This window comes from uncultured Algibacter sp. (genome assembly GCF_947487575.1).
Lineage (GTDB): Bacteria > Bacteroidota > Bacteroidia > Flavobacteriales > Flavobacteriaceae > Algibacter_B.
In genome coordinates this window covers 115,344-230,686 of the sequence record NZ_CANKXG010000003.1, presented here as the reverse complement: position 1 = coordinate 230,686, position 115,343 = coordinate 115,344, and the positions used below count along the sequence as shown (strand labels likewise).

General features: G+C 33.7%; 61 protein-coding genes (2 of these 61 cut by a window edge). 54 read left to right on the top strand and 7 right to left on the bottom strand.

From position 1 onward, the window contains the following. The 14 genes from Q0870_RS04455 to Q0870_RS04390 all read left to right on the top strand — a co-directional run. Positions 1–35, top strand: partial view of a TRAP transporter small permease gene (locus Q0870_RS04455; protein ID WP_298551491.1) — the 3' end only. 457 nt of this gene lie to the left of the window's left edge; the window shows 35 of its 492 coding nt (coding positions 458–492); its start codon lies off the left edge, out of view; it ends in the stop codon at positions 33–35. Between the two features lie 2 nt (positions 36–37). Continuing rightward, complete coding sequence (locus Q0870_RS04450) at positions 38–1,342, top strand: TRAP transporter large permease (protein ID WP_298551489.1); 1,305 nt, start codon at positions 38–40, stop codon at positions 1,340–1,342. Between the two features lie 126 nt (positions 1,343–1,468). Next, positions 1,469–5,530 carry a two-component regulator propeller domain-containing protein gene (locus Q0870_RS04445; RefSeq protein WP_298551487.1) on the top strand — a complete coding sequence of 1,354 codons (4,062 nt, stop codon included), beginning with the start codon at positions 1,469–1,471 and terminating at the stop codon, positions 5,528–5,530. Between the two features lie 223 nt (positions 5,531–5,753). Beyond that, a complete protein-coding gene (locus Q0870_RS04440) occupies positions 5,754–8,783 on the top strand; it encodes a TonB-dependent receptor (protein WP_298551485.1) in 3,030 nt (1,009 codons plus the stop codon). Between the two features lie 11 nt (positions 8,784–8,794). Beyond that, the gene (locus tag Q0870_RS04435) at positions 8,795–10,306 is read left to right on the top strand and encodes a RagB/SusD family nutrient uptake outer membrane protein (protein ID WP_298551482.1); all 1,512 of its coding nucleotides are present in this window, start codon (positions 8,795–8,797) and stop codon (positions 10,304–10,306) included. A 16-nt stretch (positions 10,307–10,322) separates the two neighbouring features. Then, positions 10,323–11,504 (top strand): glycoside hydrolase family 88 protein, encoded by a 1,182-nt coding sequence (locus Q0870_RS04430; RefSeq protein WP_298551480.1) that lies wholly within the window; start codon positions 10,323–10,325, stop codon positions 11,502–11,504. Positions 11,505–11,600: 96 nt separating this feature from the next. Next, the gene (locus Q0870_RS04425; protein ID WP_298551478.1) at positions 11,601–14,021 is read left to right on the top strand and encodes a glycoside hydrolase family 2 TIM barrel-domain containing protein; all 2,421 of its coding nucleotides are present in this window, start codon (positions 11,601–11,603) and stop codon (positions 14,019–14,021) included. Between the two features lie 74 nt (positions 14,022–14,095). Then, positions 14,096–15,085 carry a kelch repeat-containing protein gene (locus Q0870_RS04420; protein WP_298551476.1) on the top strand — a complete coding sequence of 330 codons (990 nt, stop codon included), beginning with the start codon at positions 14,096–14,098 and terminating at the stop codon, positions 15,083–15,085. Positions 15,086–15,168: 83 nt separating this feature from the next. Next, complete coding sequence (locus Q0870_RS04415) at positions 15,169–16,737, top strand: ThuA domain-containing protein (protein ID WP_298551474.1); 1,569 nt, start codon at positions 15,169–15,171, stop codon at positions 16,735–16,737. Positions 16,738–16,859: 122 nt separating this feature from the next. Further along, positions 16,860–17,852 carry a GntR family transcriptional regulator gene (locus Q0870_RS04410; RefSeq protein WP_298551473.1) on the top strand — a complete coding sequence of 331 codons (993 nt, stop codon included), beginning with the start codon at positions 16,860–16,862 and terminating at the stop codon, positions 17,850–17,852. Between the two features lies 1 nt (position 17,853). Beyond that, on the top strand, positions 17,854–19,344 hold the full coding sequence (locus Q0870_RS04405) for an FGGY family carbohydrate kinase (RefSeq protein ID WP_298551472.1): 1,491 nt from the start codon (positions 17,854–17,856) through the stop codon (positions 19,342–19,344). 146 nt (positions 19,345–19,490) lie between these two features. Next, positions 19,491–20,807, top strand: a complete 1,317-nt coding sequence (gene xylA, locus Q0870_RS04400; RefSeq protein ID WP_298551471.1) for a xylose isomerase — start codon at positions 19,491–19,493, stop codon at positions 20,805–20,807. A 69-nt stretch (positions 20,808–20,876) separates the two neighbouring features. Continuing rightward, positions 20,877–22,301, top strand: a complete 1,425-nt coding sequence (gene xylE, locus Q0870_RS04395; protein ID WP_298551469.1) for a D-xylose transporter XylE — start codon at positions 20,877–20,879, stop codon at positions 22,299–22,301. Between the two features lie 22 nt (positions 22,302–22,323). After that, the gene (locus tag Q0870_RS04390; protein WP_298551466.1) at positions 22,324–23,223 is read left to right on the top strand and encodes an aldose 1-epimerase; all 900 of its coding nucleotides are present in this window, start codon (positions 22,324–22,326) and stop codon (positions 23,221–23,223) included. 30 nt (positions 23,224–23,253) lie between these two features. On the opposite strand, the gene Q0870_RS04385 is transcribed toward Q0870_RS04390, so the two are convergent. The 6 genes from Q0870_RS04385 to Q0870_RS04360 are packed head-to-tail and all read right to left on the bottom strand — an operon-like array spanning position 23,254 to position 29,274. Next, positions 23,254–24,294 carry a Gfo/Idh/MocA family oxidoreductase gene (locus tag Q0870_RS04385; RefSeq protein WP_298551464.1) on the bottom strand — a complete coding sequence of 347 codons (1,041 nt, stop codon included), beginning with the start codon at positions 24,292–24,294 and terminating at the stop codon, positions 23,254–23,256. Next, complete coding sequence (locus Q0870_RS04380; protein ID WP_298551462.1) at positions 24,284–25,549, bottom strand: MFS transporter; 1,266 nt, start codon at positions 25,547–25,549, stop codon at positions 24,284–24,286. The genes Q0870_RS04385 and Q0870_RS04380 overlap by 11 nt, the downstream gene beginning before the upstream one ends. Positions 25,550–25,551: 2 nt before the next feature. Further along, entirely contained in the window at positions 25,552–26,952 is a 1,401-nt protein-coding gene (locus tag Q0870_RS04375) for a four-carbon acid sugar kinase family protein (protein WP_298551460.1), read from the bottom strand. Beyond that, the gene (locus Q0870_RS04370) at positions 26,949–27,587 is read right to left on the bottom strand and encodes a cyclase family protein (protein ID WP_298551458.1); all 639 of its coding nucleotides are present in this window, start codon (positions 27,585–27,587) and stop codon (positions 26,949–26,951) included. Before Q0870_RS04370 ends, Q0870_RS04375 begins: the two co-directional genes overlap by 4 nt. Positions 27,588–27,593: 6 nt before the next feature. Continuing rightward, a complete protein-coding gene (locus Q0870_RS04365) occupies positions 27,594–28,640 on the bottom strand; it encodes a tartrate dehydrogenase (RefSeq protein WP_298551456.1) in 1,047 nt (348 codons plus the stop codon). A 10-nt stretch (positions 28,641–28,650) separates the two neighbouring features. After that, positions 28,651–29,274, bottom strand: a complete 624-nt coding sequence (locus Q0870_RS04360) for a GntR family transcriptional regulator (protein WP_298551454.1) — start codon at positions 29,272–29,274, stop codon at positions 28,651–28,653. Between the two features lie 321 nt (positions 29,275–29,595). On the opposite strand from Q0870_RS04360, the gene Q0870_RS04355 reads away from it, so the two are divergent. From Q0870_RS04355 to Q0870_RS04240, 24 genes are all read left to right on the top strand, one after another. Beyond that, positions 29,596–32,733: a TonB-dependent receptor gene (locus Q0870_RS04355; RefSeq protein ID WP_298551452.1), complete on the top strand. Its 3,138-nt coding sequence runs from the start codon at positions 29,596–29,598 to the stop codon at positions 32,731–32,733. A 12-nt stretch (positions 32,734–32,745) separates the two neighbouring features. After that, complete coding sequence (locus Q0870_RS04350) at positions 32,746–34,641, top strand: RagB/SusD family nutrient uptake outer membrane protein (protein ID WP_298551450.1); 1,896 nt, start codon at positions 32,746–32,748, stop codon at positions 34,639–34,641. Positions 34,642–34,679: 38 nt separating this feature from the next. Further along, positions 34,680–37,766 (top strand): SusC/RagA family TonB-linked outer membrane protein, encoded by a 3,087-nt coding sequence (locus tag Q0870_RS04345; RefSeq protein WP_298551448.1) that lies wholly within the window; start codon positions 34,680–34,682, stop codon positions 37,764–37,766. 27 nt (positions 37,767–37,793) lie between these two features. Continuing rightward, positions 37,794–39,521 carry a RagB/SusD family nutrient uptake outer membrane protein gene (locus Q0870_RS04340; protein ID WP_298551445.1) on the top strand — a complete coding sequence of 576 codons (1,728 nt, stop codon included), beginning with the start codon at positions 37,794–37,796 and terminating at the stop codon, positions 39,519–39,521. Between the two features lie 39 nt (positions 39,522–39,560). Continuing rightward, positions 39,561–40,733, top strand: coding sequence for a DUF5627 domain-containing protein (locus Q0870_RS04335; RefSeq protein WP_298551443.1), 1,173 nt, complete (start codon positions 39,561–39,563; stop codon positions 40,731–40,733). A 548-nt stretch (positions 40,734–41,281) separates the two neighbouring features. Then, positions 41,282–42,664, top strand: a complete 1,383-nt coding sequence (locus tag Q0870_RS04330) for a DUF1080 domain-containing protein (RefSeq protein WP_298551441.1) — start codon at positions 41,282–41,284, stop codon at positions 42,662–42,664. Position 42,665: 1 nt separating this feature from the next. Next, positions 42,666–44,009, top strand: coding sequence for a Gfo/Idh/MocA family oxidoreductase (locus Q0870_RS04325; RefSeq protein WP_298551439.1), 1,344 nt, complete (start codon positions 42,666–42,668; stop codon positions 44,007–44,009). Between the two features lie 3 nt (positions 44,010–44,012). Next, positions 44,013–45,206 (top strand): Gfo/Idh/MocA family oxidoreductase, encoded by a 1,194-nt coding sequence (locus Q0870_RS04320; protein ID WP_298551437.1) that lies wholly within the window; start codon positions 44,013–44,015, stop codon positions 45,204–45,206. Positions 45,207–45,214: 8 nt separating this feature from the next. Next, positions 45,215–46,633 carry a sialate O-acetylesterase gene (locus Q0870_RS04315; RefSeq protein WP_298551434.1) on the top strand — a complete coding sequence of 473 codons (1,419 nt, stop codon included), beginning with the start codon at positions 45,215–45,217 and terminating at the stop codon, positions 46,631–46,633. Positions 46,634–46,790: 157 nt separating this feature from the next. Beyond that, positions 46,791–50,324, top strand: coding sequence for a sulfatase-like hydrolase/transferase (locus Q0870_RS04310; protein WP_298551432.1), 3,534 nt, complete (start codon positions 46,791–46,793; stop codon positions 50,322–50,324). A gap of 95 nt (positions 50,325–50,419) precedes the next feature. Continuing rightward, positions 50,420–52,489, top strand: a complete 2,070-nt coding sequence (locus Q0870_RS04305; RefSeq protein WP_298551430.1) for a BNR-4 repeat-containing protein — start codon at positions 50,420–50,422, stop codon at positions 52,487–52,489. A 7-nt stretch (positions 52,490–52,496) separates the two neighbouring features. Further along, positions 52,497–54,350, top strand: coding sequence for a DUF5060 domain-containing protein (locus Q0870_RS04300; protein WP_298551428.1), 1,854 nt, complete (start codon positions 52,497–52,499; stop codon positions 54,348–54,350). Between the two features lie 140 nt (positions 54,351–54,490). Further along, positions 54,491–55,270 carry a hypothetical protein gene (locus Q0870_RS04295; RefSeq protein WP_298551426.1) on the top strand — a complete coding sequence of 260 codons (780 nt, stop codon included), beginning with the start codon at positions 54,491–54,493 and terminating at the stop codon, positions 55,268–55,270. An 18-nt stretch (positions 55,271–55,288) separates the two neighbouring features. Further along, entirely contained in the window at positions 55,289–56,647 is a 1,359-nt protein-coding gene (locus Q0870_RS04290) for a family 43 glycosylhydrolase (RefSeq protein WP_298551425.1), read from the top strand. Between the two features lie 6 nt (positions 56,648–56,653). Further along, entirely contained in the window at positions 56,654–58,918 is a 2,265-nt protein-coding gene (locus Q0870_RS04285) for a glycoside hydrolase family 3 N-terminal domain-containing protein (protein ID WP_298551424.1), read from the top strand. Between the two features lie 9 nt (positions 58,919–58,927). Beyond that, complete coding sequence (locus tag Q0870_RS04280) at positions 58,928–60,055, top strand: glycoside hydrolase family 88 protein (protein ID WP_298551423.1); 1,128 nt, start codon at positions 58,928–58,930, stop codon at positions 60,053–60,055. A 149-nt stretch (positions 60,056–60,204) separates the two neighbouring features. Next, positions 60,205–64,209, top strand: a complete 4,005-nt coding sequence (locus Q0870_RS04275) for a hybrid sensor histidine kinase/response regulator transcription factor (RefSeq protein WP_298551422.1) — start codon at positions 60,205–60,207, stop codon at positions 64,207–64,209. Positions 64,210–64,375: 166 nt separating this feature from the next. After that, entirely contained in the window at positions 64,376–65,146 is a 771-nt protein-coding gene (locus tag Q0870_RS04270) for a T9SS type A sorting domain-containing protein (RefSeq protein WP_298551421.1), read from the top strand. A 140-nt stretch (positions 65,147–65,286) separates the two neighbouring features. Then, complete coding sequence (locus Q0870_RS04265; protein ID WP_298551420.1) at positions 65,287–66,888, top strand: heparin lyase I family protein; 1,602 nt, start codon at positions 65,287–65,289, stop codon at positions 66,886–66,888. A 639-nt stretch (positions 66,889–67,527) separates the two neighbouring features. Next, positions 67,528–68,412 (top strand): T9SS type A sorting domain-containing protein, encoded by an 885-nt coding sequence (locus tag Q0870_RS04260; protein ID WP_298551419.1) that lies wholly within the window; start codon positions 67,528–67,530, stop codon positions 68,410–68,412. 305 nt (positions 68,413–68,717) lie between these two features. Next, on the top strand, positions 68,718–68,885 hold the full coding sequence (locus Q0870_RS04255) for a hypothetical protein (RefSeq protein WP_298551418.1): 168 nt from the start codon (positions 68,718–68,720) through the stop codon (positions 68,883–68,885). 126 nt (positions 68,886–69,011) lie between these two features. After that, positions 69,012–72,470 carry a glycosyl hydrolase gene (locus Q0870_RS04250; protein ID WP_298551417.1) on the top strand — a complete coding sequence of 1,153 codons (3,459 nt, stop codon included), beginning with the start codon at positions 69,012–69,014 and terminating at the stop codon, positions 72,468–72,470. 159 nt (positions 72,471–72,629) lie between these two features. After that, the gene (locus Q0870_RS04245; protein WP_298551416.1) at positions 72,630–74,180 is read left to right on the top strand and encodes a T9SS type A sorting domain-containing protein; all 1,551 of its coding nucleotides are present in this window, start codon (positions 72,630–72,632) and stop codon (positions 74,178–74,180) included. A gap of 348 nt (positions 74,181–74,528) precedes the next feature. After that, positions 74,529–76,445, top strand: a complete 1,917-nt coding sequence (locus Q0870_RS04240; RefSeq protein WP_298551415.1) for a hypothetical protein — start codon at positions 74,529–74,531, stop codon at positions 76,443–76,445. A gap of 45 nt (positions 76,446–76,490) precedes the next feature. Here Q0870_RS04240 and Q0870_RS04235 read toward each other — a convergent pair whose 3' ends face one another. Continuing rightward, complete coding sequence (locus Q0870_RS04235) at positions 76,491–77,375, bottom strand: AraC family transcriptional regulator (protein WP_298551414.1); 885 nt, start codon at positions 77,373–77,375, stop codon at positions 76,491–76,493. A 210-nt stretch (positions 77,376–77,585) separates the two neighbouring features. On the opposite strand from Q0870_RS04235, the gene Q0870_RS04230 reads away from it, so the two are divergent. The 16 genes from Q0870_RS04230 to rhaT form a co-directional block, all read left to right on the top strand. Then, positions 77,586–80,855: a family 78 glycoside hydrolase catalytic domain gene (locus Q0870_RS04230; protein WP_298551413.1), complete on the top strand. Its 3,270-nt coding sequence runs from the start codon at positions 77,586–77,588 to the stop codon at positions 80,853–80,855. A 56-nt stretch (positions 80,856–80,911) separates the two neighbouring features. Beyond that, positions 80,912–83,242: a hypothetical protein gene (locus Q0870_RS04225; RefSeq protein WP_298551412.1), complete on the top strand. Its 2,331-nt coding sequence runs from the start codon at positions 80,912–80,914 to the stop codon at positions 83,240–83,242. Positions 83,243–83,306: 64 nt separating this feature from the next. Then, complete coding sequence (locus Q0870_RS04220; RefSeq protein WP_298551410.1) at positions 83,307–86,540, top strand: family 78 glycoside hydrolase catalytic domain; 3,234 nt, start codon at positions 83,307–83,309, stop codon at positions 86,538–86,540. 94 nt (positions 86,541–86,634) lie between these two features. Further along, on the top strand, positions 86,635–87,723 hold the full coding sequence (locus Q0870_RS04215) for a PKD domain-containing protein (RefSeq protein WP_298551409.1): 1,089 nt from the start codon (positions 86,635–86,637) through the stop codon (positions 87,721–87,723). Between the two features lie 37 nt (positions 87,724–87,760). Next, positions 87,761–90,127: a sugar-binding domain-containing protein gene (locus Q0870_RS04210; protein WP_298551408.1), complete on the top strand. Its 2,367-nt coding sequence runs from the start codon at positions 87,761–87,763 to the stop codon at positions 90,125–90,127. A gap of 14 nt (positions 90,128–90,141) precedes the next feature. Beyond that, on the top strand, positions 90,142–93,375 hold the full coding sequence (locus Q0870_RS04205; protein ID WP_298551407.1) for a glycosyl hydrolase: 3,234 nt from the start codon (positions 90,142–90,144) through the stop codon (positions 93,373–93,375). Positions 93,376–93,403: 28 nt separating this feature from the next. Then, positions 93,404–96,172: a glycoside hydrolase family 78 protein gene (locus Q0870_RS04200; RefSeq protein WP_298551406.1), complete on the top strand. Its 2,769-nt coding sequence runs from the start codon at positions 93,404–93,406 to the stop codon at positions 96,170–96,172. A 137-nt stretch (positions 96,173–96,309) separates the two neighbouring features. Then, positions 96,310–99,192: a glycosyl hydrolase gene (locus tag Q0870_RS04195; RefSeq protein WP_298551404.1), complete on the top strand. Its 2,883-nt coding sequence runs from the start codon at positions 96,310–96,312 to the stop codon at positions 99,190–99,192. A gap of 12 nt (positions 99,193–99,204) precedes the next feature. Then, positions 99,205–102,486 carry a glycosyl hydrolase gene (locus Q0870_RS04190; protein WP_298551402.1) on the top strand — a complete coding sequence of 1,094 codons (3,282 nt, stop codon included), beginning with the start codon at positions 99,205–99,207 and terminating at the stop codon, positions 102,484–102,486. Positions 102,487–102,505: 19 nt separating this feature from the next. After that, entirely contained in the window at positions 102,506–105,994 is a 3,489-nt protein-coding gene (locus tag Q0870_RS04185) for a glycosyl hydrolase (protein WP_298551400.1), read from the top strand. 438 nt (positions 105,995–106,432) lie between these two features. After that, positions 106,433–109,279 carry a glycosyl hydrolase gene (locus tag Q0870_RS04180; protein WP_298551398.1) on the top strand — a complete coding sequence of 949 codons (2,847 nt, stop codon included), beginning with the start codon at positions 106,433–106,435 and terminating at the stop codon, positions 109,277–109,279. Beyond that, on the top strand, positions 109,276–110,532 hold the full coding sequence (locus Q0870_RS04175) for a hypothetical protein (protein ID WP_298551396.1): 1,257 nt from the start codon (positions 109,276–109,278) through the stop codon (positions 110,530–110,532). The genes Q0870_RS04180 and Q0870_RS04175 overlap by 4 nt, the downstream gene beginning before the upstream one ends. 42 nt (positions 110,533–110,574) lie before the next feature. Continuing rightward, positions 110,575–111,447, top strand: coding sequence for a hypothetical protein (locus Q0870_RS04170; RefSeq protein WP_298551394.1), 873 nt, complete (start codon positions 110,575–110,577; stop codon positions 111,445–111,447). Further along, positions 111,448–112,881 (top strand): L-fucose/L-arabinose isomerase family protein, encoded by a 1,434-nt coding sequence (locus Q0870_RS04165; RefSeq protein ID WP_298551392.1) that lies wholly within the window; start codon positions 111,448–111,450, stop codon positions 112,879–112,881. It begins immediately after the preceding gene. A gap of 94 nt (positions 112,882–112,975) precedes the next feature. Continuing rightward, positions 112,976–114,367 carry a sulfatase gene (locus tag Q0870_RS04160; RefSeq protein WP_298551390.1) on the top strand — a complete coding sequence of 464 codons (1,392 nt, stop codon included), beginning with the start codon at positions 112,976–112,978 and terminating at the stop codon, positions 114,365–114,367. Positions 114,368–114,387: 20 nt separating this feature from the next. Beyond that, positions 114,388–115,343 carry the 5' portion of an L-rhamnose/proton symporter RhaT gene (rhaT, locus tag Q0870_RS04155; RefSeq protein ID WP_298551388.1) on the top strand. 97 nt of this gene lie beyond the right edge of the window, so 956 of the gene's 1,053 nt are visible here — the first part of the coding sequence; the start codon lies at positions 114,388–114,390; the stop codon falls past the right edge of the window.

Below are 115,343 nucleotides of genomic sequence, written 5' to 3'. Positions count from 1 at the left end.
TGTTTAAAATTAATGCTAACGAAATAACCGAATAATTATGAGTATTGAAGTAATAAGTATTATCGTATTATTTGCTAGTTTTTTTACTTTATTGATGCTTAAAGTACCAGTAGCATACAGTATTGGTATTTCAACAACTATAAGTTTATTGTTAAATATAGATAAATTACCTGGGTTAACAACCATAGCACAACGTATGACGACCGGTATTGATAGTTTCGCACTATTAGCCATACCGTTTTTTGTTTTGGCTGGAGAAATCATGAAACGCGGCGGCATTGCAAACCGATTAATAAATTTTGCTAAATCATTAGTAGCTAGTTTGCCAGGAGGTTTAGCTTATGTAAATGTATTAGCATCAATGTTATTTGGAGCTATTTCAGGATCAGCCATTGCTGCAACATCTGCAATTGGAAGTATTATGACGGATAGAATGGAAGAAGAAGGTTATCCAAGAGAATTTAGTGCTTCTGTAAATATTACCTCTTCTACAACAGGATTATTGATACCACCGAGTAATATTTTAATAGTATATGCACTAGCAAGTGGAGGTACAGCATCTGTTGCTGCTTTATTTATAGCAGGGTATTTACCAGGTATTTTACTTGGAGTTGCTATTATGAGTTACATCGCATTTGTAGCTATAACGAGAAAGTTTACAAAAGGAAGTCGCGCACCATTATCATTAATTTGGACTTATTTCAGAAAAGCATTTTTTAGCCTTTTACTTTTAGTTATCGTAGTAGGTGGTATTGTAGCTGGTATATTTACAGCTACTGAAGCTTCAGCTATAGCTGTACTATATGCTGCTGTTTTGGCTCTAGTTTATGGTGATATAAGTACTAAAGATTTTCCAGATATATTACTAACAAGTGCTAAGACTACTGCGGTAGTTATGTTTTTAATATGTACATCTATGGCCATGTCTTGGTTATTTTCTTTTGAAGGTATTCCAGAACTTATTAGTGGGTTTTTATTAGAGCAATTCAGTAATAAAATTGTGATATTCTTAGTGATTAATTTAGTCTTATTAATCATAGGAACGTTTATGGATATGACACCAGCTGTATTAATATTTACACCAATATTTTTGCCTGTAGTTGTTGCTTTAGGAATGGATCCTGTGCATTTTGGTATTGTTTTAGTACTTAATTTATGTATTGGACTTTGTACTCCTCCAGTAGGAACTATACTTTTTGTTGGTAGTGGTATAGCAAATGTTTCGGTTTCACAAGTCGTCAAGCCATTATTACCTTTTTTACTTATTATGGTAATTGTATTGCTACTTATAACTTATATTCCAGGAATTTCTATGTATTTGCCAAGGTTGTTTGGTTTGTAATAAAATTTTAAAAATGTTTAATATTTTAAATAAGTCAACGTTTTAATGCGTTGACTTATTTTTTTAGTAATCAAAATTAACCAAATTTAATCTTATTATATTTACTTTTAAAAGAAAGCATTTTTTATGAAAAAGATTGTATTATATCTTTTCCTTTTCATTGTATTTTGTACTCTCAAGGCTCAAAATAACAGCTATCTATTTAGACATTTGTCTACTTTTGATGGGCTTTCACAAAGTTCAGTTATCGCTATTCATCAGGATAGATTAGGTCAAATATGGATCGGTACTCGAGATGGGTTAAATAAGTATGATGGTACAAAATTCACGGTCTATAGAAACCAAGAAAATAACTCCAGTTCTATAAGTAATAATGATATTTTGTCTATCCATGAGGATAACGATGGCTTTCTGTGGGTTGGGACATACAATGGCTTAAATAAGTATAATCCTAAAACCGATTTGTTTACTAGATATTTTCATGATGAAAAAAGCTCGTCTTTATCAAATAATACAATTTGGATAATAAAAACTCTTTCTAATGGAAAGGTATGGCTAGGAACCTCAGAAGGACTTTCTATTTACAATAAAGAAGAAGACAGTTTTAGTAATTACTTAAATACGTTTGAGAGACCAATACAAAAGCGTATTATGTGTGTTATGGAAGCTTCAAATGGAGATGTTTTTGTAGGTACAGGAGCAGGGATTTATAAGTTGTCAAGTTTAAACGAAAATATATTTGAGTTTACCATATTAAAGGGAAGTGAAGATTTTTATGTTCAAGATTTAGTTGAAGGTTTTAATGAAAACATATTAATAGCTTCAAGAAACAATGGTGTTATTAGCTATGATTTAGTTTCGAGAATGTTTTCTTCGTATTTAGAAACTGATAATACTATAGGAAATAATGATAAAAATGTTCGAAAATTGCTTTTTGATATTGATAATAATTTATGGATTGGGACTTATAATGGTTTAAAGATTGTTAGTAGAGATAAATCTGTAGTAGCATTAAGAGCAGATATTGACAACAAAAACGGATTGAGTAAAAATTCAATTAAATATTTATTTGAAGATATAAAAAACTCCATTTGGATAGGTACATACTATGGAGGTATTAATATTTGGGATGATTCTAATGTCAACTTCAGAAATATAACACAAAATCGAATAGGAAAGGGTTTAAGCTATAATGTAGTGAGCTCAATTGAATACTACAAGAATAATATTTACTTCGGTACAGAAGGAGGAGGAGTTACTATTTGGGATAGAAATAAGAATACATATAGCTATATTTTAAAAAAAAATACTAGCCTTTCAGATAATAACATAAAATCTCTAAGAGTTATAAATAATACTCTATGGATAGGGACTTTTAAAAATGGCTTAGATTTATATGATTTAAGAACGAAACAATTTTTAAAAAATAAATTACCTGAAAACCTGCGTGAGTTTATAAAAAACGCAGGTGTTTATGCTATTAAAAGAGATCGTTTTAATAATGTGTGGATAGGTACTTTTGGTCAGGGTTTGTTTAAATATAATCCTGAAACTAAAGATTTTAAACGGTTTTATGAGTCAGATAACATTAAGAGCACCTTATCTAATAATTTAGTACGAGCCATTTGTATTGATTCACAAAACAATATTTGGGTTAGTACAGAAAAGGGTTTAAACAGAATAGATAATAAAGATATTGTTTCCACTTTTTTTTATGATGAAACTCTACAATATGGAGATGATATACTATGCGTATTTGAAGATATTCATAAAAATTTGTGGGTAGGTACAAAGTCAAAAGGTTTGTATAAATATGATGCTACAACTTTTAAGCCAGTTAATTTATCAGTTAACGATATAAATATATCATCAGTCCATAGCATTCATGAAGATAATAAAGAGCAATTATGGATTAGTACAAATCAAGGTTTAGTAAAATATAATTCTAAACAGAATGAAATAGAGATTTATAATCAAACAGATGGTATAGTAAGTAATGAATTTAATGATAATAGTAGTTTAAAGCTAGGTGAATCTGAGTTTTACTTTGGTGGACCAACTGGCGTTACATATTTTGATTCAAATAAATTAATCACTAATAGCTATACACCACAGGTTATTTTGACAGATTTTAATATTAAAGAAAATGATTACAAAAAGAGTAAGGTTAATACTGTGTTACAAAATACGCTTCCCTATACCAAATCTATAAACTTGTCTCATACTCAAGGTAATTTTAGCATTTCATTTTCCATTCCTAACTTTATTAACCCAAGTAATAATAACTATAAATACAGACTTAAAGGTCTAGAAAAAGAATGGAATTTAACGACTAGTAATACCGCTTCATATACAATTCAGAACCCCGGAAATTATGTTTTTGAAGTTAAAGGAGCTAATAGTGATAATGTTTGGAATGAAGGTGTAACACAATTAAAAATTTATGTAGCACCTGCACCATGGCGAACATGGTGGGCATTTACAATTTATGGCTTACTTATTATATTGGCACTTTATTTTTTATTAGATATTCTAAAATCTAGAACAAAATTGAGGCATGATTTACAATTAGAATACCTAGAAACTGAAAAGACAAAAGAAATAAATAAAGATAAACTACAGTTTTTTACGAATATATCTCATGAGTTTAGAACACCTTTAGCATTAATTTTAGGACCGCTTAATCAAATAATTGAGAATTATCGAGGAAGTAGTAATGTTTATAAAAAATTGCTAGTTATAGACAATAATGCAAACCACCTATTACACCTTATTAATAGGTTAATGGATTTCAGAAAATTTGAAAATAATCTATATAAATTGCAAGCTGCCGAAGGTAATATTGTTAAGTTTTTAAGAGAAATTTATTTGTCTTTTACAGAATTTGCAAAAAATGGTAATTATGAATTTGACTTTATATGTGATGAAGATACTGTTTTGGTTTACTACGACCGTAATAAGTTAGAGCGTGTTTTTTATAATTTAATATCAAATGCATTTCGCTATACTCCAAAAGGAGGCAAAATAGTAATTAGAGTTAAAAAAAATGAAAATAGCTTAAATATATATATTGAAGATACTGGAGTGGGTATAGCTAAAGAATATCATGACAAAATATTTGAACGTTTTTTTGAAGTTGCAGTAAATAATAAACCAGACAACAATTATAATAAAGGTACAGGAATTGGGTTGTCCATTGCCAAAAATATAGTAGAACTACATAAAGGAACTATAGAGGTAAAAAGTAATTTAGATGATAAAGGTTCTATATTTTCAGTATCATTATTATTAGGTAGTACACATTTAAATGAAACAGAGATTTTGCAGGATTTTAAATTTAGTGATGATGTATCTCAATATATAGAGCAATTAAATGAACCTAAAGATTTTATTGAAGATGCATTTGTGGAAGACATAAAAGAAGAAGATAAACAGACTATTCTAATAGTGGAGGATCATAAACCACTACGTAAATTTATAAAGAGTTTATTAAAAGGGCAATACAACGTAATTGAAACTGAAAATGGAAAATTAGCTTTAAAAAAGGCCAAAAAAGAAGCTCCTGACTTAATAGTTAGTGATGTTATTATGCCTGAAATGACAGGAACAGAATTATGTTCTGCAATTAAAGAGGATTTAAAAACAAGTCATATCCCCATAATACTATTAACTTCTAGGTCGTCTTTAATATATAAGATTGATGGGTTAGAGCTTGGAGCCGATGATTATATTAGTAAGCCATTCAATATAAATGAGTTTAAGCTTAGAGTTAAAAATTTGCTTCAAACAAGAGAAAAATTAAGGAAGAAATTTGTTTCAAATGAAGGGCTGAAACCTGAAGATATTTTGGTGTCTTCTTATGATGAGAAACTCTACAAAAAAGCATTACTAATAGTTAATGAAAATATTAGTAATGAAGATTTTGATATTACTTATTTCTGTGCAGAACTAGGTGTTAGTAGAACGATGTTATTCACAAAAATAAAAGCATGGTCTAACTTTACACCAAATGATTTTATTCAACATTTCAGAATGAAGCGTGCAGCACAATTATTAGAACAAGGGAAAATAAATATTTCTCAGGTTAGTTATCAAGTTGGATATAGAGATCCAAAATATTTTAGTAAATCTTTTCAAAAGAAATTTGGAGAAACACCTTCAAAGTACGCTTCAAAATTCTCCGATTAAAATCGTCTTTATATATTTAACCAATTGAAATACAGAGCGTTGTACTATTTTGCCCCTTATTTTGTACTTCTGTAGCAATCAATTGTTATAATTTTATACTGATGAAAAATATCAAACCAACAACAAAATATTTGGAATACATACTAATTGCATTTATTGTTGTTTTAGGGTTGATTGTTATTTATTTAAACTAAATAAAGGATATTTAAAACTAAATTAACTAATGAAAAAAACAAAACAATTAAAACAAACACTTTTTTTGTTATTAGGTTTTTGTTTTGTGCTCTCCATTGATGCACAAAACAAAACAATAACAGGAACAGTGACATCCAAAACGGATGGACTAACATTACCAGGAGTAAATGTTATAGTTAAAGGGACCTCTAATGGAGCGTCAACTGATTTTGATGGGAACTATTCCATAAATGTAACCGAAGAAAACGCAATTTTAGTTTTCAGCTATGTTGGATATAAATCGTTAGAAATTACAGTAGGAAGTTCTAATCAAGTTAATGTTCAATTAGACGAAGATTTATCAGCCTTAGATGAGGTTGTGGTAGTAGGTTATGGTTCCAGAAAAAAGAGTGATTTAACGGGTTCTGTTTCTTCTGTTAAGTCAGAAGAGTTAACAGCATTTCCAGTTTTAGATGCGCAACAGGCTTTACAAGGAAGGGCTGCTGGTGTCGCAGTTCAGTCTAATAATGGTGGAGAGCCAGGAGCACCTATTAGTGTGGTTATAAGGGGTAATGCTTCGGTTAATGGAAATAGTTCAGCACTTGTGGTTGTGGATGGTTTTGTAGGTGCTACATATCCCCAACCAGGAGATATTGCATCTGTAGAAGTTTTAAAAGATGCTTCGGCAACTGCTATCTATGGATCTAGAGGTGCTAACGGTGTAATATTAGTTACTACCAAAAAAGGTAAAAAGGGCAAAATGACAGTAGAATTAAACAGTAATTTTGCAATTCAGTCAACATCAAATAGGTTAGATTTATTGAATGCCAATCAATTTGTTAATTACAACAGGCAAATTAACTCAGCTTATGTACAAGGACCAGATAGTACGAACTGGCAAGATTTAATTTTTACTACAGGTCATACAACAAATCATCAATTATCTTTCTCAGGCGGATCGGATAAAATGAACTACTATGTGTCAGGTAACTATTTTGATCAAGATGGTGTAGTTATTAATTCTGGATTCGAGCGCTTTTCATTTTTGACCAATATTGATGCACAAATTAATGATAAGTTAAAGATTGGTTTTAATGCTTTTGGTAGCAGAAGTAATAAAGACGGTGTGTCTAGTCAGGCAGATAGTGGAGGACGTGGAAGTGGTGATGTAATTTCTATTGCTTATCGTTTTGTGCCAGATATAGGGGTTTTAGATGAAAATGGTAATAACACTTTCAATCCAGTGGGTGATAATATAGATAACCCATTTGCTGTGGCTACAGAGCGTGTTGACGAAACCGTTGAAGATATATATCGAGCAAATTTTTATGGAGAATATAAAATTTTAGACAACTTAGTATTTAAGTCTACATTTGGATTTAATTCTAGAAATGAAACCAGAGGACAGTATACACCTTCTACTTTAATCACATCTGCTGCAGATGTTGGCGGTATAGCAAGTATTGAAAACTTAAAAAGAAACACCTTATTAACAGAAAACTACTTTACATATACTAAAGAGATAGGTAAAGGTAATATTACTGCTTTAGTTGGGTTCTCATATCAAAAAGATGAAGAGTTCACTAACTCTACAGGAGCTCAAGGTTTTATAACCAACAGTACTTCATACCTTAATTTAGCCACGGCTTCAGTGCCTTTATTGCCTGAGTCATTTTTTAGGGACAGAGAATTGCAATCTCTGTACGGGCGTATTAATTATAGCTATGATGATAGGTATTTAATTACCTTAACTGCTCGTCGTGATGGATCATCTGTTTTCGCTAAAAATAACAAGTATGCTTTTTTCCCATCTGGTGCGATAGGGTGGAAAATTTCAAATGAAGATTTTTTAAAAGATAGTGCTACCATTTCTAATTTAAAATTAAGAGCAAGTTATGGTGCATCAGGAAATCCATCCATTACAGAATTTCAATCATTTTCTACGTTTACACCAATTTATACTGCTGTTGGAGACCAAACTGTAAATGCCGTAGTTCCTGGGCGCCCTGCAAACCCAAACTTAAGATGGGAAACATCAAGTCAAGCAAATATTGGAATAGATTTGGGCTTATGGAATAACAGGGTATCATTGAGTCTAGATTATTATAATATTGAAACAAATGATTTAGTATTAAGAAACAGTTCTACAGCAGAATATACTGGTTTTTTAGAGCCAGACTTCTTCGCAAACATAGGAGAACTTAGCAATACTGGGTTTGAAGTTGTGCTTTCAACTAGAAATATTAGTACGGATAATTTTTCATGGTCTACCGATTTTAATTGGTCCAGAAACCGTAATGAGATTGTGAAACTTGCAGTAAGTGGGGAAGATTTGTTTCTAGATTCTGCTGCACCAGGACACTTTTTACAAGATGATACACATATTCTTAGAGAGGGAGAACCTATAGGTCAATTCTTCGGTTATGAATATAGAGGCGTTTATCAAGGCGGAGGGTTGCCTGAAGGTACAGCTACATTTAGTGGAGCAGTAGCAGGTGATGAGTTATTTACAGATGTTGAAGTAGATGGTGTAAGTGATGGTGTTATTAATAGTGCTGACAGAAAAATTATTGGAGACCCAAATCAGGATTGGACTTTTGGTTTAAACAATACGTTTAAATACAAAGATTTTGATTTAGGTATATTCTTTCAAGGTGCTATAGGTGGTGATATCTATAGTTTCACATTATCTGAGCTTGCTTCAGGAGGTTCAAATGCAACTACAGAAGCGCTTAATGTTTGGACACCAAGTAATACTAATACTAATGTTCCGAGAGCTTCAGCTAGAGAAAGAAGAATCAATTCTAGGTTTGTTTATGATGGTAGTTATGTACGTTTAAAGAATTTAGTTTTTGGGTATAGTTTGCCAAGTCAATTAGCCAATAAGCTAGGAATGGATAATGTTAGATTGTCTTTAAGTGGACAAAATTTATTAACCATAACAGATTACCCAGGTACAGATCCAGAGGTAAGCTATCAAGCTTCAGGAAATAGAAATGGTAACGTAAATAGAGGGTTTGATTATGGTAACTATCCAAATATAGAATCAATCACCTTCAGTGTAAATCTTAAGTTTTAAAAAAAATAACAATGAAAAAATTTAAATATTTAATAATACTGTTAGTCTTGCCTATTATAGGTTGTACAGACTTAGAGGAAGAACTCAAATCTGAATTATCTCCCAATGGTTTCATAAAATCTATAGGCGATGTTCAAACTACTATTAATGGTAGTTATGGTAATATGGCAACAGAAGCATTTTGGGGAAGAAAGTTTTCTTTACCACTAATGCTTAGAAGTGATATGGTCGGTATTGGAGATCAAGGTACTGCTGGTAGAAGAAAGGATCATGATAATTTTGCTGTTGCAGATGATAACGGAATGATTACTGCATTTTGGCCAAGAACCTATCAAATTATTGCAGGAGCTAACGAGGCTATTCTTGGAGAGAGTAATTTAGATTTATCAGATGAAATTTCAAAACCAGTTGTTGCACAAGCGTATTTTGTGCGAGCGTATACATATTTTCATTTGGTAAGACTCTTTGGCGATATACCATATATTGATGCTCCTGTTGCAGTTATAGATGATGCAAATCAAATATCGAAAACTCCAGAAGCTACGGTGTATGAGAATATTATTGCAGATTTGGAATTTGCAAAACAGTGGTTGCCAGATACACAACCTTCTTCAGGCCTACCGTCTAAAGCAACAGCTGCAGGTTATTTGGCGTTGGTTTACTTAACTATTGAGGATTTTGAAAATGCTTATGATGAAGCAAAATTTGTGATAGATAATGAAGGTAGATTTGATTTAGAGCTTGCAACTGATTTTCAAGATTTATTTGATTCAACTAAGCAAGGAGGTTTAAAAGAAGCGCTATTTACCATTGATCATAATGGCTTTAGAGATGGTAACTACGGGCAAGATTATATGCCTGCACTTACAGGTATAAGAAGAAATGAAATTGGTAATATAGGTGGCGGATGGTCTGTTGCTGTACCAAGTATAGAAGTTTATAACAGATGGGATGGTAGAGATTATAGAAAAGCCGTAAGTCTCGATACTACAGGAGTTTTTAGTGGGTCAGTCGATGATTTTATGAATTTTCCAACCTACGATGCCAGAAATATACAAAGTGCCTACATTGCTAAGTACGCTAGGTTTACAGGACAGACTTCAAACGGAAACGGTCGAGGTTCAGAGCATAATTATGCGCAATTGCGTTATGCCGAAGTTTTGCTAATAGCTGCTGAAGCACTAAATGAAGTGACTCCAGGTACTACGGAAGCAGATGGTTATGTAAACAAAGTTAGAGCTAGAGCACGAAATGGTAACGGTTCTAGTTTTCCAGCAGATGTCTCTGGTTTAAATCAAGATGACTTTAGAGACATGGTTATGGAGGAACGCAGATGGGAGTTAGCCTTTGAGTTTAAAAGATGGTACGATATTAAAAGGCGTGACTTAGGAACCCAAGTATTTGGTCCTGGTGGTTTTGAAGTAAGATCAAATTTTACAGCGTCAAGAGATTATTTGTACCCACTTCCGAATGATGAGTTACAACGTAATCCAAATTTAGAGCCACAAAACACTGGTTATTAAAAAACTTTTGAGTTTGATGTTTAGAGTTAGTTTTTTATTTATTATCCTTGGATTTACATGTGTATCATGTAAATCTGAGGATAAAAATAAAGTAGTAGACAGTAAAGAAACTATTGAAGCTTTGTTACAAGCTAGATACAATAAGTTTCTAAATTATAAAGTAGATTCCACAGCTTTTGCAAGAAGCTATAATCCAAAAACAACAATAATAAAAAAAGTACCTTCTGAAAATTGGACTAGTGGTTTTTTTGCTGGTAACTTTTGGCAAATTTATATGCTAACAGGAAATGAAGCTTATAAAAATAAAGCCAAAGAATGGACAGCTTTTATCGAAAAAGAAAAGTATAATGATAAAACTCACGACATGGGTTTTAAGGTGTTTTGTAGTTTTGATAACGGACTTAAAGTTGAAGATAATCAAGAATATAAAGATGTTATTGTACATAGTGCACAAACACTAAGTACACGATACAATCCTCATATAGGTAGTATCCGTTCATGGGATTTTAATAGAGATAAGTGGCAATTTCCTGTGATAATAGATAACATGATGAATTTAGAGTTGCTTTTTGAGGCAACTAAAATTTCAGGAGATAGTACATTTCATAAAATAGCGGTTAATCATGCGAATACAACCATGAAAAATCATTTTCGTGAAGATCATAGTACTTGGCATGTATTAGATTATGATACTATTTCAGGACAAGTAAGGGGTCGTGTTACCCATCAAGGTATTCATGACAATTCTGCTTGGGCTAGAGGACAAGGTTGGGCTATAAATGGTTTTACTACAGTATACCGTTATACAAAAGATAAAAAATATTTAAATCGAGCTGTAAAAACAGCCAATTTTTTTATAAATCATAAAGACTTACCCGAAGATGGTATTCCGTATTGGGATTTTTCACATTCAGATATCCCAAATATCCCTCGAGATGTTTCTGCAGCAACAGTTGTAGCTTCAGGTTTGGTAGAGTTATACCAATACACAAAAAATGAAGCTTATTTAAACTATAGTAAAAAAGTGGTTAATAGTTTGAAAAGTTCTAACTATATTTTACCAAAAGATTTAAATATTCCATTTATATTAGACCATAGTTTTGGTGATTGGTCAAAACGTCATGAAATGGATGAGCCTATTGTTTATGGCGATTACTATTTTTTGCAAACTTTATTGCGTCTAAAGGACTTAAAGTAAAAAAGACGCATCAATCAGAGACCAAATACAAGTGAATCAAACTTAATCTATAGTTTATGGATTAAGTTATTTATTACCCTAGTTTAAAAACATAAAATGAAATATAAAGCTTTCAGTTTCCAGTTAATTATATGTTTCTGGATGAGTTTTATGATGTTATCATGCAACTCAAATTCAGAGAATAACAGTGTTCGTAGTAAAACAAACATTAATAATAATTGGTTTTACTTAGAAAATAATACAAACTCGTTAGATGATGCTTTAGGGCAAGCCAAATGGAATTCAATAGATTTACCACATACATGGAACGCGTTAGATGCTACTGATATTATACCGGGTTATAGAAGGAGTGCAAGCTGGTACAAAAAAGAATTGCATATAGAAACACTAATTATTGGGCAAAACTATAGTCTATACTTTGAAGGTGTAAATATTGAAAGTGAAATTTATGTTAATGGTAAAAAAGTAGGTGGGCATATTGGTGGATACATTGGTTTTGAAGTAGATATTACAAGTGTTATTAAAAAAGGGAAAAACGAAATTTTAGTTCGAGCTGATAACACATATAACCCAGAAGTTATTCCTTCTCAAAAAAGTGATTTTTTCATATTTGGGGGTGTAACTAGAGACGTATGGTTACAAACCTATCCAGCAAGTTATCTTTCAAATTTAAAAATTAGTACCCCAAAGGTTTCTCATGAAAGTGCGGAATTAATAGCTACAGTTTCAGTAAGTGGAGCTAAAAAATCTAACCTAAAAGTTAAGGCATCATTGATTGATGCTAAAAACACAACTATAAAAATAGCGTTATTTGATATCTCTAAAAACTCAGCTGATATTGTATTTAACGATATTAATAATCCTCAACTTTGGGATACTGAAACACCAAATTTATATACACTTAAATTAGAATTAATTGATGGTGAATTCGTCAAAGATGCTGTTGCAGAACGCTTAGGTTTTAGGTGGTTTGAGTTTAAAGACCACGGAGCATTTTATCTTAACGGAAAACGTTTATTGCTAAGAGGTACTCACAGACATGAAGAGCATGCTGGTGTAGGTGCAGCTATGAGTAATGAGCAACATAGAGCTGATATGGAACTCATTAAGGATATGGGAGCCAATTTTGTAAGATTAGCACATTACCCACAAGACCCAGAAGTTTACAAGGCTTGTGATGAGTTGGGTTTATTAGTTTGGGACGAATTACCTTGGTGTCGAGGTGGTTTAGGTAATGATGCATGGAAAAAGAATTCTAAAAACATGTTAAAGGAAATTATCGAACAAAATTATAATCATCCAAGTGTTATTTTATGGTCTCTAGGTAACGAAATTTATTGGTTGCCAGATTTTGAAAATGGAGATGATAGAGAAAATATAAATACATATTTGCAAGAACTAAATGATTATGCGCACAAATTAGATCCATTTCGTAAAACAGCTATACGTAAATATTACGAAGGGGCTCATATTGTTGATGTGTTCTCACCGTCTATCTGGTCGGGTTGGTATTCAGGGAGTTATAAAAGTTATCAAAAAGCTATAGATCAATATAAGGCAGAGTATCCACATTTTTTGCACGCTGAATATGGAGGGTCTAGTCATGTTGGGCGTCATACTGAAAACCCTATAACTGGCGAAGGTAAAATTAAATCTGATGGTTGGGAAGAGGCTATCGTTCAAACTGATGTTGCCAACATTGCACAAATAGGAGATTGGAGCGAAAACTACATTGTAGATTTATTTGATTGGCATTTACGAATTTCTGAAAATGATTCTACATTCGTTGGTAATATACAATGGGCATTTAAAGATTTTGGGACGCCATTACGACCAGAAAATGCGATTCCATATATGAATCAAAAAGGTTTAGTAGATAGAACAGGCAAACCAAAAGATGCCTACTATGTTTTTAAAAGTTATTGGAGTGATGAGCCTTTTGTATATATAGAATCCCATACCTGGACAGAGCGACAAGGGCCAAAAGGTAAATCAAGAGATATAAGCGTTTATAGTAATTGTCCAGAAGTTGAATTATTTTTAAACGGAAAAAGTTTAGGAACAAAAAAAAGAGACACTAAAGTATTTCCTGCTGCAGGTTTAAATTGGAGCATTGTTTTTAATGAAGGTGAAAATAATATAAAGGCTATAGGTAAAACTAAAGAAAAGACACAGGTTAACGATGCATTGAAAGTTAATTATCGTTATGTTAAAAATGGAAAAGCACGAGCTTTAAAATTAGAGTATAAAGAATTAGCAGATAATAATTATTTGATAACAAGTACAGCAGTAGATAATAATGGTTTAAGATGTTTAGATTACCAAAATCGAGTGTACTTCCAATGTTTAAATGGAGGAACTGCTTTGGTTAGCCAAGGAACACCAACAGGAAGTGAGATAATAGAGATGGCTAATGGTAAAGCTTCAATTATGGTTAAGCGTACATCAAAAGAAGAACCGCTTCAAGTTATGGTACTAAATCAAAGTTTTAAAGGCACGTATTTGACTATTAAGTAAAATATTTGCAGTACAGTACAGGATGTAATTTGTTGTCTAAATTATTAATATTGATAAGGTCAAACTATATCTAAATGAAATTACAACAAATATTATTTTTATGTTGGCTGTTAATACTACCTGAATTAACACTTTCGCAAGATTTTTCATCAAAAGGGAAATGGGAAACAATTAACTCTCCTGATTCACCTATAGCACGTCATGAAAATAGTTTTGTTCGTGTAAAACATAAATTTTATTTGCTTGGTGGTCGTGGAATTAAACCGGTTTCAATTTATAATACTAAAACAAATACTTGGAGTAAAAGCTCTAAGCCACCTGTAGAAATTCATCATTTTCAAGCTGTAGCTTACAAAGGTAATATCTATATGTTTGGAGCCATGACTGGTAAATACCCCTATGAAACACCATTACCAAATATTTTAATCTATAATCCTAAAAAAAATACTTGGGCAGAAGGTGCAGAAATCCCTAAAGAAAGACGGCGCGGTTCTTCAGGTGTGGTTATTAAAAAAAATAAAGCTTATATTGTTAGCGGTATTGTAGATGGTCATAATAGCACGCATGTGCCTTGGTTAGATGTTTATAATTTTAAAACAAAACGATGGACAGTTTTAAAAGACGCACCAAGAGCCAGAGACCATTTTCATGCAGTTATTAAGAAAGGTAAGATTTATGCAGCTGGAGGCAGAAATTCTTCTTATGCGACCAAGCAAACATTTCAATTAACTATTCCAGAGGTTGATGTTTACGATATAAAAACAAATACTTGGACAACATTACCTCAAGAGAATAATATAAAAATATCAAGAGCAGGGGCATCATCTGTTATTCTAGGAGATGATTTAATTTTGATTGGAGGAGAAAGTATGGCGCAAAAAGAAGCGCATAGCGATGTTGATGCTTATAGTATAAAATCTAATACATGGCGAAGAATTGAAGGTTTAAATAGAGGTAGACATGGCACTCAGGCTATTGTTTATAAAAACAGCATTTATATTGTTGCTGGAAGTGGTAATAGAGGTGGTAAACCTGAATTAGATTCTATGGAAAGATTCAGATAATTATCTACTAGGTCTGAATCAGTATAGCGCAGGATGTTTTGTATTTCTTAAATAAGTAATATTGCTATTCAAAAATATTTTAAATGAATAATAAAAAAATAATTTGTTACGTTTTATTTCTACTTTCCTTTGGAATAGTTCAGTCACAACAAAATAAACCAAATATTCTTGTGTTTTCAAAAACAGAAGGTTTTCGTCATAAATCTATTCCAACAGGGATTAAATTCATGACTGAATTAGCGAATAAAAACAATTGGAATGTTAATTTCTCTGAAGATTCTAAAGATTTTACAAGTGATAATTTAAAGCAATACAATGTACTTGTTTTTTTAAATACATCAGGAAATCTATTTGATGAAAATCAAAAAAAAGCACTAAAACAGTATATGATTACAGGTAAAGGATTTGTTGGAATCCACTGTGTATCAAATACAGAAATAGAGTGGCCTTGGTTTACTGAAATGATTGGAGCTACTTTTAAAGACCATCCAAAAGTTCAAAACGCTACACTTCACGTTGATAAATCAAGTGAGCATCCAACAATTAACCATTTAGAGGCAGTTGAGGTTTTTAAGGACGAATGGTATAATTTCACAAAGCCTGTTGCTAAACATGTCAATGTTTTAGCATCGCTAGATGAAAGTTCTTATAAAGGTAAAAAAATGAATACCAATAACCATCCCATTACTTGGTACCATCATTATGATGGTGGTAGAGTGTTTTATACAGGAATGGGGCATACTAATGAGATTTATGATGATATAAGGTTTGAAAAATTAATACAAGGCGCTATATTTTGGGCTGCAGATTTAAAGCAAATAAAAAAACCTTCAACTAAAAAATGGACAAATCTTTTTGAGGATGATTCAAACAAAAATTGGGATGTGTTTATTGGAGCACCCCATGCTACGGTAAAAGGTTTGGATAACGTTGATCCAGAGAGTAACGGTAAAAATGCAGCACCATTGGGTTTAAATAATGACCCTAAAAAAGTATTCAATTTTAAAAAAGAAAATGGAGAAAATATACTTCATGTTTCCGGAGAAATTTATGGTGCATTAACCTCAAAGCAAGATTATGAAAATTACCATTTAAAACTCCAATTTAAATGGGGGGAGCAAATTTGGGAACCAAGATTATTAAGAAAACGCGATAGTGGTATTTTATATCATTGCCACGGTTCATATACGGCTTTTTGGAATGTATGGATGGCTTCTCAAGAATTTCAGGTTCAAGAAACCGATGTAGGTGATTACTATGGATTAGTAGATGTTTTAATAGATATTCCTTCAGATAAGAAAGAAGGTGAAAAGGAATTTAGTTATTTAAAAAATGGCAAAAGGAATCCTTATTCGGCTATAGAGCACTTTCCTCCAAACCACTGTAATAAAGGTTTTGATAATGAAAAACCTCATGGAGAATGGAATACACTTGAACTTATTTGTTATGAAGGTACAAGTTTGCATATTGTAAATGGAAAAGTGGTAATGGCATTGTATAATTCAAAATATAAGAATTCAGATAATCAAATTGTACCTCTGGTAAAAGGGCGTATTCAAATTCAATCAGAGGCGGCAGAGGTTTTCTATAAAGATATTAAAATCAAGTCAATAGATAGGATTCCAAATAAGTTTATCAAACAGACTAAATAGGGTGTTAATATTTCTTTCTTTTTGAAATAGAGTCTTTTAAGTGAAAAAAGCATCGGAAAGTATTTCAAAGAATTAAAAATATAGTATATTTACAAACCAGAACAGAACAGAACAGATTTTTAATGAGTGTAAATTTAACTATCAATACTAATAGTGAAGTGCCAAAGTATCAACAATTGGTAAACGCCATAAACAATGATCTTGCCAATAACAAATTAAAAAGCGGCGATGCATTACCTTCTGTTAATTACATATGCAATACCTATCAGTTATCTAGAGATACCGTTTTTAAATCCTATTCTATTCTTAAGGAACAAGGTGTTATAGAATCAGTACCCAATAAAGGGTATTACATTGCAAATAACACACGGAAAGTACTTCTAGTTTTAGATACTTTTAAAGCATATAAAGAAGTTGTTTATCATTCTTTTGTAAACAATTTACCCGATAATATTATTACAGATGTTCAATTTCATCATTATAATATTGATAATTTTAAAACCATTTTAAATAACAGTAAAGGGAAGTATTATAAGTATGTTGTTATGACGTTTAATCATAATGATGTCCCTTCAGTATTGTCGGATATTGATAATAATAAGCTTTTGCTTATAGATTGGAGTATACACTCTAACTCTAATAATAATTATGTGTTTCAAGATTTTGGTGAAGCTTTTTTTGAAGCTTTAAAACCAGCTAGTAGCACTTTTAAAAAATATAAAAAGTTGATTTTTCTATACCCAACTTTTACTTTTCATCCAAAGGAAACTATTGATTATTTTAAAAAGTATTGTGAGTTATTTCAATTTGATTACGAAATAATATCAAACCCCAAAGCATTTAAAGTAGAAAAAGATGTAGCATATATTTCTACAAGCGATAGAATGTTAGGTCAGTTTTTAGAACAATGTAAATCAGAAAATTTAGAGCCTGGTGTCGATGTGGGCTTTTTGTCTTATAACGAAACACCAACCAAAAAATTTATATATAAAGGCATTTCGGTTATTTCAACAGATTTTAAAGCATTAGGTACTAAAGCGGCAGAATTTGTAACCCAAGATAAACCAATACAACATTACGTACCAACCAAATTAACATTAAGAGACTCATTATAAAATGAATTATTACTTAGGATTAGACATAGGAAGTTCATCGATTAAAGCTGCTTTAGTAGAAGTTGAATCGGGTAAAAGTTTAGGCGTTGTACAAGAACCAAAAGAAGAAATGGGTATGTATGCCGCAAAAAACGGTTGGGCAGAACAAAGTCCAAACGACTGGTGGAAACACATTTGCAACGCTATTACACAATTGAAAAAGAAGTATAATGTAAGCAAAGCTCAAATTAAAGGTATAGGTATTTCTTATCAAATGCATGGGCTTGTCGTAATAGACAAAGAAGGCAATCCTCTTCGTAAAAGTATTATTTGGTGCGATAGTAGAGCTGTTGAAACAGGTAATACCGCTTTTAACGAGATTGGAAATGACACCTGCGCATCAAACTTATTAAATTCTCCAGCCAATTTTACAGCCTCAAAATTAAAATGGGTAAAAGAAAACGAACCAGATATTTATAACAAGATTTATAAATTTATGCTCCCAGGAGATTATGTGGCATATAAGTTTTCAAACACGATAAACACAACTATTTCAGGATTGTCAGAAGGGATTTTTTGGAATTTCAAAGACGATAATGTAGCCGATTTTCTTTTAGAACATTACGGTATAGATAAAGCGTTGGTTCCAGATATTGTTGAAACCTTCGGCGCGCAATCTACAGTCGATGCAAATGGAGAAGCAGAAAGTGGTATCGCCGCAGGAACCCCCATTTTTTATAGAGCAGGAGATCAACCAAATAACGCCTTATCACTAAACGTGTTTAATCCGGGCGAAGTAGCGGCAACAGGAGGAACTTCAGGAGTCGTTTATGCTGTAACAGATAGTTTATCAGCCAAAGAAAGTTCGCGAGTAAATAATTTTGCACATGTAAATTATCAAAAAGGAGCAGACCCAAGAATTGGTAAATTACTATGTGTCAATGGTGCTGGTATTCAGTACCGCTGGTTGTTAAATAATTTAGCGGTAAACTCCTATGAAGAGATGAATAATTTAGCTTCAGAAATTCCAGTAGGGTCAGATGGCGTGTGCTTAATTCCTTTTGGAAATGGAGCAGAACGTATGCTAAACAACAAAGAAATAGGCACGCGTATTGTCAACATGAATCTAAACAATCATCACAAAGGCCACATGTGCAGAGCAGCTCTAGAAGGCATCGCGTTTTCATTTGTATATGGTATGGAAATCATGACATCCGACGGTATGAAACCAAGCGTCATTCGCGCCGGAAACGATAATTTATTCCGCTCAGAAATTTTCGCAAACACCGTAGCCACTTTAATAGAGCAAGAAATAGAAATTTATAACACAACAGGCGCCATAGGGGCAGCACGAGCAGCAAATTTGCACAAAGGCGATTTTAAAGCCTTCGGAAAGGCTATTATGGATAATGATCATGTTATGACCTTCATGCCATTTAAAGACAAGAAACCTTATCTAGAAGCTTATAATAACTGGAAAAACGAATTAGAACTAATATTAAATAAAAAATAGTTGGGCGTTACCGCAAGGGTCGGGCTTTCGGCAGTCGCTTCCCGATAAAAAATTGGGAGAGCTTCAACAAATGCCTCAATCCCTAACGCACAGCAGAACTAATAACAAATAAACGAATAAACAAAAACACATATAAACTTTTTATCATGGCAACTAAAGAATATTTTAAAGGAATAGACAAAATTAAATTTGAAGGGAAAGAATCCGATAACCCATTAGCATTTAAATACTATAACCCAGATCAGGTTGTAGCCGGAAAAACTATGAGTGAATGGTTTAAGTTTTCAATAGCTTACTGGCATACATTCTGTGGTCAAGGTTCAGACCCGTTTGGTCCAGGAACACAAAACTTTGCATGGGATCAATCTTCAGACCCTATTCAAGCAGCAAAAGATAAAGCCGATGCCGCTTTCGAATTTATTGGTAAAATGGGCTTCGATTATTTCTGTTTCCACGATTTCGATTTAATTCAAGAAGGTGGAACGTTTTCAGAATCAGAACAAAGATTAGCAACTATTACAGATTATATCAAAGACAAGCAAGCAGCTAGTGGTGTTAAATTATTATGGGGAACAGCAAACTGTTTTTCAAACCCACGCTACATGAATGGTGCTTCAACAAATCCAGATTTTGATGTGGTTGCTAGAGCAGGAGGGCAAATTAAATTAGCTTTAGATGCTACAATAAAATTAGGTGGTGAAAATTATGTATTCTGGGGAGGTAGAGAAGGTTATATGTCTTTATTAAATACAGATATGGGGCGTGAGCTAGACCACATGGGACAATTTTTAGGTATGGCTAGAGATTATGCACGTAGCCAAGGTTTTAAAGGGAATTTCTTTATTGAGCCAAAACCTATGGAACCATCAAAGCACCAGTACGATTTTGACACAGCAACAGCTATTGGATTCTTAAAAGAATACGGATTGGATAAAGATTTCAAAATAAATATTGAAGTAAATCACGCTACTTTAGCGCAACATACATTCCAACACGAAATTGAAACGGCTGCAAAAGCAGGCATGTTAGGAAGTTTAGATGCTAATAGAGGCGATTACCAAAACGGATGGGATACCGATCAGTTTCCAAACAACATTCAAGAAACTACAGAAGCTATGTTAGTGTTCTTAAAAGCAGGAGGCTTACAAGGTGGAGGTGTTAATTTTGATGCTAAAATTAGAAGAAATTCAACAGATTTAGAAGATGTATTCCACGCACATATAGGTGGAGCAGATACTTTTGCTCGCGCTTTATTAATTGCAGATAAAATCATAACTTCATCACCTTATGAAAAATTAAGAAAAGAGCGTTACAGTTCTTTCGATTCAGGTAAAGGAAAAGATTTTGAAAACGGTAAATTAAGTTTACAAGATTTATATAAAATCGCTCAAGAAAACGGCGAATTACAATTAAGAAGTGGTAAGCAAGAGTTGTTTGAGAATATTATTAATCAATACATATAATAACCATAAGATGTTTCAGGTTTTTAAAACCTGAAACATCTTTAAATATTAACTAACTAAATATAAATTATGGGAACATCAAAAAATTCAGGATATTTAATAAAACTAACCTTAGTTGCTACATTAGGAGGTCTCTTATTTGGGTATGATACCGGTGTTATTTCAGGAACCGTAGGTTCTTTAGATAGCTTTTTTGTACAACCAAAAGGACTCGGTGAAGCAGCCGCAAATGCATTTAAAGGATTTTTAGTTGCTAGTGCTTTAATAGGTTGTATTATAGGTGGTATTTTTGGTGGACTTGTAAGTAAAAAATTAGGTAGAAAAAAAGGTTTAATTCTAGCGGCCATATTATTTTTAATCTCTGCTTTGGGATCTGCAATGCCCGAAATGGGTCTTGCTCCAATTGGAGAATTAGATCATACATTTTCAACAATTTTTATCTGCTATAGAATTATTGGTGGTATAGGAGTTGGTTTAGCTTCTATGTTATCACCTCTTTATATTGCAGAAATTGCGCCTGCGGATAGTAGAGGTAAACTAGTGTCTTTTAATCAGCTGGCAATTGTTGGTGGTTTCATGGTCGTGTATTTTGTAAACTACTTTATTTCAAGAGGTGGAGGTTCAGACGCGTGGTTGAATGAAGTGGGTTGGAGATGGATGTTTGCATCAGAAGTTATTCCTGCAGGATTATTTTTAGGGCTATTATTTTTTGTGCCAGATACGCCACGTTCTTTAATGCTTAAAAATAAACCAGAAGAAGCATTAGACGTTCTTAAAAAAGTAAATGGAGAAGAAGAAGGAAACAGAATTTTAGCTGAAATTAAAAGCTCAGTTTCTGAAACTAAAAGCTCAGGGAAATTATTATCATACGGTTGGGGTATTATACTTATTGGTATTGCACTTTCAGTATTCCAACAGTTTGTTGGTATAAACGTGGTATTATATTACGCACCAGAAATATTTAAATCTATTGATCCTAATACAGATGGTGCTTTATTGCTAACCATTATTGTGGGTATTGTAAACTTCTTATTTACGATCATAGCTGTTAAAACAGTTGATAAGCGAGGCAGAAAACCGTTAATGCTTATTGGTGCATTGGGCATGGCAGTAGCTATGTTAGCTTTAGGGTTTGTGTTTTTCTCAGGAGCAACAGGATATTTAGCTTTAGCATGTATGATGCTTTATGTAGCAAGTTTCGCCTTAAGTTGGGGGCCAGTAGTTTGGGTATTACTTTCAGAAATATTTCCTAATAAAATTAGAGGAAAAGCTATGGCAGTTGCAGTAGCAGCGCAATGGATTTCTAATTATCTAGTATCATTAACATTCCCTATGATGAATGATAATACAGCTTTAACCGAACAATTTAATCATGGTTTTGCATATTGGGTTTACGGTATTATGTCTTTATTAGCCATGTGGTTTGTATGGAAATATGTACCTGAAACTAAAGGGAAAACTTTAGAAGAAATGGAAAGTCTTTGGAAAAAGTAAGCGGTTTCTAAAAGCACACACAATGTATATTATTAAACATACAAATCTCCCATCTGAAGATCAAAATTATATTGAAATTCAAAATATAAAAGAAGCGTCATACGCTAAGATTTATTTGAATTTAGGTGGGAGTTTACAAGAGTTAGTTTGTGAAAATCAAACTATTATAAAAGATTTAAGTCCTCTGAGTTATAGAGATACCTATGCTTCTTCAATTTTGTTTCCATTCGCAAATAGAATAAAAGATGGTAAATATAAATTTAAGGGTAAAACATTTCAATTTGATATCAACGAGAAAAAGCTTAATAATGCCATTCACGGTTTGGTTTATAATAAAACTTTTGAAGTTGTAGATAAAAAGGCAACAGAAACTTATGCTTCTATAAAATTAGAATATCAAGAAGAAAACATGTCTAATGGGTTTCCATTTAAATATGCAGTTTATTTAGAATATGTTTTAACTAAAAACACACTAGATTTAAATATTGAAATAAAAAATACGGATTTAAAAACTTTTCCTTTTACAATAGGTTGGCACCCTTATTTTTTAAGTAAAAACTTATGTGAAAGCTCAATAATTTTTGATTCAAATAAAAAATTGAAACTAGACCATCGTAATATAACCGATGCAGTTATCTCTAATAAAGAAGTTAAAGGATTTGTTGTAGATAATAAGAGTTTAGATGATTGCTTTATTTTGGATTCTAATAGCGTTTTATTTAAAACACCAAACTATAGTTTAATTTTAAAATCTTCTGAAAAAGACAGCTTCTTACAATTGTATACGCCTCCATTAGAAAATACTATGGCAATAGAACCAACAACGGGAGTCTCAGATAGCTTTAATAATGGTATAGGTTTAAAAGAACTTCAACCTAGTGATGTTTATAGTGTAAAATGGAGTCTTAAAATAGATAAATAATAAAACATTGGTTACCAATGTTTTATTGTTTTAAGTTGGAATAGGTGCTATGTGAATAGGAACATTTTTTTGTGCTGATTCATATATGGCTTCCTGTATTTTTAATGTTTTTAAATAATCATGTCCGCTAGTTTCAAAAGTATCTCCAGAGATAAGTTTATCGATAAAATCTCTTTGGAAAATATAACAACAATCTCCTGCAAAACCAATATCATTGTGCGTATAGCTGTGCTCTTCTTCTTTTTGACCTAATTTTTGAATGGTGATTTTTCCATCAGAATAAAGTCTTAATGAACCTTTAGAGCCATCAATTAGGTACTCACCAAAAGTGTATCTTGATTTTTTGAAATTATTTTCATTAAATCGATTCGCATCCCAAATAGCTGTAGATTCATTGTTAAAATTTAAAATCATTAATCCAGAATCTTCACCTTTTATAACAGGATTCAATCTTTTTAGAATAGCATAAACGCTTTTCACTTCACCAGCATGATAACGAAAGGTGTCAATAAAATGGACGCCAGTTTCGTATATAAGCAACTTTTTGTAATCTCTAAAATAAGGCTGTCTTGCCAAATAAGCATCATCTCCCCAGCCATCACCCATTCGGGATCTGAAGTTAAGGTTAAACAAGTCTCCTAATTCATCATTATTAATAATTTTTTTGATTTCACGATGCCAAGGTTGAAACCTGAAATTTTCATGTACCACAAAGCGCACACCTTTAGAAGATACATAATCTACAATTTTTTGAGATTCTTCAATAGTAGGTGCTAATGGTTTTTGGCAAATAATATGAACACCGTTGTCTGCGGCAAATTTACACATCTCAAAATGTGTTTCTGGCGGTGTAATAATATCTACAAAGTCTGGTTTTTCATTAATAATCATTTCTTTGTAATCTGTGTAATGCTTTTTTACACCAAATGAATTCATGATGCCCTTTGCTCTTTCCATATTAGAATTGCAAAGTGCTGTAATTTCAACTTCAGAAATACGCGTCCAAGCTTCATATTGAAATCTACTAAAATATCCAGCGCCTATAGCAACACCTTTCAACTTATTTTTCATGATTAATTGCTTTAGAAGAATCCATAAATAACCAACAGAAAATAGCAACAAAACCTAAAAAGGCAGCTACATAGAAAAATGGCTCGTTTGACCCCGTCCAATCTAGTAAATAGGGGAAGGCTAGTGCTGTAGAAAAAGCACCTAAGTTTCCTGCCATATTCATCATTCCAGAAACTTTTCCAGAATGTTCTTTTCCAATATCCATACAAAATGACCATGATGGACTCAATGTCATATCTGCGCCAAATATGGCAACTGATAAGCATAATACAGCACCAAGAGCCGTTTCCATATATAAGCTAGAAAGTATACCTATAACCACTAATACAAAGCCAATAATGGCAGGTATTTGTCTAGATAATTTCCAATTTCCTTTTTTGTAAATAGCATCTACGGTATAACCAGACACCCAATTTCCTAAAGCACCCGCTAAAAGCGGTAACATGGCATAGAATCCAGTTGTTACCAAATTCAAACCATATTTTGCCTTAATATATGGGAATAACCATGTTAGTGTGAAAAAGAAAATGAAGTTACTTCCTATATATTGAATCATGGCAAGAATCACATTTTTAGATCCAAGAATACGATTTAGCGGTAAACTTGTTTTAGTGCCTTCCACTTCTTGTTGACGATTTTTAATAATGTACTTTTTTTCAGCATCAGAAATGCCTTTATGTTCTTCAGGCTTATTTCTAAATAGAAAATAAAATGCTACAGAACATATAATTCCCACAGCGCCAAAAAAGTAGAAGATATTTCGCCAGCCCCAAGCATCAATTAAATAAGCAACCAATGGTAAAGCAAAAGCAGCTCCTAATCTAGATCCTGAAAAATTGATGCCCTGAAAAATACCGCGTTCTTTTAAGGGAACCCACGAAAAGGCAGCTCTAGAAATATTAGGAAAAGCACCAGCTTCTCCAGCACCAAAAATAAACCTGAAAAATACCATGGATACATAATTCCAAGCTAAGCCTGTAAACGCTGTAAAAATAGACCATAAAATCATAATTGAAGTCATCACTTTCCGAACACCAAATTTATCTCCTAATGCACCTCCAGGGACTTGGAATAAAGCATATCCTAAAGCAAAAGCACTTAAAACCCAGCCCATTTGAATATCCGTAAGTAACAAATCTCCACTAATGGCATCTTTGGCAGATGATATACAAACACGATCTATGTATAACAATAATGTAATAAAGAAAGAGCCTGCGAAGAAACCGTATCTTCTTTTTGGAATACTTGTGTTCATAATTATTTTAGTTTTTGGATTATTGTTAAAAGCGAATTTTCATTTCCTACATTACCAGGAAATACAATATAGGGTAATTCAGGAAATTTAGTTTCTTTACCCATAGACCAAACAGGAATACCAGATTCTATTTGACCTAAGACTTTTGATTGTTTCATACCTAAGCCTTTAGTTGCTAAATCATGAGAAGTAATGCCGCCTTTTGCAATTAAATATTTTGGACAAACTTGTATGCCTTTTACTAATGCAACTAATGTATTTGATATTTTTGAAGCAATATTAATATTAGAGGTAGTGTCTTTTCCAGAGATTATTTTTCTACTGGTAAATATAATAGCATCTTTTCCTTGAATTAACAGTTTATCTATTTTAGAAATTAACGATGCGATATAATTAGATGATTGTTTACTTAAAATAATTTCAACATTTACTTCAACAATACATTCTTTTTCAAAATGATTTAAAGCTGAATTGAGTTGAATGGACGATTTTTTAACATAAGAACCTACAACTGTTAGTCCGCCAGATGAATTATTAGTATCTAAAAGGTTTTTAGAATTAAGTAACCCTTTTGGTTTTTGTCCAATATATGAAGGCACAAAAGAACTAGAGGTTCTGAAAAACATTGTTTTTCCTGATTTTTCTGCTAACAAAATAGCCTGAGAAAATTTATCTAAATCGGTATAATTTAATGCGTTTACAATACAGTATTGATTCGGTTTTAATGCGATTAGTTGTTTGCTTAATAATTTTACATCAAGCGTTCTTACGTCATTAATACTAAAAGAATAAACTTCTGAAGCTTTAATTTTTCCTTTTGTTTTTTCTTCTATATAAGCTTTTAAATTTGCATTAGAGTATCTGAAAGTATGGTCTTCTGCAAATGGAGTTTCATTAACAGGAGTGAGGTGTTCGCTATCCGAAATATAGTGTGTGTCATTAACAGAAACACGTCCGCCTTCAAACATTACCGGAATAAATAAGGTAATACTTTCTTGTATTGAAATAGTTTGTTTAATAACTTCTATTTCAGAAAAATGTCCTCGTAATGTAGAATCACTTCTACTAATAATGGTGAATTTTCTATTTGTAGTTTTTGACGCCTCTCCAACATTTTCAGAAATTACCCTAAATATTTCTGAAGATTGCTTTTCGGATAAACTTCTGGAATTCGTTAAAATGAAAAAAACTGGAGTTTCTTTTTTAAATTCATTCAGAATGGTTTCTTTATCCCAATTGGTTAGTAAAGGAATATCGTAAACTGTTTGATTCCCAGTAGGGTCATCATCAATAACTATACAAGTTCTATTTAATTGTTTAAAGAGGTTGTGATTCATACCTCTGTAGTTAGAAGTATCTTCTACAGGCAGTCGTTTTGCTATGTTTAATAAGGAAATACTCATTTATATTTTTCTATAGCTATGACTCTTGCAGGAGCCCCATCTCCGTCAGCTATTTTTAGAGGTAATGCTATAAGTTCTACACAGTTTGATTGTATTGCTTCAATATTAGTGAGCCCTTCAATAATAACAACCCCTTTAAGTAGTATTTGATGAATTTTTGTAACTTCTTTTAAGTTATTTACGTCGGCTACAGATGGTGGTTCAACACCAATCATTTTAACTTTATTTTCAAGACACCAAAGAGCAAGTTCTTCACTTATTCTGGGTAATTCATCTCTGTATTTTGAAGTGTTTACGTATTGTGACCAACCTGTCCAAAAAATAAGACTGTCTCCTTTAGAAAATTTTTCTAGTATTTTTTTAGGAATATGATTTGAATGTAATAGTCCTTTTGAGCCTATTTCACGGACATCTATTACCCAAGCTTTCCCAACAAAATCAGAAACAGATATTTTATCTATAGTTTGATTACTTACATTAAAATGAATAGGGGCGTCCATATGTGTGCCACAATGTGAGTAAAACGTTAAGATACTCGCATTCCATCCATCTTTTTCAATGCTTCTACTAACTTCTTTTGAGAAGCCAGTAAAAGCATTTGTATAATTTAGAGTAAGATCTACTATAGTATTCATTAGTTATTAAAGGTTTTTAATAACGGCATCAGCTACATCAGAAGTTTTAGCGCTTCCTCCCAAATCTACAGTAAGTACCCCAGAGGATGTACTTTTATCTATAGCTTCCATGATGTTGTTCGCAGCTTCAACTTCACCCAGATGCTCTAGCATAATAGCTGCAGACCATATTTGCCCATAAGGATTAGCAATGTTTTGTCCAGCGATATCTGGTGCAGATCCATGAATAGGTTCAAACATAGATGGAAATTCTTTCTCTGGATTTATGTTTCCACTACCACCAAGACCTAAACTACCCATAACGGCACCACCTAAATCACTTAAAATATCTCCAAAAAGATTTGTTGTTAATACCACATCAAAAATTTCTGGTTTTAAAACAAACATAGCTGTTGAATTATCGATATACATTTGTTCATGCTCTACATCTGGATATTCTTGAGCTACTTCTTTAATTACTCTATCCCAATAGGCTAAACTATTTATTAAGGTGTTAGATTTAGTAATGTGGGTAACTTTTTTACGTCTTGTTCTTGCTAGTTTAAAAGCATAATGTGCTACTCTTTCTATACCTTTTCTTGTAAAAACACTGGTATCTGTTCCCATTCCGTTAGCTTCGTCTGGAAGATATTGACCTCCCATTTGTACAAACTCACCTTCAGTATTTTCTCTAACAATTACAAAGTCAATATGTTTTTCTGTTCTTAAAGGTCTTGTTACTCCTGGATAAGTTCTAACAGGTCTATAATTAACATACTGATTAAAACTTGTACGTACTTTAAAGGTATAATCTTTGGCAGGAAGTGTATCATCAACAGCTGGTAAGCCAACCGAACCAAAATAAACTGCGTCAAATTCTTTCAAAGTTTCTAAACCATCATCAGGCAGAAACTTACCGTTTTTTAAATAGTAGCCCGCACCCCAATCGAAATTTTTCGATGATATATTGAAATTATGCTTTTTAGCAACGGCTTCTAATACTCGATACCCTTCAGGAACTATTTCGTTTCCAATGCCATCTCCTGGTACTACTGCAATGTTATAATTTTTCACTTTTTAGTTTTTATTGATTAAATAATAATTCTCTCGATTTTTTAATGTGCATTCTTGCTAGTTTTTCTGCCTCATCAGCATTTTTTTTAGAAATAGCTTTGATAATACCAAAGTGTTCTTCCAGTGTTTCTTCTGGAGTTCTAATAAGTCCACGACCTGTAACTTTATCATGTATTTTCCCAAAAAAGTATATTTTGTCTAGAGGTTCATTACCAGTAAGTTTAATTAACAGCGAATGAAATTTTTCATCTGCTTTTGAATAGGTTTCCAAGTTTATTTTTTTCTTAGAAATAAAGGGGTTAAAACAAGCTTGAAGTTGTTTTATGATGTTATCATTACTTGAAAGTGCTAACAAACGTGCTGCCATACCTTCAAGTGCTTCTCTACAGATATATATATCTGTAATTTCCTTTTTATCCCAAGATTTAACATACATACCTCTTCGAGGGATGCTTTCTACTAAATATTCGTTTTCTAATGCTAATAAGGCTTTCATAAGAGGAGTTCTACTAACACCTAATAATGAAGCTATTCTTTCTTGAACGATTTTTTCACCTTGCTCCAATTCACCACTAAGAATCATTTCTTTTAACTTTATATAAATAGGCTGACTTATGTTTTTGTGTTCAATCATAAAACATTTACTATTAAATGTATTTTGTATACAAAATACAAAAATATAAATGTTTAATTCAACAACAAGTTAATCTTTGTTTTTTTTAAATAAAAAAAAGTCAACTTGTTTATTGTTAAGGTTTAAAAATGATTTGTGTTGATTGTCTATCTTAGGATTTAAAATAAAAATAAAAAATATTGTTTTATCAGTACAGTACAGGATACTTGAGCAAGCACTTATTTGTAAAATTGTAAAGATATTGGTGACTTCATAACTTTGTTATGGAGTTTTACTATGTCAAACTAATAAAACTATAATATGTTAAAACTAAAACTCAAAATGAAACAAAAATTAAAAAGACAGTTTCCTTTTTCTGGGTTTGTATTAATGCTTGCTCTGGTCTTATCCAGTTTTACAGCTGTTAACTTACAAGCTCAAGAAAAAATTTCTGGTGTTGTGAAAGACGTTGGTGGTATGCCTTTGCCTGGTGTAAGTGTTCTGCAAAAAGGAACCACTCGTGGTGCATCAACAGATTTTGACGGAAACTATTCTCTTGAATTAACTTCTGGTCAAAAAACTTTAGTGTTTTCTTATCTTGGTTTCAAAACGGTAGAAATTCCAGTAAATGGAAAAACAACAATCAATGTAACTCTAGAAGAGGATATAGCAAGCCTAGATGAAGTTGTTATTGTAGGTTATGGTACTCAGAAAAAAGAGTCTGTAGTTGCAGCAATTTCCCAAATAAAAGGTGAGGATTTAATGGAAAGGGCAGCTGGTATCACTAATGTTGAACAAGCGTTACAGGGAAATTTACCAGGTGTTACTGCTATACAAAGTAGTGGTGTTCCTGGGGAGGATAATATCAAGATTTTTATTCGTGGTCGAAGTTCATGGAATGGTGATGGTGATCCTCTAGTTATGGTGGATGGTGTTAAGAGGTCGATGAGCGATATAGATATGAATGATATTGAAAACCTTTCGGTGCTTAAAGATGCTTCTGCTACGGCTGTTTTTGGTGTAGAAGGCGCTAATGGTGTAATATTAATTACCACTAAGCGTGGTAAAATAGGAAAGGCGGAGTTGTCGCTAAATGTGAATACAACCATTAAAATGGTTTCTCAATTACCACAAAAATTAGATTCTTATGACGCAATAAGGGAGGCAAATAGCTCTATTCTTAGAGAATTGTCTATTGCTCCTCTATCATGGGGAGATTATACTCCAGAAGCTATTCGCGATAAATACCGTAACCCTGCATCTCTGGAAGAAAGTTATATTTATCCTAACGTTAACTGGGAAGATGAATTATTGAAAGATTTTGCGCAAGATTATAGAATTAATTTGTCTGTGCGAGGTGGTAATAAAAAGGCCAAATATTTTGGTAGTTTAGCTTACCAAACCGTAGATGATATTTTTGATGGTGGAAAGTATGATAACGGAAGAGGGTATCTAGGTGAATACAACTACGAAAGATTTAATTTTAGAAGTAATATTGATTTTAATATTACAAGTACTACTGAGTTCTCTGTTAGTCTAGCTGGTTTCTTAGGTGTTAGAGAAAATCCTTCTAGTGTAGGTAATGTTATAAATGGTATTTACCAAATAGCTCCAAGTCTTTACACGCCTGTATATCCAGATGGTTTTTATGGGCGATCTATAAATTCTGCTTTTATTTTCAATAACCCTATTGTAAGTTTGTCGGCCTCTGGTTATGATACTTTTACGGAGTTCCAAGTGACTTCAGATTTTATGCTAAAGCAAAAATTAGACTTTATAACTGAAGGCTTGTCTTTTCAAGGACGATTTTCGCTAGATAATAGAAGGAGGAGTAAGCAAGTATTAAATGATGGGGGTGTATCATATAGATTTTACGATAATGGTGTTGAGCAGCTAGACATTCCAAATACTGATACCGGATTTGGTTATGTTCAACCAGATTGGACTTTACGTCCTTCAGAAGAGGAGGATGGCCAACGAAAACGTCTAATGCTTTATGACTTTTCATTTAATTACAACAAAACTTTTGCAGAGAAACATAGCCTTACTGCGCTTTTTTTAATGAGAAGACAGCAGCAAACTACTAATGGTAATCAGTTTCCAATATTTCGTGAAGACTGGATAGGAAGGGCAACTTATAACTACGATTCAAGATATTTTTTAGAGGCAAACGGAGCTTACAATGGGTCTGAAAAATTTGGTCCAGGTTTTCGTTTCGAGTTTTTCCCTTCCATAGCACTAGGTTGGACAGTGTCAAACGAAGCCTTTATGGAAAATGCAGATTGGTTAAATTTGCTAAAATTTAGAGGGTCGTATGGACTTATTGGTGATGATTCTGGGGACAGATTTAAATATCAAACACAATGGGCAAATGGAGGTCCTGTATTTGGTTCTGCATTTTTAGTGCCAAGTACATATCAAGGCAATGGAGCAAGATCGCCTTATGTTTTCTATAGAGAGGATAGTGTTGGAAATCCATTCCTTCAGTGGGAGGCAGCTACTAAAATTGACATAGCTGCTGAGTTCTCTCTATTTAATGGATTATTAACTGGTGAATTAGATTATTTTGCTGAAGATCGCACTGAAGTTATAGTTGCTGGTAGTTCTAGTCGTACTGTGCCAGATTTCTATGGAGCAACGGCTCCAGATATTAATAAAGGTATAGTTGAGGTAAGAGGTTTTGAAATTGTACTTGGGTCCAATTATACCTTTGGTAATGGTTTAAATCTTTTTGGTGATTTTAGTTATACGCAAGCCATAGATAATGTTATACTAAGAGATGATCCAGCGTTTGAACCTTCTTACAAAAATGATGCTGGTTATCCAATTGGGCAAAATAGAACAGCCATTCCCGCAGGGATATTAACAAATTGGGACGATGTTTACATGTCAACACCAAGAAATGAGAATCAAAGTTTTACGCGTCTAGGTTATTATGATGTTGTAGATTTTGATGGAGATGGTGTTTACAATTCTAATTTTGATAACGCACCTTTTGGTTATCCAGAACAGCCTCAAAGAAACTGGAGTGCTACTCTGGGGGCACGCTACAAGGGATTTAGTATTTCAGCTCAGTTGTATGGAACTCAAAATGCTTCTAGGCAATTTAGTAACAATACGTTTACTCAAACAACACCATTAATTTTTACACAGGATTTGGATTATTGGACCGTAGATACGCCTAACAATACAGATACACAACCAGCATGGCAAGCAAAAGGAGCTAGCAACCCTAGGGATAACTGGTTGGATGGATCATTAACAAGGCTTAAAGCAGTGTCTTTATCTTATGATATACCAAAAAAGACATGTGAAAAGCTTGGACTGAAGAAACTTCAAGTTTTTGTGAATGGTAATAACCTAATCTTATGGTCTGATTTGCCTGATGATAGAGAGTTTAACACTGATGCAAGTGCACGTTCAAGAGGAGATTATCCTACCTTAAAAAGATTTAACATTGGTTTTAATATGAATTTTTAAAAAAAAGAAATAATGAAAAACTATAAAATAAAAATATTAATAATCTTAGGACTCGCATTGTCGTTTTCATGTGAGGATTTTTTAGATCAGGCTCCAGAGTCAATCATAGACGAAGTAGAGGTTTTTTCAACCTTTAAAAATGCTCAAGGTTTCGTTGAAGAAATGTATGCCTTAGTGGTAGCTTATGAAGTGCAAGCGCATACCTTTCAAGATTTTCTTTTGGGTGATGACGGGCATGTTAATAGAGAAGTAAAAATGAGTGGTGATATTGATGCAGGAAACTTCAATGCTGTAATATCAGAAAGTTTTTCTTACTTTAATAATCACCAAAATTCTGATTATGGATCGACAGGGACCAATTCAGCCAATGTTGATAATATTAATACTTTTAATAGACAAAGACCAGGGTTATATGATGGTAGCTTACGTGGTATTCGTAAAGCTAATATTGTAATTGCTAATATTGATTTAATGGTGAATGCAACTGAAGCGGAAAAAGATGTTATTCTTGGACAAGCTTATTTTTTTAGAGCATTTTTCCATAATGAGATTATGAAATTTTGGGGACGTTATCCATACATAGATAGAGTCTTAATAGATGATTTTAAATTACCACGTCCAGAAACCTATAGAGAAGTTGCTTTACTAGCTAATGCAGATTACGAAGAAGCCATTAAGTTATTACCTAATGATTGGGATGAAGAGGATTATGGCCAACTAACATTTGGTGAAAATAAGGGTAGGCTTACTAAAGGAACGGCATATGCTTTTCAAGGTAAAAACTTACTTTTAGCAGCAAGCCCTTTAATGTTTGGGAATAACGGTAGTATAAATACGTATCAGTATGACAAGGAGTTATGTGATATGGCTGTTGATGCTTTTTCAGGAATTCTTAAATTAGCAGACCAAGGTTATTATGCATTAGCTTCTTGGGATAATTATGATGAGGTGTTTTGGAAATCACCAACACCTAATGCATGGCCAGGAGGTACAGAATATGTGTTTTCTGCTGGAGGAGGTAATCAAGGTCAAGTCGAAAGATTTATGACATCAGGAGTAAATAGAGACATGCATGGTAGCATATCAGAAAATATCTCTCCTACTCATAATTATATTCATAACAATTTTGGAATGGCTAATGGCCTTTCAATAGAGGATGATCAAAGTGGTCAATATGGAACTTCAGATTTTGACGTAACTAAACCTTTTGAAAATCGTGATCCACGCTTTTACAGATGGCATATTATAGATGGTGATGAGGTAGCTCCAAAAGCAACAGGAGGAGACGCACAGCACAGATTTGCACAGCTTTGGTATAATACTGCGGATGATGCAGGTATACACCGTAGAACTATCTTTGATAATAAAAAATCTACAACAGGGTATATGTGGACAAAATTTTATCCCAAAGTTGATGGTGAGTATCATAGTAAATGGAATAATATTATAGGACAATATTCTGGTATGCGTATGCATATGAGACTAACAGATGTCTATTTAATGTATGCAGAAGCATTACATGCATCTAAGGGAGCAACTGCAACACCAAGTTCTTATAGCTTAACTGCTGAGGGTGCTATTAATTTATTCCGTAATCGAGCTGGTATTCCTAATGTGCATCCTAATATAGTTGCAGATAACAACAAGTTTATGGATGAACTTAGAAGAGAAAGAGCTGTTGAGTTAAGTTATGAAGCACATAGATGGGTAGATATACGACGATGGGGAGTGGCACATTTAGATAAATACAGAAGAAAATTAGCCTTAGATTTTCCAGAAAATAGAAGTAGTTTCACAGAAAGACTTCTTGCTGATAGAGTTTGTGATTTTCCTCAACACTATTGGTTACCGTTTAGAGCTGATCAAACACAAATTTACGAGGGCTTCCCTCAAAACCCAGGATGGTAGTTTTATACAATTTCGTTTTAATTAATATAAAGAAAAAAATGAAGATAAATAAATTATATAAGTTGTTTACTCTAGTTTGCTTAATGTTGTTCTGCTTTTGTAATATAGCATTGGCTCAAAAACAAGTTTCAGAAGTAAAAGCAACTGTGGTTGATAAAGAAGGTAACCCTATAAGCGGAGTTAATGTTTTTGGCTTTAATGGAAATAAAACATCTTCGGATGTTAATGGGCAGTTTCAAATTATGTTACTTGATGATGAGTCTGTTGTAATTAAAAAAAAGGGTTATGAATCGAAGCTCACTAATATGTTTGATTTGACAGATAATATTACCTTGGAGAAATCGCCATTTCTGGCCAGCGAAGATGATGAAATTAAGATGGGAGTAGCTACTAAATATCGTCGTGATATTGTTGGAGCGGTTTCATCAATAAACACAAAAGATCGTTTAGCCTATGACAATACCCAATGGGTTAGAGATTATATTAACGGACTAATGTTAGGAGTAAGAGGTTCTGATAATGTTAGAGGGTTAAGGAATGATGCTATTTTTGTTATTGATGGTGTAATTGGTCGTGATCCTAATATTCTTAATATGGAAGAGGTTGAGCAGATAACGGTGCTTAAAGATGCAAACTCTGTGGCATTATACGGTAGTCAAGGTAGAAATGGTGTTATTGTAATTAACACTAAACGCGGAAAAGAAAATAGAAAAGAGATTAATGTTAATGTACGCTCTGGTATTAGTGTCCCTAGGGCTTTGCCCAATTATTTGAGTTCAGCGGCATATATGACACTTTTTAATGAAGCTTTGGATAACGATGGTGCACTAGCAGATGATGGGCGAAGATTTTCAAATGAGAAGATTTTTAATACCAATAGTGGCTTAAATAAGTACCTATACCCAGATGTAGACTTATATTCAAGTGAATATGTGCAACCCTTTATTAATACTACAAGTGTTATTTCTGAGTTTTCTGGTGGAAATGATAAAAATCAGTATTATGTTAATGTGGGTTGGAATACTAGAGAGGAATGGGTTAATATTAATGATGACATCAATGCAGGTAATAACCGTTTTAATATAAGAGGTAACTTAGATTTTAAAATAAATGATTGGATTACTAGTAGTCTAGATGGTGTTGCGATTATAAGTACAACTAATTCGTCTAGAGCTAATTTGTTGAGCGCTGGTACTACTCTTAAGCCTAATACTTATTCGCCATTTTTACCTGCAAATTTAGTAGATACTAGCGACCCTACGGTTGCAGGACAATTGCAAACGGCACGTACGTTTAATGGGTTTCTTTTGGGAACAACACAACAGTTCGGTACAGATGCACCTATAGCTTTGGCTATTGCTGGTGGGTACCAAACTAATGTGTTTCGTTCTACACAGTTTAACAACTCAATCAATTTTGATTTAGATAGGATAACAAAAGGTCTGTCTGCTAAAACCTATGTGAGTTTTGATTTTTATGATTCTTTTGATTTAAATATAATTAATGAATACAAAACATACGCTCCAGGTTGGGAAGGTAATAGAATAACAAATTTTGGTATTGATAATACTGATTCACTTAACCCTATCGCAGATGATTCTGGTATTTTTGGTAGAGACATAAAAGATCAAACTGAAAATGTTAGTACCAATGGTTTTGTATCTCGATTTGGTCTTTATGGACTGGTAAATTATGACACAACTTTTTCTAAAGATCATTCTTTAAATACCACGTTGTTAGGTTATTATAATTCACAAAGGAGAAGCAATGTTATTCAAACAGATGTTGATGCTCATTTAGGATTTCAAATAGCTTATGACTACAAAAAGAAACTATTTTTTGATTTTACAGGAACCTATGTTACTTCGTTAAAGCTACCGGAAGGAAATAGAGGTGCTTTATCACCAACTTCAGGTGTGGCGTACATTTTAAGTGAAGAACCTTTTTTGAAGAATAGTAATTTTATTAACTACCTTAAGTTAAAGGCTTCAGGTGGTATTATAAAGTCTGACCAAGGAATAGGTGGTTACTATTTATATAATGTAAACTATTCTAATGGTAACAATTTTAATTGGGCTGATGGAAATTCTAATCGTAGACAAAATATTTCACAAGGAGAGAATCTTGATTTAACATTTGAAGAGCGTATTGATTTAAACATAGGTTTAGAAAGTTATTTAATGAATTCTCTGTGGTTAGAGTTTAATTATTTTAAATCAGAGCTCGATAAGCAAGTAGAATTTTTGAATGCCCTATACCCGTCTTATTATGAAGACTTCAGACCCTATAACAATTTCGGTAAGAACTTATATACTGGTTTTGAAATAGGTATGAATTTTAAGAAAAACTTTAATGATGTTTCAGTAGCTATAGGTGCTAATATATTGTACAGTCAAACAGAAGTATTACAACGATCTGAAATAAATGAGTTTGACTACCAAAACAGAGTTGGAAAAGAGGTTAATACAACTTTTGGTTTAGTTGACCAAGGCTTTTATTCTGAGGCCGATTTTGATGGAGACGGTAATTTAAATGCTGGTTTGCCAGTTCCTCGATTTGGTACGGTACTAAAGCCAGGTGATATAAAATACGCCAATCAAAATGGAGATAATTGGATTGATGACGATGACCAAATTGCAATTGGGCAGACTAATAGTCCTTGGAATTATGGAATTAACCTAAATGTAAAATATAAAGCATTTAATCTATTTATACTTGGAACCGGACAAACAGGAGGAGTTGGTAGTAAATTAAATAGTGCTTTTAACCAATATTATTCAGTTGATGGAAATGATAAATATTCTGAGGTTGTTTTAAATCGTTGGACTCCCGAAACTGCAAATACAGCAACGTTTCCTAGGTTGTCAGCTGGTACAAATCAAAACAACTTTAGATCATCTACATTTTGGTTGTACGATAATAGTTATTTTACTATTAATCGTGCTCAGTTAACATATGAATTCGATGATAACATATCGAATAAACTTGGTATTCAAGATTTAAGCATAAACCTTCAAGGAACTAACCTTTTGGAAATAGCTAAAAATCGAGATATTCGCCAATTAAGGATTGGTAGAGCGCCACTAACTAGAGCTTTTACTCTAGGGATAAGAGCGTCATTTTAATATAATTAGAAAATTAAGATAAATAAAATGAAAAATTTAATAAAATATATTTTAATTGTATTGGTGTTTACTGGCATGATTGCTTGTGATACCTTCGAACCTATTGATGAAAACAGGTTAGATTTTGATGATGTTAGCGCAAATCCAAATTTAGCAGAAGGAATATTATTAAATGGATATAATAACTTGTTGGATCAATATTCATTTACTGAAGCGGCTACTGATGATGCTGTTAATAATATTTTGGATAATGATATCAAGCGAATTGCTATTGGAGAGCTAAGCGCACAATTTAACCCTATAGCCCGTTGGAGTAGATTTGAAAATGTATTCTGGGTAAACCGATTTCTAGAAATTATTGATGCAAGAGAAATACAATGGAGCAGAGATACATTAACTAATGATATGTTTTACCTTCGTTTAAAGGGTGAAGCATTGGCGTTAAGAGGGTTGCATCATTTTTATGCGCTTCAAGCACATGCAGGAGTTGGTACTTCTGGTGAATTATTAGGTATTCCTTATTTTACTGAATTTATTGAACCTGATGGTAACTTTAATGTACCCCGTTTACCATTTGAAGCCTCTGTTCAGGCTATTATGGCAGATTTTGATGAGGCACTTACTTTATTACCAACTGATTATGGATTAAGTGAGGTACAGGTAGATGAGTGGTATTCAAATTTGGAAGACTTTGATTATGTTAAATACAAAGTGGTAAATGATAACTTTTTTGATTTACGTATTTCAGGAAGAATTGTAAAAGCACTAAAAGCACGTTTAGCACTTTTTGCTGCAAGTCCTTCGTTTTTAAATAATCAAGACTATTATAATATGGCAGCAAATAATGCCGCTGAAATTTTAAATACTATTGGAGGCGTTGCTGGTTTGGATCCAATTGGTCTTGAGTTTTATGCAGATGATCCTAATTTAGAGAGTAGCGAAATGCTTTGGCGTAGTTCTTTAGGAGGCAATACTTCCAACTATGAAGAAAGAATGTTTCCGCCTTCAGTTAATGGAAATGGGGAGATTAATCCAACACATAACTTTGTAATGGCATTCCCAATGCAAGACGGATATCCTGCAACTGAGGCTAATGGTTTTGATCCACAAAACCCGTATGCCAATAGAGATCCTAGGTTAGAAAAATATGTTGTTCTTAATGGGGCTTCTTTTGGAGGTGGAACAATTAATACTGGTGTTGGTGGTGGAAATGATAGGTTAGATTCTATTCCTCAGCAATCAACAACTACAGGCTATTACCTTAAAAAATTGTTACGTCCAGATGTTAGAATTAATAATGATAATACTGCTACAGGTAAGATACATGTTAATGTGTATTTTAGATATACCGAATTGTTTTTAATTTTAGCAGAATCAGCTAACGAAATTGGTGGTCCTGACCATCAGGTTGGTGGTATTACCGCCCGTGACGTGATTGCAGCAATACGTGATAGAGCAGGAATTACACAACCAGATAACTACTTAGCATCTATTTCAACTACAGACGGGATGAGAGAGCTTATTAGAAATGAACGTCGTATAGAACTAAGTTTTGAAGGTCATAGGTTCTGGGATCTTAGAAGGTGGGGACTATCTTTAAATGAAACAGCTAAAGGTTACTTTTTTAACGGAAGTAATTATGTTGAGTTGCCTTCTGTAGAAGAGAGGGATTACCAACCATTTGCGACTTATATGCCAATTCCAAATGCAGAGACTATAAAATTTCCTGAATTGGAGCAAAATAATGGCTGGTAGGGTAATTATGTAACTTAGAAGAATTAAAAAATATTAGACATGAAAATAAAATATTTAATAATATGCGTAATTGCCTTTAGTTTAATGGCTTGCGAAAATCAGGAAAATGAATTTGACGATTTTGGTTCAACTTCAGTATATTTTCCATTTCAAACCCCTGTACGAACATTAATTCAAGGGAAGTATGATTTAGGTTTTAATGAAAACGACAATAATGGACGGTTTGAAATCGGTGTTGTTATGTCTGGAGTTTACAATAATAATAAAAATCGAAGAGTACATTTTGAGTTAGCTCCTGAATTAATAGATGCTACTCAATTGACAGGGGTTAATGCAGTAAATGTAAGAGTATTACCTGCTTCTTACTATACTATTGAACAAGAAAGTCCTGTGACAATTCCTTCTGGTTCTACAAAAGGACGCATACCGGTGCAGCTTTCAGATGCATTTTTTGATGATCCACTTTCATTTGTTGCTGAAAAGGATTCGGTTAACTATGTTCTTCCTTTAAAAATTACTGGTTATGAAGAATTAGATTCTCTTTTAACAGGTGTACCAGTGGTTGATAACCCAATTAAGATTAAAGCTGATGATTGGGCAACACAACCTAAAGACTATACACTTTTTGGTATCAAGTTTATGAATAAATATCAAGGTATCTATTTAAGACGCGGTGAGGATGCAGTTGTCGGCTTTGTCGGATTGGAAACGGTTTTTGAAAGTGGAGACCCAACAGAGACAGAATCAAGGGACATTGATAACTCTACAGTTTATAGATCTGAGTTTGTTGTAGGTGATGAATTACTTCCAGTATCAACTGCAGGAAGAAATATAGCAACTACTACTATTGGTGTTAGAAGATCAGATCCAGATCTTGCTACCAATAATACATTGTCTTTACTATTAACATTTAACGATAATGAAGAAATTACTGTTACTAATGCAGACCCAAGTAGTACAGTTACTGTAACGGGCTCAGGAAATTTTGTAGAAGATGGAGATGAATGGGGAGGTGAAAGTCGAGACGTAATTTACTTAGATTATGAATACCGAGAACTAGAAGTTGAAGTTACTGAGAGACGCTTTTTTGGTAGATTAATTTCAACAACAACAGCAACGCTTGATTTATTGCATACAGTTAAAGATACTTTAGTTATTAGAGACAGAGATGTAAAGTTTGAGGAGTTTACACTAGACTTAGAAATACCTTAATTTTAAGACATTATAAATCATATCGTTTAAGTTAAAAATAGCGGGATTAAATTCTCGCTATTTTTTTATTCATACAAAAAAACATTTAACTTCTAAATAAAGTTAGTTTTAGTATAAAGGCTGGTTTGTTGACTTAAATACCAGATAATATATTATCAAGTTTATTGTATTTCAAACCTTAACACTTTTTAAATACCCTTTTACTACACTCAAAGTACAAATATTGATATAAGCCAGTTAAAACCTAATATTTTATATCAAACTTACTTTAATTTTAAAACTACAGTTTATTCTTCTGAAAATATTATTTTCAGGATACAGCAGGATAGTTTCTTATCTATATTACATTAGTTTTAATTAATTAACAGAACTTCATAATTAATGATTATAAACTGAACTTAAATGAGTATACAGTTTTTATATATGTTTAAATTAAAGTAGTTTATTGAGTTAGTCAAAAATAACCTCCACTTAAAATTAAGTTTTAAAATGGAGGTTATTTTTTTATTTATCTGTACATTTATTACAAACTATTATAATATATATTTATGAATACAATTACAACCAAACTATCACTAATTGTTGCATGCTTTTTTATCATATCCTGTAACACAAAAAAAGAAGAAATACCTTGGGTAGAATTGATTAAGAATGATTCATTAAATGGTTGGACAATTTTGGGAGGTAAAGCGACCTATAAGGTTAATGATGGCGTAATTATTGGCACTACCAAGGCTAATACACCAAATACATTTTTAACAACCAATAAAATGTATGGAAATTTTATTTTTGAAATCGATTTTAAAGTCGATTCCACGATGAATTCAGGTATACAAATACGAAGTAATAGTCTTCCATATTATAGAGAAGGTATGGTGCATGGATATCAAGTTGAAATAGATCCTTCAAAGCGAGCTTGGAGCGGTGGTATTTATGATGAAAAACGACGTAAATGGCTTAATCCACTTGAGAATAATCCGGAAGCGCAAAAAGCATTCAAACAAAATAAATGGAATAATTACAGAGTTGAAGCCATAGGTGATACTATAAAAACTTGGATAAATAATGTTCCTGCTTCTTATTTGATTGATGATAAAACAGCTACTGGTTTTATTGGATTGCAAGTACATTCTATTGGTAATAAAATGGAGAAGCTTGGTAAGCAGGTTATGTGGAAGAATGCTAAGATTTTAACTGAAAATTTATCAAAATATTCTAAAGAATCTCCTATTGAACCTATAATTACTAAAAATAATTTAACTTACAATGAAAAAAAGGCTGGATGGAAAATGCTTTGGGATGGTAAAACAACTCAAGGTTGGCGTGGCGCTAAATTAGATACGTTTCCAGATAAAGGTTGGTCGATAGAAAATGGAGAGCTAATCGTAGCTGATACAGGAGGTGCCGAATCTGAAGCAGGTGGTGATATTGTTACAACCGATGTATACAGTAACTTTGAATTACAAGTAGATTTTAAATTAACACCTGGAGCAAATAGTGGTATAAAATATTACGTAGATACAGAAATTAATAAAGGATCAGGATCATCAATTGGTTTAGAATATCAAATCTTAGATGATGCATTGCATGCAGATGCTAAACTAGGTTCGCATGTAGGTAGTAGAACAGTTTGTTCTTTGTATGATTTAATTCAAGCAAATCCTAATAAACCGATTAATCCAATTGGAGAATGGAATACGGCGTATATTAAGTCTATTAATAATCATGTAGAGCATTGGCTTAATGATGTAAAAGTTTTAGAATATGAGCGTGGAAGTGAAGAATTTTTAAATTTAGTTTCAGAAAGCAAATATGCTAAATGGCCTAATTTTGGAGTGCTAGAAAAAGGACAAATCTTATTGCAAGACCATGGTGATAAGGTGTCTTTTAGAAATATTAAAATTAGAGTTCCAAAAAATAACAAGCAGTAAAATGGATAATAATAGAAGAGATTTTTTAAAAAAAACAACTGTAGCGGCAATCGGAGTTAGTTTAACAGGTGGCGTTAATGCTATGTCTGCTAAAAGTTATAAGAATATCATTGGTGCAAATGACCGCTTAAACGTAGCTATTGCTGGTTTAGGAAGGCGTTTGAATGCTTTTAAGCCACCCATAGCTTCAAAAGCAACTAATGCCAAATTGCTTTACTTATGTGATGTTATGGAAAGTCAACGCTTGAAGGCTTTAAAGGGGTTTAGAGAATATATAGATTATAACCCTTCACTAGAGAATGATATTAGAAAAGTATTAGACGATAAAAATGTAGATGTATTGATTAATGCCACACCAGACCATTGGCATGCTCCAGGATCAATAATGGCAATGAAAGCAGGCAAACATGTGTATGTAGAAAAACCTTGTAGTCACAATATGCATGAAAATGAACAATTGGTTAAAGCAGCAAAATATTTTAACAAAGTGGTTCAAATGGGTAATCAACAACGTTCATCAGGTCATACTATTGAAATTATTAATGAAATACATAATGGCATTATTGGGAAACCATATAAAGCTGTTGCATTTTATAACAATGGACGTGGTGAGTCACCAGTACAAAAAAGTGCTCCAATACCAGATGGATTAGATTGGAGTTTATGGCAAGGTCCCGCGCCAAGACGCGATTATACCTCTGAAACATGGAATTATAACTGGCATTGGTATGGTTGGGAATATGGAACCGCCGAAGCTGGTAATAATGGCACCCATGAGTTAGATGTGGCTCGTTGGGCATTACAAGTGGATTTTCCTCAGCATGTATATGTTGAAGCTGAAAAGCGTCACTTTTTAGATGATGGTTGGGAAATGTATGATGATATGGAAGCTACATTTAAATTTGCTGATAATAAGGTTATTAAGTGGGATGGTAAATCTAGAAATAGTTACAGTACTTATGGAGGAGGTCGTGGAACTGTTATTTATGGAACAGAAGGATCAGTATTTGTAGATAGAGGTAAATACATGCTATATGACCGTAAAGGAAAATTAGTTAAAGAATACAATTCAGCATCGAAAGAAGCAGGAACTGCTTTAGGTGGAGGTGGAGATACCTCAACAAAACATGTTCAAAATCTTTTTGATACCATTAGAGGAAAAACTAAATTAAACGCACCTATTGATGATGCTAGTAAAAGTATGGCTATGGTGCATTACGCAAATATTGCTTACAGAATTAATGATGGTTTTGATATAGATGATAAAACAGGTATGATGTATAACAGAGATGCCATGAAACTCTGGTCTAGAACTTATGAGCCAGGTTGGGAACCAAAACTATAAAATTTGAAAAGACGCTCATTTATAAAAAATACAGCTGTAGTTACTGCAGGTATAGCAAGTTCTTCTTATTTATATGGCAATGTGATGTCTAATTTAAATGCCAACAACAATATAAATATTGGTGTTATTGGTACTGGAGATCGTGGAGGCGGTTTAACGTCTATAATCAATTCAATAGACCATGTAAATGTAATAGCTGCTTGCGATATTTTGCCATTTAGATTAAATAAAGGTTTAGCAAAATCTAATTCAAATCCTACTGGTTATTCAGATTACCGAAAACTTTTAGATAACAAAGATATTGATGCAATTATAGTTGCAACACCATTTAATACGCACTCAAAAATTGCGATTGATGCACTTGATGCTGGCAAGCATGTATATTGCGAAAAAACATTAGCTAAGGGCTACAAAGGAATTATTGAATTAGTTAATAAGGAAAATGATTCTAATCGAATATTTCAAACAGGTCATCAATACCATAGTTCAAGGCTTTATACACATATAGTAGATTTAATTAAACAAGGAAAAGTTGGTAATATTACAGGTTTTGAGTGTCAATGGAATAGGCATGGAAACTGGCGAAGACCAGTTCCTGATTCTAAATTTGAAAAAGCTATAAATTGGAGGATGTATCGAGAATTCTCAGGAGGATTAACTGCTGAATTATGTTCACATCAAATCGATTTTGTTAATTGGGTTCTTAATGAAACCCCAAATCAAGTTATGGGTGTTGGGGGTGTTGATTATTGGAAAGATGGAAGAGAAACGTTTGATAATGTTCATTTAATATATAGTTACCCAAACGGAGTAGAAGCAAAGTTTACTTGTTTAACCAGTAATGCGAAAGATGGTTATCAAATAAAGGTGATTGGAGATAAAGGAACCATAATTATCGATACTAAGCACGCCTGGTTTTATCCAGAAGGCAAAAGGAAGAATAAAATTATACAAGATGTAGATGGTGTAAGTGGAGCGACTGCGCAATGGGATAAAGAAAAAGGTTATAAAATAGATTTGGAGCATTTAAATCCAAGTAAGCAAGCTTTGCTTGATTTTAAATCATCAATAATAAGTAATAAAACACCAGAATCAAATGTTATTACTGGTGCAAAAGCTGCAATATGCGTACAAATGGGACTTGACGCTATGTATAACAATGAAATTGTAAAATGGAATGATAAAATAGTTCTCTAATAAAATTAATGAAACATTTAAGACTTGTTTACATAGTTGTTTGCCTTGTAAGTTTTCAACTTAACAGTCAGGTTGAGTTGCCAGCTTTTTTTGGAGATAATATGGTTTTGCAACAAAAGGAAATCGTTTCAATTTGGGGTAAAGATATTCCTAACACACTAATAAAAATTTCTTCAAGTTGGGGAGAAAAAAAATCAACAGTTGTAAATTCAGAGGGTTTCTGGTTTTCAAAAATTAAAACAAAACGAGGTTCTTTTGAAAGTCATTCGTTAAAGATTGAAGGGAGTAATACTGTAACTTTGTCTAACGTTTTAATTGGTGAAGTTTGGTTTTGTTCTGGACAATCTAATATGGAAATGCCATTGAAAGGTTTAAGAAAATCAATGGTTTTAAACTCAGAAAAATATCTCAAAATTGCTAAAAATAACAGTATTCGATTATTCAATAATCCAAGAGCGGCAAGTGTTTTACCTAATTTTGATGTTGGCGGTAAGTGGGTTAAATCTAATGAAGCTTCAGCAAAAGATTTTAGTGCAATTGGATATGTTTTTGGTACAACGCTTTTTGAAAATCTAAATGTACCAATAGGGATTATTGAATCTTCATGGGGAGGAACTAAAATTGAATCATGGATACCCAAGCATAAATTGCTAAAATATAACAACATTAAGTTTTTTGATTCTTTACCGATAGAGGAAAACAAGCAAAAGAAACCAACTTTTTTATACAATGCAATGATTTATCCTTTTCAGGATTTTAAGATTAAAGGTATACTTTGGTATCAAGGGGAATCAAATAGGATGCATCCTAGCGCATATAAGAGTTATATGAAAGATTTAATAGCTTCATGGAGAACTCAATGGAAAGATAAAAACCTTCCTTTTTATTTTGTGCAAATTGCCCCTTTTGATTATGTTAAAAATAAAAAGGCTGTAGATATGGGAGCCGATTTAATTAGAGAAGCGCAATTTAAAGTTTTCCAGAAAATTCGTAATACAGGGTTAGTAATTACTACAGATTCTGGAGATTGTAATGATATTCATCCTTCAAAAAAAGAAATAGTAGCAAAGCGATTAGCAAATTGGGCACTTACTAAACAGTATAGTGTTAATAATTTAAATTATAGAAGTGGTGAGCTAAATAAAATGATAGTAAAAAATAGCAAAGTAAAACTTCATTTTAAATTTCAAAAAAGCGATTTTTTCCTAAAAAGCAAAAATATAAAAGGATTTGTAGTAGCATCTTTTGATAAAGTGTTTTATCCTGCTCAAGTGAGTTTTAGTGAAGACAAAAAAAGCTTAATAATCTATAGTGAACAGGTAAAAAAGCCTGTAGCTGTGAGATATGGTTTTGAAGACTGTTTTGAAAGCAATTTGAAAACAAATTCAGGTTTACCAATTTCTATATTTAGAACAGATAACTGGTAAAATAGTATCTTAGTTCTACACATCTTTAGAAGTAGTAGAATTCCCAATTCATTAGATTTTGTTTCAGGACACAACAGGATAGCTTTTGGCTAAAAAATAAATAAATTTATAGGCTATAGATTTTATTAAAATTATCCATTAAACTAAGACTATTTTTATGCAAAAGAACTGCTTTTTACTAGCCATTATTTCGATGCTAGTATGTTTTAACAAAATTTCCGGACAAGCTAAACAGGCTAACAACGGTGAAAAACCAAATATTATTTTCATATTAACTGATGATCAGCGTTTTGATGCCATTGGTTATGCAGGAAATCAATTTGTAGAAACTCCACAAATGGATGATTTGGCTAAATCAGGAACGTATTTCAACACAGCAATAGTTACTACTCCTATTTGTGCTGCAAGTAGAGCTAGTATCTTAACGGGGTTACATGAGCGTGCACATAATTTTAATTTTCAAACAGGTAATGTACGGGAAGAATATATGGCAAACTCTTATCCAAGATTACTTAAAGATAATGGATATTATACTGGTTTCTTTGGAAAATATGGAGTGCGCTATAACGATTTAGATAAACAATTTGATGAATACGAATCTTACGACAGAAATAACCGTTATAAAGATAGAAGAGGATATTACTATAAAACTATTGATAATGATACGGTTCACTTAACAAGATATACAGGACAAAAAGCTCTAGATTTTATAGACGCTAATGCTTCTAACGATGAGCCGTTTTGTTTGTCATTAAGTTTTAGTGCACCACATGCCCATGATGGAGCTCCAAAGCAATATTTCTGGCAATCTGAAATGGACCAAATGTTGGAAAGTACAACTATTCCTGAGCCAGAATTAGGAGATGATAAGTATTTTGATGCGCAACCAAAAATTGTAAGAGATGGGTTTAATAGATTGCGTTGGACATGGCGTTATGATACCCCTGAAAAATATCAGCATAGTTTAAAAGGTTATTACAGAATGATTTCTGGAGTAGATTTGGAAATCAAAAAAATACGTAAAAAACTAAAAGCAAAAGGGGTTGATAAAAACACCGTAATCATTGTAATGGGGGATAATGGCTACTTTTTAGGAGAACGTCAATTTGCTGGAAAATGGTTAATGTATGATAATTCTATACGTGTGCCATTAATTGTATTTGACCCTAGAATAAATCAGCATCAGGATGTTGATGATATGGTGCTAAACATTGATGTTCCGCAAACCATTGCAGATATAGCAGGTGTTAAAGCCCCAGATACATGGCAAGGTAAAAGCTTGATGCCTATTGTTAAAAAGGAAACAAATACAATAGCTAGAGACACTATTTTGATTGAACACATTTGGGATTTTAAACATATTCCACCAAGTGAAGGTGTGCGTACAAAAAAGTGGAAGTATTTCAGGTATGTTAATGATAAATCTATTGAAGAACTTTATGATTTAGAAAAAGATCCTCAAGAAATTAAAAATTTAATAGGAAAGAAAAAGTACAAAGAAGTAGCTAATAAATTACGCATAAAGCTTGATGAATTAATTAAAAAGAATAGCAACGAATATAGAGCAGCACCAACAGATTTAACCGTTGAACTTATTCGAGAGCCAAGTACTGATGTAAAAATATTCGATTTAAAACCAGAATTTGGTTGGACAGTGCCTTTAGGTTCTAAATTTCAAGGGGCGTATCAAATTTTAGTGGCTTCAAATCAAAAAAGTATCGATGCAAATAATGGAAATGTTTGGGATAGTGGGAGAGTAGCTTCTACAAAATCAACAGATGTTGAGTATGCAGGTAATCCTTTGGAAATTGGAAAAGCATACTTTTGGAAAGTTAGAATATGGGAGCAAGAAAACAGACTTGTAGATTATTCTGAAGCACAAAAATTCACAACTGGAAAAAGTGATAGTTATATTATTTCAACCGAAAATAAATTTGAAATTGATAGAATAAAGCCAGTTAAGTTTGAAAACCGAGGAGATTTTTATTTCATGGATTTTGGTAAGGCAGCATTTGCTACAATGGATTTTACTTATGAAGCAAAAACGCCACATACTTTAACAGTAAGGGTAAGCGAAATGGTTGATAATAAAGGTAATGTTAATAGAACACCACCAAAGAAAAGTAATATTCGATACCAAGAGATTAAAGTTAATGTAAAACCAGGCCAAACTAAATATCAAATTAAAGTACAAGAAAACGAGAGAAATACAAGAGCTAATAAAGCCATTCCTTTGCCAGACGGATTCCCTCCATTAGTTCCATTTAGATATGCTGAAGTAGAAGGAGCTCAAGGAACGCTTACTTCTGAAAATTTTGAGCAGTTAGCATTCCGCACTTATTGGGATGACAATGCGAGTGGTTTTACAAGTAACAATGATATTTTAAACCAAGTTTGGGATTTATGTAAATATTCGATTAAGGCAACAACATTTAACGGCTTATATGTTGATGGTGATAGAGAGCGTATTCCTTATGAGGCTGATGCTTATTTAAATCAATTAAGTCACTACACAACAGATAGAGAGTTTGCAATGGCAAGACGTACCATTGAGTATTTCATGAAAAACCCAACATGGCCTACTGAATGGCAACAGCATGTGGCGTTATTGATTTATGCTGATTATATGTATACAGGTAATATTGAGCTTATTGAACGTTATTACGAACCTTTGAAATACAAAACACTTTTTGAACTATCTAATGAGCATGGGTTAATCACATCAACTAAAGTAGACCAAGAGTTTATGCGTAAACTTGGCTTTCAAGACGGCTATAAAAAACCGTTAACTGATATTGTGGATTGGCCTTCTGCTAATTTTAATGGTAGTAAAACTAAAGGTGAACGTGATGGATTTGTTTTTAAACCATATAGTACTGTAATTAATTCATTTTTCTATGAGAACATGAAAATTATGGCAGAATTTGCAAAAATTTTAGGTAAAACTCAAGAGGTTTTAGATTTTGAACTAAGAGCAATTAAAGCTAAAAAAGCAGTTAATGAACAAATGTTTGATGTAGAACGTGGTATTTATGTTGATGGTATTGGAACAGATCATGCTTCCTTACACGCTAATATGATGCCTTTAGCCTTTGGATTGGTTCCAGAAGAGCATTACCAATCTGTTGTAGATTATGTAAAGTCTAGAGGTTTGGCTTGTAGTGTTTATGGTGCCCAATTTTTAATGGATGGCTTATACAATGCAGGAGAAGCAGACTATGCCTTAGAACTTATGGAAAGTAAAGCAGAAAGAAGTTGGTATAATATGATTAGAAGTGGCTCAACGATTACGTTAGAAGCTTGGGATTTAAAATACAAGAATAATCTAGATTGGAATCATGCATGGGGAGCTGTACCGGCAAACGTAATTCCAAGGGGGTTATGGGGTATCAAGCCAAAAACACCTGGTTTTGGCGTTGCAACTATTAAACCACAGATGAGTAAATTGAAATCAAGTACTATAGAAGTACCTACTGTAAGGGGGGCAATAAAAGGGAAATACACCTATAATGGAGCAAGACTTCAAACTTATGAAATCGAAATTCCTGGTAATATGGTTGCTGAATTTTCTTTGAACGGTTTAAATGGAAAAGACTTAATTCATAATGGAAAGAAAGTACCTTCAGCTTTTGATTCTATAAGGCTAGAACCTGGTAAACATGTTATTCAGTTAAAAATAAATTCCTTTTAGAAAAGAGTATAAAAATATTTTAAAGCCAGTAAATTGTTTATTTTACTGGCTTTTTTGTAAGTTTTGTGTAAGAACAAAGACATATTAATAAAAAAATGAAAAAGTACTACTTAGGGTTATATTTGGTATTAGTGTTTTGTTCTTTAGTTGAAGCTCAAAAACAACTAGCTGCTAACTTAGATGAATCTACTGTCGTTGCCAACAATGGATTGTATTTTGATGGAGTAAAGGGCGTAGCCTATCAATTTTCACCACGTATTACACCTCATGGTGATTGTATAGATGTTGTAAATGGTTATGTGTTTGTTACATGGTACAAAGGTGGTATGGATAAGCGTAACTTAATGCTTTCTAGGAAAAACTTAAATGTAGCAAATTCAAGTTGGGTTACCATAGAATTTCCTCATCAGCATGTGGGTTTTCGAGGAACTGATCCAACAAAAGGAGATTCCCACAATACCGCTGCTATAGGTGTAAGCACTATAGATAATACAATTCATATTATGTATGACATGCATGCCTATAGCTCATCATCATTGCCAAACGACTTTTTTAATTACTCAGTATCTTTGAAAAATAAAGCTTTTGTGCCGGATAGTGAGTTTACTTTAGATATTTTTAATCCAAAGCAAAATTATTTAAAACAAGGTGAAAACTATGAAAGAATAACCTATCCAATGATTCATAGAGCTGATGATGGAAGTTTAGTTACCCGTTATAGAGTAGGAGGTTCAGGTAATGGTGATATTTTTATGGCACACTATGATGGAAATGTATGGACAGACAATTGGTTATTTCATGATGGTTCAATTCCTTTGCCTAATAGAAATAATATGTACGGAGGTGAACGTTTTTTAAATGGTAAATTTTTTAGTGGTTTTGCTATTAGGTATGCTAATAATACAAGTGCTAATCCAACTAATGGGTATTCTATTAATAGTGGTTTGTATTATGCTTATACTAATGAAGTACCCAAAAATCAATCAAGTCAATGGTTTAACGTAAATAACCAAGCGATTACATTGCCAATACGGAATAATATAGACGAAAATTTAGATCCAGTTAAAATTGCAGAACCAGGAGACGATTATGGTACGGCAACGTTCCCTAGAACAACTTCAGATCCTGCTTGGACAGTTACAGAGAATGAAGCAATACATTTTATAACACGTGTAGATAATAGAAATGTTCACTATTATAGGGCTTCTGGTACTACTGAGTTTTTAAGTAGTGTTGATGGATTAATACCTAACCCAAGCGTTAGAGGTGAAATTTATAGTTATAAAAGCCATGTGTTTATGGTGGAGCTTTTGGGTGGTAAGGTAAATATTAAAACTACTTTGGAAGATGATAGTGATTGGAAAATAATTTATACAGGAACTGCTAGTGAAAGTTTTATGCATTTTGATGCTTTTGTACAAGATGATAAACTCTATGTATATTTAATGCAACTAGCTGGTGGCGATGCTCGCCCGTTACATGTACAAGTATTTACCCTTTCAGAAGAGGATATTCCTGTTGTTGAAGTTCCTGATTACTTACTAGAGGCAGAAGATTATATAACAGCATCGTCTGATATAGTGGTAGGTACAAACTCTAGTGCTTCAGGAGGTGAATATATAGATTCATTTGCCAAAGATCAATTTTTGGAATATAGATTTCAAGTGACTCAAGCGGGTCTATATAATTTAGTACTGTTTGTAGCGGTTAGAAACAGGGATGATTCAACTATGGATGTTACAGTGAACGGGCAATTGTATGATAATGTATTAATGGAAAAAACTGGAGATTGGAATGTTTATGGGCAGAATACAATTCCTAATGTTGAATTAACTCTGGGTGAAAACGTAATAAGGTTAAAGCAGGAACGCTCACTATCTAGCGAACCAGATAAGCTGGAATTATTTTTGAAAACACCTTTGAGCGTTAACTCGTTTAACCAAAATGACGTTGCTGTTTACCCTAATCCAAGTGAAGGTGTTTTCAATATTCAATCTAATATTAAAAACCTTGAATATACTTTAGTTAATATACAAGGACAAATTTTGGATAAGGGTAAAGTTTTACAAAACCAAGTTGATTTTTCAAAGTTTAGTCAAGGTGTTTATTTTCTAAAGTTAACCAATAATAATGATAACTTAGTAAAGCGGATAGTAATAAAATAAATAGTCAATGAATAAATTCGTCTATCTTCTCTTTTCGTTATTTTTTGTGTTAAGTACTTGTGAGAAATACGAAGAGGTAGTAATAGAAGGCGAGCTAAAAAAATGGCACAGAATTGTTCTTAACTTCGAAGGACCCCAGACTAGTGAGCTAAATCAAGTAAATCCATTTCTGAATTACCGTTTAGATGTAATCTTTAAAAAAGGAGATAAAACTTATGAAATTCCAGGGTTTTATGCAGCCGATGGTAATGCTGCTGAAACAAGTAGTAGTTCTGGAAATATTTGGCAAGTGCGTTTTACACCAGATGGTATTGGTGAATGGACTTACTCCGTTTCTTTTAAAAAGGGAGACAATATAGCTGTGTCTGATGATTTAAGAAAAGCCTCTAGTGCAGGTTTTATGGATGGTCAATCTGGAAAATTCACAATCTCTGAATCTGATAAAAAAGGAAAAGATAATCGTGCTAAAGGTAGGCTTCAATATATTGGTGAATCGTATTTAAAGTTTGCCGAAAGTCAAAAATACTTCATAAAATTAGGTGTTGATGCTCCTGAGAATTTATTAGCATATACAGATTTTGATGTTTCTACAAATGCACTAGGTTTTCAAAAAGCATGGGAACCACATGCAAAAGACTTTGATGAAAGCGGAATACAATATTTGTGGCAAGAAACTAAAGGAAAAAACCTTTTAGGTGCTATTAATTATTTAGCGAGCGAAGAGCTTAATGTGTTTTCATTTTTAACCTTTAACATAGATGGTGATGATAGAAATATATTTCCACACCTATTGAAAGTTCCAGTTGAAGATTATGAAACCTATGCCAGTATAAAGAAAAATAAAGAAGCATGGGAAACCATGTTTCATAAAACAAGATTTGATGTTTCAAAGTTAGATCAGTGGGAACGTATTTTCGAATATGCCGAAACAAAAGGCATATTTCTACATTTTAAAACACACGAAACTGAGACAGACCATTTAATGGATAAAGGTGTTTTTGGAACGGAAGGTAAATTGTACTACAGAGAATTAATTGCAAGGTTTGGTCATCACTTATCCATGAATTGGAATTTAGGTGAAGAAAATAATCAACCAATTGAAGAGGTTGTTAAAGTAGCCAATTATGTTTCAAAGTTAGATGCTTATAACAGTCATTTAGTTATTCATACATTTCCGAATAAAGACGATAGGTATGCAGAATTAATAGGAGACCAATCCCCCTTAACAGGAGCTTCTTTGCAATTGCGAGACCCTGAGTTTGTAGATGTACATCCAAGAGTTTTAAAATGGCGAGAAAAATCAAACGCTACAGGTAAAAAATGGGCACTATCAGTTGATGAACCAGGAAAAGCCAATATTGCCTTGTTACCTGATGATGAAGACCCTGAACATAATTTTGCAAGATCTAGAGCGATGTGGGGAACGCTTATGGCAGGTGGTTATGGTGTAGAATGGTATTTTGGATATGCAAGTCCAAACTCAGATTTAACATGTCAAGATTTTAGGAGTCGTGATTTATTCTGGGATCAAAACCGGTATGCATTACAGTTTTTTAATAAGTATATCCCGTTCTGGGAGATGGAACCTAGTGATGCTTTAGTAATAGATGATACTTCATATTGCTTGGCTAAAGAAGATCAAGTTTATGTCGTCTATGCTGAATCTGTAGTTGATAGTTTGGAAATTGATTTAGGGAATTCTAATTATACATTTAAAATCAAATGGTTTGATCCAAGAAATGGTGGGAGCTTACAAGATGGTTCTATTACTTCAGTTGAAGCTAATGGTAATGTTGTAGTATTAGGGATGCCTCCTTTGTCCTATGATAAGGATTGGGTTGTTTTAATAAAAAAAGAATGAGTTGGTCTTTGGATTTTAACTCATGTTTAAGGAGATATATCATTTTCGGCATAGTACAGGATAGGTGTCAAGTAATCATATTTTATATTTAAACATTGAAAAATTTTATTGAATTTACATTAGAAAGCAAAGTAGTGAAAATGAAAAAATCCAAGAGTAATATATTAATTTTTATTTTATGTTTTAACTTAACTGCTATCGCTAGTTCCTGTTCAAATAATTCAAATGATGAGTCCGAAGAAATAATGGAAACGGATAAAGAAGAAGATGAAGAGGAGGAAGAAGAAGTAGAGCAAGTTGATACCTGTGTATCTGGTAAATTATTTATTGAGAAAGATGGTCTTGTTCGTGTAGATATTGAAAACCCTAGCGCTACAGCCAATGGCTGGACAATAACTAGGGCTTTGGCAGGCTTTAAAGGCGATGGATATTTAGTTTGGACTGGGGCAGATAATTTTAATAATCCGGGGCAAGGATTAATTAAGTTCTCTATAAAAATAAATACACCTGGAACTTATCAATTTGTTTGGAACTCTAGAATAACCACAGGCAATAGTAATACAGAACATAATGACTCTTGGTTAAGAATTAAAGGAGATGATTTTTACGGAGAGAAGTTAAATACTGGGCTACGCGTATATCCAAGAGGTTCAGGGAAAACACCAAACCCAGAAGGGTCTAGTAAAGATGGATGGTTTAAAATATATATGAATAGATTGGGAGAATGGTTTTGGAGATCATCTACAAATGATAATGATCCGTATGATGTTTTTGTAACATTTGATAATGCAGGAACTTACGATGTTGAAATTTCTGGGCGTTCAAGGTCGCATGCTATAGATCAATTTGTACTATTTAAAACAGATAGAACACTAGAACAGGCCAAAGTTGCTAACTTCAGCGAAATAACATGTAAATAAGCAAACATGTTTAAGAATATGAATAAACAGCTATTTAAAGTAGTATTATTTGGATGTATAGTGTTTACTTATGCTCAAAATCCAATAGTGCCAAATAAAGGATTAAACGATCCGCATATTCATATTTTTAACGATACCGCATACGTTTACGCATCACATGATAAGTCTATAAATAATGATAAATTTATCATGGAAGATTGGTGGATTTGGTCATCACCAGATTTGGTAAATTGGACAAAACGTAGTGTGTTAAATCCTAAAAATACATACTTAGGAAAAGACTTTACAAGATGTTGGGCTACAGATGTAGGCTATAAAAACGGAAAATATTATTGGTATTTTTCTGAAGGGAATGATCAAACAGGGGTTGTAGTAGGCGATACTCCAGTTGGGACTTGGAAAGACGTTTTAGAAAAACCATTATTAGATAGTACATTAACGCCAACCCATGAATATGATATGGCAATTTTTGAGGATAACGGCACGCACTATATCATTTTTGGTGTTTGGGACTATTATATAGCAAAACTTAATGATGACATGATAAGTTTAGCTGAAACACCAAAAAAAATAACTATAAATAACCCGAGAGGACCCTACAATCCTGATGGTAGTAATACAAAAATGCCAACTGATGATAAACCATTTGTACACAAATACAATGGTAAATACTATTTGTCTTGGGGCTGTTTTTATGCCATGTCTAACGATGTTTATGGGCCCTACGATTATAAAGACACTGTAATAAAAGAAGAAAGTTTTGCACAAGGATATGAAGCTCCAACGTGGCCTAATGGATTTTTACAAGGACGCCATGGTAGTTTTTTTGAGTGGCATAACCAATGGTATTACGTATATTGTGATATCAGTCAAACTGGAAATCGCTATTTTAGAGATAGTTTTATAAGTTACGTGCATTATAAAGCTAATGGTGAAATGGCAACGATAAGAGTTGATGGTGTTGGTGTGGGCAATTATAATGCAAATGCTACTATTGAGGCTGAAGATTTTTTCAAGTCTAATGATGTAGCAAAAGTTGAAAATACCAAAGGCGGATTTTCAATAGAACCAACCGAAGGTTTAAGCTACGTTGTCTATCCAAATATTAAGAATTTAAGTAACGTAACTACTTTAGAATTAGAAGTTATTGCAAAAGCAGCACTACAAATAGAAGTGAGAGAAAATGATGCTAATGGTATACTCTTGTTTACTTGTAATGTGCCTAAAAATGAAATTTATACCTTTCAAAAAAGAAACTTTACAACTAAAAATATAAAAGATAATCAGTCGTTGTGCTTTGTGTTTAAAGGCGTAAACCAACAATCTTTCAAACTAAACCGATTCAAATTTAAAACTAACAATCAAACAAATAATTAAAAACTAATGAAGAAATTATTTTTTATAGCCGTATTATTAATTGTAGTGTCATGTAATACAAAGGCATCTAGTTCTGCCGATTATAAAGATGCGTCCTTATCAATTGATGAGCGTGTAGAAGCATTATTGCCAAAGTTGTCACTTGAAGAGAAAGTGGCTCAAATGCGAATTTTTCATGCTAATATTGGTACAAAACCTGATGAAAACGGCAACTTAAAACTTTCTGATAAAGTTATAGAAAAGCTAAAGTTGGGTATTGCAGGTATTAAAAACCCAGGAGAGCATATTGATGCTGTTGCTGCTGCTAAACTGAACAATGAACTTCAAAAATACATTATAGAAAACAACCGTTGGGGTATTCCTGCATTATTCGTTACAGAATCATATAACGGTGTAGATGCCGAAGGTTGTACTAAGTTTGGTCGCCCAATGACGTCTGCAGCATCATTCAATCCAGATTTAGTGCGACGCCAGTGGGATGTTGTAGGTAGAGAAGCACGATTAAGAGGCATGCATATGTGCCACTCTCCAGAAGCAGATATTGTTCGCGATCCACGTTTTGGACGCATGAGTGAGGCGTTTGGAGAAGACACCTATTTAACAACGCAAATGGTTAAAAATGCCATAATTGGTGTGCAAGGTAATTACGAAGGTTTAGGAAACGGAACACATATTGGTGCCGTAGCAAAACACTTTGCAGGGTACGGGCAAGTATTAGGAGGCTCTAACTTTGCAGCCATTGAAATTTCTGAAAGAACATTAATTGATGAAATTTATCCACCGTTTGAAGCGGCAGTAAAAGAAGCAAAAACCTTAGGTGTTATGGCATCTCATGGCGATTTAAACGGTGTGGCAAGTCATGGTAATCCAGAATTACTAACGGGCGTATTACGGGACCAATGGGGGTTTGAAGGTTACGTGGTGTCAGATTCTAACGATATCGCACGCTTGTATTATTTTATGAATGTGGCAGAGTCTCCAGAAGCCGCAGCACAAATGGGCTTAGAAGCAGGAATAGATATTGATTTATATGCTGAAGATTCTTATGCGTACTTACCAGAAATGGTAAAAGATAATCCAGATCTAGAAAAACTAATAGATAGATCTGTAAGACGTGTACTAAGAACAAAATTTATTTTAGGATTGTTCGATAATCCTTACATCGATATTGAAGCGGTTAAAAAAGGAGTAAGAGCTGAGTCGTCTTTAGAATTAGCTAAAGAGTCAGATTTAGAGTCTGTTATCTTATTAAAGAATGAAAATAAAGCCTTGCCATTATCAAAAAACAAGTCTTTAAAAGTGGCATTATTAGGGCCGCTATTAAATGAAGATACAAAACAAATGTTTGAGTCTGCAGCAGGTTCCAATATAAAATTTATTGCAGAAAAAGGCTTTCAATTAACCAATCAAAAAGGTGGTGCACCAGAGCTTTTAGAAAGAGATCCAAAGGCCATTGCCAGTTTGGTGAATAAAGCGAGGTCTGCCGATGTATCTATATTGTTTTTAGGAGGCGATAAGTACACCGCTAAAGAAGCTTATTTTAGCAGCAGTACTTTAGGAGACCGCGCTACGATAGACCCTGTAGGGCCTCAAGACGAGTTGGTTGAAAAAATTAAAGCCTTAGGAAAACCAGTAATTGTAGTATTAAAACATAGAAGAACATTATCTATAAATGCCATTTCTGAACATGCAGATGCTATTTTAGACACTTGGGATTTAAGTGAATTTGGAGATCATTCTACAGCAAGAATCATCTTTGGAGAGGTGTCGCCATCAGGTAAATCACCTGTAACAATTCCAAGATCTATTGGGCAATTGCCATACCATTATAGCATGAAAGAAATCAACTATAAAAAAGAATATTTATTTTTGGGTAAAGGGCCGTTATATCCTTTTGGTCATGGGTTAAGTTATGGCGATTTCAAATATTCAGATATTGCAATTTCAAATGCAGAAATAACACCAGATACTGAGTTAGAAGTTAGCGTAAAAGTCACTAACAATGGTAGCGTTAAAGCCAAAGAAGTGGTGCAAATGTATATTAAAGATGAAATTGGTTCAGTAACAAGACCAGACAAAGAACTCAAAGCCTTTGAGAAAATAGAACTAGACGCTGGAGAAAGTAAAACGGTTTCTTTCACCATAACACCAAAAATGTTAGAGTTTACTGGTATTTCAATGAAAAAAGTTTTAGAAGCAGGAGACTATACTGTAAAAGTGGGTACCTCTTCACAAGAATATTTAGAAACAACATTCAAACTAAAAAAATAATACTAAAAAATGAATAAAACAATTTTAACACTTCTAGCAGTTGTATTATTATTCAATTGTTCTACAGCTCAAAAAGTTACTGAAACACAAGCAATTGATAAAACTCAAATAAAAGCATCTATGATCGATGCTTTAGAGTGGCAAGAAGCACACCCAATTATTGCTCTTGCACCTACCGATTGGACTAACGGTGCCTATTACACAGGCGTGGTTAGAGCCCACAAAGCCACAAAAGATATGATGTATATGGCGGCTTTAAAAAACCAAGGGTATTGGAACAACTGGAACACGCTTGATCGTGTACACCATGCAGACGATGTAGCTATTTCGTATAGCTATTTGTATATAGATATGACAGACCGTAGAAAGAATTTTGTAGATCTAGAACCTACAAAAAAATTCTTAGACGCGCATTTATACGAAGACGATAATTGGAAAGCCGGAACCGATAAATCAAAATACGGAAGAACCATTTTATGGTGGTGGTGCGATGCCTTATTTATGGCACCGCCAGTATTAAACCTGTATGCAAAACACACCAATCAACCTAAGTATTTGGATGATATGCATAAGTTTTACATGGAAACTTATAACCAATTGTATGATGAAGAAGAGCGGTTATTCGCAAGAGATATGCGTTTTGTTTGGACAGGGTCAGAAAAAGATAGTAAAGAGCCAAACGGCAAAAAAGTATTCTGGTCTCGCGGAAACGGTTGGGTTATTGCAGGTTTAGCTCTAATTCTAGACGATATGCCGGCAGACTATAAGCACCGTCCGTTTTACGAAAAACTATATAAAGATATGGCCGCAAAAATGTTAGAAATTCAACCAGAAGATGGGCTGTGGAGAACAAGTTTACTAAGTCCAGAATCCTATAATCATGGTGAAGTAAGCGGCAGTGGTTTCCACACGTTTGCCTTAGCCTGGGGTATCAACAACGGTTTGTTAGATAAAAAACATAAGCCAGCAGTTATTAAAGCTTGGAACGCTATAGCAAAATGCCAGCACGACGATGGTCGTGTAGGTTGGGTGCAAAATATCGGCGCATTTCCAGAGCCAGCATCGGCAGATTCTTGGCAAAATTTTGGAACAGGTGCCTTTTTAATGGCAGGTAGTGAGATTTTGAATTTAGATTGAGTTAAATAATAACTAGATTTTGAGAATAATTACTATAAATCGAGGGCTATTAGTCCTCGATTTTTTTATATTAAATCAATTTTAAATAATTAAATGCTTTATTGATAAAGATGCCTAAATCGTTCACTGTTATATTTATTTTTCTATTCATGCGCTTTGTTTCAGCTCAAAACGACATGTATAAGTTTAGTCATATAACTGATGTTGATGGGTTGTCTCAAAATTCGGTGGTGGCTATTCATCAAGATAGATTAGGTCAAATATGGTTTGGAACTAGAGATGGTTTAAATAAATATGATGGTGAAGAATTTACGGTTTATAGACACCAAAAAGATAATAAATCATCCATTAGTAACAATGGAGTGCTTTGTATAGAAGGTGATAGTCGTGGGTTTATCTGGGTGGGTACATCTTTTGGATTGAATAGATATAACCCTAAAAAAAATGCTTTTAAAACATATTTTTTAAATGACAAAGCAAGGTTTTTAGGAAATAATATGATTAAAGTAATTAAAGAAATATCTAATCATGAAATTTGGATAGTGTCTTCAAGCGGAGTTTCTATCTACAATAATAAAACAGATAAGTTTTATACAATTTTAAAAAAGAATAATATAACTTCTATTCTTGAAACGAAATCTGGTATTCTGTTAATTGGGACAACAAAGGGGTTGTTAAGGTTGTCAGATAAAGAAAACGGTAATTATCAATTTGAAAATATTATTGGTACAGAATCATTATTTGTTCAGGATATGGTAGAAACTGCTGGGGGGAATATATTGCTTGGAACCCAAATGAATAGTGTTTTAAAGTATGATATTTCCAAAAATAATATTCAATCTTACTTTGAGAAGTCTCTAATAAAAGACAAAAATAAAAATGTTAGAAAATTACTTTTTGATGATAATGGAGAACTGTGGATTGCTACTTATAATGGACTCCAAATATCAAATAATCAAAATGATTTAATCGCATTATATAATGATGATAAATCTATAAATGATAATTTCATCAAAACCTTATTTAAAGATAATACAGGTGTAATATGGATTGGTACTTATTATGGAGGTATTAATATTTGGAATGATTTTAATAAGAACTTTATTAATATTAGTCAAAAATCCTCAAAATCAGGTCTTAGTTTTAAGGTAGTTAGTTCAATTGTAAATTACAATAACTTACTTTTTTTTGGTACTGAGGGTGGTGGGATTTCTGTTTTAAATCAAGACACAAATGCTATACAACATATTACCACTAAAAATTCATCAGCGCTTAAAAGTGATAATATTAAATCGCTTTGTGTTACCAATGATGATAAACTTTGGGTTGGTACTTTTACTAACAGTATAGCCATATACAACCTTAAAAAAAAGGCGTTTGAAAAATTACCTTTTTCTAAAAAACTAATTGATTTTTTAGAAAATGTAGGTGTGTTGTCTATTATACAATATGATAATGATAACATCCTAATTGGTACTAACTATAAAGGTTTGGTTAAGTATAATACACGCCAAAATATATTTAAGATATATAACACTAATTCTAAGCCTATTGGGCTTACAAGTAACAATGTTAAAACAATAAAAGTAGATTCAAAAAATAATATTTGGGTTGGCACAATAAGGGGGTTAAACTGTATTTCGCCAAATGAGGAAATTACAAATCATGTATATAAAGCGGATTTGAAAGTTAAGTTTGAAATAAATACCATTTTTGAAGATAACAAAGGAGTGTTGTGGATTGGAACGTTCGAGGATGGACTCTTTAAATTTGAAAATAATCAATTTGAACCTGTTTCTTTGAAAATAGATAAGGTTGAAATTAACGGTATACGAAGTATTGAGGAAGCTGAAAAAGGTAAGTTCTGGATTAGTACCTTTACACAAGGTATTTTAAAATACAACCCTCTTGAAGATGAGATTGAAGCTTATTATTCTAAAAAGGAGGGGCTTGCTAGTAACCAGTTTAATCGAGACGCCAGTTTGCGTATTGGTAAAACACAGTATTATTTTGGCGGTTCCTTTGGAGTAACATATTTTGATGAAAGTAAGTTAACTAAAAACAAATATTCCCCACAGGTAATTATTACAGACTTCAAATTACAAAATGCCTCTGTTGAGGTAGATGGTAAACATCAACTTCTTGAAAATACAATTTCTCATACAAAGTACCTAGAATTAGAATACAATCAAGGAAATTTTAGTTTATCCTATGCAATCCCTAATTTTATTAATGCAGGCAGTAACAGCTACATGTACCGTTTAAAAGGTTTAGAAACAGATTGGGTCATGACTTCTAATAACACAGCAACTTACACAATCCAAAAACCTGGGAGCTATACTTTTGAAGTTAAAGGCATTAATAGTGATGGTGTGGTAAATCAAACCCCAACAGCATTACAAATACATGTAAATCCGGCACCATGGGCAAGTTGGTGGGCTTACACTTTATATCTTGTAGCTATTTGCATTGTCGTGTATTATCTATTTAATACTTTAAAAACAAAAACTAAGCTTAAGCATCAATTAGAATTAGAGCATGTAAAAACGGAACAAATTGAAAAAATAAATAAGTCTAAACTAGAGTTTTTTACAAATATATCTCATGAATTTCGAACACCATTAACGCTTATTCTAGGGCCACTTCAACAAATATTAGAAAATTATAGAGGGAGTAGTCAGATGTACAGAAAACTAAAAGTTGTTGAAAGTAGCTCAAATCAATTATTGCAGCTTATCAATAGATTGATGGATTTTCGAAAGTATGAGAATAAATTGATGAAACTAGAAGCTTCAGAAGGAAATATCGTAAAGTTTATTGAAGAAATATGCTTGTCATTTTCTGAGTATGCTAAGGCTAAAGATTATAAATATAATTTTGCAAAATCATCAGATAATATCAATTTGTACTATGATAGCGCTAAGTTAGAAAGGGTGTTTTATAATTTAATTTCTAATGCATTTAAATATACACCAGATCAAGGAGAAATAAATATTGAAATTATTGAAGATATAGATAAAGTAGTTGTATCGGTCAGCGACACAGGTGTTGGGGTTCCAGAAGAATATGTTGATAAAATTTTTGAACGGTTTTTTGATATTTCTGATCTTAAGGATAGCAAAAACAATAATAAAGGTACTGGAATTGGTTTGTCGATAGTTAAAAGTATAATAGATTTACATAAAGGTAAAATAAGTGTTGCTAACTCTACTAAAACCTCTGGTTCTATTTTTTCGGTAGAACTTTTAAAAGGGAAAGGGCACTTAAATGATAATGATATTGTTAAAAACTTCAAGTTCAGTGAAGATATTTCATTATATGAAAATCAGTTAAAAGAGCAAGATTTAAGTTTTGATGATACCACTATCTTTAAAAATATTCCTTCAGTCGAAAAATCTTCAATTTTAGTAGTTGAAGATAATAAACAACTACGAGGTTTTATGCGTAATCTACTCGAGTTTAATTATAATGTTTACGAAGCTGAAAATGGAAAGGAAGGATTTAAAATAGCAATTAAAGAAGAAATAGACCTTATTGTAAGTGATGTGGTTATGCCCATAACTAGTGGGATAGAATTATGTGCATTAGTTAAGGGAGATATAAGAACCAGCCATATTCCAGTGATTTTATTAACCACTCGGTCTTCCTTAATCTATAAATTAGAAGGATTAGAGCGTGGTGCAGACGATTATATTAGCAAACCATTTAATATAAAAGAGTTTGAATTAAGGATATCAAATGTTTTAAAATCTATTTCTAGATTAAAACAAAAAATGAATGCCAATGAAGTTTTACAGCCAGAGGATCTTGTAATGTCTTCTCTAGATGAAAAACTCTACAAGAAAGCGTTAGATATAATTGAAAAAAACATAAGCAATTCAAATTTCGATATTCCCTATTTTTGCGAAGAATTAGGTGTAAGCAAATCCGTATTATTTACTAAAGTAAAAGCTTGGACAGATTTTACACCCAAACAATTTATTCAGCACATAAGGCTAAAACGTGCTGCTCTTCTTCTTGAGCAAGGTAAAATTAATATTGGTCAAATTAGCCTTAAGGTTGGCTTTAAGGACTCTAAATATTTCAGTCGCATCTTTAAAAGTAAGTTTGGTAAAACTCCTAAAGCGTATTCAGAATCTTTTATCGAATACTAGTAGCCTTTAATTCATAGTTTTTTACTCATTGTGCTATTTTATTAGAATGAGCACCTCCATCAAAGCCTTAAAAAAGGAGTTTTGTCCACTTTTTTAGGAGTTCTACACCCTTCTTTTCTAGTAATTTTATACCATAAAAATTTACTAATTAAAACTATTTAAGATTATGAAAAAAATTACACTGTTTCTTTGTTTATGCTTTGTAACAAGCACTTATGCTCAAGTTGTTGATGGGGGATACTATAGACTAAAAAATAACTTTACGGCTGACGGTACTATATATCTTTCTCACGATGGAGCGCCTGATGGAACAACTAAAGCAATTTCTGCACCAGCAGCAGGGGATAATACTCCTACTGATCCTACAGTATTTCAGTTTGTTGAAATTGGCACATCAGGTAATTATGATATTGTAATTAGCACAGGAGACTACAATTTAAGAGCCAATAACACTACAGCTATAGAGTTAAGAGCCTGGAACGGAAGTGGGTCTACATCTAACCCTGAGATTTGGACTGTTGTTGAATCTCCAAGTACTCCGGGTGTTTATAATATTTTCACTCCTACTACTAGTTCTCCTAGATATTTAGTTTATAACGCTCTCAGTAGCTCCAATCCAGGGGTTATTGGTTATTCAGGTAGCGACTTTACTAGAACCCAATGGATTATTGAACCACCTGTTTTAAGTACAGCCGATTTGGATGAGAGTTCTGTTTTTGTTTCGAATCCTATATTTAGTAGCATAGAGATTAAAGGTTTAACGAGGAATGTTAGTAAAGTAGAGGTGTTTAATTTAGTAGGTAGGTCTCTTTTTGTTGAAAATACTAAAGGAAATTCCTCTGTAAGTATAGATGCAAGTGCTCTTTCCAGTGGAATATACCTTCTTAAGTTTTATGGAGAAACATTTGAATTCACGAAAAAAATTATAAAAAGATAAAACGTTAAAGTATTTTTTTTCAATGATGGAAGCGGTTTGATGTTATATGCATCAAACTGTTTTCTGTTATAAAATTATAGAGTATATTTTGTTAAAACTTATTTCATTGCATAAATAGTAAATTGCTAAAAAAAGAAATTATGAAAAATGTCTGTTTTAAAAATCATGCTTGTTCAAATGAATACCGATTATATATTTTTTCGGTTTTTGTTGTAATATTTTTAGCTCAAGAACTAAACGCCCAAGTATTGTGGTATGGAGACCCTAATTTATCTGTAAACGATAATTTTAGAAGGTTGGATCCAAATGGAAATAGTAACCCAACGGGAGACCGCTGTGTTGATGATCCTAATAATCCGCCTTTTGTTACTAAGCCTACAGATCCAGTATATGGGAAATTTTGGCGTATAACAAAGCCTATCTCAAGAAAACGGGCAGAGTTTGCCAGAACCACTGGTGATATTAATTCTTTTGTTCCACAAAAGGCTGGAACATATTATTATGGGTGGCGATGGCGCATAAATGCTACGCCTAATCTAGCTGATGGTGGTATTGCTGTTTTTCAATGGAAAACTGATGAAGGTGGGGACATAAATACAAATAAGCAGAATTATCCGTTTAATATGGAATATGATGGGAGTGTATTGCATTTGAATGCTTTTGGGCCAGCAGAACCCAACTGGAATAGGCCAGGGTCAATCACTCAAAGGCGTACTACACTTTGGCAACAAGCTATACAGGAAGATACATGGGTTACTTTTGTGATTAAGGTAAAAGTTGAAGATACATATGATGGCAATAACAATAGATACGACGGTTATATTGAATTTTGGTTTAACGGAGAGCAACAAACCTTATCTAATATAGATTTTGATGAATATCAAGTGGTGCTTGCAAATTCAAATACTAGAGCTTATCATAAAACCTTCGATGGTATTGAAGTTTATCCTAAGTGGGGGGCTTACAATGAAAACGCTTGCGATTTTGAGGTGATAACAGATTTTGATGATATGCGGGTTGCTTCAACATACGCTGAGGCATTACCTAGTAATCCAAATGGCGGAAACCCTAACGGTTTAGAAGGAATTTATAAAATAAAACATAGTGTAACCAGTAAGTATTGGACTGTTGACAATACAAATTCAAATATTATAACTGCAGATGAGATGACACCAGATAGTGCGACGCAAATTTTTGAGGTAAAATCTGTTGGAACTACTGGTTATTATAACATTTCTTGTGCCGATCCTAATTGGGATGCTGTAAGGTTTCATACTACTAATGTTTATCCAACTACAACTTCAACACCAACTACTGATACAAATAACACAAGAATTTTTGAAATTCTTTCGAATGGCTCTGGTGCATATGATATCCATACGCCACAGACTACCACTGGGAGATATGCTTATGACAATTCTGGAGACGTGAATTATACAGGCTCTGCATCAGCTAACACTAAATGGATACTCGAAGATATTAATTCGCTTGGTAGTGAAGATTTTGATAAAAGTTCAATATTCGTTTCCAATCCTGTGGATAATCAAATATTAATTAATGGATTAGACGATAAAGTAAATAAAATTGAAGTGTTTAACATAATGGGTAAATCTATATTAGTGCAAGATGTAAAAAAAGCATCATCAATGCGCATAGACGCTAACACCTTAACTAATGGTTTATACCTTGTTAAGTTTTATGGGAAAACGTCAATATTTACAATAAAATTCATTAAGAGATAGACTCCTAGAGTAGTTTCTTTAGTCTGATAAAAAATTAAATAATTTTTATTTAGTTTACTGATTTATGAATTTTTAAAAATCAAGTCAACACAGGGTGATACTTCAAATTTAGAAAACTAATTTTAGCTTTTATTCCATATCAGAATCCGATTTTTATGTAATTCATCTAGTATTCAGTAAATTGCAGAATACTATAATTTCTTTTTTTTAATATATTCTTTTACTTTTATTTAAAAATAGAAGTCCAGGGCTATCTTTTTAATTTGTCAAAATTATTGTAGTTTCTTGAATATTGAGACTACTAACACCTAAGTTTTTAATACTAATAAAAGAATTTGTAAGAGACGGTGAGTATTTTCATTATTGTTATTAGAAATATTAAGTATTGTTTTTCAACTATATAATATTTTGGTGTGTTTTGTTGTAGGAATAAAATTACTAGTTTTGTAAATAGGCGAAGGTGTTATTGAAATATTATTATTCATTTTTTTTAAATCAAAAAAGTGTAATAAACCTCTGATAATACTATGTATTCAAACTTTTTTATTTAAAAAAATAAGTAGAAGCAGGTTAGTACAGGATACTATAAATAACTAAAAGTTACTATATTGTAGTATTAATTAATATAAAACTAAAATTATGAAAAAAATTACTTTAAAAATTAGTGCATTTTTATTATTTACTATGTTTGCGTTTCAAGTGCAAGCACAGGCAAATTTTACAGGCGATGGTATTTATAAAATTTCAACATCAGGTTTAACACCAAATCTTTACATGACAGTTGACCTTTCTACTGGTGCTATAGTATGGCAGCCAGAAATAACACCTGATGATGAAACACAACTTTGGACTATACAAGGCCATAGGACCCCTGCTTCTGCGGGATTGATGGAAATTACGGGAAACATTACTGGTTTAGGACCCGTTACCATGGCTACAGCTGACGACTCAGCGCATCCAAGTCAAACGCTTATAGCTAGACCTGGTAATCCGGTAAGTGTAGCATACGATGATACAACAGATCCGATTACCTATTCTGGTGATCGTTCTGGTCTAGATCAGTTTCAAAGAAGAAAAGCTAAAGTTAATGCAGAAGGGCTTGCTGATCCTGCTGGGGCTAATCCACCTGGAAATCCAAATAATAATGCACTTTTTCTACAAAATACACTAGGTACTAATTCAAGGTATGGTGTAATTCCAGCTGCAGCAGGTGATGTTGTGACGTTTGATGGCGGAGGTATTGATGTTATACAGTTCCATCTTATATCTCTATTAAGCACTCCAGACTTTGATGCAAGTTCAATATTTGTTTCAAACCCTGTAAATGATGAATTAACTATTAAAGGTCTTCCTTCTAATATTAAACAAATATCTGTATATTCATTACTAGGTCAAGAAGTATTAAGTAGAACAGTAAATTCAGAATCTATTAAGGTTGATGTTAATACTTTAACAAGTGGAATGTATCTTGTAAAAATTTCAAGTGATTCAGGAAGTTTTACTAAGAAAATAGTAAAGCAATAAGAAAATAGTAAATAAAATTTTTACTTAAAAAAAGGCCATTTAATAACATTAAATGGCTTTTTTTTTGGTTATAAATGAATAAACTTTATAGTAAAAATTAGTTTTAGTTACTAACTTTGTCTGCAAATTTTTAAAATTATAATTTGTATAATAAGAAAAGTATAAATAATACTATGCTCAAGTGTTATGTTTTTTTGCTACAAGTCCAAAAGAAATAAAATAAAAAAGTATATATAGTCGTAATTTTAGGGTTAGTATTTTTCTGAAGTAATCGAGATAATGATGCATTAACTTTTGATGTATATTTGGATACAGCTAGCAATCCAATAGTAAAAGTTTCAGAAAATCAAACAGAAATCACTTTTAATGCAGCAAACTTAACTGCGGCAACGACCTATTATTTTAAAGTAGTTGTAAAAGATGTTAATGGAGGAGTAACAATTGGTCAGGTATGGCCTTTTAAAACTCAATAAATATATTGTTGAAAAAATAAGGTAAAGAAAATTGTACGTATAATTTTATTATCAACAAGAGTGTGCAGGATGCTTTTTTGTTAATATTTCTTTTTATTTAGTAAATTTTTTAAAACTATATAAAAGATGAGGTTTCAATTTTTTTTAACACTAGCGTTATTTGTACAATTATCATTTATACAGTGTAAGTCTCCGGTCGAAAAAAAGAAGTCAACAATTAGTTTAAAACAATTAGCTAATGGTTTTACAGCTCCGTCTAAACAATTCCGTCCAGAAACATGGTTTCACATAAACGGAAACAACATTTCTAAAGAGGGTTTAACCCTTGATTTGGAGGCTATAAAAGAAGCAGGACTTCAAGGTATACATTTATTTAATAAGTCAGGACGTCCTTTTCCAAATGTAAAACCAATTAAAATCTTATCCCACGAATGGGAAGATATGATTCGTCATGCGGCTGATGAATGCAGACGTTTAAGCTTAAAATTTACGATGCAAAATTGCCCAGGCTGGTCTATGACTGGAGGTCCTTGGGTACCAGTAGAAGAGGCGCAGCGTGAAATGGTGGAAACCGTTTATAGAATAAAGGGTGGAAAACTCTTTGAGGAAATTCTTCAGTTAGACTCATTATATCATACACCAGATTATAATTATAAAGATATCCAAGTATTAGCTTTTCCAACACCAGAAGGCGATGACATTGAACCTTTTAATCCATTTGAAATAGAAACGAATAATCCTTTGGTTCCATGGGAAGATATATTTAACCCCAATTCAAAAATTATAGTAACTCGTAAAACTACGCAATTAGTTAAACCCTTAAAATCATACAGAAATCAAGGTATTTCAAAAGTTAATGAAACAAATTCTTGGGTTAAAACTATGTTTAAAGAGGCAGTTACTTTACGTTCTATTATGTTTCCTCAAACGCGTCATATGATAATGGGAACAGAATACCCTCAAGTAAATATAGCTATTAAAGTGGAAGCTTTTATTAATGATAAATTAACTACAATAGCAACCGTAAAATTGCCTGATGCTAACTGGAATGATAGGAGAAAACATCTTACGCTTGCTATACCAGAAACCACTTCAAATACTTTTAAGTTTACTTTTGAAGGCCAACATACTATTGCTCCAGAATTTATTCGTTTAAGTCCAAAACCTAAGTTTCATAATCATGAGGCTAAAGCGGCTAAAGTACTAAGGCGTTTACAAAATGATGTAAAGTATGATTATGCCGAAAACACCTTCATTAAATCGAATGCCATTATTAATCTTACCGATAAAATGGATGCTGAGGGTAAGTTAACTTGGGAAGCACCTAAAGGCAATTGGACAGTGGTGCGTTTTGGGCATGTAAACATGCGATTAACAAACAAACCAGCAGTTCCCGAAGCTACTGGTTGGGAATCTAGTAAATTAGATAAAGTTGCAATTGAAAATCACTTGAGAAATGGGATGATTGGTAATTTAATTAAAGATGGAGGTCCTATAGGAGATGGAAAGTTACATGGCTTATTGATTGATAGTTGGGAAAGTCATGTACCCACTTGGACCATGAATTCAGAAGATATGTTCGCTGAATTTGAAAGTAGAAGAGGATATAGCATGAAAACCTATTTGCCTGCAACTATGGGTTACATTGTTCAAAGTCCTGAGATAACAACTAAATTTTTAAGAGATTTACGCCATACCATGGATGAGGTATTTATAGATAATTTCTTTAAGCATTTTGCAACTGTTGCAAATGAGATGGGAGCAGATGTTTATACAGAAGGGGCTGGAGGTGAAGTCTTACCAATAGACCCAATGAGATATTATGGTGTTAGCGATATACCAATGACCGAGTTTTGGTATCCTAAAGCACCTTCTGCTCAAAATGAATATGCTAAACCTGTTTTTAATGCTGCATCTGCAACACATTTGTACAATAAACCGATGTTGGCTGCCGAGGCGGGAACACAATTAGGAGTGCAGTGGAATGAGCATCCATTTACATTAAAATATTTAATAGATTATAATTTTACCAAGGGTATTAATCATTTAGTATTTCACACATTTTCGCATACACCTCAAACCAATGTATTTCCTGGGTCTAGTTTTGGTGGCAATATAGGTTTTCCATTGGTACGCAAACAAACATGGTGGCCTTACATGAAAGATTGGACGGATTACTTGGCACGAAATCAATATATTTTACAACAAGGTGAATACGTTGCTGATGTATTGCGGTATTATGGTGATAATTTTGAAAGACCGCCTTTCGATTTAGATTATTTCCCAAAAGGCTATCGTTTTGATTATTTAAATGCGGAAATATTACAAGATAAGTTGAGTATCGTAAACGGGGAAATTCATGTTGAAGACGCTGGAAATTATAGGGTGATTACACTCAGAGATTCAAAAGACATGTTGTTATCTACAGCTAAAAAACTAAAAGAATTGGTTTTGGCAGGTGCAGTAATTCTTGGAGATAAACCTCAAGACTCTCCAAGTTTAATGGATGATGAAAATGATTTAAAAGAATTATCTCAAATAGCAGATGAATTATGGGCAAATACGATCGAGGGTGTAAAACAAGTTGGTAAGGGAAAGGTATATTGGGGAAAAACACTTGATGACGTTTTAAAAGCAGAACGTATTGAACAAGATGTTATAGTTCCAGATGAATTAAATATAAAATGGATTCATCGAGAAACAACAGATGCTCATATTTATTTTATAGCTTCAAATCACAATAAACCGGTTGACGCTACTTTAAGTTTTAGGCTAAATAATGTCTATCCGCAAATATGGAATGCTTTTAATGGCGAACAACAAGATGCTAAAATTTGGAATGCATCAAATGATAGAACAAATGTAGCTTTATCTTTTCCACCAAGTGGAAGTACAATTGTAGTGTTTCCCAAGGGAAATAAAACCCCTTATGCATCAAAAGTAACTTGTAATAATAAAATTGTTTTAGATTCTAAAACAGGATGGTATAACATTCATGATTTAGAAGATTATTCAAAATTATCTTGGAAAGAAGATGATTATATAGCTTCAAATTCTGGTGAATATGTATTTTATCAAAAAGGAAAAGAAATTAAAAGCGTGGTTAGTATTGAAGAAAAATCACTTCAAAACAACTGGAAATTATCTTTTGAAAATGGTTGGGATACACCAGAAATAATTGAAGTTTCAGAATTAAAATCGCTTACTCAATTGGATAATGATGCAGTAAAACATTATTCGGGAACTATAATATATAGCAAGGTGTTTAATTTAGAAAGTATTAAAAAGCACACGATTTTAAATTTGGGTGACGTTGCAAACATTACAGAGCTTTGGTGTAATGGTAAAAAAGTTGGTGTAAAATGGGCGCCTCCTTTCGAGTTTGATATTTCTAATTTAGTGAAAGTTGGAGAAAATCAGTTGGAAATTAAAGTTACCAATACGTGGCGTAATCAGCTTATTTTTGATAATTCTCGCCCTAAAGCAGAAAAAAAGACTTGGACGACAAACCCTCCTAAAAAAAATGAAAAAAATCTTGATAAATCAGGCTTAATTGGTCCAGTGGTTTTAAGGTCTATCAATTAAACAAAAGCATAGTTTGTATAATTAAGAAAACTTTCATCCAAAATATAATGTCTTTTGGCGAAAACATGACTTAAATAATTAAAAATTAGGATAGTTTAGGATTGGTTTTTCCTTATGATTTTATAATTTTCAAAAAAACGATTATCTTAAGTCATAGCTATGAAAAAAAACACTTTTAAACACCTATTATTTTACAGTTTTGCACTGTTCTCTCTTTTTTTAACAGCCCAAACGGCGCCTGATGAAGATACAGATTCAAGTATTGCTTGTTCAGATGAATTCCGAAATGCTACTAGGACATCATCAGACTTGCCAAACCCTGTAAATGTAGGGACTATTGATGATAGAAGTTGCTACTCAGATTACTCAGAAAGTAATGTTTATGATAATACTTGGGGGGTATACAATATAACAGTTGGTTCAAACCATTTTCCGGAATCTTTACAGCCTAGAATAGAGCGTTCATTACCTAGGTCTCAAACAACAGGTGTGGGGAGTTATGCAAGATTTACAGGAACCGTTAGAATACTTGAAGTTGGTAGCGTTGATGGTTCTCTTAGTCGAGATGGTAGTTATATCATGCAAGCCAAAGGGAAGCATACTGGCGGTGGAGGTTCTCCAGATCCTGCTATTTGTTTGTATTTGGCGCTACCAATATATGGTTCAGGTGCTAATAGTAATGTACAGGTGTCTTTTGATATTTTTAGAGAGCAAATTGTTAATCGAGAAGGACAAAGAGAATTCGCTTTTTTAACCAATATAGCTAAAAATGTACCTACTGATATTGAACTAGAGGTAGGTTTTAGAGAAAACCCTAATAATCCTTCAAAAAAAATACATTATGCCGATGCTGTTATAGGTGGGCAAGTTTTTAATTGGAACATTCCAGAACCAGAAAGAGGCATACAATCAGGTGTTAGATATGGTGCATACAGAGTTAAAGGCGGTAGAGCTCAAATTAGATGGGCAAATACAACGTACCAGATGGAAGAAGTAGAAGGGGAACCTGTTGTAAGCGACGATCCAGATTTAACGAAAGCAGTTTACAGTTTAAGAAATGTAGCTACTGGGGAATTCTTAACCGATGTAGGGTTAGCTGCGACACCAGTTACCATGAGTGATTCAGATGAAGCACAAAATACGCATTGGACTTTTGTTAATAGTGGAGCTTTTTTTAATATTGATAGTGAAACTTTTGGAATACTGCGAGCTCCAGGTTCAGGTGGTCCAGGAGGACCTTATGTTGTTTTAAGTACGGAAAGAGATTCGCCAGAAAGTACTAGCGATAAAATTTGGACGATACATTACAATGAATCTAATGATACTTTTAGATTTGAATCTAGTAGTGCTAGGTACTTATATCATGAAGTAAATGGAAACGTAACACATATTTGGGCTTCAGAAACTGATAATAGAAGTGTATGGGAAGTTATTTTGAAAAGAGCTTTAAGTGTTTCTGTTGAAGAGTTGAAAAATAGTGCATTAAAAGTATATTCAAATCCAACAAATGGCGATTTTACTTTAGCGTTTAAAAATTTAGATGCTGTTAACGTTAAAATTTACAGTATACTTGGTGAATTGGTTTACGAAAACAAAACAAACAATCAAAAGTTAGAAATAAATAATAAGGCATTTACATCAGGTATGTATCTCATAAAAGCTACTACAAACGATAATAAAACTTACACTACAAAGCTTGTAATACAATAAGCTAGTAGGTATTAAATTAAAACAAAAAATATTTTGGGCGTTCCCCTCCTAAGGTCGGGTCGGGCTATCCACTATATCTTTTGTTTTTGTTGTTTCTGAGCAGGCAAGAAATATATAATTGAATATTTGTGCCTTTTCATTGTTATGGCAATCAATAAACAAACAAAAGGATACCGTTTCTATCCCTAAGCGGAATAAACCCGAAAGTAGTCGTTCTAAAAACAGCATAAGGCTTAAAATAGAAAAAACCAAGAACGCTCTTAAAATATTATTTTTATAACTCAGGATAAAACAGGACGGTTTTTAAATAACATTTTAATAGTTTTCCGATGATTTAATATAATAAAAATGAAAAGACGCAACTTTATACAACTATCAACCCTCGCAGGAATAGGAATCTCTCTTCCAATGGCAGGATTGCTAAATGCATGCGAAAGCCACTCAGAACATTCTTTAGAGTTTAAAAACTTAATTACAGGTTTGTTAAAAGATTGGAGTGATGGGATGTTAAAAGTACAAATTAACAATCCATCTAATTTAGATGAACATGGCGCTTTAGGCTGTCCATCTTGTTCTCATATTCACGGGCGCTGTATGGACGCGGTATATCCGTTTTTATATATGGCAGATAAAACTGGCGATGAAAAGTATATAGAAGGTGCTAAATTGGTAATGACTTGGGCAGAAAATAATGTTTCTCAAAAGGATGGTTCATGGACAGTAATTACAAACCCAAAATCTTGGAAAGGAATTACCGTTTTTGGAGCGATAGCTTTGGCAGAAGCTTTACATTATCATGGTCATGTTTTAGATAAAACAACAAAACAGGCTTGGACAAAACGTTTAGAAAAAGCTGGAAATTATATTTATAAAGAGTTTACAATAGATTTTACCAATATAAATTATCCAGGGACAGCAGTTTACGGTTTAAATTTAATAGGTAATGTTTTAAATAGAGACGATTTTAAAGCTAAGAGTAAAACATTAGCGTCTCAAGTAAAATCATATTTTACTGCAAATGAAGGCTTATTATTTGGGGAGTGTAAAAAGAGCTCCAGTAAGCTTAGTGAAAAAGGATTGCATGGTGTGGACTTGGGGTATAACGTAGAAGAAACGCTAAACAGCTTAGTCATGTACGCCCTTAAGGAAAAAGATGAAGAGCTTTTACAGATCTTAACAAAATCCTTAAATAGCCATTTAGAGTTTATGTTACCAGATGGTGGCTGGGATAATAGCTGGGGTAATAGAATGTACAAATGGAGCTATTGGGGCAGTAGAACCTGTGATGGTAGCCAACCGGCATTTGGAATGATGTCTCATATCAATCCTGCGTTTGGAACAGCAGCGGTAAAAAATACAGAATTATTGCAGCGTTGCACTGCCAATGGGCTAATACATGGAGGCCCTGGTTTTATTGAAGCAGGCATTCCACCTTGTGTGCACCATACATTTACACATGCAAAGCCTTTAGCAGCATTGTTAGATCATTGGGGTCATTTACCAGAAATCAATACAAATGCTAATCTGCCAAGAACAACTGCAGATGGTGTAAAACATTTTAAAGATTTGGATGTCTTCCTATTTGCAAGAGGCGATTGGAGAGGAACCGTAAGTGCTTACGATGCAGAATATCATTATAAGTACGATTATCGTCAGGCTTCAGGAGGAACTTTAGGGGTTTTATATCACAATAAAGTTGGGCTTTTATGTGCAGCAAGTATGGCAGAATATGCTTTAGTTGAAAAAAATAATCAACAAGTACAACCTAATAAAGATATCTGTTTAACACCAAGAGTTGAGGTGTTTAAAGATGATGTTTGGTATACAAATTTATACGATTTACCAGCAACAGTGACTTCTAAAGACGAAAATGGAACGATTGAATTATTAGCAGATACAAAAATAAAAAATGTAAATAGAGAAGAAGTTACAGAAACGGCTTCTACATTTAATATTGCTTACAAGTGTGCTGCTGATAAAACAGAAATTAAAGTAAGTACAGAGCAAGATATTATAGAGCAAACTGCTTTTGTATTACCAATTGTTTCGCCTTCAAGCGAAGTTGTAACAAATATTAGTGAAAACGAAATTACCATTCAAAAACCGGAAGGATTAGTAACGATTAAAGCAAATGCGCCCATTAGAACTAAAGAAATTTCAGGAAAAAGAACTTTTAATATGGTGCCTGGAGTCGAGGCATTACCCCTAGAAGTGTTTTTTGAGGAGGATAATAAAACTATTGAGCTTACAATAACAATAAGCTAATTAATAATAAACAGGGTATTATTTTAAATGATTCTCTGTTTTTTATCACAAGATGTCCTTGCTTATATTTCTAAATTGACCAGGTGCTAATCCAGTTTTTCTTTTAAACAATCTATTGTAATACACATCAGATTCAAAACCGAGTTCGAAAGCAATTTCTTTTTGAGACTTATTAGAGTTTAGTAATAATTCTTTAGACTTTTCAATTTTTAAGAGCAAATGATATTGTAATGGAGAAACCCCTGTTTGTTTCTTGAAGTCTATTCGAAATTTAGAATAACTAATGCCTAAATTTGAAGCTATCTCAATAAGATTAATAGAACTATTTATGTTTTTATACATAATGCCTTTTGCATGAGATATCATAGAATTTAAATCGTCTAAATTGCTACCCCCACTTTTTATATTATGTAGTTCTGCCATTAACTGTATACAAATGCCAGAAGCTAAATGTTGATATCCATAAGTGGTTTCGTCAAACAATTTAAACAGTGTGTTAAAATGATTTAGTATTTGAGGTTTGTTACATTTTGAAATAATAGGTTCATCTGGGTTGAAAAAACCATTGGATAAAAACTGATTTGCAATAGCTCCAGAAAACCCAACCCACCGCTCTGTCCAACCTGTACTTTTTTTGGGTTTATAACGATGCCAAACATCAGGGAATAATAAAAACACATCACCATCAGAAACTTTTATTTTTCCAGTAGCGTTGCTTTCAAAAACACCTTCGCCTTTAGTGATAAATACTAGATGAAATTCATTTAAAATACGTCCTTTATCCCAAGTAAAAATATATTGATCTGGATGATCCATAGAAGGATAATTTTCATATTTTTTTATAACATTTCGTCCTAAATTATTCACATAAAATCCCCATAATTTATCTTTTTTTGAGGTAATAAGATATTTTCTATAGGTATTTTTCATATCATTTTGTGCTACTAATATATCAAATTGTTAATTGATATAAGCATTAATAATGTCGAAATTTATCACACTAACTTTTATGACAAAACTTTTACTTTATTTGGTACATGATATTACAGGATGATAAATTTACATTTTAGAAATATATTTAAGGAGTTTAAAAAAGTACTTCAATTTTTTTGACATAAAAACAAACACATCTATTTAAAAATGAAAATGCAACTAAGCAGAACCGCATATATAAAGTATATTTTTTCTTTTTTTGCAATAGTCTTACTTATTAGTTTTTCAGGTTGCGATTCATCGTCAACTATAGAGTTAACAGATTTAAAATCAGAATACCGCACAAACCCCTTGGGTATAGATAATACTGCCCCAAGGTTAAGTTGGAATCTTTTTGATAACAGTCAAACCAGAGGTCAAAAACAAACGGCTTACCAAATTTTGGTAGCAAGTTCTATAAAGAATTTAGAAGGTAATGTTGGAGATGTTTGGGATTCTGGAAAAATTGAATCCAATCAATCTGTAAATGTAAAGTACGAAGGTAAAAATTTGGCATCAGCGCAACAATATTTTTGGAAAGTAAAAGCTTGGGATGTTTCAGGAAATGTTTCAAATTGGAGCGAAATTGGACACTTTTCAATGGGTTTATTAAAAAAAGAAGATTGGAAAGGCGAATGGATTTACAAAAAAGGTCAGAATAAAAAAGACCACAATTGGTATAGAAAAAATATTTCATTAGAAGAAAATCCACAGTCCGCTTTTATTTATGTAGCATCCTTTGGGTATCATGAAGTTTATGTAAATGGACAAAAAGTGAGCAATGCGGTAATGAATCCTGTGTATTCTTTTGTAAAAAAGCGATTACCGTACTTAACTTATGATATTAAAGAACATCTTAAAAAAGGAGATAATGTTATTGGTGTTTGGCACGCAGCAGGATGGTCACGCTGGGGAAGGATCAAAGATTATTACGATGCCCCGTTTGTGTTTAAAGCACAAGCAGATATTAAGTTAAGTAATAGTAACTTATTAATAAATACAGATGCTTCTTGGAAGTGTAAAAAGAGCTATAGCGCTTATGTTGGGCGCTGGGATATTAAAGATTTTGGCGGAGAAATTATAGACGAGCGTTTACGAGAAGACGATTGGAATACTACTGCTTATGATGACAGTGACTGGGATAATGCCGTTGTTTTTAATAATAATGAGGCAACGGAAGTTGGTATCTCCAATGTAAATCTTGGTCCTAAAGGAGCTATTGTTGTTCCCAGTACAGATGAAAATCCACCAACAAGTAAAATCACAGCAGAGTTAAGTGCTCAAATGGTGGAGCCACAAGTGAAGTATAAAGAAATAAAACCAATTGGTGTTCAAAAAGATAAAACAGGAAACTATGTGGTGGATATGGGTGAAAATTACACCGGTTTTTTTGAAATGAATTTATTTAATGGAAAAGAAGGCGATACTATTACTTTTAAAATAGCGGATCGTGAGGTAGTAAAATCATCTTGGGACCAACGTAGTAAGTATGTTTTTGATAGCACAGGAACAGGACATTTTACAAACCGTTTTAATCTAGCAGGAGGGCGTTGGATAACGATTGACGGTATCAATTACAAACCAGAATTAAAAGACATTAAGGGCTATGTAATTACTAACGATAGAAAGCAAATTAGCAAGTTTGAAAGTTCTAGTGAACTGCTGAACAAAATCTATCAAGTTAATTTAAATACATACATTGCCAATACTATTGATGGTATCTTAGTCGATTGTCCACATCGTGAACGTCGTGGTTGGGGAGAGGTTACCGTAGCGGCTATGTATGGCGATGCACTGCCAAATTTTGAAAGTGGGGCGTATATGACACAGTACGCGCAATTTATGCAAGACGCACAGGCCGAAGATGGTAAAATGAGAGCGGTAATCAATGGTGATGATTTTGAGTTTTTAATGTGGATGGCAAACAGCCCAATTACCATTTGGGAAACCTACAGAATGTTAGGCGATAAAAAATTGTTAGAAAACCATTATCCAACATTACAAAAGTGGATGCATTGGTTATACGAGCATTCGGATTACGAAACGGGAGGCGCTCTAAAAATTGGTACACGAGGTTCTTTAGAATTTCCTGGTTTGGGAGATTGGTGTACACCTAGAGGTAATTTCTGGACATCAAGTAATTCGCCAGAATCGGCACATTTTAACAACTGTGTATATGCGTTTATGTTAGAAAACGCCCTCAATATTGCAAAGACTTTAAACAAAACGGATGATGCTGAGGTTTTTAAAAAACGCTTAGACGTCCAACGAAAAGCCACACATAATAACAGTTACGATGCCAATACAGGAAAGTATGGCAAAGGGCATCAAGTTAATCAAGCCTTTGCTTTGTTAACAGGTGTTACGCCAGAAGCTGAAAAACAAAAAGCGTACAATAACTTAGTAGACCAAGTACTATATAAATTTCCGTATTACGATACAGGAAGTTCAGGACAGGCTTTATATACACGTTATTTTACGGAATATGGAGAGCGTATGGATTTAATCTACGAACTCTTAAAAGACAAGCGTCACCCTAGTTATGGGTATTTTATAGAACAAGGTAAAACCGTATGGCCAGAGCGTTGGTCTGCCATTGGAAACAGTCAAATTCATACTTGTTATACGGGTATTGGAGGCTATTTTATTAAAGGATTTGCTGGTATTCGTCCAGATTCTGAAAGGTTAGGTATGCAACATTTTATTATAAAACCTTCTCCCGTTGGCGATTTAACCTATGCCAATACAAGCTACCAATCTATGTATGGTAACATAACAGTAAATTGGAAAAAAGAAAATGAAAGTGCAACATTTCATATTGAAGTTCCTGTAAATACATCCGCAAAAATATACATTCCTGCAAACGAAAGTAATGCTGTTTTTGAAAGTGAAACTATTGCTGAAAATGTAGAAAGTATCAAATATATCGGCACAGAAAAAAGTGGTGCTGTAGGTAACTATGTCATCTACGAAGTGGGTTCTGGTACTTATACTTTTAAAGTAAATGAATTGCCTAAAGTAAATTATCCTGAACCAATTAATAAACCAGATAATTTAGCTTTAATAGGACGAATGAATGCCTCTTCAATGACCATTCAATCCGAAAAACTACCTGTTTTTGAAGCTTTTAGGGCGAATGATGAAAATAATGAAACCCACTGGAAAGCTAATTCTAACTCAAATGAATGGTTAGAAATTGAATGGTTTAAACCACAAACGTTTAATCAAGTTGTAATTGATGAATACAACGCAAATATTTCAAGCTATAAAATTCAGTATTTTTATGAAGACAAATGGTATGATGTAGCCGATGGTAAAAGTTGTGGTAATAATAATAGCCATGATTTTGAAACGGTAACAGCATCAAAATGCAGAGTCTTAGTGCATCAGTCTAAGAGCAATCCAGCAATTTCAGAATTCAAGATTTACCATAAGTAGAGTTTATAAATATAAATTTATTAATATATTAAGAGTTAAAATAAAAGAATAGAAATATGAAAACATGGCAAAAGAGATACACTAGTATTATTTTAATTTATTCATTATTTTTTAGTTCATTCATTTATGCTATTGAAGTAAAGAATTTAAAATGTAACTCTCAAGTAAACCCAGTAGGTATAATTAATTCAAGACCGCATTTTAGTTGGACATTCATTGGTGATGAAAAAAGTTCGAAACAAGGTGGTTATCGTATTATGATGGCTACATCTATAGAAAAACTTAAATATCCAGACCTTTGGGATACAGGGCCAACAAGTATTTCCGAAACAGGACCTTTTGAATATTTAGGAGAACCTTTAAAGTCAGGTCAGCGTGTGTATTGGAAAGTAACGGTTTGGGGAAATAACCGAGGCGTATCACATAGTGAACCTTCATGGTTTGAAATGGGAGATATAGAAAACCCAGAAACTGCATTTAAACCTTATGTATTTCCTAATACTAATGGAGTTGTACAAATTGCATTAAATGGACATGATAATGGGCGTACATTTGAAGGTATTGGAGGAGTAAGCGCAGGTGCTTCAACTGATTTATTATACGATTATGAAGACCCAATTAGAAGTCAGATATTAGATTTCTTGTTTAAACCCAAATTTGGTGCTGGTTTTCAGCATTTAAAAGTAGAAATGGGTGGTGGTGAGAACTCAACCTGTGGTTCGGAACCATCACACGCTATTACACGAGAAGAATTAAAGAATCCAGTGTCTAGAGGCTATGAATTTTGGTTAATGAAAGAGGCACGTAATAGAAATTCTGAGGTTATTTTGGAATACCTACCATGGAGTTTTCCTGGATACTTAAAACCGGATATTTTCACAGAGGAATCTGCAGAGTATTTTGTTTCTTTCCTTGATGTAGCTAAAAAACAATGGGGAATGGATATTGATTGGGTGGCCGCTGCAGAGAATGAAAATTATACAAGTCCCGATTGGCTAATAAACCACGTGCGTCCATTATTGGATGCTAGAGGGTATGAAAATGTAAAAATTCAAGGTCCCGATGATAATAGTGGAGACTGGAAGATTTTTGATGAGTTTGAAAAAAATAAATCTTTAGATAGCATTATGGAGGCCGTAGGTTACCATTATGTTACGGGGCGTGAGTTTAATGAAAATATGGTAGATGGTCGCGGCCGCCCTACAACCGAAAAAGCTAAGAATAGCGGTAAACCTTTATGGGCTAGTGAAGATTGGAGTTGGACAGGAAAGGAATGGGGAGGCGCAGGAGCGTTAAATTTGGCTCGTGTTTACAACAAATTTTATATCCGTGATAGGATAACTAAAACTTTAATATGGGCGCCTATAGGTTCCATTTATGAATCGGTAACTTGGGATAAAGCTGGGGCTATGAAAGCAAATAGTCCATGGAGTGGTTATTATGAAGTATGGCCAACTATTTGGGCAACTGCGCATACTACACAGTTTACGGAGCCTCTTAATTGGCAGTACTTAAACAGTGCGTGTGGTCTTTTTGAAGGCACAACGTATAAAGGAAGTTGTGTTACTTTAAAAGAAAAGGATGGCTCTGAATGGAGTATGATTATTTGCACTGAAAAGCAAGAAGAAATTGAAGTTAAAATTGGAGAAGGACTTTCTACAGGTACAATTAACGTTTGGAAATCTAACGAAAAAGAACAGTTTGTACAACAAGAAAGTATAACCCCAAAAGACGGAGTGATTCGAATTTCACTAGACCCTCAATGTATATACTCTTTAACAACTACATCTGGACAGAAAAAAGGAGCTTATAAAATCCCTGAAGAGAGCCCATTTCCATTTCCCTATAAGGAAGATTATGAAGATAGAAAAGTGGGAGACTTGCCTAAGTACCATTCAGATCAAACTGGAAGTTTTGAAATAGCTCTAAAGGAAGATGGATCACAATGTTTGAAACAAATTATCCCAGAGCAGGGGTACGACTGGATGAGAGTTTACAGACTTTCAAATGTAAAACCAAATACATTAGTAGGCGATGTAAAATGGAAAAATTATACCTGTAGTGTCAATGTGTTTATTGAAGGTGGGAATGTGGAACTAGGAGGGCATGTAAAAGGAAGCTACCTAAAAGGTTATCGTTTTCAAGTAGCGAAAAATGGTGATTGGAAGTTGATGTTTGATAAAGAGGTTCTAAAAAAGGGTGTTATTCCTGATTTTGATGGTAATAAGTGGCACACCCTTAAACTTACTTTTCAAGATAATGAAATAGAAGCCTTTATAGATGAGGTATCTGTGTTAAGTATGTCTCATCAGAAAACCTCAGGATATGTTATGTTGGCTAGTTCTTATGATGAAAATTTATTTGATGATTTAGAAATTACTCACTAGTAATTAGTATAATTTAAAAGAGGTTTAAAAAACTTAATTGTAACTCAAGTTTGGTACTGAAAAAATGAAAAACAGATTATTAATCCCGTTATGTTTGATATTATCGCTATGCGTACTGAGTTGCCGTGAATCTTCTGTAACCCTTTTAGATTTGCGTTGCGAATACCGAATAAATCCTTTAGGTATAGATAATACAAGTCCACGATTAAGTTGGAAGTTAGAAGGGAATCATCAAGAGAGAGGACAAAAACAAACAGCGTATCAAATTTTAGTAGCAAGTAGTTTAGATGTTTTAAGTAACAATAAAGGTGATGTATGGAATTCAGGAAAAATTGAAACCAATCAATCTGTTAACAATACCTATCAAGGCAATACACTAGAATCTGCTAAACAATACTACTGGAAAGTTAAAGTTTGGGATAAAGATGGTAACATTTCAGATTGGAGTGAAGCTTCAAGTTTTTCCATGGGACTATTAAAACAATCCGATTGGAAAGGCGATTGGATTTTGAAAGAAGACCAGAAAAAAATCGATCATAACTGGTATCGAAAGAATTTTGAATTAAAGGAAGAAGCTTCATCAGCATTCGTATTTGTTGGCTCATTTGGGTATCACGAATTGTATGTAAATGGAGAAAAGGTTACTGAAAATGTGATGAATCCTGTGTCTTCATATATGAAAAAAAGAATTCCTTATTTAACTTATGACATTTCAGATAAACTAAAAAAAGGGAATAATGTCATTGCTATTTGGCATGCTGCGGGTTGGTCTAGATGGAGACGAATTAAAGAATATAGAAAGATTCCTTTTGTGTTTAAGGCTCAAGCAGAAATTATAGCTGGAGGAGAGCAAATAACCCTAAAATCTGATACGACTTGGAAAACTAAAAAAAGCTATAGTGAATATTATGGTGATTGGGATGTGTTACATTTTGGAGGAGAAACAATTGACGCCAGAAAGGCAGAACCCGATTGGAATAGCGCAGAATATGATGACAATAATTGGATAAACGCCAGTGTTTATGATTATAATGCCCTGAATGCAAAAATACCCAAAGGCAATAACATACGTATCTTTGGTGATAAGGGTAAAGGGTCTCGTGCACTTTACACTCCAATTACTGCGCAGTTGAGCGCACAAATAGTTGAACCGCAAGTAAAGTTTAAAGAATTAAAAGCTATTGCCATTAAGAAAAACGATAGTGGCTCTTACCGCATTGATATGGGTGAAAACTACACCGGTTTCTTTGAAATGGATTTGTATAATGGTGTAGAAGGCGATTCTATTACGTTTGAAATTAGTGATCAAACGGAGGAGGTAATGAACTGGAACCAAAAGAGTAAATATATTTTTGGGAAGTCTGGAAAAGGAAAGTTCCAAAATCGATTTAATGTTGCTGGTGGCAGGTGGATTACCGTTTATGGTTTAAATTATGCGCCTAAATTAGAAGATGTTAAAGGTTACGTTATTACTAACAATCGTAAACAAATTAGCAAATTTGCATCCTCAAATGAGCAGCTTAATCAAATTTACCAAATCAATTTAAATACGTATTTGGCTAATACCATGGACGGTATTTTGGTGGACTGTCCGCATCGTGAACGCCGTGGTTGGGGAGAAGTTACAGTAGCCGCAATGTATGGAGATGCGTTACCAAATTTTGAGAGTGGCGCCTATATGGATCAATATCTACAATACACCCGAGACGCTCAGGTAACTGATGGTCAAATAAGGGGTGTTATAAATGAGCAAGATCGCCCGTTTTTAATGTGGAAAGCCAATAGTCCATTAACCGTATGGGAAACCTATAGAATGTTAGGCGATAAAAAAGTATTAGAAGACAATTATGAGTCTATGCAAAAATGGATGCAATGGTTGTTTAATAACTCAAATTACAAAACAGGAGGTGCTCTAAAAGCTGGAAAACAAGGCGCAAGAGAATTTCCTGGTTTAGGTGATTGGTGTACACCAAGAGGTAATTTTTGGAGTAGTTTTAATTCGGCAGAAGCTATTCATTTTAATAATTGTGTTTATGCCTTTATGTTAGATAATGCAGAAAAAATTGCAAAAGTTTTAGGTAAGAATGAAGATGCAAAAAAATATGCAGATAGGTTAAAAGTACAGAGAGAAGCGACTCACAAACTATCATACAATCCGGAGACCGGAAAGTATGTAAAAGGGCAACAGGTAGATCAAGCATTTGCTTTATTGGCAGGAGTAACACCAGCATCAGAAAAAGAAAAAGTAGAAGCTGTTCTGGAAGATAATGTACTCTATAAATTCCCTTATTACGATACAGGAAGTTCAGGGCAAGCCCTTTATACTCGATATTTTACAGAATACGGAGAGCGTATGGATTTAATTTATGAGCTATTACAAGATAAACATCACCCAAGCTATGGCTATTTTTTAGAGCAAGGAAAAACCGTTTGGCCAGAACGTTGGTCTGCCATTGGTAATAGTCAAATACATACGTGTTATACAGGTATTGGTGGGTATTTTATCAAAGGTTTTGGAGGTATTCGTCCAAACTCAGAACAATTAGGAATGCAAAACATGATGATTAAACCTGCTCCCGTAGGCAATTTAACTTTTGCAAACACAGAATATCAGTCCATGTATGGAAATGTTATTGTGAACTGGAAAAAAGAAGATAAAGGGGCAGCATTTCATATTGAAGTACCTGTAAATACTACTGCAAAAGTGTATTTGCCGGCTACGAGTAAAAAGAGTGTACAAGAAAGTGGTGTTTTAGCTGATGAATCTGAAAGTATCACCTTTGTAGGGACTGAGAAAAATAAGACCGTAGGAAACTATATTATTTATAATGTCGTCTCAGGAATTTATGATTTCCATGTAGAAGAATTACCCGAAGTATCTTTACCTGATCCGATAGTGGAGTCGCAAAACCTAGCAACTTTAGGTAGAATGAATGCTTCTTCTATGTTTATTAAAACAGAAAAATTACCTGTTTTTGAAGCGTTCAGAGTAAATGATGAAGATGAGGAAACCCGTTGGTTGGCTACTGAAACTAAAAATCAATATTTAGAAGTAGAATGGATAAAACCACAAACGTTTAATCAAATCATTGTAGATGAATTTGAGAACAATATTACTTCTTATAAATTACAATATTGGGATTACGGTGCTTGGAAAGATATTGTAAAAGGAACTTCTTGCGGCGAGAACAAAATTCATCAATTTGATTCTGTTCAATCTAGAAAATGTAGATTGTTTATTGTAGGTGCTATACGGACACCGTCAATAAAAGAACTAAAAATTTCATATACTAATTAGTTTAGTATTTAAAAATATTCACTTGTAGGAAATAGGAGGCAAATAGATGGTTTTTAGCTAGGTAATAAGTTGTAATTAACAAAAATTAATAAATATGCGTTCATTGTTTTGTTTTGTATTGGCTATAATCTGCTGCTGTGGGGTTTTCGAATCTTATGGCTTCCAAAGTAGAGACACTATTTACCCCATTTTTCAATTTCCGCAACATAAAATGCCACGTATAGATGGCAATTTTTCCGATTGGGATTTGGTTCCAGATACCTATGCAATTGGTCTAGACCAAATGAAAGAAAGTATGAATGGTATTGGGTTTAATCTGGATGCAACCGACTTGGATATTACCGTAAAAGTAGCATGGGTAAAAGATTTAAATCGGTTATACTTCTATGTAGAAATTTTTGATGATTTCTGGGAATTTGAGCAACTGAATATTAAACAAGATATTTTTGAATTGGTGGTAGATGCAGATGTTTCTGGTGGCAATTTTATCAAAAAGTGGAATGCAAATATAAATCGGATACCTATTGAAGAGTTGCATTTTAGAGGACATGGGGCACATGCACAAAACTACCATGTTTTTATACCTGCTAAAAATAAAGACTGGGCCATGGTTTGGGGAAATACGCCTTGGATTAAAGATTTTCCGCACGCCAATGCTGCCTATAAGCACAACTTAGAACAAGGAAAACCCGGTTTGCTCAAAATGGAGTTTTGGATAACACCATTCGATTATGCTGCTATTGAAGGCGTGAATCGTTCGGCTGTTTCAGAACTAAAAGAAAATGAGCTTATTGCTATGTCGTGGTGCGTTCTAGATTATGATAATGATAATAAAGAAAGGAAGGATTTTATTAACCTAGCGCATACGCTTAACATGATTCATGATGGCGATTTTTTGAACGCATTCAGGTTAATGCCGCTCACAGAAGATTTAAAACCTCAGTTACAAGCAAATTGGTCGTTTGTTGAGGTGGATAGAGACAGGCGTGTTTTCGCATTCAAAGATGAATCATTAGGCAAAATTAAAACTTGGACATGGGATTTTGGAGATGGAACAACTTCTGATAAGCAAAATCCAACACATAAATATAATACTGCAGGTCACTGGACCGTAGTTCTTACGGTAGAAAATAAAGATGGTAAATCTATACGTTCTAAAGTTTGGGATGTGGTTACAAAATAGGTTGAAATAGTACCATAGTCAAAAATATAAAGTAAGAATGAGGATAAAATTTAAATACTATAAAGGTATATTTCTATTATTAATGGCTATTGTTTCTTCTGCTTCGGTGTTTGCTAGTACACCTAACTGGGAAGGAGCACAATGGATTTGGCAACAAGAAGATGGGCCAGCAAATACTTGGGTAGCGTTTCGAAAGTCATTTAACCTTAATAAAATACCAAAAGATGTAGTAGCAAAAATTGCCGTTGACACCAAATATTGGCTTTGGGTTAACGGAGAAATGGTTTTGTTTGAAGGCGGATTAGCTAGAGGTGCTGCACCAGATACCAATTATTATGATGAGGTAGATTTAACAAAGTATTTAAAAGAAGGTGAAAATACCATTGCTATTTTGGTTTGGTATTGGGGTAGAACCCGAAAAGTACACGATGATAGTGGAAAAGGAGGTCTATTATTTCATGCTAATTTAGGAGAGGAAGAGTTGGTTTCTAATGCCGATTGGAAGCTAAAAGTGCACCCTGCCTATGATGCTAAAAGTGGAGGAGGAGGTAAAAGTGCAAATAGAGTAAATGCCTATAGTGTAAAGTTCGATGCTCGAAAAAGTATGGGTGATTGGTCTAAAGCTGCTTGGTATTCAAATTCATTTGATGATGCTAATTGGGGTAAGCCTGTTGAAAAAGGCGCAGCTAATAATAAACCTTGGGAAACTTTAGTAAAAAGAGTTATTCCGCAATGGAATGACAGAGGTTTAGCTAATTATGAATCGTTAACCTTAGAATCCAATAAAATTGAACTACCTTATAAAAATACTACAGATTCTTTAGTTGTAATTCATGCAAAGCTTCCTTTTAATCAGCAAATTACTCCTTATTTAAAAGTAAATAGTAAAGCGGGTAAAACCATTATCGCAGATATGGATAATCCGTTTAATATGCTTAAAGGGACTTACATTACTAAAGATGGTGTGCAAGAATTTGAAAGTTATTCTTGGATAAATGGTCATAATGTAGAATACACAATTCCACCAGGTGTAGAAGTTTTAGAACTAAAATACCGCTGGACAGGTGTAGGAGAAATGACAGGGACTTTTGAAACGAGTGACCCTTATTTTACACGTTTATGGTGGATGGCTAGAAACACTTTATACGTCTGTGCTAGAGATAATTATATGGATTGCCCAGATAGAGAACGCGGTTTGTGGGTAGGCGATGTTGCAGATCAAACAGGAGCTGTTTTTTATACATTGAATGAGCCAGGGCGTTTGCTATTAAAAAAAGGAATTGATAATACCATTGCTTACAGAGCTGGAGATACAATTCAAGGTTTAGCACCTGGATTTGGTGCTTACCGTGGAAAAAGCAGTGAGTTAACTGGGCAAAGTTTGCAATATATAGACCAAGGGATTTGGCAATACTACTATAACACAGGAGACAAAGCTACGCTTGAAAATGCATATCCAGCCGTTTTAAATTATTTAAAATTGTGGAGCATGCAACCTAACGGATTACCAAAACACAGAAAAGGGTATGCGAATTGGGTAGATTGGGGTATAGATACAGATCCTGTTGCAACAAATGTGGTGTTGTATTTTATGGCGCTAAAGGCCACTAAAAAAATGGCAATAGCTTTGGGTAAAACTAAAGATATTATTTGGTACAACAGTCGAATAAATAGTATTAAAGAAAATTTTGAAAAAGAATATTGGCAAGGGAATCGTTATGGATCTAAAAATAAATTGATAGAAGAGCGCGTGAGTGCCTTAGCAATTATTAGTGGTTTGGCTAAAAAAGAACATTACACTATTTTAGTAGATAGTGTGTTAGTTCCTGTAAAAAAATCGAGTCCGCATATGGAGTGGCTAGCTGAAGAAGCAATCATGATTACAGGGCAATATGATAAAGGCTTGCTACGAATGAAAGACCGTTATCAAGAACAAGTTGATCGCAAATGGTTAACAACACTTTATGAAAAATATCAACCCAAATTGCGTGGCACCTATAACCATGCATGGAATGCACCAAACTATGTGCTTTCAAGATACATTGCAGGTGTAAAAGCAACAGCTATTGCTTGGTCTTCGTATGAAGTAAAACCAAATTTAGCGCACATGAATTCTGTAAAACAAATTGTGCCTTCAGTAAAAGGAGATATTACTGTAGAGGTTCATAAAACAGAAAATAACTATCAATTAAACTTAATTTCTCCAGAAAAAACAACAGCAACAATTTACATTCCTAAAGCTGGAAAAAATATAACTAAGATTGAAGTAAACGGTAAAAGTATTTGGAAAAATAACAAGTTTAAAAAACGAATAAATGCATTTGATTTTGAAAGTGAAGATGATGAGTTTTTAAAATTTCAAGTTGAACCAGGTAATTGGCAAATAACAGCTTCTTATAACTAATTTTAAAAACAATTATGAAGAAATTAATAGTACTTTTTTGTTTATCCTTATTTGCAGTAGGAAAGATTAATTCCCAAAACTATGAAAGCATTCAATCTGGTTTTGTAGAACTTAAAAAAGAAAACAACCTCTGGTGCTATTGGTATTGGGTTAATGATGATATTTCTAAATCAGGTATTACCAAAGATTTAGAAGCGATGAAAAAAGCGGGAATTGGAGGTGCCTTAATTGGTAATATAAACCCAGCTCGTAAAGACGGAAAAGTGCCTATGTTAAGTGAAGAGTGGTGGTCGCACATGGTGCATGCTGTTGTAGAAGGAAAACGAATTGGTGTAGATATAGGCGTTTTTAATTGTCCAGGTTGGAGTCAGAGTGGTGGACCTTGGGTAGATTCTGAAAAAGCAATGCGGTATTTAACCTTTAGTGAAACGAAAGTTGAAGGAGGTAAGTTAGTGAACGTTAAATTAAAACAGCCAAACGAAAAGTTTCAAGACACACATACTTTAGCTTTTAAAGCATCTGAGACAGAACAAAAAAGTACAAAATTCATTCCAACCAAAGTAACTGCCAATTGGAATGATGTAGATGTAAAAGCACTAATTGATGGAAACACAGAATCAGACACTCGTTTTAAAGTTCAAGGAAAGCAAGCTTTAGAGATAACTTTCAATTTAGATGAATCAATTAAAGCGCGTTCCATTTCAATAGTACCAAGTCAAGAATTTAAATGTCAAATAGAAGTATTTGCGGTTGTTGATGGAAAAGAGCAAGTAATCAAAAAAATTATTTTCGATCGTTCTAAAATGACTCCCAATGTAGGGCCAATTTTAAAAGGGGCTTATGCAACAACATTACCAGATGTTAAAGCACAGCAATTTAAATTAAAATGTAGTCAGTTTAGTTCTCGTAAAAAAACATTCGGTTTTGCAGAAATAACTATTTCTGAAGCTCCAGTTTTAGATAAATATATCGAAAAACAATTAGGTAAAATGCACCCAACGCCAAAACCAAAATGGGACACTTATGTTTTTAACAGGCAAGAAGAACTTCAATCTAAAGAATTGAGTTTAGATCCAAATCAGGTTATTGATATAAGTAATAAAATTGATGAAAATGGGAATTTAAATTGGAATGCACCCAAAGGAAATTGGACTGTTTTACGAATAGGAATGTCGCCTACAGGAACTAAAAATGCACCAGCAGCCCCTCAAGGAGTAGGATATGAAGTTGATAAAATGAATGGCAAGCTTGTCCAATATCATTTCGATAATTTCGTGGGCGAATTGTTAAAACGCATTCCAGAAGAAAGCAAATCAGCCTTTAAATATGTGATAGCAGATAGTTATGAAATGGGTTCTCAAAATTGGACTGACGATTATGAAGTAAAATTTCAAGAAAAATATGGCTATGACCCTGTAAAATATTTACCTGTACTTTCTGGTAGAATTGTTGGAAGCGTAGAAGAATCAGAGCGTTTTCTTTGGGATTTACGTCGCTCTATTGCTGATGATGTAGCATATGAGTATGTTGGAGCTTTAAAAAAAGCAAGTAATAAACACAATTTGAAAACCTGGTTAGAAAATTATGGACATTGGGGCTTTCCTGGAGAGTTTATGATGTATGGTGGTCAATCGGATTTGATTTCTGGAGAATTTTGGAACGAAGGTACATTGGGTAATATAGAATGTAAAGCCTCTTCATCAACGTCTCATACATACGGAAAACCGATAACGTCTGCAGAAGCATTTACATCTTCTCGAAAAACATACCTTAGGCACCCAGCCATGTTAAAAAAACGAGGCGATTGGTCGTTAACAGAAGGGGTCAATCATTTTGTCTTGCACTTATACATTCAACAACCAGACGATAATCGCAAACCAGGAATGAATGCTTGGTTTGGTACAGAATTCAATCGCCATAACACATGGTTCAATCAAGCTGATACTTATTTTGATTATTTAAGACGTTGCCAACATTTGTTACAACAAGGTAAATATGTAGCAGATGTTTGTTATTTTATTGGGGAAGATGCCCCAATAATGACGGGCGGTCGTGTTCCTGAAATTCCAAAAGGCTATTCGTATGATTATATCAATGCCGAAGTAATTCTAAACAAATTGTCTGTAAAAGATGGACGTTTTGTATTGCCAGATGGTATGTCTTATAAAGTAATGGTGTTGCCACCTTTTAAAACCATGCGACCAGAATTGCTAAAAAAGATAGAAGAGTTGGTGCGTCAAGGAGGAGTCATTTTAGGACAAAAACCTGAAAAATCGCCAAGTTTACAAAATTATCCAGAAAGCGACGAAATCGTTAAAACCATTGCCAACAAAATGTGGAGTAGTACCTACAATCAAGGTAAAATGGATAAAGGATTCGGTAAAGGTAAAGTGTTAGACGGTTACGAATTATCTGAAGTCTTTGAAAAGCTAAAATTAGCAGAAGATGTGAACGTTTCTGATGATGCACCTGTGTTATGGACACATAGAACTACGCCAGAAATGGATATTTATTTTATCACAAATCAAAGTGATGAAACCATAGAATTATCTCCAGTTTTTAGAGTGCATAAAGATTTGAAACCACAACTTTGGGATGCAGTTAGTGGAGAAATCAGAGCATTACCAGAGTTTGAAATCACGAAAACGGGAGTAAAAATACCTTTACGATTAAAAGCGGCTCAGAGTTGGTTTATTGTGTTTACTAAAGATAATAAGTTATTAGAAAAATCGACGAGTACAGAAAATTTCCCTGCATTTGAAACAGTAAGCGAATTGAAAAATCCGTTTATAGTAGATTTCTCAAATAAGGAAATCGGTCCTAAAGAACCAATCGTTTTTAATGCTTTAGAAGATTGGTCTACATCAGAAAACGAGCAAATTAAATATTATTCTGGTACAGCAACGTATACAACCACTTTTACAATAGATAAACTTCTAAAAAACAAAGAATTTTATTTGAATTTAGGAAAACTTTCTGTGATGGCTAAGGTAAAATTAAATGGAAAAGATATGGAAGGTCTTTGGATAGCACCTTATCGTTTAAACATTTCAGAAGCACTAAAAAAAGGAGAAAATCAATTGGAAATAGAAGTGGTTAATTTATGGCGAAACCAATTGATAAAAGACAAACAACGGTCGGAAAATGAAAAATATACTTGGTTAGTTATAGATGATGTCAAATCGAAATCAAAATTACAGCCTTCAGGATTGTTAGGTCCAGTAAGTATTGAAACGACTAAACAATAATAAATAATACACACAAATATAAAATAACATGTACATAATTTCGAGCAATAGATTGGCAACAGTCATACTGACGATACTATTTTTGGTTTCGTGTTCTTCAGTTCAAAATAATATTCCACCGCACGAGTTGGTAGTAAGTGAACAATTTAAAAATCCAATAGGTTTTTACGATGCTACACCTTCTTTTTCATGGAAACTACCACAAGATAAAAACATCAAAAAGCAAACAGCTTATTCGATTGTAGTGGCTTCTAAACCAGAACTATTGCCTAATAATGCTGATTTATGGGAAAGCGGAAAAGTGGAAAGTGAGCAAACTCTATTTGTCAAATACAAAGGAGAAAAACTCTCTTCGCGACAAAAAGTGTATTGGCAGTTAAAGTTTTGGGATCAAGATAAAAAGGCTTCTGCTTGGAGTGAGGTGGCTAACTTTGAGTTAGGACTACTCCATAACTCCGATTGGCAGGCCAAATGGATTAGCTTGCCAAAAGTTGATAAAGCAAAGTCGCCAAAAACGAATAAAACCTCTTACAAAGTACAGTACTTGCGAAATGAGTTTACTCTTGACTCTAAAATTGAATCTGCTAGATTGTACATTACGGCAAAGGGACTTTTTGAAGCCGAAATCAATGGTAAAAAGGTTGGCGACGATGTAATGGCTCCAGGTTGGACCCCTTACAATAAACGCATTGAAACGTTAACTTATGATGTAACAGACCATTTGCAAGATGGTTCTAATGTCATTGGAATTTCCTTAGCTGAGGGCTGGTATGCAGGTCGATTAATGCTTAGAGGCTATCCAAAAGTTTCGCCCAAAGTAATGTGTCAACTTGAAGTAAAATATACCAATGGCGATGTTAAAACCTTTATTACTGATGAAAGTTGGAAAGCTACCCAAGAGGGGCCAATTGTTTATGCTGGAATTTATGATGGAGAGCAATATGATGCACGGAAAGAACAAAAATCTTGGTCGTTATCATCATTTGATGATGCAAATTGGCAAAAGGTGGTTGCTGAAGATATAGATGCAGAAATTAGTTTGACACCTAAGCGACACAATACAGTTAAATCTGTAGAAGAGTTAGCACCAATTGCTATTACAGAGATTGATAAAGGTGTGGTAATTTTTGATATGGGACAAAATATGGTGGGTGTACCGCGTATTAAAGTGCCAATGGATAAAGACGGAACTTTAAAAATACGTTTTGCCGAAATGCTTCAGCAAGATGGACGCATGTATACTAAAAATTACCGAGGTGCAGTTTCAACCGATTATTATATTGCTAAAGAAGATGGACAAATTGAGTATCAACCAACATTTACGTTTCACGGTTTTAGATATGTAGAGTTGAGTGGTTTTAATGCAAATGCTGCACCAGATAAATCGTGGGTAATAGGTGTTGTGCAACATTCTGATTATAATTTGAATGTTGAGTTTAACTCGTCACACGAAAAACTAAATCAACTACAAAGCAATATTATTTGGGGGTTAAGAGGTAATACGCTCGATATACCAACCGATTGTCCGCAACGTGATGAAAGAGCAGGCTGGACAGGAGATGCTCAGGTTATTGCACCCACCTCGTTTTTTTTAGGTGATGTGCATTCCTTTTGGATGAGTTGGTTGCAAAGTGTACGAAACGATCAAGATGAAGATGGTGCGGTTCCTGTAATGGTACCTTCTTTAGGAGGTAAGCTTAAAGCTGGTGCTGGTTGGAGCGATGTAATCACTATTGTCCCTTGGGAAACATACCAGCGTACTGGTGATGTAGGTGTTTTGGAAGAAAACTATGCAAGTATGAAAAAATGGGTAGGATTTTATCAGTCAAATGCCAAAGACCATATTGTCAAAATGTTTACCCACGGCGATTGGTTACAACCCTATTCAACACACAAAAGAGATGAGCGATTTGGTGTAACCTCAAATAAGCTAATTATCACAGCTCATTATGCGCACTCTGTTAACCTAACTGCTCAAGCAGCAAGAGTGCTAGGATTTGAGTCTGAAGCCAAAGAATATGAGCTTTTATTCCATGCTATTCGCGATGTATTTCAAAATAGTTTTTTCGATACTCAAGGACGCATTATTGAAGGTCCTGAAACTCAAACCGCTTATTTATTAGCCTTAGCGTTCGATTTGTTGGATGATGAATTAGCGCAAAAAGCAGTACCTCATTTATTGGAACAAATAAAACTAACCGATAACCATTTGCGTACCGGTTTTTTAGGTACACCTTTATTGCCTTTAGTACTTGATAAAATTGGCGAGACCGACTTGATGTATGAAATTTTGTTTAAAGGAACCTACCCATCGTGGTTCTATTCTATAAATCAAGGGGCAACTACCATGTGGGAACGTTGGAATAGTTACACCCATAAAGATGGTTTTAACAAAGGCGGTATGAATTCTTTCAACCATTATGCCTACGGAGCTATTGGTCGTTGGATGTACGAACGCATTGCGGGTATTAAACCTATTAAAGTGGGCTACAAAGAAATAGAAATTGCTCCTATTCCAGGCGGCCCTTTAACATCTGCAGCTGCTACTTACAATTCGCCTTATGGAAAAGTAAGTTCAAGTTGGAAAATAGTCGACAAGCAATTTAATTTAGATATAATAGTACCTCCAAATACAACTGCTCAAGTTTTTGTACCAGGAAATACACAAGAAAGCATTAAGGTAAACGGAGTAGAATTTGATAGTAATTCAGATATAAAATTACTAAGCAAAACAAATAAAGCTTTTGTTTTTCAGGTAAACCCAGGAACATATTCATTTGAAATAGAGGTAAATTGATAAATTAGGGAAGTTGTTGAATTTAAGGATAGTTCGTATCTGTTAAGTCATAAATATAAAATGTGAGCTAATTGTTTTTGAATAAAATAATCATGAAATAGAGAATTGTATTTGAGTTAGCCTATTAAGTTTAAGTAATGATGAAAACACCATATTTAAGTTCACGAGCAGTAGTTTTTTATTTTGGATTGATACTATTAATGTCTTCATGCAAAGTAACATCAAAATCTAATGATTTTAAAAAACAGCCTCTTGAAGAAAATTTTCTAAGCCCACCACACCAAGTACGACCTCAAGCATGGTGGTGGTGGTTACAAACGCCAACTAATAAAGAAGCCATTACTAGAGATCTTGAAGAAATGAAAGCCAAAGGCTTATCCGGTTGTATGGTGTTAGACGGTGGTGTTGGTCCTTTTGGTCCGCATAAATGGAAAAAGAAGACTGTTATTGATACTACGGAAATCAGATACGAAATTACAAACGAATACAAAGGCGGAAGCTTGAGTCAACCCAATGATAAAATGGAAACATGGTCTAAACCTTGGCGAGACATGGTACGTTTTGCATCTTTTGAAGCTGGAAGACTAGGACTAGACTTTGGGGTGTTTATTGGACCTGCAGGATGTGCTGCGCCTTGGGTAACACCTAATTATGGTCAACAAGAGCTGGTTTGGAGTGAACTATCAGTTGAAGGAGGGAAAAGGATCAACCAAGAATTTCCAAAACCTAAACTTCCTGTTCAAACAATAAGACAACGAGAAAATCAAACGGTAAAAGACGCGCAAAATGCTTTTTACAATGAGATTGCAGTTTTGGCTTTACCTGATACGAAAACACCCTCGATAAACGAAATAATAAACATAACCGACAAGCTTGATGAAAATGGCCATTTAAAATGGGATGCTCCCAAAGGTGATTGGCGCGTCATTCGGTTCGGTTACCGCCCAACTGGACGTAATTTAGGGGGTGTATTTTATATCGACCATTTAAGTAAAGAGGCATTTGATTTGCATTGGAAAAAAACTGTGGGAACCTTACTAAAGGAGATGAGTCCGGAAGAAAGGCATGCTTTTAAATACGTAGAATGCGATAGTTGGGAAGCTGGTGACCCAAATTGGACGAAACATTTTCCGGAAGAATTTAAAAATCGTAGGGGATATGATATTGTAAAATACATGCCTGCATTAATTGGAGTTAATATTGAATCTAATGAGAAAACTGAATATTTTTTAAATGATTTTAGATTAACCATTAGCGATTTAATTTCTGAAAATCATTATGGAAGACAGCAAGAGGTTGCTCACGAACACAAATTAGAATCTTATGCGGAAGCTGCAGGACCGCACCAATACCAAGCCGATTTAAAAAAATGCGTAAGTAAATGCGATGTAGCGATGGGAGAATTTTGGATGCCATCATCTCACAGAGAAAAACCAAGTGGGCGCTTCTTAGTGCGTGAAGCGGCAACTGCAGCGCATACCTATGGAATTAAAAAAGTATTTGCAGAATCCTTTACTTCCGTTGGTCCTAATTGGGAGGTATCTCCTTTTCAAATGAAAGCAGTTGCGGATCAGGCATTTTGTGATGGACTCAACTGGATTTGTTTTCACACATTTTCGCATCGTCCGTCTGTTACCGATGTACCTGGTTTAACCCATAGTGCAGGTACTCATTTTGACCGCACCAATACCTGGTGGAACCAGTCGATGCCTTTTATTGACTACCTTTCACGTTGTTCTTACATGTTGCAACAAGGTTTGTTTGTTGCCGATGTGCTGTTTTATAACGGTCATGGACTACGCTCAGGTGCTGATGCATTTGAATGGGAAGACGGAATGAAGAATCCACCACAAAGTTTAGGTCAAGGTTACGATTACGATAAGTGCAACGAAGAGGTTCTGCTAAATAGACTAGAGTTCAAGAATGACAAACTGGTGTTGCCTGACGGTATGAACTATAAGATTTTGGTTATTGACGAAAAAACACCTGTATCTCTAAGAGCATTGAAAAAAATAGTAAAACTTGTAGAACAAGGAGCAACAGTTGTGGGTAAAATAGAATCTTCGATGTTGGGTAATAAAGATAATCTTGCTGAGTACCAAAATTTGACAAAGCGTATTTGGGCTCACCTTGAAAAGGGAGAACATAAAATTGGTAAAGGCAAATTTGTTTGGAATAAATCGATTCGAGAAGTCTTGCAAAATCAAAATATCCCTCCAGATTTTGAATGTAAAGGTTTAAGTGATGCTGGGGTTATCGATTTCATCCACCGTAAAACGGAAGATACCGATATCTATTATGTTGCAAGTAAATGGCAACCTACTGAAAAAGTAGCCTGTAGTTTTAGAGTGAGTGATAAACAACCAGAATTGTGGAATCCTGTTACTGGCGAAACGCGTCTTTTAAGCAATTTTAAAGTAGAAAACGGACAAACCATTATCCCTATGGAATTTGGACCTTGTAGTTCTTATTTTGTTGTTTTTAAAGAACCAATATCAATACAAAATTCAACTTTAAATTGGACTGAATTTCAAGTAGTTAAAATTATTGAAGGGTCTTGGAATTTGAGTTTTGATACAAATTGGGGAGGACCAGAATCAATCATTTTTCCAAATTTAGTAGATTGGTCTGCGCATGAAAACTCAGGTATTAAATATTACTCGGGTACTGCTACCTATCATAAAACTTTCGATATGATCTCTTTAAATGAAAATCAAGAGCTTTACATTGATTTAGGACAAGTACATGAGTTGGCTCGTGTTACATTGAACGGTGTAGATTTAGGAGTTACTTGGTCAAAACCATACCGAGTAAACATGACATCGCATGTAAAGGCAAAAGGCAATACTTTAGAAATAGATGTTGTTAACCTTTGGCCAAATCGTCTTATTGGTGATGCCTTTTTACCAGAAAAAGAGCAATTTGCTAAAACCAATATCAGAAAGTTCACTAAAGGAACAAAGCTTCTTCCTTCTGGATTAATTGGGCCTGTACAAATCTTAATTACAAAAAATGACTAATTTTATTTGATTATGAAACGATATTTTTTAATTCTTATACTATTTATATTGACTATTTCTTCATGTAAAAAAGGAGATATAGCATCAATAACACCTCAAGAATATGCCAATTTAAAAGAAGGGTTTATAAATCCTCCTGATTCAACAAAACCTGGTATTTATTGGTATTTTTTAAGTGGACATATTTCTAAAGAAGGTATTACTAAAGATTTAGAAGCCATGAATGCCGTTGGTATCGGAGAGGTTTTTATTGGGGATATATTTTACATGCCTCCTTCAACCAATCCACATGGATTAAGATATGATACACCAATGGGAAAAACCCCTTCGCTAAGCGAAAAATGGTGGGATTGTATGCGTCATGCGATAAGTGAGGGTACGAGATTAGGGATTAATATTAGTTTTTTCAACTCACCAGGTTGGAGTCAGTCTGGTGGACCATGGGTGAAAGAAGAACAGGCAATGCGCTATTTGACGCATTCTGAAACCGTTGTAACTGGTGATAAAAATATTGAGATAGCACTAGAAAAGCCAAAAGAATTTTTTCAGGATGTATCGGTTTTAGGGTACCCTATTAATCAAAAGTTTACAGCTACTCCTAAAATCAAGGTTCTAAACTGTAAAGCTTCGGCATTAAAAAACTTGCTAGATCAAAATAAATCTACAGTAACTACTTTTAATAACAATGGGCAAGAACCTTTAATCTTTGAGGTTTCATTTGATACGCCTATAACAGCAAGAAGTCTTACCGTTAGCCCAACAAAAATGCACTTTACATCGAATGTTGAAGTGCAAGTCTACCAAAACGGAAAATACGAATCGATAAAGAAAACCCTTTTTGATCGTGCTTTTAGTTTGCCTGGGCGTGGCCCTATACCTGATGCGGATATGATTATGGCATTGGACAATATTGAGGCTAAAAAATTTAGAATCGTAATAGACACGGTACCTGCTAATTTTGAATTGACAGGTATTCATATTTCCGATGCCTATAAAATTGAACATGGGAATGAAAAATGGCTCAATAAAATGGCGAATAGAGGTGTTCCTGGATGGGAAGTATTTCAATGGAAAACACCAGAATACAGTGAGCAACAAGACGTATTGCATACGGATGAAATTATAAACTTAACCGAACATTTTGATGGCAATGTGCTAAAATGGGATAATGTACCTGCAGGACAATGGAAAATACTGCGTATAGGAATGACACCTACAGGGCAAACTAACCGTCCTGCAACCCCTGATGCTCGCGGACTTGAAGTGGATAAATTGAGTAAAAAAGCTTTGCGTTCTCACTTTGATGCTTATATGGGGAAAATGATAAAATCCATGACTCCGGAAGAGCGTAAATCTCTAAAACGTGTTATTGCGGACAGCTACGAAACAGGACCTCAAAACTGGACAGATGATATGAAGGAGTCATTTGAACAAGCCTATGGCTATGACCCTATACCTTGGCTAGCAACACTTACAGGAAACATAGTAAATTCTGCAGAAGAATCGGATCGTTTTTTGTGGGATATACGTCGATTAATAGCAGATAAGGTTGCCAATGAGTATGTGGGTGGACTGAGAGAAATCTGTGAAGAAAATGGTGTTTCTATGTGGCTTGAAAACTATGGGCATTTTGGCTTTCCTTCTGAATTCTTGAAATATGGTGGTCGCGCCGATGAAATTGGTGGTGAATTCTGGATCCATCGTCAAGGACCCGAATCTAAACTTGCAGCATCTGCCAGTCATATTTATGGTAAAAACAGAGTCTATGCAGAGTCTTACACTTCACGCGAAGTTCCTTTTTCTGTAAGCCCTATTAAGTTAAAAAAATCAGGAGATTGGAGCTATACACAAGGTGTAAATCAAGGAATTTTACATGTGTATATTCATCAGCCTTATGAAGATAAATTTCCGGGGATGAATGCATGGTTCGGAACAGAATTTAATAGAAACAACACTTGGTTTGCGCAAAGTAAAGAATGGGTTACTTACCAACGTAGAAACTATTTTCTATTGCAACAAGGAAAACATATTGCTGACGTTTGTTTTTATATTGGTGAAGAGTCTCCTAAAATGAGAGGATGGGTAGATAAAAATCTCTCTACGGGTTATGAATATGATTTTATCAATGCAGAAATCATTACAGAACAGACAAAAGTAGAAAACGGGCGACTTGTTTTAAAAAGCGGAGCAAGCTATAGCGCATTGGTATTGCCTCCTTGGAATACGATGCGCCCTAAGGTTTTAAAAAAACTTAAAGAGTTGGTTGAGCAAGGTGCAACTTTAATAGGAATGCCGCCCGAAAAATCTCCAAGCCTTCAAAATTATCCAAATTGTGATATTGAAGTACAGCAACTGGTTAAGGAATTATGGGGTGAATCACTTCCAAACACTAAAGATTTTTTCCATCATAAATTAGGAAAAGGACATGTGTATGCGAACGGAAATATCAATGAGATTTTAAACAAACATGGAATATTTGAGGATTTTATTTTTCCTGATTCGTTAAATGTAAAATGGATACATCGCAAGTTAAAGGGGGCAGATATTTATTTTATAACTAATCAAGGGGATACCAAAGTAACCTTTGATGCTTCGTTTAGAATTGCTGGAAAAAGTCCAGAACTTTGGTCCGCACTTGATGCTACATCTCGTAAACTGTCTATGTATAGTAATGAAGGAGAGCGTACCATTGTTCCTTTAAGTTTTGATGTGAATGAAAGCTACTTTATTGTATTTAGAGAGCAGGGGCATGGAATAAATAAAAACCTATCTGTAGGACAAAATTTCGAAGCTGAAAAACCATTGAAACAATTAAGTTCATTATGGGATATTCAATTTAAAAACAAATGGTTAGAAACCGATTTTACACTAAAAAAACAACCTTTATTTGACTGGACAACTTCCTCTGATGAAAAGATTAAATATTTCTCTGGAACCGCCACATATAAAACTTCTTTTGAATTAACTGAAGAAGAAGCAAAACAAAGCATTGCATTAAATTTTGAAAATATAGGAACCATAGCAACTGTTAAACTCAACGGGAAAAAACTTGGAACACTTTGGACAAATCCTTACCGAATAGAGATGGTTAACACTGCTAAACCTGGGACAAATGTCCTAGAAATTGATGTTACAAATAATTGGATGAACCAAATGTTGTGGCAAAACAAGAAACCTCAACACGAAAGAGACACATGGGTGCTAGCAAACACCCTTGAAAAAATGCCAAATAACGGCATCATGCACTCAGGTATATCAGGTAGCGTATGGCTATCCATAATAAATGACAATTAAAAATCGTACTATCAAAAAAATGAAAGCATCCTGTAAAACCTTGTTTTTAGCATTAATACTGAGTCTATTTGTATCAAATTTAACTGCCCAAAATACACCCTTAGAACAAAATTTTCAGAATCCGCCAGCATCTGCGAAACCACGTACTATGTGGTTTTGGATAAACGGAAACGTTACAAAAGAAGGTATAACAGCCGACTTAGAAGCTATGAAAAACGTAGGCATTCAGGGCGCTCTGATTTTTAATGTGAATTTAGGAAACCCCAAAGGTTTTGCTGATTATTTAAGTACGGCATGGCTAGATTTATTTCATTTTGCAGCTTCGGAGGCCAAACGGTTAAAACTCGAATTAAGTTTTCATAATGGTGCTGGTTGGTCGTCAACGGGAGGGCCATCAATCACCCCAGAATATGCGATGCAAGAACTGGTTTTTTCTGAAACCTCACATGCCGGAAATGGTGTATTTAACGCTAAACTACCTCAACCTAAAACACACTTAAATTATTATAGAGACATCGCCATTCTTGCTTTTCCTAAACCTAAAAACGACCAGCGTATTGACGAATTAGATACAAAAATACTTTCGCATAAAGTTAGAAACCATCTAACACCTGATAATAAGAATGTTTCTGATTTGGCAATAGTTAAAAAAGCAGAAATTATCGATTTGACAACAAAGCTTTCGAAAGATGGGGTTTTAAAATGGCAAGCACCTAAAGGCGAATGGACTATTTTACGAATTGGACATACACCAACTGGTGAAAAAAATCGTTTTCCGAGTGATGGCGGACGTGGTTTAGAATGCGATAAAATGAATAAAAAAGCGGTTGATGTTTTTTGGCAAGGTGGCATCCAACCCATTATTAAAAAATTAGATACTTTAATAGGTACTGCTGTTACAAGATGCCATATTGATAGCTACGAGGTAGGTACTACAAACTGGACAGCAAATTTCGCTGAAGAATTTAAAAACCTTCGTTCTTACAACTGTAAAGCATATTTACCTGCATTAGCCGGTTACTATATAGAAAACGGCGAAGAAACGGAACGTTTTCTTTGGGATTTTAGACGCACTATTGGAGATTTAATTGCTAAGAATTATTACGGTTATTTCGGTGAACTTTGCCATAAAAACGGCATGCAATTTTCTACAGAACCCTATTGGGGACCATTTGATAGCATGCAAGTTGGTGCAACTGCTGATGTGGTAATGTCAGAGTTTTGGAGTGGTAGTTTGGCCTTTTTTGACTCGCCAAAATTTGTTGCTTCGATTGCCAAATTAAATGGAAGCCCAATTGCCGAAGCAGAATCTTTTACTGGTATGGGAGGCTGGAACCAACATCCAGGTACACTAAAAGCCATGGGCGACTTGGCCTGGGCGCAAGGGATCAATCGTTTTGTTTTTCACTGTTATGTACACCAACCTTGGAATGTTGGACCTGGATTGACTTTACAAGTTTTTGGAACAGATTTTAACCGTTTAAATACGTGGTGGAATCAGAGCAAACCTTTTGTAAATTATATTAGTAGAGGTCAGTTTTTACTACAGCAAGGCACCTCGGTAGCCGATGTCTTGGTTTTTACAGGAGAAGCATCTCCAAATGATGCGCTTTTAATGCCAGAACTAAAAACATTAGGCTATGATTACGATGTGATTGGGTCAAACAAAATACGTTCGTTAACGGTAAAAGGCGGTCTTATTTACACCACAGTTGGAGAAAAATACAAGGCTTTGGTATTGCCTTCAATCGAATGGATGACACCAGAAACACTTACTAAAATTAAAGAACTAGCCAATTTAGGAGCACAAATTAGTGGTCCAAAACCAAAAAAATCGCCAAGTCTTGAAAAGTATCCTACTTGTGATGAAAAGGTTATTGAGTTAGCTGATAATTTATGGAATTCTGGTATTATTAAAGATAACTCGATTTTAGATGTTTTAAAAAACGGCACATTGCCTCCAGATTTTTCTATTGAAGAAGGACACCGTGAATCTATAGATTTTATTCACAGAAAAACACAAGATACGGACATTTATTTTGTAGTAAATTCTAAGAAAGAAAGTCGAGAGTTAGCCTGTCGTTTTAGAGTATCAGGAAAACAACCTGAGCTTTGGAATGCCGAAACCGGAGAAATAACTAAGGCTACAATATGGCATGAAAATGATGATGGTACTACAACAGTATCGGTAGCGTTTGAACCAGAAGGTTCTGTTTTTGTGGTTTTTAGAAATCCGATACATTCAGATCAACACATTGTAAATGCTGAAATGAAGTTGGAAAACCCAGTAGTAACGCCCCTTTCAAACTTGAAAATTATCAAAGCAGAATATGGAACATTTTTACCTGATGGCTTGGTTGATGTTACGGAGGTAGTTGCAAACAGGATTCAAAATAATGGATTGAATATACACGCTACGAGAGAACTTTCTATAGGTGATCCGGCACCTGGTTACAAAAAAGAATTACGCATTCAATATACAATAGGAGAAGAGGTCTTCGAAAAAAATGCCATGGAAAGAGAATGGTTAGAAATAGAGGCTACAAACAGCGGGAAATTAACGGTCTTAAAAGCTGTCTTTGGAAAATTTGCTAGAGGTGTTGATGGCATCCCACCAAATAAACCAGTTTTTGATGTAACTGAAAAAGTAAGATCAATGGTTGCTTCAGATGTATATGAAATTCTAGTAAATGACGGTTTCCTTGAAGGAAAAGAGATTAAGACAAAGAAAGCCCTACGTGTTATTTACACAACTAATAATGAAGAGAAAATGGTTACTGTTTCCAATGGAGGGATATTAAAATTTACTCAAACAACATCAGGACCAAAATTAGTATTTGAAGATGATAAAGTAAATTTGGTTACACCCTTTGCTGGAGAAATAAAATACGAATCGTCAAACGGAAAAACCAAAACTTTAAAAGTAAAATCAATACCTGAGCCTATTGATTTATCTAATGATTGGCAAGTAAGCTTCCCGCTAATAAACAAAGATACTTTAGAAACTACATTTAATCAATTGATTTCTTGGTCGGATGCTTTAGAAGAAGATATTCGTTATTTTTCGGGGACAGTTAGCTATAAAAAAGAGTTTCAAATCCCTACAAAACTTATAAAATCGTGTTATTCTTTAGAATTAGATTTAAGTAATGTTAAGGTAATTGCTGAAGTGATTCTTAATGGAGAAAACCTTGGAATATTATGGAAAACCCCATATAGAATCAATCTTGATGATGCAATCTTAAAGGGTACCAACACACTTGAAGTAAAAATTACTAACCTTTGGCCAAATAGATTAATTGGCGACGAGCTGATGGAGCTAGATTACGAAAGAAAAGGACCAAATATAAAAGAATGGCCCAAGTGGCTTTTAAACAATAGCAATAGACCAACAGAACGTGTAACTTTAGCTGCATTTAAACATTATAATAAAAACTCAGAACTTTTGCCATCTGGTTTATTGGGGCAAGTGAAACTTGTAGTTTATAAAGTGAAAGAATTGAAGTAGTGTATAATTCAGTAAGAGATAATTTTGAAATAGATATATCAGGGTTAAGAACTTGTGAAAATGGAATTAGTATTTTGAATACATAATTAAAAATAACTATAAATAAAAGATTGCTTTTCGTTTAGTGAAGTAAGCATATAAAGATTAAAATATAAATTTTATAATTATGGTTTATTGATGGAAAGAATCCTGTTGAAAGGATAGTAAATTTATGTGTTGCACTATAAAACTTATATGTTCTTTTTTAGCTTAGTTATTGATTACCTATGTGAGGTTATAAAAAAATAAAAGTAGCATGGGAGTGCATGATAGAGATAGCTTTTAAAAATAGTATACTTGTTGTATTGTTTTATTCTTGTTATTCCAGATTTGAAGGTTGAATATAAAGAATGAATCAATTATCCTAAGTAAAATTAAAGAAAAGACAACATGTTCTTATTGAAAAAAAGAAAAATATCTAGTTTGCTATTTCTGTTATTTTGTTTATTGATTTTAAATGCTTGTAGTACTCAAAAAAAAGAAGAAATAAAGCCTGATTTGTATAGTAGATTTAAAAATCCACCAACTGAAGCACGCCCATTTGTACGTTGGTGGTGGAATGGCAATAAAATAAAAACCCAAGAATTGGATAGGGAATTAGAATCGCTTAAAAGTGTTGGTTTTGGGGGTGTTGAAATAAATCCTATTGCAATGCCTGTAGATTCTGATAGTGGATATGAATCCTTAGTTTGGATGAGTGATGAATGGATTGATATGGTCGTACATGCCTGTAAAAAAGCCAAAGATTTGGGAATGATTACCGATATGATTGCCGGAACAGGTTGGCCATTTGGAGGAGAGTTTCTTCAAGATAATGAGACGTCTCAACGTATGGTGTCAGATTATATTTTTTATAAGGATGGTGCAATTATTGAAGCTGATGAAGTTGGGTTGATACAATTATATAAAGAAAAGTACAAAAACAACAGATCACAAAGGCATATCAGTAAAAGAACAACTTACAGGCTGTCGTATATTAAACTAGTACCTGAAAATTGTAGTGACACAAATCAAATAGTCGATTTAAAGAATCATATAGATGCTAGCGGTAAAATCTTTTATCAAATAAAACAAAAAGGTAATTATGTATTGTCTTATGGTTTAATTCAGCAAAATTTTAGAGATGTTACACTGGGTGCTCCTGGTGGTGCAGGCCCTGTAATGGATCATTATAAAAAGGAAATAACCTTGGCGTATTTAAATCGGATGAAGAAAATATCAGAACGTTCAGGCATTCTGCTTAGTAATTTAATTCGAGCCATATTTTGTGATAGCATAGAAGTTTCTGGAGCCAATTGGACAGATGGTTTTGAAAATCTGTTTTTTGAGACCTATGGCTATAAACTAGATAATTGGCTACCTTTTATTTTTTATCAAGCTACTGGTAATTACTCACAAGGAAAGTATTCTGAAAATTTCACTCCTGAGTTTAAAGACCAGTTAAAGCGTGTACGATACGATTATAATAAGTTATTGGTTGAGGTGTTTTTAAAAAACTTCACTCAGATTTATAAAGATTTTTGTGAAGAAAACAATATTCTATGCCGTTATCAAGCCTACGGAACGCCTTTTTTAATGGGGATGTTAGATGGTTACATGATACCAGATATACCAGAAAGTAACAATTGGATTTATACTGTTGAGATGAAAGATTCTGTTTGGGATTGGAAGCAATCTCATGGCTATATGATTTGGAATATGTATGCTTCAGCTGGAGCGCATCTAACAGATAAAAAGATTACGAGTTGTGAAGCCATGACCAATTTAGGTGGTGTATTTAAAGCTACACTTGAAGAAATAAAGCAGCATGATGATATGAATTTTATCACGGGAATAAATCATTCTGTTCTGCACGGTTATAATTATTCGCCACCAGAAGTTGAGTTTCCTGGATGGATTCGTTTTGGTACCTATTTTAGTGAGCAAAACACTTGGTGGAAACACTTACCTAATTGGATAGATTATAATTCTAGATTATCCTTTGTGTTTCAAAACTCTCAAGCCGATAAATCTATTGCTATTTTAGGGTCAACTGCAGACCTCTGGGGAGATAAAGGTTTAGCAAGAACGCCTTTCCACATGGAACCAGAGTATTTATATCGATTATGGGAACCTATAAGTCAATTAGGGTATTCTGCTGAATATATTAATCAAGGTGTTCTTGAAAGAGCTTCTATAAATGAAGGTAAAATTATCTATGGTAATATGACCTACAAGTTGTTAGTCTTAGCCAGCTTAAAATCATTAAGCCCAAAGGCAGCAGAAAATATTAAAGCATTGGTGGAGTCTGGTGGAAAAGTTATAGTTATAGACCAATTGCCAATCAAATCTTTGCACTATTCAGAATATGAAAAGAACGATGCTTCAGTTAAGAATATCATAACCAGTTTATCTGCGAGTTACCCTGAATCTTTAATTCAAATAAAGCGACCAAAATCCATAGAGGTATTATTCAACTGGACAAAAGATATTCTGAAAACAACGCAGTTAGAAGCAGATGTGCTTATCAGTAATCCAACCAATAAAGTCTATCAAATCCATCAATACACCCATGATAAAGATATTTATTTCTTTACCAACGTAAACCGTTTTGAAACAACATCTTTTGATGCTAAATTCCCTGTTGAAGGTAAATATCCATGGGTATGGAATCCAGAAACAGGGGAGAAAAAGCCCTGTTATTTTGAACTGAATTCAAATGAGTTAAGTGTCACTTTAAATCCTTTGGAATCTCTTTTATTAGTTTTTGAAGATGAAGAACCTAAAGAAAAAGGAAAACCTGTTACTGCAAAAATAAATAAATCAAAAGTACTCGATGTTAATTGGCAAGTAGAAGGAAAACGGAAGGATGACAAAACATTTATCTGGAATATGCCAACGCTTATTGATTTCAGTAAATCAAAAGATAGTACTCAAAATACTTTTGGAGGGGAAATTATTTATAAAACAACTATAGATAATTCAGGAGATTTTACGCATTTAGATTTAGGTAATGTAAACGAAGGTGTAACAGAGTTATTTATAAATGGAGAAAAAATTGGAAAACGTTGGTATGGTAAAGCGATTTATCCAGTGGCTGATTATCTTAAAAGAGAGGATAATGAGATTGAAATTCATTATACAACCGTTTTAGCAAATTATGCCAAATCACTTAAGAATAATAAAATGGTGTGCGAGTGGACAAAAAGATATAAAGATTTGGTGCCAACAGGTTTAGAAGGGCCTATAAAACTTATTAATAAATGAAATTAAGACAAATGAAAATTAAAGTATTACTTACAATTCTGCTAACAAGCGTTGGTTTTATATCAAATGCGCAATCAAAAAAAAACACAAACTCTATTGTTGATGAAAATGTTGTTTTTGAAGAAAAATCTGGGCTTGTGGCTATTGAAGCCGAATTCTTTTATAAACAAACTAACACTAATGTTAGACAATGGTACCGTTCATCAAAGTTTGAAAAACCTAATGCTGGTAGAGATGAAGATACATTGCACGTTTATGGTTCTAGTAACAACGCTTACCTAGAAATTTTGCCAGACACAAGAGTAACTCATGATGATGCATTAATTAAAGGGGAAAATTTCAGTGATGTGCCTGGTGTTTTGGCTACGCTACATTATAAAGTTAAATTTAATACTCCTGGGCGTTATTATGTTTGGGTTCGAGCTATGAGTACAGGTAGCGAAGATAATGGTATACATGTAGGGCTAAATGGCGAGTGGCCAGAGAGTGGCCAGCGTATGCAATGGTGTGATGGTAAAACACGTTGGACATGGGCTAGCAAGCAGCGTACTAAAGAAATACATTGTGGAATTCCTCATAATATTTATTTAGATATTAAAGAAGCTGGCGTGCATGATATTCTATTTAGCATGCGTGAAGATGGTTTTGAGTTTGATAAATTTATTTTAGCACAGGATAAGCTGTATATCCCAAAGGGCAAAGGTGCAAAAGTGAATACTATTGGGCAACTTCCTAAACCATATCCTAGTGTATCAGCACCAATTATAAAAAAAAATTATTTTAAAACAATCGCAGAAGCATTACCTAAAAATAAATGGATTGCTGCGCAACAGTTTCCGTCAGTAGGAACCGATTTTTACACTAATGGAAAAAATTGGATGGCTATAAATCCAAAAACTCATAAAAAAGCAATAACGAGTACAGTATTTAATTTTGAAAGTGGAACTTACGATATCGTTTTTGTTGGAGTTGGTGAAAATGATGGCAGTTCTACATTTCAAGTATTGATTAACGGAAAAGAACTCGGAACTTATCAACCACCTTTAATTGATAAAATGTTTGAGGAAGGTAAAAAATCTACAAAGGTTTGGAAAGGAATCAAGATGAACAAAGGTGATAAAATTACTGTTAAAGCTGAGGTTGGAACAGATGGAAAAGAGTTCACACGTGGGCGTTGGGCAGGAATTATATTTACTCCAGTAGGAAAAGGTAAAAAAATATTAAATGCGCAATCATCTTATTCTCAAGATTAATCAATAAGCAGACTAAGTTAAAACTTAATAAAAATTTTAAAAATGAATAAAATAGCTTTTTTTATAATAACAATGTTGTTAATATCAGAAACTACATTTTCACAAATAATTAACCCACCTCTAGGTCGTATAGCTGTAGTTGCCGACGGCAATTCTCCTGATCCAGATGATTTAGGAGGAACAGCTGTTTCTCTTGCATTATTGCGTTCGGCTGGATTAGCAGATAGGTTGGTGCATTATTCTCACAGTTGCGATATTGTCCCTTCTAATAGAATTTCGAAAGCAGCTGAAAAAGAGCGTCATGCATTAATGCAAACTACTTGTGATGGTACTGCTAGACGTTGGGGTGGGTTCGATCATATAGATTTTATTGATGTAAAATGGAATTTAGATAAAGCAATTGAGGATTTAGCAAAAGCTATTAATGCGTCTTCAGAGAAAGATCCGCTTTGGATTGTAGAAGCAGGAGAACCAGATTTAATAGGTTTAGCACTAGATGCATCTTTAAAGTCGAAACATAAATTTGTAAAAGTTATTACGCATCATCCAGCAAACGACCAAACTGGCGAGTTTTATGAATGGGAAGAAATTTTAGCGTTTAATGTAGAAGAAGTCCGTATTCCTGATCAAAATATTTTACTAAAAGTATATGAAAAGCAATGGGATTGGGCAAAGAATCATAATGATCATAGGTTAAATTGGGTGTGGTTAATGGGAAAAACAGCAGAGATTGATAATGTTGTTAAGTTTCAAAAAGGAAAATGGGATTGTTCTGATGCAGGTATGATATATTATTGGATAACTGGAGCTAATATAAATAATGGAGAAATTCAACCTGCCGTATATCAGGTAAAAGAGATGTTATTAAAATATGTTGAAAATTCTTCAGAAGAAGAAAATAAAACTAACCATTAAATGAATAAAACAGATTCAAAAAAAATTAAAGTTGGTCTTTTTGGTATCGGTTTAGATACCTATTGGCCGCAATTTGAAGGCTTATTAGAACGGTTAGAAGGTTATCAACAACAAATAGCAACTAAAATGGAAAGTTTTGGTGCTGAGGTTGTCAATGTTGGTTTGGTAGATTCCCCTGTGGTTGCAAGAGAAAAAGCTCAGGTGCTAAAAACAGAAGATGTAGATATCTTATTTTTATACATATCTACGTATGCCTTATCATCTACAGTATTACCTGTAGTACAAAAAGTAAAATGCCCAATAGTTATTTTAAATATACAACCTGTTGCAGCTATAGATTACGAAAGCTTTAATGCATTAGGAGATCGTGGGAAAATGACTGGAGAGTGGTTAGCACATTGTCAGGCTTGTTCGGTACCAGAATTTGCAAATGTGTTTAATCGTGCAGGAATAGATTACGAATTTGTAACAGGTCATTTAGGAGAGCAAGTAGTTTGGGACGAAATTCAGGATTGGATTGATGCTACAAAAGTCGCTTCGATAATGCAAAATAATAGACTTGGTGTTTTAGGGCATTATTATGCAGGTATGTTAGACGTGTATTCCGATTTAACAAAACAATCTTCAGCTTTTGGAACGCATATAGAAATTGTCGAAATGTGTGAAGTGAAAAAGTACAGAGATGCTGTTACAAATGACGAGGTTGGTGAAAAAATAGCTGAATTCCAAAGTACCTTTGAAGTGATTGATGCTTGTGAAGAAGAAGAATTGGTACGCGCAGCAAAAACATCAATAGCTTTAGATAAATTGGTTAAAAACCACGATTTAGGTTCTTTAGCCTATTATTATGAAGGCGAATCAGGAAACGAATATGAAAATATTGTAACTTCTGTTATAGCAGGAAACACCTTATTAACAGGAAAAAATGTACCAGTTGCAGGCGAATATGAAGTGAAAAATGCCCAAGCCATGAAAATTATGGATGCTTTTGGTGTTGGTGGTTCATTTTCTGAGTTTTATGCGATGGATTTTAATGATGATATTGTGATGTTAGGTCACGATGGGCCTGCACATTTTGCCATTGCAGAAGGTAATGTACAATTAGTGCCATTACCTGTGTATCATGGAAAACCAGGAAAGGGCTTGTCAATTCAAATGACTGTTAAGCATGGTCCTGTAACTTTATTGTCTGTAGTAGAAGGTAAAGATGATGTGTTTTTATTAGTTGCCGAAGGAGAATCGGTAGAAGGGCCAATATTACAAATAGGAAATACAAATAGTCGCTACCGTTTTTCAATAGGAGCAAGAGCTTTTATGAATGAGTGGTCTAAACAAGGGCCATCCCACCATTGTGCTATTGGTGTAGGTCATATTGCTAACAAAATTGATAAATTAGGTAAGTTGTTAAATTTAAGAGTAGTCAGTATTTGTTAGTTGAATGTTTTTTTAATCATGACACATCAGGATAAGGAAAATGTAAACCTGTACTATTTTTGGTTATTGTAATCGAATATATTTTGATAATAGAATGAAAAAATTATTAGCGGTATTATTAGTAGTATTACTTAATTGGTCTTGTGAGAGTAAACAGGAATCAATAGTTCCAAACATAGTTATCATAAACGTTGATGACATGGGTTGGAAAGATGTTGGTTTTATGGGAAGTGAATACTATGAAACCCCTAATATAGATTACCTGTCTAGTTTAGGAATGGTGTTTACAAACGGGTATGCGTCTGCCTCCAATTGTGCACCTAGTAGAGCCAGTTTAATGACAGGACAGTGGACACCACGCCATGGAGTTTATACAGTTAGCCCTTCAACACGAGGGAATTCTGAAGATAGAAAAATAATCCCTACAAAAAACACCCATACCTTATCGCCAAAACATCTAATTTTACCTAAGGTTTTACACGAAAACGGATACTTAACCTGTCATGTAGGAAAGTGGCATTTAAGTGATAATCCGCTAGAATATGGTTTTGATGTGAATATTGCAGGAGGGCACAATGGGTTGCCTAGAAGTTATTATCCACCTTATAAAAATGTTACGATTGAAAAAGGTAATAGCCAATATTTGACTGATTTGGTTATGGAAAATGCTTTAAAGTTCGTAGATACAGTTCAAAAACCATTTTATCTTAATTATTCACCCTATGCGGTTCATGTGCCTATAATGGCAGTAGATAGTATTGTGCCTAAATATGAAAAAAAATCACCTTGGCAAGGTCAAGGTAATGCTGAGTACGCTTCAATGGTAGATAATTTAGATAGAAATATAGGACTACTTATCAATAAATTAAAAGAAAAAAATCTTTTTGAGAACACACTTATTGTGTTTACTTCAGATAATGGCGGTTTGTATGGCATAACAAAACAAAAACCACTTAGGGCAGGAAAAGGAAGCTATTATGAGGGAGGTATTAGAGAACCTTTTTTCTTTGTGTTAAATGGTAAGATTCAACCAAATACAAAGAGTGAAGTTCCAATAACGAATTTAGATATTTTTCCAACGGTATTACAATATGCGGGAATAGATGTGAGTGCGCTTCAATTAGACGGAAATAATTTGTCCCCTGTTTTAGAAGAAGAAATACAGGTTTTTGAGCGTCCTTTATTTTGGCATTTCCCTATTTATTTACAAGCTTATAATGTAAATGATAACGAAAATCGTGATCCTTTGTTTAGAACGCGTCCAGGTTCTGTAGTAAGAAAAGGAGATTGGAAATTACATTATTACTTTGAAGATAAAGGCGTAGAGTTATATAATTTATCCGAAGATATTGGAGAAAGAAATAATCTAGCAGAAGTAAATCCTGAAAAAGCAACTGAATTATTAACATTGTTAAAACAATGGTGGAAAGATACCAATGCGCCAATACCTACAACTAAAAACCCAGAGTACGTAAGTAAATTATAATAAATTTTATATTCAAAAATATGCAAGCAATATTAGGGGTTCTATTTCATTCTTTAGGAGGCGTAGCCGCAGGAAGCTTTTATATGCCTTACAATAAGGTAAAAGGTTGGGCATGGGAAACCTATTGGATGGTAGGAGGTGTTATGTCTTGGCTTATAGTACCGCCAATAGCAGCTTATTTAACGGTTCCTGGTTTTGTAGATATCATTACATCAAGTTCTAGTGCTATTTTAGGATTTACATTTTTAATGGGTGTACTTTGGGGTATTGGAGGATTGTCTTATGGATTGGGTGTACGTTATTTGGGAATGTCTTTAGGAAACTCAGTAGTTCTTGGGTTTTGTGCTGCATTTGGAGCTGTAGTACCTTCAATATACTATAATTTTAATCCGGAGGAAGGTAAAACTTCTTTTACAGAAATGATTTCTTCATCGGGAGGAAGAGTTGTTTTACTTGGTGTTTTAGTATGTTTAATAGGTATTGCAATTTGTGGAAAAGCGGGTATGCTAAAAGAAAAAGAGCTGTCCGATGAAGAAAAAAAGAAGAGTGTAACCGAGTTCAATTTAATAAAAGGGTTAATAGTTGCCGTGCTTTCAGGCATATTAAGTTCATTTTTTAGTTTTGGAATAGAAGCAGGAAAGCCTTTGGCAGATGCAGCAGTTGCTTCAGGGTATGATCATTTATTTGCAAATAATGTCACCTTTGTAGTTATTCTATGGGGAGGTTTAACAACAAATCTAATTTGGACAAGCGTATTAAGTATCAAAAATAAATCGTACAAAGATTTTACAAATTCCAATACGCCTATTAGTAAAAATGTAATGTTTTCTGCTCTGGCAGGAACCATATGGTTTTTACAATTTTTTTTCTATGGCATGGGAGAGAGTAAGTTAGGTAATGGTGCCAGTTCATGGATTTTACACATGTCTACTATTATTTTAACAGCTAATCTTTGGGGGATTTACCGTAAAGAATG

Coding starts and splice junctions, on each gene's coding strand:
- Q0870_RS04305 (WP_298551430.1), top strand. CDS start 50,420: ATGAAAAAGTACTACTTAGGGTTATATTTGGTATTAGTGTTTTGTTCT.
- Q0870_RS04290 (WP_298551425.1), top strand. CDS start 55,289: ATGAATAAACAGCTATTTAAAGTAGTATTATTTGGATGTATAGTGTTT.
- Q0870_RS04310 (WP_298551432.1), top strand. CDS start 46,791: ATGCAAAAGAACTGCTTTTTACTAGCCATTATTTCGATGCTAGTATGT.
- Q0870_RS04200 (WP_298551406.1), top strand. CDS start 93,404: ATGTACATAATTTCGAGCAATAGATTGGCAACAGTCATACTGACGATA.
- Q0870_RS04385 (WP_298551464.1), bottom strand. CDS start 24,294: ATGAAAAATAAGTTGAAAGGTGTTGCTATAGGCGCTGGATATTTTAGT.
- Q0870_RS04380 (WP_298551462.1), bottom strand. CDS start 25,549: ATGAACACAAGTATTCCAAAAAGAAGATACGGTTTCTTCGCAGGCTCT.
- Q0870_RS04275 (WP_298551422.1), top strand. CDS start 60,205: ATGCGCTTTGTTTCAGCTCAAAACGACATGTATAAGTTTAGTCATATA.
- Q0870_RS04325 (WP_298551439.1), top strand. CDS start 42,666: ATGGATAATAATAGAAGAGATTTTTTAAAAAAAACAACTGTAGCGGCA.
- Q0870_RS04390 (WP_298551466.1), top strand. CDS start 22,324: ATGTATATTATTAAACATACAAATCTCCCATCTGAAGATCAAAATTAT.
- Q0870_RS04280 (WP_298551423.1), top strand. CDS start 58,928: ATGAATAAAACAATTTTAACACTTCTAGCAGTTGTATTATTATTCAAT.
- Q0870_RS04175 (WP_298551396.1), top strand. CDS start 109,276: ATGAAATTAAGACAAATGAAAATTAAAGTATTACTTACAATTCTGCTA.
- Q0870_RS04370 (WP_298551458.1), bottom strand. CDS start 27,587: ATGAATACTATAGTAGATCTTACTCTAAATTATACAAATGCTTTTACT.
- Q0870_RS04295 (WP_298551426.1), top strand. CDS start 54,491: ATGAAAAAATCCAAGAGTAATATATTAATTTTTATTTTATGTTTTAAC.
- Q0870_RS04345 (WP_298551448.1), top strand. CDS start 34,680: ATGAAGATAAATAAATTATATAAGTTGTTTACTCTAGTTTGCTTAATG.
- Q0870_RS04335 (WP_298551443.1), top strand. CDS start 39,561: ATGAAAATAAAATATTTAATAATATGCGTAATTGCCTTTAGTTTAATG.
- Q0870_RS04185 (WP_298551400.1), top strand. CDS start 102,506: ATGAAAGCATCCTGTAAAACCTTGTTTTTAGCATTAATACTGAGTCTA.
- Q0870_RS04360 (WP_298551454.1), bottom strand. CDS start 29,274: ATGATTGAACACAAAAACATAAGTCAGCCTATTTATATAAAGTTAAAA.
- Q0870_RS04260 (WP_298551419.1), top strand. CDS start 67,528: ATGAAAAAAATTACTTTAAAAATTAGTGCATTTTTATTATTTACTATG.
- Q0870_RS04220 (WP_298551410.1), top strand. CDS start 83,307: ATGAAAAACAGATTATTAATCCCGTTATGTTTGATATTATCGCTATGC.
- Q0870_RS04315 (WP_298551434.1), top strand. CDS start 45,215: ATGAAACATTTAAGACTTGTTTACATAGTTGTTTGCCTTGTAAGTTTT.
- Q0870_RS04250 (WP_298551417.1), top strand. CDS start 69,012: ATGAGGTTTCAATTTTTTTTAACACTAGCGTTATTTGTACAATTATCA.
- Q0870_RS04160 (WP_298551390.1), top strand. CDS start 112,976: ATGAAAAAATTATTAGCGGTATTATTAGTAGTATTACTTAATTGGTCT.
- Q0870_RS04375 (WP_298551460.1), bottom strand. CDS start 26,952: ATGAGTATTTCCTTATTAAACATAGCAAAACGACTGCCTGTAGAAGAT.
- Q0870_RS04330 (WP_298551441.1), top strand. CDS start 41,282: ATGAATACAATTACAACCAAACTATCACTAATTGTTGCATGCTTTTTT.
- Q0870_RS04450 (WP_298551489.1), top strand. CDS start 38: ATGAGTATTGAAGTAATAAGTATTATCGTATTATTTGCTAGTTTTTTT.
- Q0870_RS04300 (WP_298551428.1), top strand. CDS start 52,497: ATGAATAAATTCGTCTATCTTCTCTTTTCGTTATTTTTTGTGTTAAGT.
- Q0870_RS04215 (WP_298551409.1), top strand. CDS start 86,635: ATGCGTTCATTGTTTTGTTTTGTATTGGCTATAATCTGCTGCTGTGGG.
- Q0870_RS04270 (WP_298551421.1), top strand. CDS start 64,376: ATGAAAAAAATTACACTGTTTCTTTGTTTATGCTTTGTAACAAGCACT.
- Q0870_RS04340 (WP_298551445.1), top strand. CDS start 37,794: ATGAAAAATTTAATAAAATATATTTTAATTGTATTGGTGTTTACTGGC.
- Q0870_RS04420 (WP_298551476.1), top strand. CDS start 14,096: ATGAAATTACAACAAATATTATTTTTATGTTGGCTGTTAATACTACCT.
- Q0870_RS04440 (WP_298551485.1), top strand. CDS start 5,754: ATGAAAAAAACAAAACAATTAAAACAAACACTTTTTTTGTTATTAGGT.
- Q0870_RS04210 (WP_298551408.1), top strand. CDS start 87,761: ATGAGGATAAAATTTAAATACTATAAAGGTATATTTCTATTATTAATG.
- Q0870_RS04195 (WP_298551404.1), top strand. CDS start 96,310: ATGATGAAAACACCATATTTAAGTTCACGAGCAGTAGTTTTTTATTTT.
- Q0870_RS04235 (WP_298551414.1), bottom strand. CDS start 77,375: ATGAAAAATACCTATAGAAAATATCTTATTACCTCAAAAAAAGATAAA.
- Q0870_RS04170 (WP_298551394.1), top strand. CDS start 110,575: ATGAATAAAATAGCTTTTTTTATAATAACAATGTTGTTAATATCAGAA.
- Q0870_RS04205 (WP_298551407.1), top strand. CDS start 90,142: ATGAAGAAATTAATAGTACTTTTTTGTTTATCCTTATTTGCAGTAGGA.
- xylA (WP_298551471.1), top strand. CDS start 19,491: ATGGCAACTAAAGAATATTTTAAAGGAATAGACAAAATTAAATTTGAA.
- Q0870_RS04430 (WP_298551480.1), top strand. CDS start 10,323: ATGTTTAGAGTTAGTTTTTTATTTATTATCCTTGGATTTACATGTGTA.
- Q0870_RS04405 (WP_298551472.1), top strand. CDS start 17,854: ATGAATTATTACTTAGGATTAGACATAGGAAGTTCATCGATTAAAGCT.
- Q0870_RS04230 (WP_298551413.1), top strand. CDS start 77,586: ATGAAAATGCAACTAAGCAGAACCGCATATATAAAGTATATTTTTTCT.
- Q0870_RS04435 (WP_298551482.1), top strand. CDS start 8,795: ATGAAAAAATTTAAATATTTAATAATACTGTTAGTCTTGCCTATTATA.
- Q0870_RS04245 (WP_298551416.1), top strand. CDS start 72,630: ATGAAAAAAAACACTTTTAAACACCTATTATTTTACAGTTTTGCACTG.
- Q0870_RS04265 (WP_298551420.1), top strand. CDS start 65,287: ATGAAAAATGTCTGTTTTAAAAATCATGCTTGTTCAAATGAATACCGA.
- Q0870_RS04415 (WP_298551474.1), top strand. CDS start 15,169: ATGAATAATAAAAAAATAATTTGTTACGTTTTATTTCTACTTTCCTTT.
- Q0870_RS04225 (WP_298551412.1), top strand. CDS start 80,912: ATGAAAACATGGCAAAAGAGATACACTAGTATTATTTTAATTTATTCA.
- Q0870_RS04285 (WP_298551424.1), top strand. CDS start 56,654: ATGAAGAAATTATTTTTTATAGCCGTATTATTAATTGTAGTGTCATGT.
- Q0870_RS04165 (WP_298551392.1), top strand. CDS start 111,448: ATGAATAAAACAGATTCAAAAAAAATTAAAGTTGGTCTTTTTGGTATC.
- Q0870_RS04410 (WP_298551473.1), top strand. CDS start 16,860: ATGAGTGTAAATTTAACTATCAATACTAATAGTGAAGTGCCAAAGTAT.
- Q0870_RS04240 (WP_298551415.1), top strand. CDS start 74,529: ATGAAAAGACGCAACTTTATACAACTATCAACCCTCGCAGGAATAGGA.
- xylE (WP_298551469.1), top strand. CDS start 20,877: ATGGGAACATCAAAAAATTCAGGATATTTAATAAAACTAACCTTAGTT.
- Q0870_RS04425 (WP_298551478.1), top strand. CDS start 11,601: ATGAAATATAAAGCTTTCAGTTTCCAGTTAATTATATGTTTCTGGATG.
- Q0870_RS04350 (WP_298551450.1), top strand. CDS start 32,746: ATGAAAAACTATAAAATAAAAATATTAATAATCTTAGGACTCGCATTG.
- Q0870_RS04355 (WP_298551452.1), top strand. CDS start 29,596: ATGAAACAAAAATTAAAAAGACAGTTTCCTTTTTCTGGGTTTGTATTA.
- Q0870_RS04190 (WP_298551402.1), top strand. CDS start 99,205: ATGAAACGATATTTTTTAATTCTTATACTATTTATATTGACTATTTCT.
- Q0870_RS04445 (WP_298551487.1), top strand. CDS start 1,469: ATGAAAAAGATTGTATTATATCTTTTCCTTTTCATTGTATTTTGTACT.